The organism is Wolbachia endosymbiont (group A) of Pipizella viduata, from assembly GCF_964028555.1.
GTDB lineage: Bacteria > Pseudomonadota > Alphaproteobacteria > Rickettsiales > Anaplasmataceae > Wolbachia.
Map to the genome: position 1 here is coordinate 288,357 of NZ_OZ034787.1, position 115,343 is coordinate 403,699.

93 protein-coding genes, 5 tRNA genes, 3 pseudogenes and 1 riboswitch (2 of these 102 cut by a window edge) are annotated in these 115,343 nt (G+C 35.1%); of the genes and pseudogenes, 46 read left to right on the top strand and 55 right to left on the bottom strand.

Annotated features, from left to right (window positions below; genetic code table 11):
- From ABWU50_RS01385 to ABWU50_RS01410, 6 genes are all read left to right on the top strand, one after another.
- Positions 1-473, top strand: partial view of an SPFH domain-containing protein gene (locus ABWU50_RS01385; protein ID WP_264688468.1) — the 3' portion only. The gene continues 373 nt to the left of window position 1, outside the view; 473 of the gene's 846 nt are visible here — the last part of the coding sequence; the start codon falls outside the window, past its left edge; its stop codon occupies positions 471-473.
- 76 nt (positions 474-549) lie between these two features.
- Positions 550-652: riboswitch (TPP riboswitch) on the top strand.
- Positions 641-916, top strand: coding sequence for a SemiSWEET family sugar transporter (locus ABWU50_RS01390; RefSeq protein ID WP_353276029.1), 276 nt, complete (start codon positions 641-643; stop codon positions 914-916). It overlaps the preceding riboswitch by 12 nt.
- Complete coding sequence (locus tag ABWU50_RS01395; protein ID WP_353276030.1) at positions 897-1,586, top strand: thiamine diphosphokinase; 690 nt, start codon at positions 897-899, stop codon at positions 1,584-1,586. The genes ABWU50_RS01390 and ABWU50_RS01395 overlap by 20 nt, the downstream gene beginning before the upstream one ends.
- A gap of 885 nt (positions 1,587-2,471) precedes the next feature.
- Entirely contained in the window at positions 2,472-3,875 is a 1,404-nt protein-coding gene (locus ABWU50_RS01400) for a malonyl-CoA decarboxylase (RefSeq protein ID WP_353276032.1), read from the top strand.
- Between the two features lie 79 nt (positions 3,876-3,954).
- Entirely contained in the window at positions 3,955-5,751 is a 1,797-nt protein-coding gene (gene lepA / locus ABWU50_RS01405; RefSeq protein ID WP_353276034.1) for a translation elongation factor 4, read from the top strand.
- Between the two features lie 710 nt (positions 5,752-6,461).
- The gene (locus tag ABWU50_RS01410; RefSeq protein WP_264731653.1) at positions 6,462-6,818 is read left to right on the top strand and encodes a TrbC/VirB2 family protein; all 357 of its coding nucleotides are present in this window, start codon (positions 6,462-6,464) and stop codon (positions 6,816-6,818) included.
- 2 nt (positions 6,819-6,820) lie between these two features.
- On the opposite strand, the gene ABWU50_RS01415 is transcribed toward ABWU50_RS01410, so the two are convergent.
- Positions 6,821-7,819, bottom strand: a complete 999-nt coding sequence (locus ABWU50_RS01415; RefSeq protein WP_264731652.1) for a pyruvate dehydrogenase complex E1 component subunit beta — start codon at positions 7,817-7,819, stop codon at positions 6,821-6,823.
- 308 nt (positions 7,820-8,127) lie between these two features.
- Complete coding sequence (locus tag ABWU50_RS01420) at positions 8,128-8,250, bottom strand: hypothetical protein (protein WP_264687946.1); 123 nt, start codon at positions 8,248-8,250, stop codon at positions 8,128-8,130.
- A gap of 292 nt (positions 8,251-8,542) precedes the next feature.
- On the opposite strand from ABWU50_RS01420, the gene topA reads away from it, so the two are divergent.
- Together topA and ABWU50_RS01430 are read left to right on the top strand one after the other, a co-directional pair.
- Positions 8,543-10,993, top strand: a complete 2,451-nt coding sequence (gene topA, locus ABWU50_RS01425; protein ID WP_353276035.1) for a type I DNA topoisomerase — start codon at positions 8,543-8,545, stop codon at positions 10,991-10,993.
- Between the two features lie 249 nt (positions 10,994-11,242).
- Positions 11,243-11,644, top strand: a complete 402-nt coding sequence (locus ABWU50_RS01430) for a hypothetical protein (RefSeq protein ID WP_353276037.1) — start codon at positions 11,243-11,245, stop codon at positions 11,642-11,644.
- A 124-nt stretch (positions 11,645-11,768) separates the two neighbouring features.
- Here ABWU50_RS01430 and ABWU50_RS01435 read toward each other — a convergent pair whose 3' ends face one another.
- Positions 11,769-12,596, bottom strand: a complete 828-nt coding sequence (locus tag ABWU50_RS01435) for a rhodanese-related sulfurtransferase (protein WP_265017441.1) — start codon at positions 12,594-12,596, stop codon at positions 11,769-11,771.
- A 129-nt stretch (positions 12,597-12,725) separates the two neighbouring features.
- Between ABWU50_RS01435 and ABWU50_RS01440 the strand changes: the two genes are divergently transcribed.
- Complete coding sequence (locus ABWU50_RS01440; RefSeq protein WP_353276038.1) at positions 12,726-14,324, top strand: ABC transporter permease; 1,599 nt, start codon at positions 12,726-12,728, stop codon at positions 14,322-14,324.
- 82 nt (positions 14,325-14,406) lie between these two features.
- Here ABWU50_RS01440 and ABWU50_RS01445 read toward each other — a convergent pair whose 3' ends face one another.
- On the bottom strand, positions 14,407-15,300 hold the full coding sequence (locus ABWU50_RS01445) for an Rpn family recombination-promoting nuclease/putative transposase (protein WP_353275402.1): 894 nt from the start codon (positions 15,298-15,300) through the stop codon (positions 14,407-14,409).
- A gap of 359 nt (positions 15,301-15,659) precedes the next feature.
- Complete coding sequence (gene apaG, locus ABWU50_RS01450; protein ID WP_353276039.1) at positions 15,660-16,061, bottom strand: Co2+/Mg2+ efflux protein ApaG; 402 nt, start codon at positions 16,059-16,061, stop codon at positions 15,660-15,662.
- 96 nt (positions 16,062-16,157) lie between these two features.
- Here apaG and ABWU50_RS01455 point away from each other — a divergent pair, with 96 nt between their 5' ends.
- Positions 16,158-17,222, top strand: coding sequence for a 5-(carboxyamino)imidazole ribonucleotide synthase (locus ABWU50_RS01455; protein WP_353276041.1), 1,065 nt, complete (start codon positions 16,158-16,160; stop codon positions 17,220-17,222).
- Between the two features lie 549 nt (positions 17,223-17,771).
- On the opposite strand, the pseudogene ABWU50_RS01460 reads toward ABWU50_RS01455, so the two are convergent.
- From ABWU50_RS01460 to ABWU50_RS01475, 4 genes and pseudogenes are all read right to left on the bottom strand, one after another.
- A pseudogene (locus tag ABWU50_RS01460) lies at positions 17,772-17,984 on the bottom strand (toprim domain-containing protein); the annotation flags it as partial.
- A gap of 87 nt (positions 17,985-18,071) precedes the next feature.
- The gene (locus ABWU50_RS01465) at positions 18,072-19,697 is read right to left on the bottom strand and encodes an ankyrin repeat domain-containing protein (RefSeq protein WP_353276042.1); all 1,626 of its coding nucleotides are present in this window, start codon (positions 19,695-19,697) and stop codon (positions 18,072-18,074) included.
- A gap of 235 nt (positions 19,698-19,932) precedes the next feature.
- A pseudogene (locus ABWU50_RS06835) lies at positions 19,933-20,052 on the bottom strand (DnaJ domain-containing protein); the annotation flags it as partial.
- Between the two features lie 1,013 nt (positions 20,053-21,065).
- On the bottom strand, positions 21,066-22,082 hold the full coding sequence (locus ABWU50_RS01475; RefSeq protein WP_353276045.1) for an aspartate-semialdehyde dehydrogenase: 1,017 nt from the start codon (positions 22,080-22,082) through the stop codon (positions 21,066-21,068).
- A 140-nt stretch (positions 22,083-22,222) separates the two neighbouring features.
- Here ABWU50_RS01475 and ABWU50_RS01480 point away from each other — a divergent pair, with 140 nt between their 5' ends.
- A complete protein-coding gene (locus ABWU50_RS01480; RefSeq protein ID WP_253307368.1) occupies positions 22,223-22,669 on the top strand; it encodes a hypothetical protein in 447 nt (148 codons plus the stop codon).
- 8 nt (positions 22,670-22,677) lie between these two features.
- On the opposite strand, the gene ABWU50_RS01485 is transcribed toward ABWU50_RS01480, so the two are convergent.
- Positions 22,678-23,955 (bottom strand): APC family permease, encoded by a 1,278-nt coding sequence (locus ABWU50_RS01485; RefSeq protein ID WP_353276046.1) that lies wholly within the window; start codon positions 23,953-23,955, stop codon positions 22,678-22,680.
- Between the two features lie 131 nt (positions 23,956-24,086).
- On the opposite strand from ABWU50_RS01485, the gene ABWU50_RS01490 reads away from it, so the two are divergent.
- On the top strand, positions 24,087-25,496 hold the full coding sequence (locus ABWU50_RS01490) for a hypothetical protein (RefSeq protein ID WP_353276048.1): 1,410 nt from the start codon (positions 24,087-24,089) through the stop codon (positions 25,494-25,496).
- Positions 25,497-26,691: 1,195 nt separating this feature from the next.
- Here the strand turns inward: ABWU50_RS01490 and ubiA are convergent.
- The 5 genes from ubiA to ABWU50_RS01515 all read right to left on the bottom strand — a co-directional run bounded on the left by ubiA (position 26,692) and on the right by ABWU50_RS01515 (position 35,038).
- Positions 26,692-27,549, bottom strand: coding sequence for a 4-hydroxybenzoate octaprenyltransferase (gene ubiA, locus ABWU50_RS01495; protein WP_253307364.1), 858 nt, complete (start codon positions 27,547-27,549; stop codon positions 26,692-26,694).
- 3 nt (positions 27,550-27,552) lie between these two features.
- The gene (locus ABWU50_RS01500) at positions 27,553-27,969 is read right to left on the bottom strand and encodes a ribosome-binding factor A (RefSeq protein WP_353276049.1); all 417 of its coding nucleotides are present in this window, start codon (positions 27,967-27,969) and stop codon (positions 27,553-27,555) included.
- A 9-nt stretch (positions 27,970-27,978) separates the two neighbouring features.
- Complete coding sequence (gene infB, locus ABWU50_RS01505; protein ID WP_353276051.1) at positions 27,979-30,303, bottom strand: translation initiation factor IF-2; 2,325 nt, start codon at positions 30,301-30,303, stop codon at positions 27,979-27,981.
- Positions 30,304-30,312: 9 nt separating this feature from the next.
- A complete protein-coding gene (gene nusA, locus ABWU50_RS01510; RefSeq protein ID WP_353276052.1) occupies positions 30,313-31,875 on the bottom strand; it encodes a transcription termination factor NusA in 1,563 nt (520 codons plus the stop codon).
- 88 nt (positions 31,876-31,963) lie between these two features.
- Positions 31,964-35,038: an efflux RND transporter permease subunit gene (locus ABWU50_RS01515; RefSeq protein ID WP_353276053.1), complete on the bottom strand. Its 3,075-nt coding sequence runs from the start codon at positions 35,036-35,038 to the stop codon at positions 31,964-31,966.
- Between the two features lie 175 nt (positions 35,039-35,213).
- Here ABWU50_RS01515 and ABWU50_RS01520 point away from each other — a divergent pair, with 175 nt between their 5' ends.
- Positions 35,214-35,828 carry a hypothetical protein gene (locus tag ABWU50_RS01520; RefSeq protein WP_353276054.1) on the top strand — a complete coding sequence of 205 codons (615 nt, stop codon included), beginning with the start codon at positions 35,214-35,216 and terminating at the stop codon, positions 35,826-35,828.
- On the opposite strand, the gene ABWU50_RS01525 is transcribed toward ABWU50_RS01520, so the two are convergent.
- A complete protein-coding gene (locus ABWU50_RS01525; protein ID WP_264735936.1) occupies positions 35,811-36,569 on the bottom strand; it encodes a glutamine synthetase in 759 nt (252 codons plus the stop codon). The two genes, ABWU50_RS01520 and ABWU50_RS01525, sit on opposite strands and share 18 nt — an antisense overlap.
- A 326-nt stretch (positions 36,570-36,895) precedes the next feature.
- Here ABWU50_RS01525 and dnaA point away from each other — a divergent pair, with 326 nt between their 5' ends.
- Positions 36,896-38,278: a chromosomal replication initiator protein DnaA gene (gene dnaA / locus ABWU50_RS01530; RefSeq protein WP_253309363.1), complete on the top strand. Its 1,383-nt coding sequence runs from the start codon at positions 36,896-36,898 to the stop codon at positions 38,276-38,278.
- 27 nt (positions 38,279-38,305) lie between these two features.
- On the opposite strand, the gene ABWU50_RS01535 is transcribed toward dnaA, so the two are convergent.
- On the bottom strand, positions 38,306-39,571 hold the full coding sequence (locus ABWU50_RS01535) for a metallophosphoesterase family protein (protein WP_253309362.1): 1,266 nt from the start codon (positions 39,569-39,571) through the stop codon (positions 38,306-38,308).
- A gap of 190 nt (positions 39,572-39,761) precedes the next feature.
- Here ABWU50_RS01535 and ABWU50_RS01540 point away from each other — a divergent pair.
- The 8 genes and pseudogenes from ABWU50_RS01540 to ABWU50_RS01575 all read left to right on the top strand — a co-directional run bounded on the left by ABWU50_RS01540 (position 39,762) and on the right by ABWU50_RS01575 (position 48,030).
- Positions 39,762-39,849: transfer RNA gene (locus ABWU50_RS01540), tRNA-Leu, on the top strand.
- Between the two features lie 31 nt (positions 39,850-39,880).
- Positions 39,881-40,963, top strand: coding sequence for a GTP cyclohydrolase II (locus ABWU50_RS01545; protein ID WP_253309361.1), 1,083 nt, complete (start codon positions 39,881-39,883; stop codon positions 40,961-40,963).
- 72 nt (positions 40,964-41,035) lie between these two features.
- The gene (locus ABWU50_RS01550; RefSeq protein WP_353276055.1) at positions 41,036-41,716 is read left to right on the top strand and encodes a virB8 family protein; all 681 of its coding nucleotides are present in this window, start codon (positions 41,036-41,038) and stop codon (positions 41,714-41,716) included.
- Positions 41,703-42,503, top strand: a complete 801-nt coding sequence (virB9, locus tag ABWU50_RS01555; RefSeq protein ID WP_353276056.1) for a P-type conjugative transfer protein VirB9 — start codon at positions 41,703-41,705, stop codon at positions 42,501-42,503. The genes ABWU50_RS01550 and virB9 overlap by 14 nt, the downstream gene beginning before the upstream one ends.
- 16 nt (positions 42,504-42,519) lie before the next feature.
- Complete coding sequence (locus ABWU50_RS01560; RefSeq protein ID WP_353276057.1) at positions 42,520-44,016, top strand: TrbI/VirB10 family protein; 1,497 nt, start codon at positions 42,520-42,522, stop codon at positions 44,014-44,016.
- Between the two features lies 1 nt (position 44,017).
- A complete protein-coding gene (gene virB11, locus ABWU50_RS01565) occupies positions 44,018-45,010 on the top strand; it encodes a P-type DNA transfer ATPase VirB11 (protein ID WP_353276058.1) in 993 nt (330 codons plus the stop codon).
- A 30-nt stretch (positions 45,011-45,040) separates the two neighbouring features.
- Positions 45,041-47,056: a type IV secretory system conjugative DNA transfer family protein gene (locus ABWU50_RS01570; protein WP_353276059.1), complete on the top strand. Its 2,016-nt coding sequence runs from the start codon at positions 45,041-45,043 to the stop codon at positions 47,054-47,056.
- Positions 47,057-47,178: 122 nt separating this feature from the next.
- Positions 47,179-48,030 (top strand): annotated as a pseudogene (locus ABWU50_RS01575) (P44/Msp2 family outer membrane protein).
- Positions 48,031-48,209: 179 nt separating this feature from the next.
- Here the strand turns inward: ABWU50_RS01575 and prmC are convergent.
- Together prmC and ispF are read right to left on the bottom strand one after the other, a co-directional pair.
- Positions 48,210-49,049, bottom strand: coding sequence for a peptide chain release factor N(5)-glutamine methyltransferase (gene prmC, locus ABWU50_RS01580; protein WP_353276060.1), 840 nt, complete (start codon positions 49,047-49,049; stop codon positions 48,210-48,212).
- 606 nt (positions 49,050-49,655) lie between these two features.
- Positions 49,656-50,993 carry a 2-C-methyl-D-erythritol 2,4-cyclodiphosphate synthase gene (gene ispF / locus ABWU50_RS01585; protein ID WP_410542066.1) on the bottom strand — a complete coding sequence of 446 codons (1,338 nt, stop codon included), beginning with the start codon at positions 50,991-50,993 and terminating at the stop codon, positions 49,656-49,658.
- An 84-nt stretch (positions 50,994-51,077) separates the two neighbouring features.
- Between ispF and ABWU50_RS01590 the strand changes: the two genes are divergently transcribed.
- From ABWU50_RS01590 to ABWU50_RS01630, 9 genes are all read left to right on the top strand, one after another.
- A complete protein-coding gene (locus ABWU50_RS01590) occupies positions 51,078-51,986 on the top strand; it encodes an alpha/beta hydrolase (RefSeq protein ID WP_353276063.1) in 909 nt (302 codons plus the stop codon).
- Positions 51,987-52,035: 49 nt separating this feature from the next.
- Positions 52,036-53,109 carry an AI-2E family transporter gene (locus ABWU50_RS01595; protein ID WP_353276064.1) on the top strand — a complete coding sequence of 358 codons (1,074 nt, stop codon included), beginning with the start codon at positions 52,036-52,038 and terminating at the stop codon, positions 53,107-53,109.
- 129 nt (positions 53,110-53,238) lie between these two features.
- Positions 53,239-53,874, top strand: coding sequence for a DnaA ATPase domain-containing protein (locus tag ABWU50_RS01600; RefSeq protein ID WP_253309351.1), 636 nt, complete (start codon positions 53,239-53,241; stop codon positions 53,872-53,874).
- Positions 53,875-54,246: 372 nt separating this feature from the next.
- Positions 54,247-55,233: a tyrosine-type recombinase/integrase gene (locus ABWU50_RS01605; protein ID WP_353276065.1), complete on the top strand. Its 987-nt coding sequence runs from the start codon at positions 54,247-54,249 to the stop codon at positions 55,231-55,233.
- Positions 55,234-55,288: 55 nt separating this feature from the next.
- Positions 55,289-56,014 (top strand): lysophospholipid acyltransferase family protein, encoded by a 726-nt coding sequence (locus tag ABWU50_RS01610; protein WP_319604560.1) that lies wholly within the window; start codon positions 55,289-55,291, stop codon positions 56,012-56,014.
- A gap of 51 nt (positions 56,015-56,065) precedes the next feature.
- Entirely contained in the window at positions 56,066-56,335 is a 270-nt protein-coding gene (gene rpsT / locus ABWU50_RS01615; RefSeq protein ID WP_353276066.1) for a 30S ribosomal protein S20, read from the top strand.
- 80 nt (positions 56,336-56,415) lie between these two features.
- Complete coding sequence (locus ABWU50_RS01620) at positions 56,416-57,666, top strand: citrate synthase (RefSeq protein ID WP_353276312.1); 1,251 nt, start codon at positions 56,416-56,418, stop codon at positions 57,664-57,666.
- 784 nt (positions 57,667-58,450) lie between these two features.
- Positions 58,451-61,015, top strand: coding sequence for a DNA polymerase I (gene polA / locus ABWU50_RS01625; RefSeq protein ID WP_353276067.1), 2,565 nt, complete (start codon positions 58,451-58,453; stop codon positions 61,013-61,015).
- Positions 61,016-61,065: 50 nt separating this feature from the next.
- Positions 61,066-62,142: a hypothetical protein gene (locus ABWU50_RS01630; RefSeq protein WP_353276068.1), complete on the top strand. Its 1,077-nt coding sequence runs from the start codon at positions 61,066-61,068 to the stop codon at positions 62,140-62,142.
- 37 nt (positions 62,143-62,179) lie between these two features.
- On the opposite strand, the gene ABWU50_RS01635 is transcribed toward ABWU50_RS01630, so the two are convergent.
- The 4 genes from ABWU50_RS01635 to ABWU50_RS01650 all read right to left on the bottom strand — a co-directional run bounded on the left by ABWU50_RS01635 (position 62,180) and on the right by ABWU50_RS01650 (position 64,579).
- Positions 62,180-62,959 (bottom strand): exodeoxyribonuclease III, encoded by a 780-nt coding sequence (locus ABWU50_RS01635; RefSeq protein ID WP_353276069.1) that lies wholly within the window; start codon positions 62,957-62,959, stop codon positions 62,180-62,182.
- Entirely contained in the window at positions 62,959-63,666 is a 708-nt protein-coding gene (locus tag ABWU50_RS01640; protein ID WP_264687969.1) for a uroporphyrinogen-III synthase, read from the bottom strand. Before ABWU50_RS01640 ends, ABWU50_RS01635 begins: the two co-directional genes overlap by 1 nt.
- Positions 63,667-63,911: 245 nt before the next feature.
- Positions 63,912-64,424, bottom strand: coding sequence for a hypothetical protein (locus ABWU50_RS01645; RefSeq protein ID WP_353276314.1), 513 nt, complete (start codon positions 64,422-64,424; stop codon positions 63,912-63,914).
- A gap of 70 nt (positions 64,425-64,494) precedes the next feature.
- Positions 64,495-64,579, bottom strand: a tRNA-Leu gene (locus ABWU50_RS01650).
- Positions 64,580-64,641: 62 nt separating this feature from the next.
- On the opposite strand from ABWU50_RS01650, the gene tldD reads away from it, so the two are divergent.
- The 4 genes from tldD to ABWU50_RS01670 all read left to right on the top strand — a co-directional run bounded on the left by tldD (position 64,642) and on the right by ABWU50_RS01670 (position 70,526).
- Complete coding sequence (gene tldD / locus ABWU50_RS01655) at positions 64,642-66,060, top strand: metalloprotease TldD (RefSeq protein ID WP_353276070.1); 1,419 nt, start codon at positions 64,642-64,644, stop codon at positions 66,058-66,060.
- 1,040 nt (positions 66,061-67,100) lie between these two features.
- The gene (locus tag ABWU50_RS01660; protein ID WP_353276072.1) at positions 67,101-68,210 is read left to right on the top strand and encodes a PQQ-binding-like beta-propeller repeat protein; all 1,110 of its coding nucleotides are present in this window, start codon (positions 67,101-67,103) and stop codon (positions 68,208-68,210) included.
- Positions 68,203-69,591 carry a dihydrolipoyl dehydrogenase gene (lpdA, locus tag ABWU50_RS01665; protein ID WP_353276073.1) on the top strand — a complete coding sequence of 463 codons (1,389 nt, stop codon included), beginning with the start codon at positions 68,203-68,205 and terminating at the stop codon, positions 69,589-69,591. The genes ABWU50_RS01660 and lpdA overlap by 8 nt, the downstream gene beginning before the upstream one ends.
- A gap of 2 nt (positions 69,592-69,593) precedes the next feature.
- Positions 69,594-70,526, top strand: coding sequence for a tyrosine recombinase XerC (locus tag ABWU50_RS01670; protein WP_353276074.1), 933 nt, complete (start codon positions 69,594-69,596; stop codon positions 70,524-70,526).
- Here ABWU50_RS01670 and ABWU50_RS01675 read toward each other — a convergent pair.
- The 5 genes from ABWU50_RS01675 to serS form a co-directional block, all read right to left on the bottom strand.
- Positions 70,471-72,030: an ankyrin repeat domain-containing protein gene (locus tag ABWU50_RS01675; protein WP_353276075.1), complete on the bottom strand. Its 1,560-nt coding sequence runs from the start codon at positions 72,028-72,030 to the stop codon at positions 70,471-70,473. The genes ABWU50_RS01670 and ABWU50_RS01675 overlap by 56 nt on opposite strands.
- A 235-nt stretch (positions 72,031-72,265) precedes the next feature.
- A complete protein-coding gene (trxB, locus tag ABWU50_RS01680) occupies positions 72,266-73,204 on the bottom strand; it encodes a thioredoxin-disulfide reductase (RefSeq protein ID WP_353276077.1) in 939 nt (312 codons plus the stop codon).
- Positions 73,191-73,790: a peroxiredoxin gene (locus ABWU50_RS01685; RefSeq protein ID WP_353276079.1), complete on the bottom strand. Its 600-nt coding sequence runs from the start codon at positions 73,788-73,790 to the stop codon at positions 73,191-73,193. Before ABWU50_RS01685 ends, trxB begins: the two co-directional genes overlap by 14 nt.
- A gap of 736 nt (positions 73,791-74,526) precedes the next feature.
- Positions 74,527-75,798: a phosphoribosylamine--glycine ligase gene (purD, locus tag ABWU50_RS01690; protein WP_265017390.1), complete on the bottom strand. Its 1,272-nt coding sequence runs from the start codon at positions 75,796-75,798 to the stop codon at positions 74,527-74,529.
- A 34-nt stretch (positions 75,799-75,832) separates the two neighbouring features.
- Entirely contained in the window at positions 75,833-77,110 is a 1,278-nt protein-coding gene (serS, locus tag ABWU50_RS01695) for a serine--tRNA ligase (RefSeq protein ID WP_353276081.1), read from the bottom strand.
- A gap of 143 nt (positions 77,111-77,253) precedes the next feature.
- On the opposite strand from serS, the gene ABWU50_RS01700 reads away from it, so the two are divergent.
- Both ABWU50_RS01700 and dusB read left to right on the top strand, forming a co-directional pair.
- Complete coding sequence (locus ABWU50_RS01700; protein WP_353276083.1) at positions 77,254-78,537, top strand: hypothetical protein; 1,284 nt, start codon at positions 77,254-77,256, stop codon at positions 78,535-78,537.
- A 28-nt stretch (positions 78,538-78,565) separates the two neighbouring features.
- A complete protein-coding gene (gene dusB, locus ABWU50_RS01705; RefSeq protein ID WP_353276084.1) occupies positions 78,566-79,528 on the top strand; it encodes a tRNA dihydrouridine synthase DusB in 963 nt (320 codons plus the stop codon).
- A gap of 6 nt (positions 79,529-79,534) precedes the next feature.
- On the opposite strand, the gene ABWU50_RS01710 is transcribed toward dusB, so the two are convergent.
- The 13 genes from ABWU50_RS01710 to ABWU50_RS01770 form a co-directional block, all read right to left on the bottom strand.
- On the bottom strand, positions 79,535-88,048 hold the full coding sequence (locus ABWU50_RS01710; RefSeq protein ID WP_353276085.1) for a DNA-directed RNA polymerase subunit beta/beta': 8,514 nt from the start codon (positions 88,046-88,048) through the stop codon (positions 79,535-79,537).
- A 58-nt stretch (positions 88,049-88,106) separates the two neighbouring features.
- Entirely contained in the window at positions 88,107-88,508 is a 402-nt protein-coding gene (gene rplL / locus ABWU50_RS01715) for a 50S ribosomal protein L7/L12 (protein WP_253307301.1), read from the bottom strand.
- A 26-nt stretch (positions 88,509-88,534) separates the two neighbouring features.
- On the bottom strand, positions 88,535-89,053 hold the full coding sequence (gene rplJ / locus ABWU50_RS01720; RefSeq protein WP_353276086.1) for a 50S ribosomal protein L10: 519 nt from the start codon (positions 89,051-89,053) through the stop codon (positions 88,535-88,537).
- A 12-nt stretch (positions 89,054-89,065) separates the two neighbouring features.
- Positions 89,066-89,719 carry a 50S ribosomal protein L1 gene (gene rplA / locus ABWU50_RS01725; protein ID WP_182183217.1) on the bottom strand — a complete coding sequence of 218 codons (654 nt, stop codon included), beginning with the start codon at positions 89,717-89,719 and terminating at the stop codon, positions 89,066-89,068.
- Positions 89,720-89,723: 4 nt separating this feature from the next.
- Positions 89,724-90,164 carry a 50S ribosomal protein L11 gene (locus ABWU50_RS01730; RefSeq protein WP_253307298.1) on the bottom strand — a complete coding sequence of 147 codons (441 nt, stop codon included), beginning with the start codon at positions 90,162-90,164 and terminating at the stop codon, positions 89,724-89,726.
- Positions 90,165-90,166: 2 nt separating this feature from the next.
- Positions 90,167-91,003, bottom strand: a complete 837-nt coding sequence (gene nusG, locus ABWU50_RS01735) for a transcription termination/antitermination protein NusG (protein ID WP_353276316.1) — start codon at positions 91,001-91,003, stop codon at positions 90,167-90,169.
- Positions 90,993-91,193 (bottom strand): preprotein translocase subunit SecE, encoded by a 201-nt coding sequence (gene secE / locus ABWU50_RS01740; protein WP_205517846.1) that lies wholly within the window; start codon positions 91,191-91,193, stop codon positions 90,993-90,995. The genes nusG and secE overlap by 11 nt, the downstream gene beginning before the upstream one ends.
- Before the next feature lie 19 nt (positions 91,194-91,212).
- Positions 91,213-91,285: transfer RNA gene (locus ABWU50_RS01745), tRNA-Trp, on the bottom strand.
- A gap of 13 nt (positions 91,286-91,298) precedes the next feature.
- Entirely contained in the window at positions 91,299-92,471 is a 1,173-nt protein-coding gene (gene tuf / locus ABWU50_RS01750) for an elongation factor Tu (RefSeq protein WP_264329094.1), read from the bottom strand.
- A gap of 11 nt (positions 92,472-92,482) precedes the next feature.
- Entirely contained in the window at positions 92,483-94,555 is a 2,073-nt protein-coding gene (gene fusA, locus ABWU50_RS01755; RefSeq protein WP_353276087.1) for an elongation factor G, read from the bottom strand.
- Positions 94,556-94,576: 21 nt separating this feature from the next.
- Positions 94,577-95,056: a 30S ribosomal protein S7 gene (gene rpsG / locus ABWU50_RS01760; RefSeq protein WP_253307294.1), complete on the bottom strand. Its 480-nt coding sequence runs from the start codon at positions 95,054-95,056 to the stop codon at positions 94,577-94,579.
- A 5-nt stretch (positions 95,057-95,061) separates the two neighbouring features.
- A complete protein-coding gene (rpsL, locus tag ABWU50_RS01765) occupies positions 95,062-95,436 on the bottom strand; it encodes a 30S ribosomal protein S12 (RefSeq protein WP_006279787.1) in 375 nt (124 codons plus the stop codon).
- A 773-nt stretch (positions 95,437-96,209) separates the two neighbouring features.
- Positions 96,210-96,286: transfer RNA gene (locus ABWU50_RS01770), tRNA-Arg, on the bottom strand.
- 148 nt (positions 96,287-96,434) lie between these two features.
- On the opposite strand from ABWU50_RS01770, the gene ABWU50_RS01775 reads away from it, so the two are divergent.
- From ABWU50_RS01775 to ABWU50_RS01785, 3 genes are all read left to right on the top strand, one after another.
- Positions 96,435-97,163, top strand: a complete 729-nt coding sequence (locus ABWU50_RS01775; protein WP_353276088.1) for an ABC transporter ATP-binding protein — start codon at positions 96,435-96,437, stop codon at positions 97,161-97,163.
- A 173-nt stretch (positions 97,164-97,336) separates the two neighbouring features.
- A complete protein-coding gene (locus ABWU50_RS01780; protein WP_006013840.1) occupies positions 97,337-97,504 on the top strand; it encodes a twin-arginine translocase TatA/TatE family subunit in 168 nt (55 codons plus the stop codon).
- A 289-nt stretch (positions 97,505-97,793) separates the two neighbouring features.
- The gene (locus ABWU50_RS01785; protein WP_353276089.1) at positions 97,794-98,888 is read left to right on the top strand and encodes a hypothetical protein; all 1,095 of its coding nucleotides are present in this window, start codon (positions 97,794-97,796) and stop codon (positions 98,886-98,888) included.
- Between the two features lie 7 nt (positions 98,889-98,895).
- Here the strand turns inward: ABWU50_RS01785 and ABWU50_RS01790 are convergent, their stop codons facing one another.
- Entirely contained in the window at positions 98,896-99,036 is a 141-nt protein-coding gene (locus tag ABWU50_RS01790; protein WP_353276090.1) for a hypothetical protein, read from the bottom strand.
- A gap of 78 nt (positions 99,037-99,114) precedes the next feature.
- On the opposite strand from ABWU50_RS01790, the gene ABWU50_RS01795 reads away from it, so the two are divergent.
- From ABWU50_RS01795 to ABWU50_RS01810, 4 genes are all read left to right on the top strand, one after another.
- Entirely contained in the window at positions 99,115-99,771 is a 657-nt protein-coding gene (locus ABWU50_RS01795) for an exopolysaccharide biosynthesis protein (protein WP_353276092.1), read from the top strand.
- A 90-nt stretch (positions 99,772-99,861) separates the two neighbouring features.
- A complete protein-coding gene (locus tag ABWU50_RS01800) occupies positions 99,862-100,518 on the top strand; it encodes an exopolysaccharide biosynthesis protein (RefSeq protein ID WP_353276093.1) in 657 nt (218 codons plus the stop codon).
- Complete coding sequence (cysS, locus tag ABWU50_RS01805) at positions 100,511-101,884, top strand: cysteine--tRNA ligase (RefSeq protein ID WP_353276094.1); 1,374 nt, start codon at positions 100,511-100,513, stop codon at positions 101,882-101,884. Before ABWU50_RS01800 ends, cysS begins: the two co-directional genes overlap by 8 nt.
- Before the next feature lie 6 nt (positions 101,885-101,890).
- On the top strand, positions 101,891-102,310 hold the full coding sequence (locus ABWU50_RS01810) for a hypothetical protein (protein WP_096560637.1): 420 nt from the start codon (positions 101,891-101,893) through the stop codon (positions 102,308-102,310).
- Positions 102,311-102,394: 84 nt separating this feature from the next.
- Here the strand turns inward: ABWU50_RS01810 and ABWU50_RS01815 are convergent, their stop codons facing one another.
- Together ABWU50_RS01815 and gatB are read right to left on the bottom strand one after the other, a co-directional pair.
- Positions 102,395-104,548 (bottom strand): ankyrin repeat domain-containing protein, encoded by a 2,154-nt coding sequence (locus ABWU50_RS01815; RefSeq protein ID WP_353276095.1) that lies wholly within the window; start codon positions 104,546-104,548, stop codon positions 102,395-102,397.
- A gap of 132 nt (positions 104,549-104,680) precedes the next feature.
- Positions 104,681-106,105, bottom strand: coding sequence for an Asp-tRNA(Asn)/Glu-tRNA(Gln) amidotransferase subunit GatB (gene gatB / locus ABWU50_RS01820; protein ID WP_353276096.1), 1,425 nt, complete (start codon positions 106,103-106,105; stop codon positions 104,681-104,683).
- Positions 106,106-106,479: 374 nt separating this feature from the next.
- Here gatB and ruvX point away from each other — a divergent pair, with 374 nt between their 5' ends.
- Entirely contained in the window at positions 106,480-106,947 is a 468-nt protein-coding gene (gene ruvX, locus ABWU50_RS01825; protein ID WP_353276097.1) for a Holliday junction resolvase RuvX, read from the top strand.
- Positions 106,948-106,991: 44 nt separating this feature from the next.
- Here ruvX and ruvC read toward each other — a convergent pair whose 3' ends face one another.
- From ruvC to pheS, 11 genes are all read right to left on the bottom strand, one after another.
- The gene (ruvC, locus tag ABWU50_RS01830) at positions 106,992-107,480 is read right to left on the bottom strand and encodes a crossover junction endodeoxyribonuclease RuvC (RefSeq protein WP_353276098.1); all 489 of its coding nucleotides are present in this window, start codon (positions 107,478-107,480) and stop codon (positions 106,992-106,994) included.
- Positions 107,481-108,308, bottom strand: coding sequence for a cytochrome c oxidase subunit 3 (locus ABWU50_RS01835; protein ID WP_353276099.1), 828 nt, complete (start codon positions 108,306-108,308; stop codon positions 107,481-107,483). It abuts the gene before it with no gap.
- 47 nt (positions 108,309-108,355) lie between these two features.
- Positions 108,356-109,015: a TenA family protein gene (locus ABWU50_RS01840; protein WP_353276100.1), complete on the bottom strand. Its 660-nt coding sequence runs from the start codon at positions 109,013-109,015 to the stop codon at positions 108,356-108,358.
- Positions 109,016-109,058: 43 nt separating this feature from the next.
- Positions 109,059-109,733, bottom strand: a complete 675-nt coding sequence (locus tag ABWU50_RS01845; RefSeq protein WP_353276101.1) for a TenA family protein — start codon at positions 109,731-109,733, stop codon at positions 109,059-109,061.
- Between the two features lie 125 nt (positions 109,734-109,858).
- Complete coding sequence (metK, locus tag ABWU50_RS01850) at positions 109,859-111,031, bottom strand: methionine adenosyltransferase (protein WP_353276102.1); 1,173 nt, start codon at positions 111,029-111,031, stop codon at positions 109,859-109,861.
- A 63-nt stretch (positions 111,032-111,094) separates the two neighbouring features.
- Positions 111,095-111,171 (bottom strand) — tRNA-Ile (locus ABWU50_RS01855).
- A 9-nt stretch (positions 111,172-111,180) separates the two neighbouring features.
- Positions 111,181-111,450, bottom strand: a complete 270-nt coding sequence (gene rpmA / locus ABWU50_RS01860; protein WP_096617064.1) for a 50S ribosomal protein L27 — start codon at positions 111,448-111,450, stop codon at positions 111,181-111,183.
- A gap of 10 nt (positions 111,451-111,460) precedes the next feature.
- Positions 111,461-111,763 (bottom strand): 50S ribosomal protein L21, encoded by a 303-nt coding sequence (rplU, locus tag ABWU50_RS01865; protein ID WP_096617066.1) that lies wholly within the window; start codon positions 111,761-111,763, stop codon positions 111,461-111,463.
- Between the two features lie 330 nt (positions 111,764-112,093).
- Positions 112,094-112,558 (bottom strand): hypothetical protein, encoded by a 465-nt coding sequence (locus ABWU50_RS01870; RefSeq protein ID WP_353276103.1) that lies wholly within the window; start codon positions 112,556-112,558, stop codon positions 112,094-112,096.
- Between the two features lie 71 nt (positions 112,559-112,629).
- The gene (gene glmU / locus ABWU50_RS01875) at positions 112,630-113,922 is read right to left on the bottom strand and encodes a bifunctional UDP-N-acetylglucosamine diphosphorylase/glucosamine-1-phosphate N-acetyltransferase GlmU (RefSeq protein WP_253307320.1); all 1,293 of its coding nucleotides are present in this window, start codon (positions 113,920-113,922) and stop codon (positions 112,630-112,632) included.
- Positions 113,923-114,966 (bottom strand): phenylalanine--tRNA ligase subunit alpha, encoded by a 1,044-nt coding sequence (gene pheS / locus ABWU50_RS01880; protein WP_353276104.1) that lies wholly within the window; start codon positions 114,964-114,966, stop codon positions 113,923-113,925. It lies immediately after the preceding gene.
- Positions 114,967-115,111: 145 nt separating this feature from the next.
- Between pheS and ABWU50_RS01885 the strand changes: the two genes are divergently transcribed.
- Positions 115,112-115,343, top strand: partial view of a hypothetical protein gene (locus ABWU50_RS01885; protein WP_353276105.1) — the beginning only. The gene runs 1,547 nt beyond the window's last position; the window shows 232 of its 1,779 coding nt (coding positions 1-232); its start codon is at positions 115,112-115,114; its stop codon lies beyond the right edge, outside the window.

Sequence of the window (115,343 nt, forward strand, 5' to 3'; positions counted from 1 at the left end):
ACAGCCCTGCAAAGGCGTATTATAATGTTAACAACTATCACGAATTTGTTTTTGTACAAAGTGACTCAGTAATAAGAGAATTAGCAAGCAATTATCCGTATGATAGCGAAAGCGATGAGGAATCTTTACGTAAAAATTCTGATAAAATTTCAGATGAATTGCGGTCAATGTTACAACAAAGATTAGATATTGCAGGAATTGAGATTACAGAAGCAAGAATATCGCATTTGGCGTATTCGTCCGAGATTGCACAAGCAATGTTAAGGCGTCAACAAGCACATGCTATCACTTCGGCAAGAAGGCATATAGTGCAAAATGCAATAGGAATTGTCGAGGAAGTAATAGCTCATTTTGAAAAAAACAAAAGCTTACAATTAGATGGCAAGCAAAAGGTTCAATTGATAAATAATTTGTTGGTTGCCCTAATCTCTGAGCAAGATGCACAACCGACGATTAGTTTGGATAATAATTAGCATAGAAGCCGATTGGGTTTCATGAATGCAAGTCACTATTAATTTCTTGATTAATAGACTAAATGATGTTATAAATTACACGCATTAGGGGTGCTCTAGAAAAGCTGAGAGTACATAAAGTACAACCCTTTGAACCTGATATTGTTAAAGCAAGCGTAGGAAAATGTATGTATATAAATATTGAAGAATGCTTCGGCTTCATTGCGTTAATTGCATCTCTAATTGGATTATCACCTCAAGTATATAAAGCATATATCACTAAAGTTACTCGTGATATATCGATGCTAATGTTAGTAAACTATCTTATTTGTTCATTGTCTTGGATTGGCTATGGTCTTTACCAGAGCTCAATTTTTGTGGTGCTTAGCAATATTGCTGGATTAGTGATTAGCATAATATCAATTATTCAAAAATGTTACTACGATGCAAAACCTGCACCATGATCATGTGCTGCACTGCAGTACACAACAACAATATCGTTCTATTGTAGTGCTAAATGGAGAAATACCGAGCTCATCGTTTTTTAAACGAGATATACCTATTATTGCTGTAGATGGAGGAGCAAACAAGCTTCTATCAATTGGCGTAAAACCTGATCTTGTAGTAGGAGATTTGGATAGCGTAAATCCGGATTTACGTGCTAATTTGAATACGATATATCTACCTGATCAAGATTATTGCGACTTTTCTAAAGCAATGGCTCACTTAAAAACAGTAAAGTTATTGCCATCAATAGTAACGGGTATTACTGGAGGAGCAATTGATCAAATACTACAGAATATTAACATTTTTCTAAGTACGGGCAGTATCTTTTACACACCTTCACCTCCCATGGTAGGTTACATCCTACAAAAAAGTATTACCCATTTTTCTTTGCCGAAAGATACTAAAATATCTTTACTTGGTATACCGAGAGCTCAAATATCAACCAAAGGATTAAAATGGGAACTGCATCTTAGCAACCTTGCTTTTCCAGGAAAGAATTCTTGCTTTAATCGAAGTTTAGGCAATAAGTTATCTATAGAAGTACACAGTGGTATATGTTTGGCGATGGTTTATTTAGAAGCAGTAGATGATGCTGCAAGACATCATGTGCGTCAAGTTAAGAAGTAAATAGACTTCTTGCATAACCCAAACTAAGTAGAAAAAAGGTATCATCCAAGTAGCTGACACTGGTTCCTTTATGACGTGTCATTCCAGTGTCAGCTACTTGAATGACAGCAGTCCTACGTCATACCGCCGCGGTATCTCTAGATCCCGCTAACAAGCAGCGGGATGACGAATTGCTTAACCGTCATACCGCCGCGAACCGTCATTCCGCCGCAGACCGTCATACCGCGATTCATTCGCGGTATCTCATCCGCTAACACGTAGCGGGATACTTGACCTTTACAGGGATGACGGTTGTCGTTCAGCTACAAATATTAAGAAATTTACCAAACGAAAAAAAAGGCAAAAGAAGCCCCGAGTAGCGAGTTTTGACTCTATATTACTGTAAGTGGCGCTGTAATAATGTGCTAACGCTTAAAATAAGCGCGATTTGGCTGAATGTAGAAAAAATAAAAAAGACATGCAGCCGCTATAATTTTATGTAATCCGCCAAAAAATACCCTAAGTTTTTTACTGAATTTTGTCATTGAGCCTGCAGGTCAAAAACAAGTTTTGAGTCATGAATACCCTTATTTTCATAATAAGGGGGCTGGCGGAGTTTGTCAAGGAAGTTTTTTGTTTCTACTGAATGACAGTTGTGGCTTGGGAGGTAGTGCAAGAAGTCTATTGTATTACTGAATTATTAATAATTCAGTAATAGTGCCTGCTATGTAGCTAAAATTTTCCTTTAACTTAAGCTATATGTAGCTAAAATAACTTGGGTTTACCGACGATTTGACAAACGACAAATTCGTCATCACGCTGCTTGTTAGCGGGATCTAGAGATACCGCGGCGGTATGACGTAGGGAAACCTGACTTGCATTAGCCATGTATAATAAAGGAAATCTATGACAAAAGAATCATTGGTAAAAACTGATATAGTGAAAGTTGAAGACAAAAAAGCGGTAAGAAGCTTTTTTAAAATACTAGGTGAAGTGGCAGATGCTGTAAGATCGTGGATTGGTAACATCGGTCCTGATTTAAGCAACAGTCGCGATATCGATAGTTTAGTCTTGAAGATGAACGAGTGCTTAAATCCAAAGGGAGGGGAGGTTTCAGCACGTAAGAATGCTGTATCTCTTGGTAATTTGTACTTAAGCTTATCAGAGAAAGGTAAAATAAAATTTCTGCAAACCCTGGCAGAAAAATTTAGTCTACATAAAGAAGAAATAGATGAGAAAATAAAAGAGTACAAGGAAAATCAAGATCCCGAGTTAAACTATAAATTTGAACAGGATTTAATAAAAATTCTTGAATCACCGCGTTCTAAAATATTGAAGCAATTTATTTCTCTACCAGAAGGCCTCAAGTTTATTGTTGATATGCGTTCTGATGTGCTTAAGCTAAAGAACCAATATAGAAGCTTGAATCCACTAGAGAATGAATTAAAAAATATACTCTATACTTGGGTTGATGTTGATCTACTCGATCTTCGTCAAATCACCTGGGATTCACCTGCATCATTGCTAGAAAAACTTATAAAATATGAAGCTGTGCATAAAATTTCCTCTTGGGATGACTTAAAAAACAGACTAGATTCTGATCGTCTCTGTTTTGCTTTCTTTCATTACAAAATACCAAACGAACCTCTAATTTTTGTAGAGGTTGCATTGGTGAATAATATTGCAGATAGCATTCAACACCTTTTAGATGAATCAGTACCTTCAAGTGATCCAAGTAGTGCAAGCACTGCTATATTCTACTCAATATCAAATACTCAAGCAGGGTTATCTGGAATCAGCCTTGGTAATTTTTTGATCAAAAGGGTTGTAGAAAAGCTATCGCAAGAGTTTAAAAGTATAAAAACATACGCAACTCTTTCTCCAATACCTGGCTTTACGAAATGGCTAAAAAACAATCTAAATCAAGATGTCACTTTATTGGGCAAACTAAATATAAAACAATCTAGTGCAGAAATTTTAGAAAGTGCAGAGCAATTAAAAACTAACGTTGAATGTACAAATGAAACTAAACAATGCATGCTTAAACTGTGTACATATTATTTACTAAAAGTGAATAATAGTAATGGAAATGCTTATGATCCGGTGGCACATTTTCATTTAAGCAATGGCGCATCAATAAAACAATTAAACTGGATGGCGGATACTTCTGAAAAGGGTATTAGTCAGTCGGCTGGAATGATGGTGAATTATCTGTATGAGTTGCCTAAAATAGATAACAATCATGAAAACTATATGGTTAATAAAGTGATTTCCTGCTCGAAAAAAGTGTCGTCTATGTTGAAGGAGTAAATAGTCTCTTAATAAATAATTGCCCTCACAACACTTAAAATGTAAAATAGTTTTACTAATTAAGTATAGTAGGCCATAAATGAACAACATAAGGAATTTTGCAATAATAGCGCATATAGACCACGGTAAGTCAACGCTTGCTGACCGTTTAATAGAGAAATGTAACGGCCTTGAAGCAAGAGAAATGATCAATCAAATACTCGATTCAATGGATATAGAGCGTGAACGTGGCATTACAATTAAAGCACAGACGGTAAAACTCAATTATACGGCAAACGACGGTAATCAATATTGCCTAAATCTCATGGACACCCCAGGTCATGTTGACTTTTCGTATGAAGTAAGTCGAAGTTTAGCAGCGTGTGAAGGCTCACTTTTAGTGGTAGATAGCAGTCAAGGTGTTGAAGCTCAGACTCTTGCAAATGTATACAAGGCAATTGACAACAATCATGAAATAATAGTTGTACTCAATAAAGTTGATCTCCCTGCTGCAGATCCAGAAAAGGTAAAACTCCAGGTTGAGGAAGTAATTGGCATTGACGCAAGTGAGTCAGTTTTAATATCAGCCAAGACTGGTCTTGGAATAAGGGATGTATTAGAAGCTATAGTGACAAAACTTCCAGCTCCTCAAGGTGATGTGAATGCTCCACTACAGGCAATTTTAGTTGATAGTTGGTATGACACTTATTTGGGAGTAGTAATTTTAGTACGAATTAAAAATGGAGTGCTAAAAAAGGGTATGAAGATTGTTATGATGTCTAATAACTCTACATACCAATTGGACAATATCGGTATTTTTACTCCTAAAAAAGTAATGACAGGTGAACTCTCAGCAGGTGAAGTTGGTTTTATCACTGCTTCAATGAAGGAAGTTGCAGACTGTAGAGTGGGAGACACTATTACTGAAGAGAAAAGACCGTGCAGCGAGGCATTGCCTGGTTTTAAAGAAGTGCACCCTGTGGTATTTTGTAGTATTTTTCCTAATAAAACGGACGACTTTAAATATTTAAGAGAAGCACTGGAAAAATTACATTTGAATGATGCAAGTTTTACTTTTGAAGCAGAAACTTCAAATGCGCTAGGCTATGGATTTCGTTGTGGTTTTTTGGGAATGTTGCATCTTGAAGTTATTCAAGAAAGGCTCGAGAGAGAATTTGATTTAGATCTAACAGCAACTGCACCGAGTGTTATATATAAGGTTACAACGCAAGGTGGTGAAGTTCTGAGCATTCATAATCCTAGTGACATGCCAGATCCAACAAAGATTGAAATGGTAGAAGAGCCGTGGATTACTGCAACTATAATGGTCCCTGACCAATATTTAGGTGAGATTCTATCATTATGTGAAGAGAGGAGGGGAGAACAGGAAGATTTATCTTACATTGGTAACACAACAACAGCATTGTTAAGATATAAGTTACCACTGTCTGAAGTTGTTTTTGACTTTTATGATCGATTAAAATCAATTTCCAAGGGGTATGCAAGTTTGGATTGGGAAATTTCCAGCTATCTGGTAAGCCAAATAGATAAATTAAGCTTTTTAATTAATGGAGAGCCCGTAGATGCACTGGCTTGTATCGCTCACAAAAGCAGAGCAGAAAAAAGGGGGCGTGAAATATGCGCACGCTTGAAGGATCTAATACCACGTCAGCAATATAAAATCGCGATTCAAGCGGCAGTGGGCGGGAAAATTATTGCCAGAGAAACGATTAATCCATATAGAAAAGATGTAACAGCTAAACTCTATGGTGGAGATGTAACGCGAAGAATGAAACTACTTGAAAAGCAAAAGAAGGGTAAAAAAAGGTTACATTCTATAGGGAACGTAAATATTCCACAGAATGCTTTTATTCAAGCTTTGAAGATAAGTGATTGATCTTAAAAGACTTCTTGTATAGTTTTTGGCAACAACCGTTAGAAACGAAAAAACTTCCTTGACAAACTCCGCCAGCCCCCTTATCATGACATTAAGGGTATTTCTGACTCAAAACTTGTTTTTGATCTGCGCAGGTTCAATGACAAAATTCAGTAAAAAACTTAGGGTATTTTTTGGCGGATTACATAAAATTATAGCGGCTGCATGTCTTTTTTATTTTTTCTACATTCAGCCAAATCGCGCTTATTTTAAGCGTTAGCACATTATTACAGCGCCACTTACAGTAATATAGAGTCAAAACTCACACCACGGGGCTTCTTTTGCCTTTTTTTCGTTTGGTAAATTTCTTAATGTTTGTAGCTAAAGCAATTTAAGAGACCGAAAATGGTGTCATTCCAGCGCGTGACGCTGGAATCTAGTCTTTATTATGCAGCCACTTATTTAAAGTTAAGTTTCCTGGATCCAAGTAGTCAAGCTACTCGGATGACATCTTTTTTCTTGGTACAATTACTCTTATATCTCAATGTTCGTACAGTTATGTGTCAGCTACTTTCATGACATCGTTGTAACGTTGTACCATATTACAATGTTCGTGCAGTTGTGTGTCAACTACTTTTGTGGCACCGTTTGTTATTCAATCTTTATGCTAGCTTTACTAAAAATTATAGTATTTTAGGTATAATTGCAATATCTAAATTTAAGGTATAGGGATGAACCCTAGGAAAGTTTTTAATATTCTTTTTATAGTATTATTTATTTCTTTTTCTCATGTTGGGAGTGCTGCCGCTGACACTAATGCTGATACAACTGCTCAAGTAATATGTAATATTATTGGCTACGTTTGGGGAATAGGCGGACCGCTTATGACCGTAGTGATAATAGGTGCAGCTTTGCTTGCGATATTTGGTAGGATGCCATGGCCAGCTCTTTTTGCACTCGGTATATTTTGTGCTGTATTTTTCGGTGCTAAAACTATTGTGACAAAAGTAATGGGTGGTATAGGCAGCACTGGAAATACTTCCTTGATGGACCAATGTGGAACAGGAGACACAAAAAAGAACCAATAGGGTTATTTTTTTCTAAAGCAGACCTGATGCACGGCTTCAACTATATCTTCCACTTGCGGTAATGCTTTTTTTTCTAGGTTTGCAGCGTAAGGTAAGGGGATGTCCTTGCCAGTTACGCGCATAACTGGAGCATCAAGGTAGTCAAATCCTTGTTCCATAACAACGGCTGACAGCTCTGCTCCTATTCCTGCAAATGGCCATCCTTCTTCTACACTAACTAACCTATTAGTCTTCTGAATAGAGTTAATAACAGTTTGAGTGTCAAGTGGTCTTAAGGTTCTGAGGTCAATAACTTCAGCTTCTATACCTTCACCTGAAAGTAAATCTGCTGCGTTTAAAGCATCCATTAATTTCAGTGAGAAAGCAGTGATAGTTACATCCTTTCCTTCCCGTATAACAGCAGCCTTGCCTATCTCAAGTAGATAATCTTTATTTGACAGCTCAGAGTCAGAAAGTTCATGTTCATGTCCGTAAGCTATTTCGTTTTCTAGAAATATTACCGGACTCAGGTCACGAATTGCAGCTTTAAGCAGACCTCTGCAATCGGAGGCAAAGTAAGGTGCTATCACTTTTAATCCCGGTATATGCGAATACCAAGATGCAAAGCATTGAGAGTGTTGTGCAGCAACTCTTGCTGCAGCACCATTTGGCCCACGAAATACTATGGGGCATCCAAGTTGTCCACCTGACATATAATTTGTTTTTGCTGCAGAATTCACGATTTGGTCGATAGCCTGCATAGAAAAATTAAAAGTCATAAATTCGACAATTGGCTTTAATCCAGCGAATGCTGCTCCAACAGCAAGGCCAGCAAATCCATGTTCGGTAATAGGCGTATCAACCACTCTATTTTCTCCAAACTCTTTCAGTAATCCTTTTGTTACTTTATAGGCACCATCATACTCTGCAACTTCTTCACCGATGATCAACACGTCAGGGTCGTTTTGCATTTCTTCTCTGATCGCTGTGCATAAAGCTTCTCTTACACTTAAGGTTGCCATTTATAAACTTTTATAGACTTTAACTAAAGTAACTATATCAGAATTACTAGGAAGCGTACAAATTAAGTTTTACAAACTGACCTTACTCAGATGATATGAATAAGTATTGCTTGGTTGAAAGCAAGAGAAGATAATAACTTCTCAGAGTGGATAGGTGGCAGGTTGGTACTTCTTTGAGGCACTTTCTGCTCTTACATGGAGTGTAGGAAGAAGACCTCGTGATCCAGATTCTGCCACCGGTGAGGCTCAGTCACCTTTTGATAGCCTGAAGATGGCTTTATGTTTCCTGTTTCTTTTTTCCTTTTCCTCTATAAATATATTGTTTTTATATTCAGTTTAAATATTTCACTAATTCTTTTTATCGTCATTGTTTTTTCATCAACTGCTTTGAGAACTCGTTCTCTGAGGTCTTCACTATATGGGCTTGGCATTTTTCATCTCTTTAATATGCCATTATAACCTATTCTATCCTTCAGGTAAACCTTTCTTGGGTTAGCTATAGCAGTGGGAATAGCAGTTGGAGCTTGTTGTCTGGTTGCTGCTGCAATCATATACTATTGTAATAGACCTTCAAATTCACTTGAAAATAGCAAGGTCCAAGGGTTTTCTGGAAACCATGAACAACCTACTCTGTAAAATTCACAAGACCTATTAAAATATTTTTTTACTTTTCATCGTATATTTCTCAACATATTATCTTTAAATACTAAAATAATTAACAACATGGCATTATTAATAGTTGAATCACCTGCGAAAGCAAAGACAATAGGCAAATATTTAAGTAAAGAGTTCAAAGTAGCTGCATCCTTTGGACATGTGAGGGATCTTCCAGCAAAAAACGGTTCTGTCGATCCGGATAATGATTTTGCTATAAAGTATGAAACCATTGAAAAAGCAGAAAAGTATATAAAAGAGTTAGTAAAAGCAGCGAGTAAAGCATCAGATATATATCTTGCAACAGACCCAGACAGAGAAGGGGAAGCAATGGCTTGGCATGTGATAGAGACATTAAAAGAAAAGAAAGCAATCAGTAATGAAAACAACATTTATAGAGTAGTCTTTAATGAGATAACAAAGAGAGCAGTTCAAGAAGCAATAAAGAATCCACGTGAAATTAATATGGACTTAGTGCGCGCACAGCAAACACGCAGAGCTTTGGATTATCTAGTTGGATTTAGCTTGTCACCGCTGCTGTGGACAAAATTGTCGGGAAGCAAATCTGCGGGGCGAGTTCAATCTGTTGCATTAAAGCTTATATGCGAACGAGAAGATGAAATCAGTAAGTTTATAACACAGGAGTATTGGAGCATAAAGGCAGAAATGCAAAATAGCAAAGATGAGGCTTTTTTTGCTATGCTGAGTTACTATGACAATAAGAAGCTAGAAAAATTTGATATTAAAAATGAAGAAGAAGCAAAGAACTTAGTCAGGGAGATTGAATCAAGGCAATATGCTGTAAGCACAGTAGAACGCAAGCAAGTTAAGAGAAATCCGCTTCCTCCATTTATTACCTCTACTCTACAGCAAGATGCAGTGAATAAGCTGTATTTTAATGTGAAAAATGTTATGCGCATAGCGCAAAATTTATATGAAGGTATCGATATTGGTGGTGAAACTGTAGGGTTGATAACTTACATGCGTACAGATGGGTTTCATATTGCAGATGAGGCTATAAACTCAATTAGAGGGTCAATTAAGTCGTTATATGGTGATAAATATTTACCACAGTCTCCTCGTAAATATGTAAAAAAGGTCAAAAATGCTCAAGAAGCACATGAAGCAATTCGTCCAACTGATATCAATAGAACGCCGGGTAGTATTAAGGATTACTTAACGCCAGAGCAATTTAAATTGTACGATTTAATCTGGAAAAGAACCATTGCAAGTCAAATGGAATCGGCGATTCTTGATCAAGTGGTAGTTGAAATTAGTTCTACTGATCAGAAAGTGATTCTGCGAGCAAGTGGATCAAGTATATTCTTTGATGGTTTTTATAAAGTCTATCAAGATAACATGGAAGCCGAAAATGAAGGCCTGCTACCTGCCATGAAGGAAGGGGAAGCGTGTAAGCTGATTTCAGTTGAGCCAAAACAGCATTTCACTCAACCGCCACCTCGTTATAGTGAAGCAAGTATCGTTAAAAAAATGGAGGAAATCGGTATAGGCCGTCCATCAACTTATGCGACAATTATTTCGGTATTGCAGGATCGTGAGTATGTTACACTGGATAATAAAAGATTTATTCCAAGCAGTCGTGGTAAGATCGTTACCATATTTTTAGAAACTTTTTTTCAGCGTTGTGTAGAGTATGATTTCACAGCACAAATGGAAGAAAAGCTTGATTTAATCTCAAATGGACATGCAGATTGGAAAAAAGAATTGAGCCACTTTTGGGTGCCATTTTTTTGTCATGTAAATTCTGTCAAGCAAATGACACATGATGAAGTTTTCAGCGGCATTCACGATTTGGTAGTTAATTGGTTTTGTTCAGAGGAAGGAAAAGAAGAAATAGGTAAGAAATGCCCTGCTTGCTCTGATGGTATATTAAAATTGAACTTTGGGCGAGCAGGAGTGTTCCTTGGATGCTCTAACTATCCTGAATGCAACCATACAAAAGAAATTACAGGTAGTAATGACAATTTAGAATATCCAAAAAGTTTAGGTGTAGATGATATAACAGGCCAAGAGGTAGTAATTAAAAAAGGTCCTTTTGGGCTTTACCTTGAGTTTAATAGTGAGTCCAAAAAGAAAAAAACAGTTTCCATACCAAAGGATCTAAATGTTAATGATATTGATCTGAATACCGCTACTCAGTTACTTTCCTTGCCAAAAGTAATCGGAGAACACCCTGAGACCGGAAAGGAAATAAAAATAGGCCTTGGACGATTTGGGTACTATATTTTTTATGATGGTAGATATTTTTCTCTTAAAAAAAGCTCTAAAGAGGTGCTGAATACAGAATTGAGCGAAGCTGTACAAATTATTGCAAACAGTCCACGCAAAGAGTTAAAATCTCTCGGGGTTAATGAAAAAGGAAAAGAAATCTTTATCTGCAAAGGCAGGTACGGGTTCTATATAAAATGCGATAGAACAAACGTTGCTTTGGGTAAGAATGCAGATATTGAAAGCATAGATTTGAAGAAGGCTTTAGAGTTGATTAAGAATAAAAAGTAGACTTTTGTTGAAATATTAGGTAAAATTGAAATATATTTGACAATGCTTAGGAAGAATGGCAATAGAATTTAATAGATATATCCGAGGTAAAACTTTAGATTTACATGAGTTGGATAACGTAGATACAACCGAGTTATGAGACTTTATTAAACAAAAAATGGAGATCAAAGTGCTTAATCTTGGTAGGAACAGTATTAACGATGAATATGAAGAAGAATTACTAGAACGAGGTATTGTAATAATAGAAGATTGCATGAAGAAGAGTTAGCCAATGATTTAAAAGATGATTTAAAAAATAGTTTGGGAAGTTATTTAGAAAGTGGTTTAAAAGATGATTTAGAGAATGATTTAGAAAGATGCAATACTAGCAATAAAAGTGGAAATGTAAATCAGGTATCAAACTCGCAAGAAAAACTTAAAAGTAGTGGCAAACACTATAAGTATTATGGCAAAGCAGTTGGTTTAGTTATTGGTTTAGTTGCAGCATATTGTTTAGGAGCTGCTGCTTTAACTCCTGTTGGCGTCTCTGTTGAAGTGTTTATTGCATCTGCTGTGGTTGGCGCGTTACTCGGAGCTGGGGTGGGTTATGCTGTGAATACATATCTTGAAAACACTGAAGTTAAAAATATGCAACCTCACAAGAGTTATTGAAGATCTGTATTAAATACTAGCACAGGGGCTTTCTTCTATAGCTAACACAAGACTATTTCAAGACCTCGTCATCCCGCTGCTTGTTAGCGGCTGAGATACTGCGGCGGTATGACGTAGAGAGATCTTACTTATTATAGCTATAACACTGAAGTTTACAATCAGAACAAACCACTTGGCCACGTGGAACTGACTTCAGCTTGTCCGTTGAAACTTGATTTGAGCAGAATATACATTTTATTGTGTTGCTTGGAGTAAGTGAGTTATCAACAGTAATTCTATCATCAAAAACAAAACACTCACCTTCCCAATTACCATTTTTATTATAAGTTTTTTCAAGGTAAGAAAGAATGCCGCCTTTCAGGTGGTATACATTGTTAAATCCAAGATTTTTCATGTACGCTGTTGATTTTTCGCATCTAATCCCACCAGTGCAGTACATAGCTACTTTCAGGTCTTTACTCTCAGAGAAAGACTTTGCCCACTCAGGAAAATCGCGAAAACGCTGAGTATGTGGATTGATTGCATTTTTAAACTTGCCTAATTTCACTTCATACTCATTTCGTGTATCTATTACTAAAACGTCAGGTTGAGAAGTAAAATCATCCCAATGCTCTGGATCAACATATTTACCCTTAAGGGAAATATCAAGATTGCCTACACCAAGATTCACAATCTCTCTTTTTAATTTTACCTTCATCTTGCTAAATGGTTGATATTCTGCTGCACTCTCTTTCCATGTAAGGTCCCTTAGCCTATAATCAGAACGTAGAAAATCGAATATTTTATCAATCGCGTTTCTTTCACCAGATACGGTTGCATTAATACCCTCTTCTGCAAGGAGTATAGTACCCTTTAATTCAATGTTGTCGCATGCAGTTTTTATTTCGTCTTTCATGTCATAATAATTAGAGAGTTCTACAAAGTGATAGAAAGTTGCAATGACGAAGCTCATGATTATTCACTTATCAACTAAAAATATGATATACAAAATTATAAAGATATTCAATAGTACGGCTGTTAATTACTGGATATCTTCAGTTTTTACATATAACATTTTAATATCAAATATAGATCCAAATTAATGTTTTTGAGAGTATTTAAAAATATATTCTTATTTTTAGTAAGTATATTATTCGTCTGTCCTATACTATCGTTAATATCGATTCTATTTACAGAATCAGCAAATTCTGGATGGGTAATCAGCACACTTTTCCCTGAATATATACTGAGTACGCTAATTTTGATGATAGGAGTGGGGGGGATATCCTTCATATTTGGAGTGATTCCAGCATGGCTCACCACATTTTTTTCATTTCCTGGAAGTAAAATTTTTGAGATTGCTTTGTTCTTTCCGATATCGATTCCTGGATATATAGTAGCGTTCGTCTATGTAAATACACTAGAATTTTCAGGTCCGGTGCAGAGCTCATTAAGAGACATTTTAGACTGGAGCAAAGGTGACTATTGGTTTCCTGAAATAAAATCCCTAGGTGGTGGAATATTAGTAATGGGATTTAGTTTATATCCATACGTTTATATGCTAGTCCGCTCAAGTCTAAAGAATGTTAGTAACTCAGTCACTATTGCGTCAACACTTGGGTTCTCCTCATTACAGAGCCTGTTTTCTGTCATCATACCTTCCATACGTCCATCAATTATAGCTGGGTTGTCCTTGGTACTAATGGAGGTAATTACGGATTTCGGCACACCACAGTTTCTTGCTATCGATACTTTTACGACAGGAATATATCGCACCTGGTTTTTACTGCATGATAAATATTCAACTACTGTTTTAGCAGTTGCAGAATTGATTTTCGTTGCAACACTAATAGCTATCGAAAAGAAACTACAAAAAAAAGGAATATCTTACTCTTCAATCAACGCTAATGCAGATTATCACAACAAACGGAGTGTAAGTGGCACTATACCATTGATCTTTGCTTATCTTATGTGTGTATTGCCGATATTAATAGGTTTTATTTTGCCAATGATTCCGCTCATATATTGGAGCATAGAGAAGGGGTTTTTCATATACGAAGCAAGGTTCTATAATATAATAGCAAATAGCGTTAGTTTATCATTTATCACCGCATTAATCTCAATTAGCATTGCAATAATGATTGGATATACGGCGCGTAAAAGTAAGGTAATCAATAATGTAGCACGTCTCATTTCTTTAGGCTACGCAATTCCAAATGCAATTATCGCAATTAGCATAATAATATTTTTAAGCAGAATATCTTCTTTCATTACTCAATATATTGTGGAAATTAGCTTGGTAGGAACTATTGGCGCATTAGTTTACTCATATTTATTTCGTTTTTTTGCTATATCTTTCAAGGCGGTAGAATCAGGGCTCAAAAAAACACCAAATGAAATTGAGTGGACTGCATATACCATGGGTCATGGGCCTATTTCCACATGTTTGAATGTTCATATCCCTCTCATCAAGAAGAGTATATTATCGGGATTTTTGCTCGTATTTATGGATACTATCAAGGAGCTCACAGCAACACTCATTATAAGACCATTTAGTTTTGAAACTATATCAACTAGAATATATGAACTTGTAAGCGATGAGCGCTATAGAGAAGCTGCCCCATTTTCGTTGATAATAGTTATAATAGGCTTAATCTCTACAATAACCTTATTTACACTTGATGATAAGGATAAAAAATAAACGTAACCGTTCACAGATTTCCACTTAATTCTTCAATCTCAATTTACACTTGATGATAAGGATAAAAAATAAACGTAACCGTTCACAGATTTCCACTTAATTCTTCAATCTCACTAATAGAAAGGCCAGTAAACTTGACAATAGTGTTGACATCAACATTATTAGCCAGCATTGCTTTTGCGACTTCAATTTTCCCTTCAATTTTTCCTTTCTCTATACCTTTTTGTATACCTTTCTCTTCAGCAAGATCAAGTCTGTATTCAAGAATGGCTTCTTCTTTCCGTAGATCCATTATTCTTTCTTCGTAAGCTACTAAATCTTTTTCGTTCCAACGAAACTTGTCTAATTCATCATATGCTAGCTTTATTATTGGCGCTTTTTCTGCTATCTCTTTTAAGTCCTCTTCTGTTGTTTCTTCTGCGTATTTAAAAAAGAAACACCACCTTTCTACTATACTTTCTAACTGCTCTACTTTACTTTTTGAAAATTTGGGCAATTCTATAAAGATAAATTGAAAATCTTTTAAGTAATGGCCGTTAGTTTTTATATCACGTATATTGTGAGTAGAAATATAACCAACTTCTTCAGGAAGTAAGTTAAAATTTGATATAGCAATAAAGAAGACTTTCTTTAAATCAATGTAGTTGCCAGATTTATCTAATTGTCTTGAGTAGGCTTTAGCGGCATATAATTGAGCGCGTTTTTCGAAGCCCTTGTCTCTAGCGAGCTGCATTTCTGCTATACATCTATTTCCGTGAGAATCCTTGCAGAGAACATCAACAATACTTTGTTTATCAGAGGCAACTTCGGGATCCATAATAGTGCTAAGAAACTCAACTTCTTGTATTGCATTTATCTCAGTAAACCCTAAAATATCGTTCAAAAAGTGGATCAGGATATTCTTATTTTTTTCCGTTCCAAAGATTTTTTTGAAACACAAATCATTGCGAGGATCGAGAAATTTTGAAAGAGCCATGGCAAAAATGCTTGAAAATATTAATAATTATACACTATTATTAACAATTATTCAACCATATTTTTGAAGATAGCTATAGCTATGCTGCCGCGGTATCTCTTAGCATAGATCCCGCTAACAAGTAGCGGGATGACGAGGTTATCGTCATGCCGCCGCGAACCGTCATACCGCCGCGGCGCTAACTAGTAGCGGAATGACGGTTTTTCAAATTGTCGGTAAATCTAAGTCAGTTTAGCTATAGGCAGCAATTTTCTGTATTTATTTTAAATTGAAGAAAGCTCAAATGAAAGATCGTGTTTTGCTAAAAATCACAGAATGCAGTCTAACAGTGAACGGTTACAAATAAACTATTTTGATAGTTAGTGGGGTCTAGTTTTGACGTATGGACTATCCAAAGAAAAGGGTGGTATCATAACCTCAAAAATTTTTATGCTTTCTTCATTCAGAAATTCATACTTACCCTGCATTATTCCTGACGGTGCATTTAAGTATGTTCCACTTGTGTATTTAAATACCTCTCCAGATTTTATCACAGGTTGTTCTCCGATAACACCAACTCCGCCAATTTCATTTATTTTTCCCTTATAATCTATTATTTGCCAATGACGACTTAATAATTGAATAGTTGATTGGCTTTTGTTTTTTATCTTAACGTTATACATCCATATATAGCAATTTTCATAAGGAATGGATTGCTCTTCAATATAAATTGGTAAAACTGTAACTTCAACAAAGTTGGTAGTTAGTGTGTACTCTATCATTATAGAATATTCATGATAAAAAGATAGTATTTTAATTATATACTTTTTTCATAGATTTTTCAAGTATACTTTAATTAGGAAATATCAATTTATAGTATGAACGAACCAGATGCGCTTAGCAAAAAAGTAATAGGAATAATAGGTGGTGGACAATTAGGTAAAATGACTGCTATCGCTGCAACAAAACTTGGACAAAAAACACATGTTTTTGCCAGTGCTAAGGGCGATCCGGCTTGCTCTGTTGCTGATGATTTCACAATAGCAGATTTCTCTGATAAGAAAGCGCTTGAATCTTTTGCACAGAGTGTGGATTTGGTCACTATTGAGTCTGAAAATATTCCATGTAGTGCAATTGATATCGATGTAAATTTTTATCCGGGTAAAAAAGCGTTACACATTGCGCAAAATAGGCTTAGAGAGAAAGATTTCATTAGAAGCTTGAGTATAAAAACTGCTGAATACAAAAGTATACAAAATTATAATGAGCTACTGAAAAGCAGTAGAACTTTTGGCTATCCAACAAGGCTGAAAACAACAGAAATGGGTTACGATGGAAAAGGGCAATATGTGCTTGAGAATGATTCTGAAGTGAAGCAATTTGCTTCCTTTGATTGGAATACAGAGTACATTCTTGAAGCAAGTGTTGATTTACTGAAAGAGGTTTCAATAGTCGTTGCAAGAGATAAAAACGGTAAAGTAGCTTTTTTTCCTATAGCAGAAAATTACCACGTTGATGGAATACTTGATACTTCAACAGTGCCAGCTAAAATAGATAGCAAATTAACTCAAGAGGTACAACGAGCTGCAAAGAAAATAGCAAATGCGCTCGATGTAATAGGAATTCTGGCTATTGAATTTTTTGTTACTAAAGATAACGAATTGTTAGTTAATGAACTAGCTCCAAGACCTCACAATTCTTGCCACTGGAGCTTGGATGCATGTAACGTTAGTCAATTTGAACATCTGGTTAGGATAATATGCGGGCTACCTATGCAGGAAGTAGTATTACGCTTTCCTTGTATGACGAAAAATATAATAGGTAACGATATATATGATTCTCATAAGTATTTGAGCAACGAAAAAGCTAGTTTAACCATATATGGGAAAAAAGAGGTTAGAGATAAGCGTAAAATGGGACATGTCAATATAGATTTAAGTTAACAGTTTTTCTACGTCATTCCGCCACAACTGTACGAACATTGTGATATGATGAGATGTTACATAGTAAACGGTGTCACTCTAGCACGTATTTGTACGAACATTGTTATTTGAGCACACCAGGAAGGATGTCATTCAAGTAGCCCCTTTGTTGTCATCTGAGTAGCCCCTTTCTCGTCATCCCGCTACGTGTTAGCGGGATCTCATTTCACTTTATGAGGGTGTCATCCAAGTAGCTGACACTGGTTTCCATCCAAGAGGATGTCATCCAAGTAGCCCCTCTGTCATCCCAGTGTCAAGCACTTGGATCCAAGATTGGATACTGAGTTGGTGAGTATAAAAGTGTTGTGTTATGGCTAACGCTGACTCTATGTCATACCGTCACGGTATCTCTAGATCCCGCTAACACGTAGCGGGATGACGGTTGTCAAGGTGTCATCCCAGTGTCAAGCACTGCCTTTGTGTTTGTACGAACATTGAGATATAAGAGTCAAGAAAAAAGATGTCATCCCAGTGCCCAGACACTGGGATGGATCTGTTGCAAGGTGATGTTTTACTCGCTTGCTTTGCCGGCTCTTTTACATATTTTTCTGCTTTCTCAATAATCTCATACTTTATGGCAAAATCATTATCTGGATCAACAGAGCCGTTTTTTGCTGGAAGATCCCTCACATGTCCAAAGGATGCAGCTACTTTGAACTCTTTACTCAAATATTTACCTATCGTCTTTGCTTTCGCAGGTGATTCAACTATTAATAATGCCATATTGTTAATTATTTTAGTATTTAAAGATAATATGTTGAGAAATATACGATGAAAAGTAAAAAAATATTTTAATAGGTCTTGTGAATTTTACAGAGTAGGTTGTTCATGGTTTCCAGAAAACCCTTGGACCTTGCTATTTTCAAGTGACTTTGAAGGCTGATTACAACAATATATGATTGCAGCAGCAATAAGACAACAAACTCCAACCGCTACTCCAACCGCCAACATTTCTAAGTAAACTGCAATAGTTATTCCTAAAGCAACTCCAGCTATTGCCAGTACAGAAGCAGCTATAATAGTTCTCTTTTCACTTCGTGGAGCAGCAGCATTTGGTTTACTTGGTTGTTGATTATTGTTTTGAATACCAATTTTTTGATCTGAAACTTCAAGCTGCTCCTGTTCAGGAGTTTTTTCTTCTTCTTGTTTTATTCCCAAAACTTCTAATGAATTTTTAAGAGCAGCAGATTTTTCCTCAGCAGAACAAGTAATACCTTCCTTCATATTTTTACCTCTTTCTACCAATAGGTCTATTGGGGACTTGTCATTATTGTCCTTAGCATCAATTTTTGCCCCACCTTTTATTAATGCTTCTAATTTGGGATAAAAACGTTTATTTACTTCTTCAAGCTGAAAACTGTAACCTACCTCCTCAACGCTGTTGCAATATTCTGAAACAACGTAATGCAGACAGGTTTGCCCTAAAGAATCAGGAGTATTTAGATCTACTCCATTTTCAATTAAAGATTCTATAGTAGAAACATCACAACATCCTTTAACTAATGCGTTTTTGCCACTGCTATCCTCTTCCATTAAGTCAATGTTTGCTTTATTTCCGACGAGTGGATAAATATCATGCTCTACAATCTTGTGTGATATAGGAATACCGTTTGCATCCTTTAATCCTATAATTCCTTTCTCAACAAAAACATTCATCATTGAATAGTATGCTTTCTCTTTTTCCACGAGATCATAATGAAAGATGTAATCAGTCCATAAACTCTTTCTATGATTATCTACAAGCCGGTCAATACACACATCAAGTGAAGTTACGTGTTCACTATTTGAAATATCGTAACGTACACCTTTATCTATAAGTGAGTGAAAAAAGGAAACAGCATTCTTAAGAGATATAATTACACTCTCTCTTGCACAACCTTCCCTAAATTCCTTTGAGTTCATTTTGGACTGGAATTGATCAAGAAGCTTAATCATATCTTGAAGGAGAGGATTTGTATTATAACTGATGTTATTATCTTGTGTATCTTTCTGAACATTAGGGTTACTACTATTTTTGGAAGAAGACTTCTTAGAGGAAGGTTGACCAAAATTAAAAGCATCAAAGTTAAATGATGTCTTTTTTAGAACAAAATCATCAGAATTAGGGTTATTAAAATACTTAAAGAAATCATGGAAAATCGTATTCCCGTCACTATCTTGCACATTAATATCGTCCACATCTAACTTCCCTAACAGCAAGCCTGCGGTTTTATAAGAATTTAATTTGATAGCAAGACGTAAAGCGTCAATAAGAGATACTTTTGCTCCTTTGCTAATCAAATAATCAACAATTTGCTCATGATCTTCTTTAATTGCATAATTAATCGGAGTAATACCAATATATATGTAATCATACTTAATATTAATATCGACACTGAGCTTTTCTACTAATGTGCGTACAGATTCTAGATCACCTGCAAGAATTGATTGGTGCAAAAAGTTGTATGGTTGCTTCCTTATATAATCTGCAAATAAATCATCAGATTTTGCTGTATTTTTCTCTTCACAACCACTTTTATCATATTTTTTCTTTTTGTCTCGTTGGATAACACTTCATATGCCTTTTGAACCTCTAGAAATGGCATTACAAGATCTTGCATTTCTTTCGATTCGGACTCAGATAAAATACCACCACCATGTCGCTTTTCTGACAATTCTCGATATCTTTCTTTTTTTTAGGTGGGAGTTTATCAGGATGATATTTCAGTGCTAATTTTTTATAAGCTTTGTTTATTTCTTCCGGAGTAGCATCTTTATTTACTTCTAGTATTTCATAGTAGTTCCTAGCCATATATACCCCAACTCACAAATAATATATATTAGCATCATATGACATAAAAATCAAGTGAATTCATCCAGGAAAAGTAGAGATGTAGACAATGCTGGAATTTCTATATACTATAGCTTCCTACTTCATACCGCCACGGCGCTAACAAGCAGCGGGATGACGGTTGTCAGGCTAGTACCTTCTCCTGTCATCCCAGTAGCTGACACTGGGATGACAAAGGAGGACATTATTCCAGTGCCCAGACACACAGCTGTACGAACATTATGATTTGAGCCTATCAGGAGGGTGTCATCCCAGTGCCCTTATAATGTCATCCCAGTGCGTGACACTGGGATCCAGGAATTTTATTAAGTATAAAAGTAGCCGTTTTATGTTAAAATACAACGTTTCGATGATTATGAAAAAGCTGGATTCCAGCGTCACGCGCTGGAATGACAAGAAAGGGGGTACTGGGATGACACCCTTCACTACCCTTCACGGGCTCTTTTAGCCACAAATATTAAGAAATTTACCAAACGAAAAAAAAGGCAAAAGAAGCCCTAGTCATTGTCTATTTTCAGTATTGGCGTTTTTTAAGCCTTAAACGCTGCAATTTAGCCGCTTTTAAGTGCAACTAACCTTAGCTAAAATGTTTAAGAAATTTACTAAGCAGAAAAAAAGGCAAAAGAAACCCCGCGTTAGCTAGTTGTCACTCTCTAATCCTGCAAATTGGCGTACTATACTGTCTTAAACGACTTATAAGTGCGTTTCAGCTTGTGTAGGTAAAAACCTAGAAATATTGTGAAGACATAAGGTGCACATAGTGCAAAAAATTAAAAATAAGACGCCAACTACGTTGTTTTCTTGCTGTTTAATCTGCACAAATGAAGATAACTGAATACCTTCAATACCATGATAAGGGGGCTGGCGGAGGGTGTCAAGGAAGTTTTTGTAGCTCTCATGGTTTTTGCGTCACACGCTGCCATGTGGTATACAAATTTCCTTCGAATTACAACGTACGTGCACTCTATATGCACTTAATACTCTCTTATCAAAATCTCAAGAATCTGCACTATATTTAATGCTGCGCCTTTGCGCAGATTATCAGCCACTATCCACATATTTAATCCGTGTTCAACAGTATTGTCTCTTCTAATACGCGATACATATACAGCATTCTCCTGTACAACATCAATTTGAGTGATGTATTCACCGTCTTTACGCCTGTTGTACACTAAAACTCCACTATCTTCGGCTTCACTTAGCACTTCACGAGCTTGTTCTTCAGTGATATGTTGATCAAATTCTACATTTACTGCCATAGCGTGACCGATAAAGACGGGTACTCTTACACAAGTTGCAGTAACTTTTATATCTTCCTCTAAAATTTTTTTTGTCTCCTCTTGCATTTTCCATTCCTCTTCTGTAGAACCATTCTCCATGAATTTCCCTACATGGGGAATGCAATTAAACGCTATTTGCTTGGGGAATATCTCGGGCTTTTTAGTCTCATTCATGAAGATTTTTTTTGTCTGGTCATAGAGCTCATCCATTGCTGCTTTGCCTGCGCCAGAAGTTGATTGATAAGTTGAAGCAACGATTCTCTTTATTTTTGCTTTCTGGTGTAATAGATGTAGTACTAGCAGCATCTGTATTGTAGTACAGTTTGGGTTGGATATTATGTTGTGGTTTTTATATTCCATAATTTTTTCTTTATTAATCTCCGGAATAATGAGTGGCACACCTTCTTTCATTCTAAAATGGGAACTGTTATCTATCACGATGCATCCAGCCTGTGTTGCAATTGGTACATACTTTTCAGAAACATGATATCCAGCACAGAAAATGGCTACATTAGTTCCAACGAAGTCATAATCCTCAAGGCACAAGACAGTTAATTCTTCATTACCGAAACTCACCTTCTTCCCTTCTGATTTTTTTGACGCAAGTGCAATAACAGAATCTATTGCCTCATCTTGAAACTCAGCAAGCGTGCTTAATACCTCACGCCCTACTCTTCCGGTTGCTCCAATAACAGCAATTTTGTATCCCATATAGATGAACCTCTAACTTTAAAGTTCTATTATATTTTTACTGACAAAATTTACAATTGTTTTAATATTTTTACCTTGCAATTAATTGTAATTTAGCTATTATTATGCAATATTAGTAATATTACATAATAAAGTGAAAGATGAATAAAGAATACAATGAAACTAAGGTTAAACCTGCAATGTCTACACCTCAAGAGCCTGAAAGAACCAATGGATTAAAGGCTCAAAATGTTCTTTCGAAAAAAAGAAAGCCTGCAATAAATTTTGATGATAAAAAATATGGTGTAAAAAACCTTAAAATAGACCAACAGTTCCTAAATAAAAGACAAGAATCTTCAAAGCTAAGAGATTTCTTAAGATCAATACCAATAATAGGGAGATTTTTAGCAAGGATTTTCACACCTGAAAAAATAGAAATCATCAGTAACCCTATATATGACAACATGGAAGCATATGAAAAATCGCAAGCAGGTCACTCCAGTAAGATAAAAGATGAGACTAGTGTAGATGATGAACACGCAAAAGAAGTAGATAGTAAACTTGAGAAGGGTAATGTTGAACAAGTGGACAATAAGAAAAGTCGTTAAACTCTATTTTATTGTGCAGGAGCTCTGCAGTACCAAAATAAATAAATGGGTATGCCACTTGCGGTGAATAAGCTTGCGATCAGCAAGGTATTCACAGAAGTTTCAAATATTACCCAGCAGCAAAAGGTTGTTGCTATACTGCCAATTAAAAATTTGTAATAGTTTTTCTCCTTTATAATAACCTTGAGAAAAGCAAGACTGCATGCAAGGTAAACAAATAAAAATGAAACTACAGAAAAGTCGATAATTGATGTGATCTGTTTAGCAAAATTGTTACTTGAAGTGAGAATTAGTAGAACTGAAGTGCCAACGGAGCTGATTGTTATGCCCCAGAAAGGAGAACCGTGCTTGTTTCTTTTAGTAAAGAACTGTGGCATCAGTTTATCTTCTGCAAGGCCAAGGGCCACTTGTCCACTAGCTAGTACCCAAGCATTTAAACTGCCAACACAAACAATAAAAGCAACAATAGAAATGATCAAATGCCAATTACCAGGAAACATAATTTTTATTGCGTCAACATACGGCGCTTTTGAATTAACTAGATCATTGCCGTTTATCAATCCCATGATTGCAAGGCTATTAATGAAATATATAACTGCAACAGAGATTGTGCCAAGTACTATGGCTCTTGGTATAGTCTTGGCTGGATCGTTGACTGATCCTGCAGGTGCTGTTGCTGATTCAACTCCAATAAAACACCATAGAGTGAGTAGTGTAGAGCGAGCAAGGACTTGAGACATCGTGAGGGTTGATATTTCCTCACTTATGATAAAATTATTCCTATCAAAGAAAAACAACGCTGTTACTGGTATAGCAAGCAGTGCGGTAATTTTGACAGTCATCAATAAAAGCTCAACACATCCAGCAGCAGTGACACCTCTTAAATTTATTAGTGTAATGATCGTAAATAATAGTATTTCTAAAAATAAGCGTATATTTTGAATATCTCCATGAAAAAGCGAAGTCAGATAGCCAATACTTGCAACGATTACTGCTGTCGTGCTAACCCATGAAATCACCCAATACGTCCAACCAACAAAGAAAGCTGCAGCAGGGCCAAAAGCATGCTTTACATAAACGTGAGGACCACCCGTTTCTGGAAATTTTGCGCAGAGTAAGGCAAAAACCAAAGCAAGAGATATAGCACCAAGCCCTGATATCACCCAGCTTATAAGGCTGTACATGCCATATGGAGCAAGGCTAATTGGAAGCATAAAAATTCCAGAGCCAATTTGGCTGCTAATCACTAAGGCAAAAATAGCCCAAAAACCTATTTTATTTGACACAATAATTTTTATCTAAATAGACTAACGATATAACTGAAGCTCAGAAATTTCAATCAATCTCTATAGAAACTTGCATTTTTTTCAATTTATTTCTAAAATAGATTATATTAACAAATTATTAAGTGAAGGTTATGAATCCGAGGTTAAAAATATTTTTGGTTGTTTGTGGGTATATTTTACTATTTGTTTCCGCTATTGGAGCATTGTTTTTATCTGAATATTTACTTGAGATCTTTATTAATGCGCTTTATGCATTCCTTCTTGCAAAAACCTCAAGTGAGGCATTAGCTCTTTTTGGAACACTCGCAATTTTTCTTGCTGCCTGTGTTGCATGCTATGGCATACATAAGCTCTGTTCTATTTTTACAGAAAAGATTACAAGCAGCTATCAGTCTTTCAAAAATGAAAATAGTGGTGATAGTATTTTTTCTGAAGTATATAATGACCCGACAATAGGATTAAAAGATAAAATTTTGTTTTTCTCTATATATTTAATATATTGCATTCAATTACCATTTTTGTACTGTGCATCGAAGGTATCAGAGCTCAGCAGAATGTTATCAGGTAGTAGAGCAATAGGTGCTAGAATATGTTTAGTGCTTATCAATACTATATTATTAATCCCAGTAGCACTTCTTGAATTGATAAAGTATCCATTAGTGAGGCTCTTCTCACCTTTAGGTTTGAATGTAAAGCAGATAAGCTTTTTGTTTAATGTAAGTGATGTGGGCACTAGTAGTCAGAGTGTTCACACGAGTAGTTTTGAACATAGTATTTTCCAATGCGCTCAAGAGTTAAAAGAGAAATTTGGAGCTCAACCAAATGTACTCAATAAAGAGTTTGAGGACTACATAAATAATTCAGATGGGCTTAAAACTCAAGAAAAAGAGCAATTAAAACTTTATCTTAATTTTAATGGCTCCAACCGGGCAACTTGGCAAGAATCAAGAACTAGTCTGACACTTACACAAACTGCAAATTTAGTTTTGACTGCAGCTAAGGATCAAAAGTCAGATATAGATTTTCTAAAGTGCATGTTACTGATACGTTTCAAAGAGGGAAATGGTAAGTGCAATCTAGGAATGTTCAATCGTATTATTTACTCGCTTAGCTGTCTTGAAGCAAAAAATAACTTTACAGTTGAGGTAAACGCTCAAGTGTACGAGAGAATACCAAGTATTACGGAAAAATTCCTGAGAAGCTGTAACAATAAAAAAATTACAGTTTTAAAGGACAATTTTGATAATTTTTATTCTGATGGTGATATGGATCCTCAAATAAAAAGCAACATCAGTAAACTGATAGAAGAAGCAAAACAATCTGTCTTTAATGAATTATATGTGGATTATTACAATAGGTATGGGCAAGATGTTGGAAGAGGCCCTATAAAGCATAAATTAAAAGAGTTAATTACAAGCGATGATGTAAAAGAAGCAATAAGCGCTGTTATAGATGGTATAGAAATTCCTTCAGTACCACCTACTTATCTTGAAAGAGTAAAAGCATTTTTTGGAGGTCATGCAAGGTCTTCTGCTGCTTAGTAGTGCTATAGCAGAAAACTTTTTTATTTTAACTAAAAAAATTACTTCTGCATATTCAAAGCCTTATTATAATGATAATTAGAGATATTTAGAGAGCTCAAAATCTATCTCCGTCTGCAGACTTTTCATCTAAATTTCAGTTAAAAATGTGGCGTATCTTCTTCAGCGTGTATACATATACTTAATCTCTGCCCAATGTACGTTGCATTTTTTCTGAATCTTGTTCATATGGGGGATTCTATGTCTAAAATTCCAGACACTTGACTTTAGCTAAAAACCATCTGGCGCCTATGGTTTTTTATAGTTTTGTCTTCCCTTTTCTGAATGGTTTGCAAGCTGCTGTAGCTAACCAAGAAAGGTTTCCCTACGTCATACCGCCGCGGTATCTCTAGATTCCGCTAACAAGCAGCGGGATGACGAGCTTATCGTCATGCCACCGCGAACCGTCATATCGCCGCAGACCGTCATACCGCGATTCATTCGCGGTATCTCTTAGCATAGATCCCGCTAACACGTAGCGGGATGACGATTCTTCAAATCGTCAAGGTGTCATCCGAGTAGCTTGACTACTTAGATCCAGAAAACTTAACTTTAAATAAGTGGCTGCATAATAAAGACTAGATTCCAGCGTCACGCGCTGGAATGACACCATTTTCGGTCTCTTAAATTGCTTTAGCTACAAACATTAAGAAATTTACCAAGTAGAAAAAAAGGCAAAAGAAGCCCCATGGTTGGCTAATTACTTACATTATACTTTCAAGTATGGCGTTTTTTTATTCTAAACGTTTAATAACCGCGATTCAGTTGCTTTTAAGTCGCAACTAATCTAAATTATAAACATTAAGAAATTTACTAAACAGAAAAAAAGGCAAAAGAAACCCTAGGGTAGCTAATTATTCACTATCCATTTTTTAAGTTGGCGTTTTTTAATGTTTTAAATGCTTTATAAGCGTATTTCAGCTTGTATAGGTAAAAACCTAGAAATTTGATAAAGACATAGAGTGCACATAGTGCAAAAAATTAAACATGAGACGCCAGATACGTGAGTTTTTTTGTCATTTAATCTGTACAGAGAAGATAAATAAATAGCTTCAGTTTCATAATAAGGGGGCTGGCGGAGTTTGTCAAGTAAGTTTTTTCGTTTCTGCGAGCTAACTGAGTTTATTGACTTCATTAGAGCCAAAACTCTTGAGACCTAGGTGATAATTCTATCTAAAAGGATGCCAAAAAAGAGAAGCAACCCTACGTAGGAATTATTTTTAAATATGGACATGCATTGACTGGGATCGTCAGGATTGAAATTTTTGTATTGGCGGTGAAATATGAACCCTACAGCAAGTAGAGCAATATAAAAGATGTTATTTAATGATGATAAGATACCAGCATATAGCCACGTCATAAGAGATATTAAATAAAATCTTTTCAACCAAGATTTTGTTGTATCACCAAAATATAATGCGGTAGATTTCATTCCGAGTTTTTCATCATCTTTTTTATCTTGATGAGCGTATATGGTGTCATAGCTAAGTGTCCAAAAGACGCATCCTATATAAAACAGCAAGGATTCTATACTGATCTGGTTTATTATTGCTGCTGAGCCCATGAGCGATCCCATATTGAAGGTAAACCCTAAGAACAATTGTGGCCACCAAACATACCGCTTTAATAAAGGGTAAGTAGCTATCATACACATTGAGATTATTCCAAGTATGAGTGTGGTTTTATTAGTTAACAATAAAATTACCAAGGCGATAGATAGTAGCAGTGAGAGTAAAACCAAAGCCTGCTTTATGTTTAATGCACCACTTGCAAGTGGCCTATATTTTGTTCGTTCAACGTGCGCATCTATTTCCCTATCGAAAATGTCATTGATTATGCACCCTGCAGGTCTCATTAAAAATGCACCTATAGTAAATAAAACAAGGAGAAAAAGAGCCTGATACGATAGAGAAGTTGAGGCTAAAAGAATACCGCTCAAACTGGGAAATAGCACAAGCCACAAACCTGTTAAACTGTGCAGTCTCATTAATGAAAAGTAACGGTTGAAATACATTAATTAAGTGTGATTATGTAATATTTTGCTTACATTAACAAAATTATCGAACGCTAAATCAGGCTTGAAAACTAACTCAGGTATAAATCGCAAATCAACATAACACAATATAGATTTACGTATTGACCATGCAGATTGGTTCATTTCATTAACAACAGTGTTAATATCACAATTATCCTCAGAAGGATCTCCAGTGCGTGATGCTGAAATCCATGTACTTTTTTCTGAATCTGAGTAGTTAGCTACTTGGATATTCAATGAAGATAACACAATATATACATCTGCTTTTTTCAAATCTTTACTTAATTTTACGTCAGATACCGCTACATTTTTATTGAACACCTTACCTTCCATTAGGACTCTTGATATTGCTCTATGCAATACCGATGCTATTTTTAGGTTTCTAATTTCCTTTTTCATATCCATCTACTATAACACCCTTTCTTCTTGCACTAATTGATAAGCTTCCAAAATATCTCCAACTTTAATATCGATATTACCCTCTAGTGATACTCCGCATTCAAAGTTTACACCTACTTCTTTAACATCATCTTTAAATCTACGTAGTGCTTTTAACTTTCCTTCATGCACCAATTTGCCACCACGCACTACCTTAATTAAAGAATCTTTTCTTATGACTCCATCACTTACGTAACATCCAATGATATTGCCAGCTTTAGATACGTTAAATATTTGCCTCACAGATGCAGAACCAACATGAACCTCTCGTGTAACAGGCTTTAACATTTTAGTTAAATACATTCTCATGTCGTCAATGAGCTCGTATATTATGTTATAAGTATGTATTTCTACACCTTTTTGTTTTGCCAAGTCCCTTATTTTTGAGTCCACTTTTACATTAAAAGCTAAAATTACTGCACTTGATGCTTCTGCAAGCAGCACATCTGAATCTGTTATCCCTCCTACTGCTTTGTGTAGGATATTTAATTTCACTTGGTCTTTACCGAGTTTATCAATTGAACTTGATATCGCTTCAATAGAACCAGTTACATCGCACTTTAAAACTACAGATAGTTCTTCTGTTTCACTGTTATTACGACTGAATATATCTAAATTATTGTCGTCTAAATCTTCTTTCTTTTTCTTGATCAACTCTAGCCTGTATTCAACAATTTTACGCGCCTGCTTTTCAGAATTTACAACAACAAATTTATCTCCAGCATTTGGCACACCATTTAGACCAGTAATTTCAATTGGAGCGGAGGGTAGTGCTGCTTTTTCTCTTTGACCAAGGTGATTAACCATACTACGTACTTTGCTGTATGTTGTACCAACTACCAATATATCACCAACCTTTAACGTTCCTTCCTCAACTATCAATGTAGCTGATATTCCTTTCGCTTTATCTATTTTGGATTCTATTACCCATCCAAGTGCTCGACAATCTTCTATTGCTTCTAGCTTCATTAATTCAGCGATTAACAAAATCGCCTCTTCTAGTTTATCTAAATTAGTTTTCTTTTTTGCTGATACTGGCACAATCATAATATCACCACCAAGCTCTTCAGAGATGAGATCATATTGAGGCAAACTATTAATTATTTTTTCTACATCACCAGGTTCAGATTTATCAATTTTATTAATAGCAACTATAATAGAAACATTTGCTGCTTTTGCATGATTTATTGCTTCAACTGTTTGTTTCATGATTCCATCGTCAGCTGCAACTACTATTACGACTATATTAGTAATATTGGCACCACGTGCACGCATCGCAGTGAACGCTTCATGTCCTGGTGTATCAATAAAAGTAATTTTTTGCTTATCTTTTGTCGTTATTTGATAAGCACCTATGTGTTGAGTTATGCCACCTGACTCTCTTTCTGCAACATTAGATTCACGAAATGCATCGAGCAATGAGGTTTTACCATGATCGACGTGTCCCATAAAAGTGACGATTGGTGGTTTAGGTTTTTTAGGCAGGCTTTCTCTGCCTTCTATAAAAAATAAATCCTTTTCTCTGTTGGTATCGCTCACTCGTTTAGCCGTATGATTAAATTTTTCCACTATTTCAGATGCTATATCTGGATCCACCAGATCATCTACTCTATAACTCTCACCGACTTCTTCTTTGAACATTTTTAGCACACTCTTGCTATCTTCTGCCATAAGAACAGATAACTCCCTGATAGTTATTTTGTCTGGTATAATAACTTCTCTTGATATATTTTTACCCTTAGTAAACTTTGACTTTCTACTTCTTATACCAAATCTTTGCTTAAATACAGGGGGTTGTTCAGTTTTTTCATCTATTGCCTGTGCAATTACCAGTTTAGAATGCTTAGAATATATATCTTTGTTGACTTTAGAAGACTTTTTATCGTCGCTCTCATAGTCAATATTATCTTCTCTTAGTTCAACTAAGTGAGTATTACTTAAAACTTTCTTATTTATTTCTTTAGATAAAGTGTCCGCTTCATTTTTCTCGTCAATCTCTTTATTGCTGTCTTCTTTTGCTGTTTTCTCTTTTTCTTCTCTCTGATTTCTTTCTTTCAGCAAAGCAGCATTCTGCACAGCATTAATGCGGAAAATTTGTTCTTTCTCTGTTAAAGAACCTAATTTACTCTCGTCAAATAAATTATGTTCTTCTGCATCATGAGATTTTTTTCTTCTTTTTTTTACTATTGTAGCTCCAGTACTTGGGCTAGCTGAAGAGTTTAAATTGAGGTCTAATTTAAGCTTGCTTAAGCCTTGGAGCGTTAATTTTTTATTACTGATATCTTCATTATTCATATTATTTTATTATATTAACCCAAGCTTTTTACGTGCTTCTATGATTATTGAGTCTACTGTATCTTTTAGATTTTCTTTACTATCAGCTGAGGAAGAGAGTATGCTGCAAAACTCATAACTTGATAAATCTGCTATGTCCTCTAAAGTCTTAATATCATGTTTACTAAGAGCAATTTTATTGTCTATTGATAAAGTTAAATTGATTACATCATCTTCCATACCTAGACTTTTTAGCTCTTCTATTTTTCTATCATTTTCTGCTTTCAGGTGCTTGTTTGCTCTGTTATGAAGTTCGTTTGCAATATACTCATTAAAGCCCTCTATTGAAGAAAGCTCTTTAATTGAAGCGTTGGATATATCTTCTACGCTTGAAAAACCTTCTGTTACCAATAGCTGACCCATAATCTCTTCTAAGTTTAAAGCTTCAGCAAATAAAGCTGAACATTGACTAAGTTCTTTACTTCGCCTTTCTGATTCTTGCTGAGTGCTTAATATCTCAATTTTCCATCCAACAAGCTCTGAAGCTAATCTTACATTCTGGCCCTTTTTTCCTATAGCTAAACTCAATTGATCTTCAGCAACTATTAACTCTATGCAATTTTCATTTTCATCAATAATAACCTTCGATACTTCTGCAGGAGTAATGGCTTTAATAACAAATTGACCCAAATCTGAGGAGTAATTTATAACGTCAATTTTTTCACCATTTAATTCGTGTATAATAGTTTTTATTCTATCTCCCTTAACTCCAATACAAGCACCTACTGGATCAATGTTCTTGTCAGGAGAGAAAACAGCAACCTTAGACCTTGAGCCGGCGTCTCTAGCTATACCTTTAATTGTTACTAACCCGTCAGCAATTTCTGGTATTTCTTGATTTAATAATGCCTCTAAAAAGCCTTCATGAGTCCTAGAAAGAATAATTTGACGTCCATCATCAGAGCGCTTAACGGTCTGTATGTAAGTTTTAACCTTATCGCCTTCACGAAATGATTCACCACCGGTCAAATTTCGCAATGGAAGATATGCCCTAGTGCCATTTATGTCTATAATAAGATCTGAATATTCTACTTGTTTAACAATACCATACCTTATTTCTCCCACCTTATCTTTAAATTCCTCATATTGCTTTTTTGACTCTTCATCTTTAATTATTTGAGCAATCTTTTGCTGGGCAATCCTTGCTGAAGCAAGATCAGTATTAAGAGAGAGCAATTCACTAACAGTATCTCCAACTTTTGCATCTCCTTTTATTAATTTAGCTTGTATCAGCGTAATTGATTCATACTCAGTGTTCTCTTCTTCATTTGATTCGTCATCAATAACTTTTAGTTTTCTGTATGAAGTAACTTTGCCTGTATTTCTATCTATATTAACTACAATTTTACTTTTGCTACCATACTTTTGATAAGCCACTGCTTCTATAGCACTTTCTAGTGCCTTTATTACAACATTAAAATCTAAACCTTTTTGAAGTGAAAGTTCTCCTGCTGTTTTTATTACATCAAGGCTTCCAACTATGTTATTCTTGTTACTTTTCTGCTTAACACTGCTTTTACGATTAGCAATCATAATAAATAAATCCAATGTAATTAGTTATAATTATAGCTTCAACGTGCAAAGAACGCTATCTTAAATGTTAAATGATTGCTAATTTAAGTCAAGTTTTTTCATGTCTTTGTATGACAAGCAACGCCGGAGTAAAGAATAAAGTTAAGACCGTTGCAGCCAATATTCCACTTGCTATGGTTGTTGAAATGTCAACCCACCACTGGCTTGATGGAGCATCATATGTGATTTGTAGCGTAAAAAAATTGATGTTTAACCTGGTAATCATCGGTATTAAACCAAGAACTGTGGTTGCAACGGTAAGCAATATTGGCCTAACGCGAGAAATTGCAGCGTTTATTACACATCGCTTGATGTCATTTTTGTGTACCTTAATTTGGTGATGAAAGGCATCAAGCAATAGTATGTTATTATTTACTATAATTCCTGCCAAAGCAATTATCCCCACTCCACACATAACAACTACGAAAACTTGTTGGATAAGAAAGAAAACAAAAAACACACATGTTGTGGATAAAAACACTGCTGTCATTACGATAAATGTATGGTATACATTATTAAACTGTGTCACTAATACCAATATCATTAGTGTAATTGCTAATATAAAAGCCTTTAACAAAAATGTTCCTGATTTTTGTTGATCTTCTTTGTCGCCTTTAAAATCAATTTTTACTCCCTTGTCCCAATCCTGGGCAATAGAATTCTGAATGAACTTTACTCTTTCATTAACAAGATAGCCTGTATCCACATCAGCGGAAATTGTCACTGTACGTAATCCATCAATCCTATTTAGTTTGTTTACCTTTTTTTCGGGAGCATATTTTACTATGTTGCTCATAGGATGCGGGCCATTAACTGTATTGATAAAAAGATTATCTATAGTCTTCATGTTGCGGTCCCTTCTGGGGAAACGGAGTACAATATCGATTTCTTCATCCGTGTTATTTGGTCTATATTTTCCAATCAACACTCCATTTGTAACCATCTTTATAAAATCGCCAATGGTTGCAACACTTACTCCAGAACTTGTAGCCTTACTCTTATTAACACTCATATTCCACTCTATTTCAGGTGCTGATCTGCTATCTTGAATATTTATAAACCCGGATGAAGGTTGGTCCATAATTTTTAGAATTTTCTCTGCTGCTAAATTCAGATTGGATGCACTTCCGCTGAGGTTAATTTGTATTGGCTTGTCAGCCGACGGTCCTGACTTTTCCTCTTGAACATTAATTATTATTCCTTTCATGTCTTGCACACTGCTCCTTATATCGTTTAATATGTGCTTAGCTTTGCGCCTGAAGCGCCAATCCATAAGTTCTAGTTGAATTCTGGCGATAACGTTGTCTGAAAATGCTCCTGATCTAGCATAAGAAACATGAATTTCTTTTTCAACGCTCAAAATGCGTTCTTCCACTTCTTTGAGTATCAGATCTCGTTCTTTGGCTGATAAGCTTTCTTTTGCTTTAACACTGATTAAAATATTATCTGAATCCACTTTCGGAAAAAACTTCACTCCAGGACCAAAGGTAAAGTACAGCACACTAAATGAAAACAGGACGAATACAGTAGCACATATGAATTTTTTAGGATGATCTAAAACCTTCTCTAGCATGCGTATGTAAGCTCTTATTATAGGCCCAGCATTTTTTATCTCACCACTTTCTATAGCACTCATTTTTTTTATTTCTTTTTTTGAAGTTATTGAAGGCTTACCAAATATTGCACCAAGTGTTGGTATAAAAACCAAAGCCATAATGAGCGATCCAGTCAAAGTTAGAATTATTGTAATTGGTATGTACTGCATGAATTTACCAACAGTATCAGGCCAGAATAATAGAGGAAAAAACACTGCTAATTTAGTTAACGTCGATGATAGAACCGGATAAAACATATCACGAACTGAAGTGTGAAAGGCTTCTACTTTGTCCATTCCGCAGATCATCTTTCTATCGGCATATTCGCTGATCACAATTGCATCATCAACCAGCATGCCAACAGCCATGATTAAACTGAAGAGCACAACGATATTTAAGGTTATGCCCATAAAGTAAAGAGCTATTATCCCAATGAGAAAGGAACCGGGTATCGAGAGTGCCACAAGAATAGCAATCCTTGTTCCCATAGAAAGCATCATTATGATCAATATTAACAACACAGCGAATATTATGCCGTTTTCCAAGTCATCAAGCACATCGCGGACGTTTTTTGACTGGTCATTTAAGTACACCACTTTTAAATTTTCAGGTAATTGATCTTTTGCCTTATCCATTAAGTATTTTACTTGATTTACTGTGTCTATTATGTTTTTTCCGTTACGTTTTGAAATTTCTAGCACGACACTAGGTAATCCATTAATGCGAGCAAACCCTTGGTGATCCTCAAACCTAGGGTATACTTTTGCTATATCTTTGATTCTCAAAACTGCATCGCCTTGAGATCTAATAGGAATATTCATAATATCTTCTATATCTTTTAATAACCCTGATATTTTAATCGAATATTTACCGGTATCATTTTCCAGTGACCCAGCTCCCACTAGTCTATTATTGCTTGATATAGCTTGGAATATTTCGTTTGATTGAATGTTATATTTTGTTAGAACTGTGGGCTCAATTATAACTTCCACTGTTTCTTTACGCATACCTGCCACTTCAATTTTGAGAACATTTGGCAGAGATTCTATTTCTTTCTTTAGCTTGCGTGCTATTTCAGTTAAGGCTCTTTCTGGCAAATTACCAATTAAGCCGACATTGAGTATCGGAAATAAGCTCAAGTTTATTTCATTGATTATCGGAGATTCCGCTTCAACAGGTAACTTCGATTTTATTTTTGAAAGCTTTGAACGGACATTATCGAGCACTTCTTTATTATCATACTCTGTTCCAAATTCGAGTATCATGTGAGCACCATCATTAGTTGCAAAAGCTCTCAATTCTCTTACACCTTTGATGGATCTTAGTTCATTTTCTATAGGCAGCACTAATAGCTTTTCACTATCTTGAGCAGAAATCCCAGGAAGTCCAACAAACACGCTGATTATAGGAATCTGTATATCAGGGTTACTTTCCCTTGGCATTTTTACATAAACGTATGAACCGAAGATAAAAATTACTATAAGTAATAATACCACCGCCCTGTTTCGCTCTGTGAGTAAGCTCTGCATGTTGAATGTTAACTAAATATGTGTGTTTGTACAATATTATAGTCGAGATACGTTGCATATTAATTAATCCTTGTATAGCTTTAAAACTTTACGCAAATAATTAAAATTTTCGCAAAATTGCAAGTATAAGAAAATTTCTGTATAATAATTCTAGAACAGTATTTGAGAGGTTATTATGGTGGCAATTTTAAATGTGACAAAAGGCAAGAGAAAAGTTATTGTGTCTGGATTAGCTGGAGCTTTATCAGCTTTAATATTTTTAACAGCAATCCACATTGCCGCAAAGATAGCCATTATCGTTTCTGCTGCTGCAGTTACTTACTTATTACTTTTGCTGATTCATAAAATAAGAACTAAAGCTGAAATTACTCGTGTTTCAGAAGATGAAGGTGAAGAAAAAGATACGGAAATATCCGTAAAAGAACCAAAAAGAACTGAAGCTGAGCTAGCAGAAGAATTAAAAAATAAAAGAGCACAAGAAGAAATGAAAAATGGACTACCTGAACATATGGATTTCAAAGGTAATTCACTTTCTAAAAGCGCTGATACTAAAGATAGTCATTCCGTTTCTAGTGCTACAAATATTGTTATGGAACCTTTACCTAAACACATGGATGCGCTTGGTAATCCACTTCCTGAAAGACCAAGTGCAAATATTAGTATAGAATCTAAACCTGAGAGAAAACTATCTCCTGCAGAGTGGCTATTACAGCATGGGGTAAATAATGATGTGAGGGAAGTGCTAGAACGGCCAGCAAAGGGGTTTAACGGGTTAGGGTTTAACATGTAGTTGTTGTATTAAGCTCTCCATCTTATATTGAGAATCAGATGCAATGCCGTAGACCCTATTTGGCGGAGCAATTTTGTTCTCTATACCAAAAACTATACCTTCAATTATTGCTGTGAGTACTTTTTCAAGGTTACAGTCTGCTCCAGGAACACGGTGCTCTAGGCGGCATCTTTTGGAATCGTTGCCAAAATAGGGAATTCTTATCGCAGCAGTTCTGTTATTTACTCCCCAACTAATCGTAGTTGGAGTGTGAATATCCGGGTACTGAAATCTTAAATATGAATCATCATTTGGAGCAAAAAACAACATATGTTTTTTCATCATTGCACATAATCCGCCAATACTATGAATCAAATAATCACTATACTTTTGCTCATTGATATAAAATAAGTTATCGTTATTTGAATTCACGAGATTAACATGCACATTTAATGCACTGCCTGCTCTATCTAAATAAGGCTTTGCTTTAAAAGAAACGTTCCCACCAAGTTTTTGTACTACTTCAGTAAGTAATTGTTTTGCTAACTCAAAATGCTTAATTAAATTGTCGGAGTTCGTATAACAACCACTTTTTATCTCATATTGATGTGTAGAATTCTCCTTCTCGCAAGAAAATTCAAGAAATGCTATTTTATTTTTGATGCTATTCAGAAATAAATATTCTTTTTCTATTCCTTCAATGTAAAACTCTAGTTCAATACCGAATACAGCATGACAACTCAAATTACTTAATATAATCATAAATTTGCTTCAGTAAATCTATATTAGGTTAGCTATATTTATATGAATACTTTACTTATTTGCCAGTAAATTTAACATCTTATTTATACATAATGTATTACTATTTTTAATAGCATGCTTCTAATCCTCGATACAAGCGACATTTACAAATTTTTCATTTTTTTGAAATAAAAATGATCAATTTTAGTGTTTTTATACCCTTTACAACTCATCAAAAAATCACCATAATTTTTAGTATGTATTAAGTAGTATTAGCTTTTCATTTTGCAGTAAGCTATTGATTATCTTATATTTTTCTAATTGTTGCTTTTTTCTTGGTATGGTATATGAACTTAACTAGCCCTAAGGTTTCTACTATGTTTTTTGATCAGATTATTACAGTAACGGATCACAATGTTACTTGGGAAAAAATCCAAAATTGTCTTTATAATCTTTATGGAGAAGCAACATATAACAGCTGGCTGAGTTCGCTAAAATTTGTCAGTAGCAGAAATGGGGAAGTTCTTTTATCCGTGTCAACAAGGTTTATAAAAGAGTGGATTACAGTTCATTACATGAAAAAAATATTATCATTATGGCAAAGCGAAGATAAAAGCATACGTTCTATTGATATTCAAGTAATTGAGGAAAGGAATTCAAATTTTAATGTTATACTAAAAAACAGAGAGGAAAGTAATCATAATCTTGGTTCGCCTCTGGATCCAAGGTTCACCTTTGATAATTTTGTAGTGGGAAAGCCAAATGAATTAGCATTTACGGCGGCAAAGCGTGTGGCAGAATCTATAGATCCAATATTAGGCAGCAATCCTTTGTTTCTATATGGTGGAGTGGGACTTGGTAAAACACATCTAATGCATGCTATAGCTTGGCACATAGTCAATTCCCCATCAGAAAAAAGAAAAGTAGTATATTTATCAGCAGAGAAATTCATGTACCAATATATTACAGCGCTGCGAAGCAAAGATATTATGTTATTTAAAGAGCAATTTAGATCAGTAGATGTATTGATGGTAGATGATGTGCAATTTATCAGTGGTAAAGATAGTACACAAGAAGAATTTTTTCACACTTTCAATGCATTGATAGACCAAAATAAGCAATTGGTTATATCAGCTGATAGGTCTCCTAGTGATCTTGATGGAGTGGAAGAAAGAATAAGATCACGACTCGGTTGGGGGTTGGTGGCAGATATTAATGAAACAACTTTTGAATTAAGGCTTGGTATATTGCAGGCAAAAGTGGAGCAGATGAATATGTATGTTCCGAAAGATGTCCTAGAGTTTTTAGCAAGGAACATAAAATCTAATATAAGAGAATTAGAAGGAGCATTAAATAAGGTTACCCATACCTCATTAATTGGAAGAAGTATGACGGTAGAATCAGCTAGTGAAACCCTAATCGATCTTCTTAGGTCAAATCATAGGTCAATCACAATAGAAGAAATACAAAAGAAAGTAGCTGAATTTTTCAATATAAAGGTTGCAGATATGCAATCCAATAGAAGACTTCGCAGTCTTGCAAGGCCAAGACAAATAGCTATGTATTTTGCCAAAAAATTTACGCAAAAAAGCCTACCAGATATTGGGAGAAACTTTGGTGGCAGAGACCATGCTACCGTTATACATGCAGTAAAACAAGTAGAAAATTTTATAAAGACCGACTCAAAATTTGCTGATGAAATCAATCGATTAAAAAAAATGTTTAAGTAGCGTTGTTAAAATAGCTAATAACAAGTCCTAAAATGAATCGACTATAGTTTTAATCCGTTTAAGTTTAAAATCTTCTGTTAGCTTCGCAGAATACATTTCCTTATTGTGTTGATTATAGAAGGTAAATTTGTGATCATCTAAGTTTAGTATTGCAAAGCCAAAACCGAAAAAGTTTCTAACCTCGTGTGCTAAGTAGTTTCTACCATTTGAATAGTCAAATTCTACATTTTGATAAACAGGCTCTTGATCTTGAGCGTGTAATAATGCACCACCGTTTCCAACTATAATCTGGTCTGGAACATTATCCATTAATAAAATCTGGGCTATATGAATGTGGCCAGAAACTATGGTAGTGACATTGCTTGGAAATTTATCTCCAAAAGCTTCAATTTGTGTAAGATTACCATGGCTTTTTAATGTCAAAAATTCTTTTTTTGGAGATCTCCAAAGCGGTTTATGAGTTAAAAACCACGTGGGCTTATCTTGTATCAATTTATCAAATTGCCTTTCAAAAGCATCAATTGTGCTTTGGGTTGTAAAAATATCCTCACCGGATGAAGAGTCGAAGATAAAAAATTTCATCGGTCCAGCATCTAAGGACCAACTAGAAACGAAGTTTCCACATTTTTCAGACGAAAAGGGGTATGAATCTAGATACCTGAACCATCCTTCATAAGCTCTATTACAACTCTCATGGTTTCCACGAACAAAAAGGAAGGGGGATTGTAATGAAATATCCTTTGCAGGCTCAAACCAATCAGCGTACCAAGCTTTTTTATTATATCCATAAATATCGCCACACTTTTTTGTATTTCTACATTTTGTTTGTCTATAATGATAATCACCAACATGGATAATTAAATCTGGTTTATGAAGGGCGATTGAATCTAAATTTTTTTTTAAAGGCCAGCTATCTACCGAATTACATTCCTGCTGAAATAACATGTTTATTCTACAACCCGTGTCACCAATAAAAGCAATTTTATTAACCTTTTCTGGTAATATAGGAACTCGTAGATCCTCAATACTAATGTTTTTGGCACTTGTTTGTACTGTCAGTTCACAAACTGTTTCGTTATGATCACCATTGTTAATTGAGCTGCGATTCAGCATTTCTATTTCCTCGCCATCGACATAAACAATGGGACACATGTCATTGTCTGTAATTGCACGTATGCTTAATTTATTTTCTGGGATAACTTGAGACCATGTGTATAATATCTGTGCATGGACGAAATGAAAGCTAGTTATAAGAGAGAGAGCTAAAAAAATAAAGATATTAGCTACATTCATTTGTATAAAAACCTAAGTTAAAAATTAGTAGTAAGGTTGTCTTAAATGATTAAAATTTATAATCACAAAATTCATAGTCAAATTATACAAGTAATTTCTAAATTATTCTAGTATCAGATTGACACTCTAGATGAAAAATTCTAAAATGATTAAATAATTTAAAATAATTATATAAAAACTAGAATATAGTGCGGCCGTGGTGGAATTGGTAGACACGCAGCGTTGAGGTCGCTGTGGCTCATAAGGCCTTGGAAGTTCAAGTCTTCTCGGCCGCACCAGTTTTTTCATAGCTGCTTAATATGGGTAAAAATGTTTATAGGAAATCAGAGTAGCAATAAGGTAGAAAGAGCTATCAGCGAAATCAGGCGCGGCCGGCCAATTGTAATATATGATAAAAGTAATTACCTATTGTTCGCTGCTGCTGAGGCTTTAGAAAGAGATTTATTTAATCAATACAAGCTTATATCAAGTAATGTATATGTTACTTTAACTTCAAGTAAGGTAAAATACATATCTCAGAATAAAGAACATAACAGCAAACGTCTGTTGGTGAATAATTTTGATGAACTGCTCCATTTAATAAACTGTTCAAAGGAAGATTGCATAAGAGAGTTGCAATGCTCAAAGACAATAGATGAATGTGCTATTGCCTTGCTTAAGTTCTCAGAATTATTGCCATACGCGTTAGTGGCTGATATGACTTTTGAGAATAACCATGAAATGCGAAATTGGTGCGAGAAAAATGACGTTATTGCACTGGACACGTCATTCATAAATAATTTTCAAGAAAATCAGGATGTATATGAAGTGTGCAAAACATCATTATTTTTAAAACAGACTCAAGAAGTAAATATCATATCTTATAGAACAGAAAGTGGTGGAAGAGAACATCATGCAATTATCATTGGCAATCCAGATAAAGATGGCGAACCATTAGTAAGAATTCATTCTTCGTGCTATACGGGTGACTTGTTAGATAGCTTATCATGCGATTGCAGAAGTCAGTTACATCAAGCAATTCAAATGATAGCTGACTCTGGAAGTGGTATTATATTGTATTTGATGCAAGATGGAAGAGGCATTGGTTTAACTAATAAGTTAAGAGCGTACAGTGTGCAAAGAGGACATAATCTTGATACTGTTGATGCAAACAGAATATTAGGTTTTGAAGATGATGAAAGGAGTTTTGCTGTTGCAGCTAAAATGCTTAATAAATTGAACATTAACAAAATCCAATTACTTACAAACAATGATAGGAAATTGTCAGAATTGGAAAGTAGTGGTATAGGAGTTACAAAGTGTCTACCACTTATTGTGGAACGTAATAAATATAACGATTCATATATGGAGACAAAGTTTGGTAAGCTAGGCCATAGATTAAGAGTTTTTTAGCTTTTTTGTTGTAACTACTTTGTTAATTTGCTATGTTTATTAACATAAGTTAAGATTTTTAGGAATACTAAAATGCTAAGATTTTTTAAGCGAGAAAAAAATACTGAATCCTTAGATAAGGATATAGATTGGAATTCAAACCGCTACAGCATAGTTATTGCTCAAAGGAATATTCTACTTTTATTTGCATTAATATTATTAGCAACGATCTCTATCAGCATATTAGTCATATTTAAAATTAGCACAAGTAGCACTATTGAGCCATTTGTTATAGAAATTGACAAGAAATCAGGAATAGTGCAATTGGTTGATCCTGTCACAGTAAAACAATATTCTGCAAATGAAGCGCTAAACTATTATTTTATTTCAGAGTATATAAAAGCAAGGGAGGTTTTTGATCCATATCATTATAATTATAACTATTATACAAAGGTGAGGTTGTTTTCCTCACCTAATGTGTATAATGAATTTAGAAATTATGTAGGATCACAGAATATGGATGATCTTTTTAATTTGTACTCAGATACCAAAAGTGAATTTAAAATTCGCTCAATTCAAAAATTGGGTAACGATGCTCTTCAGGTGAGGTTTTTTGTGGAATTTATACGGAAAGATGGAAGTTCCACAAGAAAAAATAAGATAGTTATTATGTCATATAGATATGCATCGCTTGAAATGGATGATCAGCAAAGATATATTAACCCACTAGGATTTCAAGTTATTTCATATAGAGTAGATGATGAATATGTATAGGATATTATTAGTTTTAGCTTTACTTGTAAGTGGCAATTTAAACGCATCCATTAATTATAATGAGCCTATTTCTGTAGATAGTAGAATAAAGACTTTTGTGTATAGCCCTAATGAAGTATTTACGGTGGTTTTTAGTCAGGGTTACTATTCTTATATTGAATTTGCGGAAGGAGAAAAAGTTAAAAATATCGCTGTTGGTGATGCATCAAGTTGGAAAATTAATCCTTATGACAATAAATTGCTTATCATGCCATTTGAAGTTAGTAGTCGCACTAACATGATTATTACAACAACTAAAAAAAGAAATTACATTTTTGATTTAATCTCAAGGCCAAACTACGATAAATACCCAGATACTGATGCTAAGAAAGTGGGTCACGATTATTCTGCTGAAAAGGATATATCTTACGTAGTACGTTTTTATTATCCTCAAGAAGAAGGTGAATTTGATGTTGATTTAGATGAGGTTTCTTTACCTACTCAAATGCAATATACTACAGACAAGCCAGAAAAAATAATACAAGAAAATGATACGAAGTACAATTATACATATATTGATGAAGGTGGTAATGCGGATATAGTTCCGATTGAGCTATTTGATGATGGTTATTTAACCTATTTAAAATTTAGAAATAATAATAAAATACCTCAGATTTTTGTAGAAGAGGAGGATAAACCTTGTAAAAGGCTGTTATTTGATGATTATGTTATAATAAAAGGAGTACATAAAAAGCTATTTATGCGTTGTGAAGATGGTGAAGTTGAAATTATAAATAGGTTACTTTAGCTGTGGTATATGCAATATGAATAAAGAAAGGCGTAACAATTCAGAAGATGAATCAGAAATAGAGAACAAGGTAGTAACAGTTGGCTCTAATCAAGGTCATAGGGCATTGATGGTCATTATTTTAGTGCTTCTGGTTGGTGGAGTGTATTATCTCTATTTTAGTCCTTCTCATAAAGAGGGTTCAGAAGTTATTAAAAAAGAGGAAACAAAGCAAAATGTTCAAGAATTGAAGGGAAAGTTGGAACAAGTTCCAGATAATGTAATGGTTCCTGAAAGAATAATAACTGATCCCTTACCACCCTTACCTCCTCTTCCTACACCACCAATCATACCAGAAATAAAACAAATTAGAAAAGAAGAAGAGAAACCAAAAGAAACTCCTGTGTCAAATATACCTATTTTGCCAAAGCAAAATTTTCCTTCTAGTAATGTTATGGGCAATTTACCTACCTCGTTTCCTACAATAGGGGGTAGCGGTTATCCTAGAGACAGACGTAGTGCACAAATGTTAACAATTTCAAGTGATGGTGGAGAGAATAAGGCTGCTGATGCTATTTTATCTGACACTTCAGCACAATCGAGCAAAGCTACCAGAGTAGGAAAGCTTGGTTTAATGGTTACTCAAGGTAAAATTATTGATGCTGTTCTTGAAACTGCAATAAACTCTGATCTGCAAGGAATGCTGCGTGCTATGGTGAGTAGAGATGTTTATGCAGAAACTGGTGATACAGTTTTAATACCTAAAGGCTCAAGATTGATAGGCAATTATTCATTTGACTCGAATGTTGCTAAATCTCGTGTAAATATAAACTGGAACAGAGTGATTATGCCACATGGAATAGATATTGCCATCTCATCACTTGGTACTGACGAGCTTGGTAGAGCAGGGATAGCAGGAATAGTTGATAATAAAATAGTAAGTGCATTATTCTCTTCAGTGGCACTTGCTGGTGTTTCAATTGGTTCGACTGTTATAGGGCAAAAGGCCTCTAATCTTATTGATACGCTAACTGCTATGGATGCGGTGAGATCCATTACTGCAACTGAAATAGATATCTCTTCTCTCAAAGGGGCTATTGTTGAGAGATTGGAGGATGCTATAAAAACTGAAGTTGGGAGGGTAGGAGACGAAAAATGGAAATTGGGTCTTAGGGCTATTGAAAAAATTCGGAATGCTAAAAGTGATCAGGATTTACTGAGAATAATAAAGGAAGAAATAGTAAGTGTGATAAAAAGTTCTGGAGCTAGTGGAGTTGATGCAATTACTAGTGACAATATCGGTATAACTTTAGACGATGTACGTCAACTGTTGAGGCAAACTCAGAAAAGAAGCAAGTCTGTTTATGATAAAGCAATCGGGAAATCAATCGAGGATTTTTCTAAAGATATGCGGGATATAGTAGGCAGATACACAGATAAAAAACCAACTATTTATGTTGATCAAGGCACCGCGTTGAAAGTATTTGTTAACCAAGATATAGTATTTCCTTCACAGGCAATATTAAATCAATGAAATGAATTATGCTGCACTTGATACATATTTGGAGCCATTACAAGGCATATTTCAAGAAGAAGGCGTAAATGAAATATCAATAAATAAGCCAAAGGAAGTATGGATTGAAAATCGCGGTGAAATAAGGTGTGAAAAATTAGAAGTATTCGATCTTAACCATTTGAAATCTCTTGGCAGACTGATTGCTCAAGCTACAGAACAAAAACTTAGCGAAGAAGCACCTTTACTTTCGGCAACATTACCAAATGGTTATCGTATACAGATAGTATTTCCACCAGCATGTGAACCTGATAAAGTAGTCATGTCGATTCGTAAGCCTTCTATCATGCAATTAGCACTCGATGATTACGAAAAAATGGGGGCTTTTTCTGAAACTGTTACAGAAGCAACTGATAATCCAGTTGACCGTCATTTGGATTTACTGTTAAGGCAAAAAAAAATAAAAGAGTTTTTAGAATACGCTGTAATAAGTAAGAAAAATATTATAATTAGCGGTGGAACTTCCACTGGTAAGACTACTTTTACTAATGCTACTTTGCGTGCTATTCCAACTGAGGAAAGAATTATTACTGTTGAGGATGCAAGGGAAATCGTTTTGAACGATCATCCAAATAGAGTGCATCTGATTGCCTCCAAAGGAGGGCAGGGCAGAGCAAAAGTAACCACTCAAGATTTGATAGAGGCGTGCTTACGTTTAAGGCCAGACAGAATAATAGTTGGTGAGCTCCGTGGAGCGGAAGCTTTTAGTTTTCTTAGGGCGATAAATACTGGTCACCCTGGATCAATATCAACCCTTCATGCGGATAGTCCAACAATGGCCCTTGAGCAAATAAAATTGATGGTTATGCAGGCAAATCTTGGCATTCCTCCAGACCAAATTATACCATACATTAGAAATGTGATTGATATTGTTATTCAGCTAAAAAGAACCGGTGGGGGCAAAAGAAGCATTTCTGAGATATTATTTACTAGATCTGCAAGCGAAAATGCTTAAATTTATACATAAGTTAAAAAAGAGTAGTTTATGAGTAATGGAAATCACCTACGTAATATTCTCATAGGAGGTGTAGTAGCTTTTAGCGTACTTGAGTTTTGCTTCTATCTATCTGGTATATTGTTCTTTCTATTAGTTGACGGTCCGGATGCTATGGATTTTAAGGCAATTAATCCTAGTTTGACGCCTTTCCCTCAAGCTCTTTGGCCAACGATTTTTGATCATATACAATATTGTTGGCACCACCCAGAGTTATATAGCCTTGAGCTCAAATTTAAATTAATTCTATCTTCTACAATGCCTATTGTTGTTTTAATGATTATCTTATGGAATTTAAGAGAAAGGATAATTGAGTGGCGACCATTTAAAAAGAAAGAATCACTTCATGGAGACTCGCAGTGGGCATCAGAGAAAGACATACGAAAAGCAGGATTAAGAAGCAAAAAGGGATTATTGCTTGGTAAAGATAAAAGAGGATACTTTATTGCTGATGGGTTTCAGCATGCATTGTTATTTGCACCTACAGGTTCTGGTAAGGGTGTTGGCTTTGTAATTCCTAATTTATTATTTTGGACTGACTCGGTAATTGTACACGACATAAAATTAGAAAACTATGAAATAACAAGTGGTTGGCGAGAACGACAAGGACAAAAAGTATACGTATGGAATCCAGCGCAGCCAGATGGAATAAGTCACTGTTACAATCCATTGCAATGGATTAGTAAAAAACCTGGGCAGATGGTTGACGATGTGCAAAAAATAGCTAACCTCATCATGCCTGAACAAGACTTTTGGCAAAATGAAGCAAGAAGCTTATTTGTTGGAGTGGTATTATACTTACTTGCTGCACCAGAGAAAGTTAAATCTTTTGGTGAAGTTGTGCGTACGATGCGTAGTGATGACGTAGTTTATAATCTTGCTGTTGCTCTTGATACAATGGGTAAAATACTACACCCTGTAGCATATATGAATATTGCAGCTTTTTTACAAAAAGCTGATAAAGAAAGGTCGGGTGTTGTATCAACTATGAACTCATCGCTTGAATTGTGGGCAAACCCATTGATTGATACTGCAACTGCGTCAAGTGATTTTAATATTTTAGATTTTAAAAAGAAGAAAACTACAGTTTATGTTGGTTTAACTCCTGACAATTTGACTAGGCTCAGGCCTTTAATGCAAGTTTTTTACCAACAGGCAACTGAGTTTTTATGTAGAAAATTGCCATCGGATGACGAGCCTTATGGCGTATTGTTTTTAATGGATGAGTTTCCTACACTTGGAAAAATGGAGCAATTTCAAACAGGTATTGCATATTTTCGTGGTTATCGAGTTAGGTTATTCTTAATTGTTCAAGATACTGAGCAGCTCAAAGGAATATACGAAGAAGCAGGAATGAACTCCTTTTTGTCAAACTCGACTTACAGAATAACTTTTGCAGCCAATAATATTGAAACAGCTAATTTAATATCGCAACTTATAGGAAACAAAACTGTACAACAAGAATCGTTGAATAAGCCTAAATTTTTAGATTTAAATCCTGCTTCAAGGTCGTTGCATATCTCTGAAACACAGAGGGCATTGCTATTGCCTCAAGAAGTTATTATGTTGCCACGCGACGATCAGATAATTTTAATAGAGTCAACTTACCCAATTAAATCAAAGAAAATTTTGTACTATAGTGATAGCACCTTCACAAAAAGACTGCTCAAGCAAACTCTTGTGCCTACACAAGAACCATATGACCCAAACAAAGTTCTTTCTGCTGCTGCGAGCAAAGATAAGGTTAATAACGAGGGGAATAATGCTCTTGAGGGGCCTAATTCAGTTGATTATCCTGCTGAAACTAAAACAGAGGATGCAGTGTATGATGAATCAGATGAATTTGCAGACGAAGATATTGATGATGAAGATATTGACGATAAGTTTGAAGATGATGATGACGGGTTTGATGACGAGAGGAGCGATGATGGGTTTGATGACGAAGACGAGGAGGATGAATTTGAAGATGAGGATATTGACGATAAATTAAAAAATGATCAAAAATAAAGGTTAACTTTGCCTATTTTTAGCTCAGAAAAGTGCAAGTTATGCAAATAATTAGGTTTTTCATATTAAGCCATTTTTAATTAATTAGTATTAGATTAGCTATTTTAACTAGGGGAGTAGTAATGATTAGTAAAAAAACATTAGCGGTTACAGCACTTGCTTTGCTGTTGTCACAACAATCTTTTGCAAGTGAAACAGAAGGGTTTTACTTTGGCAGTGGGTATTACGGTCAATATTTAAATTACATGGGTGAGTTGAAAGCAAAAATTGGAGATACTGCTGCTACAGCTGCCAATAAGGTATCTGTAAATGACAGGGATGCTCAGAATACAGAAGGTCAATTACTAAGTAAGTATAAAGGAGATTATAACCCGCCTTTTGCTGCAAATGTAGCATTTGGTTACACAGGAGAATTGGGTAATAACAGCTACAGAGTTGAATTAGAAGGAATGTATTCTTCCGTAAAAGTGGATAATATTGATTTAACAAGCAGCCAGATGACAATATCCTACATAAAGGATAAAACTACACTAAAAGAGAAATATGGAGCAATAGTCAATCATGACCAGATAGAAAACGCGTCTTTAATGGCAAATGTTTATCATCATTGGAAAAGTGACCGTTTCTCTTTTTCTCCTTACGTTGGTATTGGAATCGGTGCAACAAGAATGAAAATGTTTGAAAAACCGTCAATAAGACCTGCAGGTTAATTAAAAGCTGGCCTTGATTATTGCATAAACGAAGATGTAAATATGCATATTGGATATAGAGGTTTTGGTGCTATTGGTAGCAGTGAGTTCAAACTAGAAACCTCAAAGTGGGATCCCAATTTTGATAATGGCAAAGGTAAGCCAAAAGGTAAAATGGTTAAACAAACAGGTGATAATCAAGTATCTACTACCATACAGAATGGCTTTTTTCATACACACGGCATAGAGGCTGGTCTTACTTTCCACTTTGCCAGCAAAGCTTAAACATGTTGCCCTTTTAAAAAATGCATGGCTAACCAAAACCGTTCCTGTCATACTATAGCTTGACCATAGGATCCAGTTAAATATAGATCCCAGTGTAACGCACTGGGATGACGAGGTAGAGGGTACTGGAATGACATAGGATAATATGGGATGAAGGAGATAATACAAGAAAACATTAGCTATGTTTTTTGCACAACAATGCACCTCTTCATTCCTGCCAAATCATGTACATATTCCTGAAAAGCTAATTTGTATGAGGGTATTATTTTGTCAATATCATTTTGATCTTCACCTATCTCCAATATTGCAAACCCATTTTTTTTAAGGCACTTTTTCAATATTGGAAAAATACTCAAGTAACAGTTTAAACCATCAATTCCACCATCAAGAGCAATTCTTGGTTCCTTTTGCACTTCGGCTTGCAGGTCTTTCAATTTGCTTCTTTTAATATATGGAGGATTACTGATTATAAGATCGAATGAACCTCTGCACTCTGTCCATGAGCTTGGAAATATTTTGGCTCTGCTGAGGAGATTATGTTTCTTTGTGTTCTGATAGGCAACTTTGTATGCTTCCAAGCTTTTTTCAAAACCGATCCCAACGGCATTTTCATACTCACTAAGTACGGATATCAATAAACAACCTGTGCCTGTACCAAAATCTGCAATTTTTAGTCTCTGCTTTTTATTTGGGTAAGATTTTAACACCGTTGAGATTAGTGTTTCACTATCTGGTCTTGGATCCAAAACATGCTGGTTAACTATAAAATTTTTACTCCAGAATTCACGATTACCTATTATTTGCGATATTGGATATCTTTCCGCTCTTTTTTTTGTTAATTTCCAAAATAAAAGTTCTTTCTCCATCGGCACTTGATCAGCATGGTTCATAATTATGAATGATCTTTCCACTCCAAGTACGTGCTGCATGATGATTTCACAATCTAAATGTGGTGATTCAACTTTATGTGACGATAGTAACTCCGATCCTTCTTGAATTAAAGTGCTGATTGTTTTCATTATTCTAAAAATGTGTTCCTTTCAGCCAAGAATAGCAATTCCAATTTAGGGTAGCTGCACTAAATCCAAGTGTCAAGCATGGGTTCTTGCATAAACTAAACAGAAAAAAGATACAAGGTATTATTTTAGATATAAGCTATAAATATTTAAGAAATTTACTAAATGAAAAAAAAGGCAAAAGAAGCCCCGTGGTTGGCTAATTACTTACATTATACTTTCAAGTATGGCGTTTTTTTATTCTAAACACTTAATAACCGCGATTCAGCTGCTTTTAAACCGCAACTAATCTAAATTATAAACGTTAAGAAATTTACTAAACAGAAAAAAAGGCAAAAGAAACCCTAGGGTAGCTAATTATTCACTATCCATTTTTTAAGTTGGCGTTTTTTAATGTTTTAAATGCTTTATAAGCGTATTTCAGCTTGTATAGGTAAAAACCTAGAAATTTTATAAAGACATAGAGTGCACATAGTGCAAAAAATTAAACATGAGACGCCAGATACGTGAGTTTTTTTGTCATTTAATCTGTACAGAGAAGATAAATAAATAGCTTCAGTGTTTATGGTAAGGGGGTTGGCGGAGTTTGTCAAGGAAGTTTTTTCGTTTCTATTCCCAATAAAAGTTTGTATGCAATAACACAGAAGCATATGCTGCTATTCCTTCATTTCTTCCAAGAGAACCTAATTTTTCTGCAGTGGTTGCTTTGACATTTACGAATTCATCATCAATCTCTAATGCTTTTGATATGAATTTCTTCATTTCTACTTTGTAAGGCGATATTTTAGGCTCCTCACAAACTATAGTAATATCTAAATTAGACACGCTGTACCCTTTTTCCTTTGCTTTTTTAGCAGCAAAGTCAAGAAAGTGAGATGAATTGCAATCTTTCCATTCAGAGGAACTAGGAGGAAAGTGCTCTCCTATGTCGCCACATCCCAGTGCTCCGAGTATTGCATCAACGATTGCATGTATTGCAACATCACCATCAGAGTGCGCTTCTATTGCCATGTTGTGTTCAATTTTCACACCGCAAATTTTTATAAAGCTCTCAGCACCATTTTGAACTTTAATGAACTTATGTATATCATAACCAGTTCCGACACGAAATTTTGGCTCTTCAAAGAGAAGCTTTGCTATATTGATATCCTCTTTTGTGGTTAACTTAAAATTGCTTTTCTCACCTTTAATAATCGCAACATGTTTTTTGTGCTCTACCATTAGTGATGAATCGTCAGTAAATTCTTTGTCTGATTGATGGCACGATAATAATTCTTTGAAATTAAAAATTTGAGGAGTTTGTATGGCTCTGAGTTTTCCTCTTGAAATCGTAGATTCAACGAAATTATTACCCACCAATGACATAGTGTCTTCGACTTCTATTGCTGGTACTACTCCTGTATATTGATCATTAATCATGGACTGAGCCAAGTTATCTATCAGAACATCTGACACAAAAGGCCTACAAGCATCGTGTATAACTACAAAATCTGGGTTAACTTTTTGTAAGCTTTCAAGCCCTAGTTTAACTGAATTTTGCCTGTTTTCTCCTCCATATATTGGACTTAGTAATTTAGTATCTACACCTCCTGTCATCCCAGTGCTTGACACTGGGATCCATTCTTTTTCTTTTTTTCTAGATTCCAGCGTCACGCGCTGGAATGACATCAAGGAGTGTACTGCTGATTTTTCACTTAAATAATGGTTGGATAAGAGATCCATTGCTTCCCTATAAAAACTTTCATGGTCTCTATTAATTGCTATTCTTATGTAATCTATATATTGGTTAGCCAGAAATCTTTTAATTGCATGAAATAAAACAGATTTACCTGCAAGTTTTGTATACTGCTTAGGAATTGTGTTACTGCATCTACTGCCTACTCCTGCTGCAACTATTAATGCTGCTATTTTGTATTTCTTAAGTCTGTTAGTGTGCATATTTATCATTTTCAGCGTAAGTGTATAGTAACAAGTTATTTACAGTTTTAAAAAAAGAGTGTATTATCTTATAAGATATAATACGATGCTAGAATGCACATTACTAAGTGTAATAAAGAAAATGAGATACACCTTATATTCTTTCATGGAATAGGGGATAATCATAAAAATGCTCAACAATGCTTACAGCATTTATGTGGCAGAAATAGGCTAAAAGCTATTGCTCATACACATAAATATCCGGCTATATTCCAAAACTACATAGCTTATGCTGCAGTTAGCTTTTTGTTCCTCGTGGTATCTGTATCAGCGCCCATTGCAATATTACTACTTATAAGCCCCATAACAGCTGGAGTAGTTGGTTTAGCAAGCTTAGCTGCTCTAACCTGCATTTTTTTATCCGTAATGCTTATTATTATTCCCTTTATAAATAGAGATCAAAGTTTGCTTAAGCCCTCGATAGAAGAAATCAATGAATTAATGGACAAGGGTGTGAGGCCTGAAAACATTATACTTTTTGGCCATTCCTTTGGAGGAGCAGTTGCATCGGCAGTTTTGAAGCACTTTGCAGACAAAAACGTTAAACTTGGAAGTGTTATTTTTACTAGCACTTTCAGCTCTTTTCATACAGCAATAGGGCATTTTCCGATCCCTCAAGCAAAAATTTTAAGTATGTTGTCCTCATCCATTTTTAAAAAATTGCTAAAGGCTTTAGATCTAGATTTTGATTTAGTGAACGATATACGAAAGTTGCGAGATGAGGGAAAATTGAATATGCCAATAATAGTTATTAATAGCAAAAGAGATTACTTAATACCACAACCTGCACAATTGGCGCACGCAATAGAAAATGATGTATTGCTACGTGGAAAATTGATCAAGACTGTTAATTCGAAAAGGTATGAAGATGATCCACATAACGGAGTTTTATTCAGTCAAGAATTGGGTGAAAATTTGATTGACCTAATACTTAATAAAATTGATAAAACAATGAATAGATAGTATTTACAATAAACTGTATATTTTTCAGTAAATTGACTATGCTAAACGCATGCAAAAACGTCATATAACTATTTGTTTTATACTGCTTTTTATAATAGGGATGTTATTCCTGATGCGTCCTATGATTTTTCCATGTTTAATGTCTATTGTTATTGCATATTTGTTTAATCCGCTAGTAGTCAAGTTTGAAAAGTATAGAATACCGCGTTCATGTTCTGTAATTTTTATAATACTTGTTTTATTAATAGCTTTTATACTAGTTATAACATTTGTTTTACCTATTATATATGTTCAAATTACTTCAATATTAAATTTCTTAGTGAGTAAAGTGCCTTCATTAAAACTTAAAGTAATCCCCTCTGTATTAGAATTTCTTAATATAAAAATCGAGGATAGCTTATTTGATCACTTATCTAAAAATCTAGCAGAAAATTACAGCGACTATGTATCTTATTTCATAAATGCTCTTGATATTGCTAGTAACTTTATAATCCAAGTGTTAAGTTCAAGCTTTAGCTTGATTCACACGGTATCATTAATGGTGATTACTCCTGTAGTGTTTTTCTATATATTACGTGATTGGCCTTTAATTATAGAAAAAGCTAATAAATTAATACCTGTTTCTTATAGAGAAAAAGTTGCAAATTATTTTTCCAAAGTGGATTTCATCATATCTAATTATCTAAAGGGGCAGGTAAATGTATGTATTGTCATGATGGTCTTTTACTCTGTGAGCCTGAGCATAATCGGATTGAAACACTCTATTGTTATTGGAATTTTATCAGGAATATTAACGTTCATACCTTACGTAGGACCATTATTATATACCATTATTGGGTTTTTGAGCGCTATTACTCAATTTAGTGAATGGTTTAAAAGTGCTGCCGTTTTGCTATTATTTGGTGTTGGACAATTAATAGATTCAAACATATTAGTTCCTTTATTAATAGGAAAAAAAGTTCATATACATCCAACTGTAATTATTCTGGGAATTACTATATGCGCTTCATATTTTGGATTTACAGGTATATTACTTTTTATTCCAATAATAGCAATGTTCAATGTATCAGTAGAATATGCAATCAATAAATATTTTAAAAGTGAGCTTTATAAAAACGGCTAACAGACCTTTTGCATAATCAATTTATGGTAAGAGGAGAAATGAGCCCAGAATACCTGAGATATTTGAGGAGCATAAGTAAATTTCTGCGCAAAAATTACTACCAGAAAGAGGTTACGTAAGAGGTTTAATGTGCAATTAAATTTATTTAACAACAATCAAGCTGATTATAGTCGGCAAAATTACATCATCTTAGATGAAAATAAGCACATATATAATTCAGTAATTGAGGATTTATCTTGGAAATCTCTCATTCTTTTTGGACCTAAAAGCTCTGGTAAAACTCATCTTGCTCATATTTGGCAGTCAATAAACGATGCAATTTTTATCAATGTGAATAACTTTGTAAGCGAGATTAGGTATAGCGATGCTTTTATTTTAGAAGACGTACAAAACATTAAAGATGAAGAAATGTTATTACATTGTTACAATTACATGAAAGAAAATGATAAGAAGCTGCTAATCACTTCTTCAATTTCACCAAAAAAACTTAACTTCAAACTAAGAGATTTAAGTTCTCGAATATTATCAACTATCAGCGTAAAAATTTTGCCTGCAAGCGAAGAATTATTAAGAATCATGCTAATAAAACGATTTTCAGATAAACAGTTAAAAATTGATTTAAAAGTGATTAATTATATTTTAGCAAGAATAGAACGTTCTTTCTATAGCATTGATAAAATTATAGAGAAGATAGATAATGAATCTATAGGGTCAAATGTGACCGTTCCTTTTATTAGCACTTTATTTAAAAAAGATGCCATTTGATTTCTTCTTTTGTAAAGTACTCATTGTATATATTAAAAATTTATTAACACCCAAACACTAACGTAATTGAAATCTCTATCTGTCCATGTTAGAATTATAATAAATGTTATGTTATAATAAATATAGATAGATACAGCTAAGAAGTATTCTATATTTATAGTAGAGCTCACTTTATAAGGTGTTTTTTATAGATTTGACGTTATAATTTAACTATGATAAGAGTAAGATTAAATTTAAAAAAAAGGTTAAAGCAAAGGTTTGTGATGTTTACTCTATTGATAAATGCCTTATTTGTCTCATATTTTCTCATAAGACACATAGGAAACACTTCCAATCAAATTATAGCTAAAGAAATAAATATAGGAGCTGATAATGAAAAATAAACAGTCGCAAAATAAAAAAGAAAATCTTTACATAACATATTACATAGATGCTTTGGCTTCAGAGAGGTCCGCTACACAAAATACTCTGGAAAGTTATCGTTCGGATTTACACCAGTTTGAAGAATTTTTATTAGAAAGCGGCACTACCTTGGTTGGCGTAAACAAAACCAATATTAAAGATTATGTGAAATATCTATGTACACAAAAAAAATATAAAAGTAGCTCTATATCAAGAAAAATATCCGCTACGAAAAATTTCTATAAGTGTCTATTTAATGACGGAATAATAGATTTTAATCCAGCACCGGCTAATGATGCTGAATTAAAGAATCCAAAAGTTTCTCGTCCTTTGCCTAAGTATTTAAGTGTCGAAGAAATATTTTTGCTAATGGACGCAGTGAGAAAATCAGCAAGCGAATCGAATAAAGAGATAAGCAGTAAAAGGCTATGTGCGATTTTAGATATCCTTTACTCTTCTGGAATGCGTGTTTCTGAACTAATTGATATGAAGTTATGTGAAGTGTCACATTTAATAAACAGTAATAACAAAGAATGCTATATAATAATAAAAGGAAAAAGTGGTAGAGAGAGGCAAATTCTTTTTAATGAACAAGCATTGCAGAGCCTTAGAAATTATTTATCAGTTCGTGACAATCTGATCCCTAACGAAAAGGAATCCGATTGGCTATTCCCAGGTGATAAACCTAATAAACCAATTACAAGGCAGAGGGTCGGTCAATTAATGAAGGAGTTAGCAAGAAAATGCAATATTGATGAAAATAAGGTCTCTCCACACGTGATTAGGCATTCTTTTGCTACCCATCTACTGGATAGCGGAGCAAATATTGTGTTGATACAGAAAGTTCTTGGCCATACTAACCTTTCTACAACACAAATATATACTCATATTGCTAACGAAAAGTTAAAGGACAAATTAGCTGATTCGCATCCTATTACTCAGATGATCAATAATTAAACTTATTGCTTTTAATTTGTAGTAAAGTTAAATTCAAATAAGTTTATGTGAGTTTGTGATTTCAAGTTTATTGTTTAATTTCTTCCTTATATTATGGGAAGTATTCTATACTTTAATTGCTCTCCCTGTAATTTTCTTTCCTGAGTATGTAATAACCATTTTCCTCGTCTGTTCGGTGAGAGTTGTATTATTCATGCTGCGTTTATTATGTGGCATTAAATATGAAGTGAGGGGAATGGAAAACATTCCTAAGCAACCTTTTATCATTGCATCTAAACACCAATCTCCATTTGAAACATTTATTTTTATACTACTATTTAGAAAAGCGGTTTTTATTTTAAAACGTGAATTGAAATGGATTCCATTCATTGGTTTACATCTTATAGCGCTGAAAATGATTTTTATTAACCGTTCAGATGGTATCAGTTCTATACGCCATATAATTAAACTAGCAAAAATGCGTATAAAAGAAAATAGAAGCATAATAATATTTCCTGAAGGTACAAGAACGACTATAAACCAAAATATAAAATATCAACCGGGTATTGCTGCTTTATATAGCGTATTATCTGTTCCTGTGTTACCGGTTGCTTTAAACACTGGTTTGTTTTGGCCAAAAAGCATACTTTCTCTGAGAAAGAATCCCGGAAAGGCAGTAATAGAAATATTGCCCCCAATATATCCTGGGTTAAACAAAAATGAATTCTTGCAAAGTTTAGAAAAAATTATTGAAGAGAGAAGCAGTAGATTAACCATAGAAAAAACTGATATTGCAAATTAACAAAAAAACTTTATAATTAAAAAAAAAGTACAGTATTTTAGGTATTAATATATGGCAAATCATAAGAGTGCTAAAAAAATGATAAAGGTAATAGCAAAGCGCACTTTAATAAATAAGATGCGGAAAAGTAAAACTCGCACCGCTATTAGAAAATTGGTTGATATAATCAAGTCTGGCGACAAAGAAAATGTTGTTCTGGCATTTCAGAATGCTGAATCTAATTTACACAAGTGTGTGAATAAAGGTGTTATTCATAGGAATACTGCTGCGCGTAAAATAAGTCGCTTAAATGCAAAAGTAAAAGCATTGATGACCGCTTAATACGGTTAATGTAAAGTTAACTGTATTAATATATACTCTTCAGTTTGTATATTCTGTATAAAATTTAAGTAGCTTAAGTGATGGATAAAAAAGTGCTATTAGAACTAAGTAATGGATTAAAAATTGAGCTACCCATATTAAGTGGAACAATAGGTCCTGACGTGTTAAATATCAAGGATTTATATAAGACGACAGGATTATTCACTTATGATCCAGGGTTTGTTTCCACAGCTTCATGTTCTTCTTCGATTACATTTATTGATGGAGATGAAGGAGTTCTTAAATATAGGGGACATGATATAGCTGATTTGGCAGAGAATAATAGTTTTACTGCTGTGATTTATTTATTACTCTATGGTGAACTACCCAGTTCAGAGCAACACAAAAAATTTCTTCTCAAAATACAAGAATCATCCAAAGTATCAGAGCAAGTTACAAATGTAATCAAAGCATTTCCAAAAACTGCTCACCCTATGTCGATTTTAGTTGCATGTTTTGCAAATTTGTCAGCATCTTACCATGAAACACATGGCAACAATGTCAATGGTGAAGATTTAGATTTTGGAATTTCTGCAATAGCACAAGTTCCTGCAATTGTTGCAATGATTTATAGGCATATCAATAATCAGGAATTCATAAATGCTAACAATGAATTAAGTTACAGTGAAAATTTCTTAAAGATGATATTTGGCGATGCTGTTGATAATGATAAAAGCGCCCTTTTTGTAAAAGCTCTGGATAAAATATTTACTCTCCATGCTGATCATGAACAGAATGCTTCTACGGCGGCTGTCAGATTGGTGGGATCGGCTGGCTCTAATCTGTTTGCAAGCCTCTCTGCAGGAGTTGCTACACTTTGGGGACCAGCACATGGTGGAGCTAATGAAGCAGTTATAAATATGCTAAAAGAGATAGAGCAAAGTGAAGATATAGATAAATTCATCGAAAAAGCTAAAGATGATAAAGATCCATTTAAATTGATGGGATTTGGACATCGTGTTTATAAAAATTATGATCCGCGCGCGCGGATATTGAAAGACGCTTGTCATGAGGTTCTAAGTAAACTAGAACAAAATAATGAATTGCTCAAAATTGCAAAAAAACTTGAAGAAATAGCTTTAAAGGATGAATATTTTATCGTGCGTAAGTTATATCCAAATGTTGATTTTTACTCAGGTATAATAATGAATGCTATCGATATTCCCTCAAATATGTTCACGCCTATTTTTGCACTTGCAAGAACCACTGGTTGGGTTACTCAGTGGTATGAAATGATAAATGATAAAGAAACTAAGATCTGTAGACCAAGGCAACTCTATTTTGGTAAATAAATTTATTTTCACTTCATTAGACTTCTTGTATAACCCAAGCTAAGTAGAAAAAAGGTATAGCTAACACGTCATACCGTGATTTATTCACGGTATCTCTAGATCCCGCTAACAAGTAGCGGGATGACGAGATGCCACCGCGAACCGTCATACCGCGATTCATTCGCGGTATCTCATCCGCTAACACGTAGCAGGATGATGAGGTTATCGTCATACCACCGCGAACCGTCATACCGCCGCGGTATCTCACCCGCTAACAAGTAGCGGGATGACGATTGTCGGTGAACCTAAGTTACTTTAGCTACAAACGTTAAGAAATTTACCAAGTAAAAAAAAGGCAAAAGAAGCCCCGAGTAGCGAGTTTTGACTCTATATTACTGTAAGTGGCGCTGTAATAATGTGCTGACGCTTAGTTTAAGCGCGGTTTGGCTGAATGTAGAAAAAATTTAAAAGACATGCAGCCGCTATAATTTTATGTAATCCGCCAATAAGTACCCTAAGTTTTTTACTGAATTTTGTTATTGAGCCTGCAGGTCAAAAACAAGTTTTGAGTCATAAACACCCTTAATCCCATGATAAGGGGGCTGGCGGAGTTTGTCAAGTAAGTTTTTTCGTTTCTATTCCCAATAAAAGTTCGTCATATGGTTATGCAAGAAGTCTAATTGGTATAACCATTCATGAATGCTATTTTCGGCAGAATCTCTTACAATGCTCAAAAGCAGAAAAACAAAAACTTGATTTTCGCAGCTAAATAGTGGACCATCAAAAGCACGCATAAATATCTACAATGAAAGAAAAAACTTTCACAATCATCGATGGCTATGGTTTTCTTTTCAGAGCTTACTATGTACTACCTCACTTAATTACCACAACAGGAATGCCAATAGGTGGTGTATATGGCTTTCTGAATATGGTTCTTAAGTACATTGCCCATTCGGACTACTTAACTATAGCACTTGATGCAGGAAAAAAGAATTTTAGGCACAATTTATATCCTGAATACAAAGCAAACAGAGTAACGCCTCCTGAGGATCTAATTCCACAGTTCACCATACTGAGGGAAGCGGTAGAAGCTTTTAACCTCAGCTATGAAGAAATTGAAGGTTATGAAGCAGATGACATAATCGCAACACTAGCTGCAAAATACGCCAACCACCAAGACTTTAAAGTGGTAGTCGTTTCATCAGATAAAGATTTATTTCAACTCTTGAACCACAATATTTTAATATTCGACCCCATTAAAAATATATATATAGATGAAAAACAAGTAATAGAAAAATTTGGTGTAAACTCACACAAGCTTCTTGATTTATTTTCTCTAACTGGTGATGCATCTGACAACATTCCAGGCGTTCCGGGAATAGGTCCGAAGACTGCAGCTAAATTACTAGATGAATTTGATTCATTGAATAATATTATAGAGAACATTGATAACATCGAGCAAACGAGGATTCGTAATATTCTTGCTGAACATAAGGAAAAAGCGCTAATTTCAAGAGAACTTTTATCACTATGCGAAAAAGTAGACCTTCAACATGATATTGCAAAATGTGAAGTTCGCCCTCCAAATGTGGAAAAACTATTATCCTTTTTAAAGAAGTATGAATTCAATTCCTTAATAGGTAAAATAGAAAAGCTTTTTTCCTATAATGGATCTAGCACAAAAGAGAAAATAGAATATAGTAGTGAAGAGTTAGAGAAATTTTTGGAGCATTGTAGATATGAAGGCAAAATTGCAATTCATTACCACCTTGAAAACAATGTATTAAGTCTATCTTATAGCGAAAGTAATATTTTTTGTATAGAGCAAGATAGCATACAAAATGCACTCATTACAATCAACTCAACTTTACTCTCAAATGGGGTGCTTAAAATAATACATAACATTAAAGAGATGAGGAAAATCTTCCCTGCAGTGGAGAAGATGCTAGATTCAGTTGATGATTTGATGATAATGTCGTATAGCTTGGATACAGGAAAACATGATCACAGTATTCCAAACATAGTTGCGCATAATTTGAGTGAAAATGCAGAAATTTTCTCGGCAAAAACTTTAATAGCAATTCATGAAAAGCTAAAGCAAAGGTTATTTCAGGAAAAATTGTTCACAATTTACGAGCGCTTCGATAAGCCACTTATGAAAGTAATATTTGATATGGAGAAAAATGGAATATTGCTGAACATACAAAAATTACAGGAGCTGTCCGATAAATTTCAGCAGGTAATTGCCGTGCTTGAAGATGAGATATATAACTTAGCAGAGGAAAGATTTAATATTGCTTCGCCAAAGCAATTAAGTGATGTTTTATTTAATAAAATGGGGCTTAATAAAAAGAAAAAGTCAAAATCTGGATCGTATAGCACCAATTATGAAGTTCTAGAGGCACTCGAAGAAGAAGGGGTAGAAATTGCAGGTAAAATTTTAAGTTGGCGACATTTAAGTAAATTGAAGAGTACCTACACTGATGCATTAATAAAACAGGTTGATCCGCTCGATGATAGAATACACACAAGCTTTTCAATAACTGCAACTGCAACTGGAAGGCTGAGCTCCAGCAATCCTAATTTACAGAATATTCCTATCAGAAGCGAAGAGGGAAATCTTATCAGACAAGCATTTATTGTGCCAAAAGGGTGCAAGATAATCTCTGCTGACTATTCGCAAATAGAATTGAGGCTCCTGGCACACGTTGCAAACGTTGCAGCATTTAAAGAAGCTTTTGCAAACGGACAAGATATTCACGATATCACCGCTAGGCAAGTTTTTGGAGTGCAAGAAATAGATGAGCAATTAAGACGCAAAGCAAAATCCATTAATTTTGGAATTATATATGGAATCAGCCCGTTTGGCCTTGCAAAACGGCTTGGAATTACCATTGCGGAAGCTGCTGAATACATTAATTACTATTTTTCCTGTTACCCAGAAATAAAGGTCTATATGGAAAAAGCAGTGTCTATCGCAAGATTGCATGGTTATGTAGAAACTTTGTTTGGCAGGAGATGCTTTGTAAGAGACATAAACAATACAATTCCTTATGTAAGACAATTTGCAGAAAGGGCAGCAATAAATGCACCACTGCAAGGAACCGCTGCTGATATAATAAAACGTGCGACGATTCAGCTTTTTGATCAGTTAAAAGTAGGTAAAATAATCCTCCAAGTTCACGATGAACTACTGGTTGAAGTAGAAGACGAAAAAGTACAAGAAACAGCAAAACTTATGAAAGACGTAATGGAAAATGCAATAGAAATTTCTATACCACTTGAAGTAGAAATAAAAATTGGCGACAACTGGGCTCTTAATTATGACTTAAACATGGCGGATTCTAAGAGTATAGATTATTTGAATTAATATGAAAAATATGCTACAATTAAAGTATAGTAAATGTGAGTAACTCAGTTATGACAAAAATATTAACTCCACAAACAAAGAATTTGGAACCTTCAAATCAGGTAACTAACAAAGATGAGAAAGTTTTTAAATTTAAAAACGAGGAGCACCAGTTAATCTATCGTGCTTTCCTAGATACTTTAGAAAATCCAGAAACTCTAGAAAATCTAAAAAAGCAAACGAAACAGGAGATAAGTAAGATACAAGAGAAACTGCAAGCAAAACTTTTAGAGCAGGAAACGCAGGAATTACAGAAAAATCTGAAGTCATTATATGAACGATTAGAGCGATTACAGAATGGAAATGAAAAGAAAATTTTTACTTTTATATCAAAAAATCATGAAGATATATTCAATAATATTAATCAAGAAGATATAAAGTTACTAAGTGAAGAAAACTTTTGTCAGCTTTTACTTTCCGTATTTGAAAAAATTAGAGAAAAAAATTTAGCTAGTGAAGAGAATTTAAAGAATGACAAAATAAAGCAAGAAGTAGCTGAATGTGTAGCTGATATACGCGGTACAGAAGCTAAAGATTCATTCATAAAGCTTGCTGGGTGGCCGCTTGGAGCAAAGGTAGATCCTAAAAACGCTCTTGGCTCTATTAAAGATGGGTTACTAGAAAAGGTACCATTCTTAGGTAAAGGTAAAAAAGAGGAGGATGAACCACCACTCAGTGATGAAGAGATGGTAACAACGTTCTTACGTAAGATTTTTCTTCCTATTTCTTTTTCCATTGCTTCAATATTAATTTTTGGTCCTACTACACTCGCGATAGTTGCTGCCGTTATTGGTACAATATTCGCCATAAAAGGGGGAGTTGAGGTTCTTTTTTCAAATGACAAAGAAGGTACTTTATATAACCCTCATTCACGAGATGAAAAGAAAAAAGAAGGATGGGATGAGAAAATTCTTGATGGTATTAGTAAAATTTTAGGATCCAAAGTGAATGAAACTGGGCAGGGTAATCAACCTGCTGTAACAACTAAGGAGCAACTTACTCAAAAGAGTGAGCAGTCTACTGTGCTTGAACAAGTTACTTTAGATCAGCAAAAAACCACAGGGCAGCAACCAAGTAAGACTACCTAAGTTTGCCAATAAAGTGAGTTGTGTAAGAGGTCTACTATTATTCTATAACGCATACAACAGGAGTATGATCAGATGGATTTTCTAGCTTACGTAATCTATCATCTATGTAGCATGTTTCCAATTTATCTACAGCTTGTGGCGATAATAGCATATAATCTATTCGCATTCCTTGATTGTTTCTGAGTGAATTGCCTTGATAATGCCACCAAGTGAATTGTTGCAAATTGGGGTGGGATATTCTAAACGTGTCTTTAAACCCAAGATTCAAGATTGCTCTTAACTTCTCACGTTCTTTTATATGAAAGCACACTTGGCCATTCAATAAATTTGAATCAAAAACATCAATTTCATCCAGTGCAACATTATAATCGCCAGCTATAATAGTTAACTCTTCATTTTTCAACAAAGTGCTCATCCTTTCATATAGTTTATCAAAAAACTTGAGTTTATACTCAAACATATGAGAGTCTGGGCTTTGACCATTTGGAACGTATACACTTCCTACCCTTACCTTATGATTGGTATGTTTTATCACACATTCTATATAACGTGCTTCTTGATGACTCTCTACAACATCAATTTTTAATTTTTCCAGTATCGGATATTTAGATAAAACACAAACGCCATTTCTTGCAACTTGTCCATAGATAGCATATTCATATCCTAACTTTTCTATCTCTACATAAGGAAATTGCTCTTCCGTACATTTTACCTCTTGCAGCAAAACTATATCTATCTGACTGTCAACTATAAAACTACAAAGTTGGTTAACTCTTTTACGTATGGAGTTTACATTCCAAGTTGCAATCTTTAGCATCAACAATCCTTATTAATTATATCAATTAAACTCTCCCCAGTAGGCAACCTCGATGTTATAATTTTTTTCCATTTGATTAACCTTAAACTATCAGCAATGTTTTTACTCATGGTATATGCAACTGTATTATTCATCACATGAGATAGCCCACTTTTTAGAACTAATGAACAAAATACCCTTGCTGTCTGTGAGGAAAAAAAAGCAACACTATCAATTTTACCATCCAACAGTAAATTTTTACACCTATTAGTTAGACTCCTTTTTATAATTGTTTTATAGAGTACAACTTCTCTTACATTAAAATCTTCTTCAGATAATCTCTTTTTTAGGTCACATGATACCTCTTGTCCCCTTATATACAAGAACTTTATTGCGTTTGAATAATGAGCTTTTATGAATGATATCAGACCATCAACGTTGCTGTCTGCTGAGATTATATCAGAAAATCCCAAATTTTTTGCAGCCTGCATGGTTGAATTACCAACTGTAATAATCGGAAAGTCATCCTCTTTGCATATTTGACTAAAAGCCTTTACACTGTTTTTACTTGTAGATATCACAACGTCAAATTCGTACGCAGATATATCAGGATTTAAGTACTTTATTGTGAATACTGGTTCTATAAAAACTTTGTATCCATACTTTCTCAATATATTTCTTGTATTGAACGAATCCAATAAAGGCCTCGTTAATAAAATAGACTTCATTCTGATTTATTTCACTACTAGTAAAATAGTACCCTTTATACACAAATTACTGAATAAAAATTTTTATTTTGATGACTTGAGCAACTATTCAAGTAATTGATGTTGAAATAAGGATACTCAGTCCCCTATTTACCACTAAGCTTTAAATTCACTTATACTTTTTTAATGCTAATTACGTTGAGCTCTTTTGAATGGCTCCCTTCAATGGAATTATATAGCTAATATTCCTGTATAAGTCGAATGGGTTAATTTATTGATGCATGATAATTAGGCTCAGCTATCGCGCGTTGAATGTTAAAGTGATCACTAGCTTTGAGATTATCATTTTTATCTATTTGTGGCTTACTAATCATAGTCCGAACGATATTAGCTGCCATAAAGGTACAGCCTAGAATAAAAAATGCAGTAGAAACAAAAGGAATGATAGGAGATTCGAGAGGCAATATAGATGCAATTTCTCCTATTAAAAACGAAACGTTAGATGTAATATCAAGACAGATCTTTGTTAGTTTTTTTTGTCCTGCTACACCAAGTTGCTTCTGTAGGAAATGATCCTTTAATGACCATATATTTAAAGCAAACGAAAGTACACTTAATATAGTGCCGGCAATACTAAAATACAGACTTAAGACAGGAATACTAAAGGCTAATGCTGCTATATATCCAATAAAAGAAGCAGTAGATAGTGTAGTAACTAAGCGTTTCGAGTAAGTTCGTACCTTCTTTCTGTAGGCTAACTTATCTTTTTCACCATACATAGCATAAATATTACCTAATACGTTATATTGTAGCATTAATTAATTCAACAAGCAATATGGAAGCTAAAAGTGCCCGAGAGAAGACTTGAACTTCCACAACTTAAAAAGTTACTAGCACCTGAAGCTAGCGCGTCTACCAATTCCGCCACCCGGGCTTTTTATAGTTTACTATGTTAAAGTTAAATAATATACTTAAACAATTTTTAGTTCAAAGGTAATGCCAAATCTAGATCAAATATTTTTCGCTCGAAACAATGTTAATATTAATAACGTATATAAAATAGTCAATAACGCTTTGAGCAATAGCGATGGTGGTGAGCTGTTTCTAGAATTTTGCCAGTCGGAGTCCCTAGTTTTTGATAACAATATATTAAAACACGTGGATTTGAATACCAGAAGGGGATTTGGTTTAAGGTCTTTTTGTGAGGATAGTACATCTTTCGTTTGTTCTTCTGAGATTAGCGAAAAAGAAATTAGTAATGCTGCTTCTATGGTAAAAAGCTCAGTGTCTTTAAACAAGACAAATTCAATAAATTTAAACGAAGAGACAAAAAGCCTATATTCGAGGATTAACCCTACAAATGAAATGGATCTGAATTCAAAGATTAAACTACTCAATGAGGTTAATGAGTATGTAAGGTCCAAAAATAACTGCGTGAAGCAAGTAAAAATAACTCTAAGTGGAGAATGGCAAGTCGTACAAATAATAAAGGTTGATCACAGATTAAGCGATATCAGGCCTCTGGTAGGTTTTAATGTGCTAGTCATTGTAGAAAAGGATGGCCGTACCGAGAGAGGCTCCGCAGGACACGGTGGAAGGGATTCTTATAGTAAGTTTATTTCTGAGAAAAAGTGGAAAGAAGTTGCAAACCAGGCTTTGGAACAAGCACTGGTAAATCTTGAAGCAATTCCAACTCCAGCCGGAGAAATGACAGTTATTCTAGGTCCGGGCTGGCCGGGAGTATTGTTGCATGAAGCTGTGGGTCATGGACTCGAAGGCGATTTTAATCGTAAAGGAGTCTCAGCATTTTCAAATTCTATTGGTAAACAAGTAGCAGCTAGTGGCATCACAGTAGTTGATGATGGAACTCTGCCTAATTTGCGTGGTGCTATTAGCATAGATGATGAAGGTACTCCACCCAGTTATAATGTGTTGATAGAGGATGGAATTCTCAAAGGCTACATGCAGGATCATATGAATGCTAAACTCATGGGTGTGAATCCAACTGGTAATGGTAGAAGAGAAAGTTATAAAGAAGTTACTATGCCGCGCATGACAAACACCTATATGTTACCAGGTAAACATACGCCGGAAGAAATAATATCTAGCGTAAAGAAAGGTCTGTATGCAGTAAATTTCGTTGGTGGGCAAGTTGATATAACGTCAGGGAAATTTGTTTTTTCATCTTCAGAAGCTTACCTAATAGAAAATGGCAAAATTACACAGCCAGTAAAAGGAGCAACACTAATTGGTGATGGGCCAACAGTGCTAAAAAAAGTATCCATGGTTGGCAACGACTTAAAGTTGGACCCCGGTGTTGGCACATGCTCAAAAGATGGACAAAATGTGCCCGTTGGAGTTGGTCAACCAACACTCAAAGTCGACGCAATAACTGTTGGTGGAACTGAGATATAGATAAGGGCTAAAACGGGTTCCAGCGCATGACGAACAATTGTACAAACATTGTAGCCGTTATTCAAGTAGCCCGCAGAAACGAAAAAACTTGCTTGACAAACTCCGCCAGCCCCCTTATTATGACAATAAGGGTATTCATGACTCAAAACTTGTTTTTGACCTGCAGGCTCAATGACAAAATTCAGTAAAAAACTTAGGGTATTTTTTGGCGGATTACATAAAATTATAGCGGCTGCATGTCTTTTAAATTTTTTCTACATTCAGCCAAATCGCGCTTATTTTAAGCGTTAGCACATTATTACAGCGCCACTTACAGTAATATAGAGTCAAAACTCGCACCACGGGGCTTCTTTTGCCTTTTTTTCCGCTTGGTAAATTTCTTAATGTTTGTAGCTAAAGCAATTTAAGAGACCGAAAATGGTGTCATTCCAGCGCGTGACGCTGGAATCTAGTCTTTATTATGCAGCCACTTATTTAAAGTTAAGTTTTCTAGATCCAAGTAGTCAAGCTACTCGGATGACACCCTCTTGGATGGAAACCAGTGTCAGCTACTTTCATGACACTATGACAACCGTCATCCCGCTGCTTGTTAGCGGGATCTATGCTAAGAGATACCGCGAATGAATCGCGGTATGACGATCTGCGGCAGTATGACGGTTCGCGGCGGTATGACGTAGGATTGCTGTCATCCCGCTATGTGTTAGCGGCTGAGATACCGCGAATTAATCACGGTATGACGCAGAGCTCGCGTTAGCTATACTTTTATACTCACCAACTCAGTATCCAATCTGGATCCAAGTAGTCAAGCTACTTGGATGACATCTTTCTTCTTGGTATAAATTACTTTTATATCTCAATGTTCATACAGCTATGCACGTTGCCGCATAGTGGATGAGGTGTATTACCTCTAAGAGTATGGTTTTTACATAATAATATAATATTCTGTCCATAAATCAATGTTTCAACGTACAACAAGAACATTTTCATTGTGATTAAGATTTCTAGTATGTATATTAATAAATCTTGTTCTCAACTAAGTAATGAAAGTAATAATTGTTATAATAATGTTATTGTGTAGCAGTTACACAATGGCAAGCGAGCGAATAAGTCTAGTGGATAAAAAACTATCTCAAGGATATGTAGCTCCAGTGCTTACAGAAGATAGCGTTATTTTATCAGACAAGCACGGCGCTTTATATTCCTTTGATATTGATAACTCAAAGGCTATGAATTGGAAATTACACCTCTCACATAGGAAAAAAATTGGTAACATGAGCCTATCGCATTATGAAAAAAATGTTTTCTTTATAGTGGATAACACTTTACACGCAATAGATGCAAAAACTGGCAAGATTGAGTGGGAAAAAGAATTGAGAGCTCCAGTAAGAGGGAAAGCAGCAGTAATAAATAATAAATTGGTAGTATTGACTATTGATAATTATCTGTACGTGTTTGATATAAAAGATGGCAGCTCCGTTTGGGCTTATCAAAACGGTATCAATGAGGTTCGAGGTTTGTATTCAATATCGCCAACAATTTCTAACGATAAAATAATAGCACCATTTTCAAATGGTGAGTTAATAGCTTTTAATGAAGACGGTAAAAAATTGTGGAGCCAAAAATTGGCTACAAACCTTTTGGATACACAGCTCACAGATGTAACTACTACACCGAGAGTGCTTGGCGATACTTTAATAGCTACAAACAATTCTTATATTTATGGTATTGACGTGAAATCAGGAAATATTTTGTGGTCAAAGTCACTGCAAGTAAAAAGTGTATCAGACATTGAGTCATATTATAGTCCTCTTATTCCTGCAGAGAAACAAAAAGAAGGCGGAAGAATTTTTATAGTAACTGAAGATAATAAAATAATCGGCCTGGATATAAAAAATGGAGAAACAGTCTGGGCATCTGATTTAATAGAAAATACGCAATTGTTTGCTCCAATTGTGCATGCCCATACACTGTGGGTGACAAGCAATAAAGGTTCAATGCTTGCTTTTCCTGGATCTGAAAGTGAAGGAAAGGTAGTCAAAGTACCTGGTAATGTGTTTCACACTCCAGTGTTTACTCACGATAAAATATATGTAACAACTGAGGGGAATGGTGTTTATTCTTTAGAAAATAGGTTTGTTCTTTATGATTGATTATGACCTGATTGTTATAGGTGGTGGTCCAGGCGGTTATAAGTGTGCTATCGCTGCTGCAAAACTTGGATTGAAAGTTGCCTGCATAGATAAAAATAGCATTTTTGGTGGTACATGCTTGCGAGTTGGGTGCATACCTTCCAAAGCACTACTTCATTCTTCCTATCAGTATGCTCACACGAAAAATGATCTGTCGAAGCTTGGCATAAAAATTAAGGATGCAAGTTTCGATTTAAAAGAAATGCTAGGCTATAAGGACGCCAGAGTTCAGGAACTTGGAAAAGGTATAGAATATCTGTTTAACCTTCACAAAATCACTAAAATCAATGGACTTGGGAAAATTACTTCTTTTGACCAAGGTAATCTTGAAGTTTCAGTTGAAGATAAGGTGCTGAAGACAAAAAATATAGTAATTGCAACCGGTTCTGACGTTATTTCTTTGCCAGGAATTAATATCGATGAGAAAAGTATTATTTCATCAACTGGTGCATTGTCTTTAACTGAAGTACCAAAAAAACTTGTCGTAATTGGAGCCGGGGCAATAGGGCTTGAAATGTCTTCTGTATGGAGGAGGCTAGGGTCTGAAGTCACTGTAGTAGAATTTTTTGATAGAATCGCTGCAGCAATGGATGGAGAATTAAGTAAGTCTCTACTTTCTAGTCTACAAAAACAAGGAATAAAATTTTTACTTAGCACTAAAGTTGAGGGAATAAAACAAAGTAGTAACTCTTTGAGTGTGAAAGTTTGCTCTGTAAAAGATAATCAAACAAACACTATAGAAGCGGATAAGGTATTGGTGGCAGCAGGACGCAGACCATGTACTGATGGTCTTGGTATTGATGAAAAAATAGAAAAAGATAATCGCGGTTTCGTTCAAGTTAACAACAGATATGAAACTAATGTGAAAGGAATATTTGCTATTGGTGATGTGATTGGTGGAGCAATGCTTGCTCATAAAGCAGAGGAAGAAGGAGTGGCAGTTGCAGAGATAATAGCAGGACAGTCACCTCACGTTGATTATGAAATTATACCATCTGTCATTTACACTCACCCTGCGGTTTCTTCGATCGGTAAAGCCGAAGAGGAACTCAAAAATGCTGGCTATAAGTACAAAGTTGGTAAATGTCAATTTGCTGCAAACGGCAGAGCAAAAATCACTGATGATGCTGAAGGATTCGTGAAAGTGATAACTTGTAGCAGAGCAGATACAATACTAGGTGTGCATATCATAGGAGCATACGCTGATACGCTAATCAACGAAGCAGCGGTTGCAATGGCATATGGCGCAGCAGCAGAGGATATATACAGAATTTGTCACTCTCATCCTGATATAAATGAAGCCTTTCGAGATGCGTGCATCGATGCTTTCTTTAAAAAATAATTGTGGACCTCGGTTCAATCATTGAAAAATGGTATGAGTGGCTGAGGTGCAACAGATCTTATTCACCAAACACTTTAGAGTCATACATGAGGGACTTGAAGGATCTTATAAGTTTCCTAAATACTCACATTGGTGGAGAAGTAAATGTTGGTACTCTGAAAAATTTAAGTATATCTGAGTTAAGAAGTTGGCTTACCTCTCGTTATGCAAGAGGTGTGAATGCAAGATCTAACGCTCGTGCATTGTCAGTAATCAGAAATTTCTTCAAGTACATAAAAAACAACTACAATATAGACAATGAAGCTGTATTTTCCTTATCAAGGCCAATTCAGAGAAGAACTCTGCCCAAAGCATTATCAATACCTGATATAAAAACTTTGGTGAAAGAAATGAAATTATCTGACTTGAGCGAACCTTGGGTGGTAAAAAGAGAAATTGCAATTATCGTCCTGCTATATGGTACAGGCTTAAGAATCAGTGAAGCGTTGAACCTTGGGGTTAGTGATATTAACAATGAAAGTTTAATAGTAACAGGTAAGGGAGATAAACAAAGGCAGGTATTCATTCTTCCGGTAGTAAAAAAGTGTATACAGGAATATGTAAAAGCCTGTCCTTATCTTGGCATTAATAATGAAACACAATATCTTTTTTTGGGAGTAAGAGGAAAAAAATTGGGAAGAACTTATGTGGCTAATCGTTTGCAGAAAATAAGGAGAATATTAAATCTGCCAGAAATCTTATCTCCACATGCATTTCGTCATAGTTTTGCTACTCATTTGCTTCAAGAAGATATTGACATAAGATCAATACAACAACTGCTTGGCCACTCAAGCCTGGAAACCACCCAGGTTTACACTCACCTCAATTATCAAGATGTTTTTAACATGTACAAAAATTTTCAGCAGGGCCTGGAGAAGAAATCAAAACCCTTGTAACTTGAGGATTGTCGGTGGTACCACCAGGTCCTATATCTCGTTTACCTGCTTTACATAAATAACATCCTACTAAAAGAAAAACCAATCCACCTGCAGCAAGACAAGCACCTATTACTAGATAATCGTATAAAATTGCTAAACCTACACAACCAGTCAATGCTCCAGATAATATAAAAAATGCATAAGCATAGTTGCTTTGTTTTTTACCAGGAGAAATTGCTTGTGAGGATTTTTCGTTTTTATTACTCAGACTTTTAGTACGGAGCAGTCTATTTTCTGATGAAAGCCTATCTCTTTCTTCCCTTAATTCACTTTGTTGAGCCGATTTTTCCGGCCTTACTTGTACTAAATCTTTTTCTAATTGTGAAATTTTGCTAGTTTCGCTCGTTTTTTCACGCACAACCTTATCCAGCTTTTGCTCTGTTTCTGCAAGTTGAGCTTTTGTTCTTTCAAGTTCATCTACAAGTTTTTGTACAAACCCCTCAAAATCTGCTGGTATATTATTCGTATTTGCTACAGGTTGCTCTGCACTTGTAGGGAATTTTTCATTTAGATAATTTCTGATACGTTCAATACTTTCAAATGCAGCAGTAACAATTGCACGATTTATGAAACAATTATCCTCTACTAACTTTTCTACATCATCTAAATCTTTTCTATTAATAGCATCAGTTAATCGCTCTGTAATAGCTTGTTCAATTATTTTCTTCAACCGTGAATTTTGCTCTATAGCTCGTATTGGCTTTATTTGACTAAAATCTAGGTCTTTATGTTTTAAAAGTTTAGTCAATATTTCTTCGTTATCTCCTATTATTCCTCGTAAACATGATTCGATAATTAAGCTAAGCGGTGTTTCTACTTCTCCATTGTAGGTTCTTTTCCAGCAATTAGGGTTAAGCTCTTGATTTAATAGTCCTTTCGCTTGGTAAATATTTCCTCTAGAAAGAGCATTTAATAATTCTTTTCCTCTTGAGGCTTTTGTTATTTCCATTGTAAGATACGAAAAACCTTTCCTCTGCTCTCCCCCAATTTGTTCAATATATTCTTTAGGAGTATGAAAGAAATTACCTCCAAAATCTGTACGGTGATTATTTTTAATATTCACATTCAAACTAGGATGTCTAAGTAAAATCTTTATAAAATGCTGATTTTCGATACGAAAAGCTAGATGTAGAGCTGTATTGCGTTCTTTAGTTTCTTGAGCATTAATATTTAAATTTTGATGTTGTAAAAGCAACATCATCATTTTCAAACATATAGGGCTGTCATCACCATTCATGATAATAGTCATTAGTGGTGTATATCCCGCATCAAACGTATTAACATTCGCACCTTCTGCTATAGCTTGTTTAAAAGCTTCTAGGTTTTCATTATCAATAGCTTTAAATAACTGTTTTGTTGATTCACTTAGCTGTCTTGAAGTTGTCGGATTTCGAGCTTGCGATGCCGTGTTATCACCACCTCCATAAGCTCCATAATATGTTACACCGTTTCTATAAGGCATACTAAACCCCCTTTATTAATGATTTAATAATATAATTATGTAAAAAAAAGGAAAATTGCAAGCAATTTATCTATAGCTAACCCAAGAAAGGTTTTCCTACGTCATACCGCGATTTATTCGCGGTATCTCAGCATAGATTCCGCTAACAAGTAGCGGAATGACGAATTTTTGTTTTTAAAATTATCGGTGAACTTAAGTCACTTTAGCTATAAAATCCTAATTCTGAGTTAATTAATTACGACTCTAGAAACTTCTCTGCATCAAGTGCAGCCATGCACCCTGTTCCTGCGGCAACTACTGCCTGGCGATATACCTTATCTTGAACATCACCTGCAGCAAACACCCCTGCTTTACTAGTTAAAGTTGCTCCAGGTTTTGTAATTATGTAACCCTGTTCATCCATTTCAACAAAGCCTTTAAAAATACCTGTATTTGGTGCATGCCCAATTGCAATGAACACTCCATCGACTTTCAATTCTTGAGCTTCCGTTGATTTAACTATAATACCAGTAACTTTTTTCGGATTTTCTTCTCCAAGAATCTGCTCTACAGTATGGTTCCACATTATTTTTATCCTATCATTTTTAAAGAGTCTATCTTGCATTACTTTTTCCGCTCTCAATTTATCACGCCTGTGTATTAATATCACTTCTTTGGCAAATCGAGTTAAAAATATTGCTTCTTCAACAGCGGTATTTCCACCACCAATCACGGCTACAACTTTATTCCTAAAAAATGCACCATCACAAGTTGCACAAGCCGAAACTCCGTAACCTTGAAATTCCTTTTCACTCTCCAAACCAAGCCACTTCGCTTGCGCACCAGATGCAATTATAATTGCATCTGAATAGTAGTCATTAGTATTACCAGAAGATCTAAACCTATACTCATTAGAATCCTCAAGTTGTTCAACGCTTTTTATCTCATCATCTATTATTTTTGCTCCAACCTGTTCTGCATGCAACCTCATTTGCTCCATTAGTTCTGGACCCTGTATTGAAACAAAACCAGGATAGTTTTCAACATCTGTAGTAATTGTAAGCTGACCACCAGGCTGCATTCCCGTTACTACAATTGGCTCTAAGTTTGCACGTGCTGCATATATAGCAGCAGCATAACCCGCTGCTCCAGATCCAATAATAAGAACTTTTGTACTAAATCTATAATTCTTCACTGTATGAGTTTAGATAATCAGCTACTCCTTCATCGCTTGCCTGCATTGCTGGCTTACCTTTTTTCCACCCTGCTGGACATACTTCACCATGCTCCTCATTATGTTTAATTGCATCAACGATTCTAACGAATTCATCGATATTACGCCCTAAAGGCAAATCATTTATCGATTGATGACGTACAATAAATTTATCATCAATAACGAAAGTTGCTCTCAGCGCAATTGAGTCATCATATAAGACCCCATAGTCTCTTGATATAGACTTTTTGATATCAGACACTAAAGTGTAGCTAACCTCTCCAATACCACCATCATTAACTGGAGTGTTTCGCCATTTATAATGTGAAAATTTTGAATCTACACTTATTCCTATCACTTCAATACCACGCTTTGCAAACTCATTTATTCTATTATTGAGCGATATCAATTCAGTTGGACAAACAAAAGTAAAATCAAGTGGATAGAAAAAAAGGACAGCATACTTATTTTTTATGTGCTTACTCAGACAGAAATCATCAACAATTTCTCCGTCAGAGAGAACAGCTGAAGCAGTAAAATCGATAGCAGATTTTGTTACAAGATTCATAATTGACTTATTCTTTTAAAACAACTCTAATTTTACACTTGATGAACTTATATGCAAGTTTTCTTTAGTTTTAGCCCTATAAAAACTTCCTAAAATAGCTCTTCTTTTTTACCGATAAGATACAATCCAGATTGGACACTGAGTTGGTGAGTATAAAATTCTACGTCATTCCACCATGAACCGTCATCCCGCGATTCATTCGCGGTATCTCTTAGCATAGATCCCACTAACATGTAGCGGGATGACGATTGTCGTTTAGCTACAAACGTTAAGAAATTTACTAAACGAAAAAAAAGGCAAAAGAAGCCCTGGTCATTGTCTATTTTCTGTATTGGCGTTTTTTTAAGTCTTAAACACTTCAATTTAGCTGCTTTTAAGTGCAACTCACCTTAGTTTAAATGTTTAAGAAATTTACTAAGCAGAAAAAAAGGCAAAAGAAATCGCGTGTTAGCTAGTTGTCACTCTCTAATCCTGCCAATTGGCGTACTATACTGTCTTAAACGACTTATAAACGCGTTTCAGCTTGTGTAGGTAAAAACCTAGAAATATTGTGAAGACATAAGGTGCACATAGTGCAAAAAATTAAAAATAAGACGCCAACTACATTGTTTTCTTGCTGTTTAATCTGCACAGATGAAGATAACTGAATACCTTCAGTTTCATGATAAGGGGGCTGACGGAGTTTGTCAAGTAAGTTTTGCATTTCTGTGAGCTACCTGCTAACCGACAGCTAACATTAACTACCAATATCGTATCTGAAGAAGCCCCCTGGCCATTCTAAAAAATTTAATGCTGAGTACACCTTACTTTTGGCTTCCTCTATAGTGCTCCCTTCTGCTACTATATTTAGCACTCTTCCGCCATCTGAAACCCAATTACCACTCTCATCTAATTTAGTACCAGCGTGAAATACCAATATACCAGGAATGCTTTCAATTTTATCTAATCCCTTAATTACTTCTCCCTTTTGATAATCACCCGGATAGCCTTTACTTGCAACAACTACACAAACTGTAGATTTGTTGTTAAGTTCCACCATTTTGACATTTAACTTTCCTTCTGCAGCTGACAACATCAATTTTAACAAATCGCAATTTGAATCAAATCTAGGTAATATAGATTGCGTTTCTGGATCACCGAATCTAACGTTATACTCGAGAAGTTTTGGGCCATCTCTGCAAATCATTAAACCAGCAAAGAGTACTCCCTTATAAGGCGTACCCATGTTAACCAATGCTTGAGCTGTAGGGTATATTATTTTTTGGATGATTTTTTGCTCCATGTCCTTACTTATAATTGAAGGTGATGAGTACGATCCCATACCCCCAGTATTTTGGCCTTCATTATTTTCATTCACTCTCTTATAATCTTTTGCGCACCCAAGAGTTACTACTTTCAACCCATCAACAAGAGCAAAAAAGCTTACTTCTTCTCCAATTAAAAATTCTTCTATGATTATTTCTTCACCTGATTCACCAAATTCTTTCTCCACTAGCATTGAATCTATTGCTGAAAAAGCTTCGTTTTCTGCGCAACATATCATCACGCCTTTCCCTGCCGCAATTCCATTTGCTTTCACTACAAGTGGAAACTTTATTTTATTGCTACGTACAAAATCTTTAGCTAATCCTTCATCAACAAAACACTCGTACTTGGCAGTTGGTATGCCATATCGCTTGCATAGCCCTTTGGTGAAAGACTTTGATCCCTCAAGTTTTGCAGTTGCTTGACTCGGAGCAAAAACATTTATTCCCTCTGCAACTAAATCATCAGCAAGCCCATCAATTATTGGTTGTTCTGGACCAATAACAACCAACTCTATATTTTCTCTCTTGCAAAATTGTGTAACATCCACTGAATTTTGAATATTTACATCCACAAGAGTCCCAAGATCTTTCATAGCTTGGCGACCAGGAGTTACATATAACTCAGTCAAGATAGGAGATTTTTTTAGAGCCCAAAGTAGAGCGTGCTCACGTCCACCAGAACCTATAACCAGAACCTTCATCTTTATTTCCTCGCTTTTCTATATGTCAAAATTATTATTTGCTTATAACAGTATCATTACTCATGTATTTTTGCAACACGTTTGGTATTGCAATCGACCCGTCAGAATTTTGATAATTCTCCATTATGGCAACAATCGTTCTTCCTATAGCTAAAGCTGAGCCGTTTAAAGTGTGAACATATTTTTTTATCTTTTTATCAGTTTCTGAAGAGTATTTAGCGTTCATCCTTCTTGCTTGAAATGCACCACAATTTGAGCAGCTTGATATTTCTCTATATTTATTTTGCTCAGGTAACCATACCTCTATGTCATAAGTCCTTTGTGCAGCAAAACCCATATCACCACTACACAGTAGCATTACTCTATACGGTAATTCTAGTTTTTTTAATATCTCTTCAACAACACTCGTCATGCGCTCAAGTTCATCATTTGATTGGTCTTCAGTTGTAATACTCACCAACTCCACTTTACCAAATTGGTGTTGCCTTATCATGCCTCTCGTGTCTCGCCCTGCGCTGCCTGCTTCTTTACGAAAACACTCTGAATACGCAGTAAAACGAATAGGCAGTTCTTTTTCCTCTACTATTTTATCAGCAACCAAATTTGTTAAAAACACTTCACTTGTGGGAATCAACCTCAATTCGTCGGTAGTTAAATACGAATCGTCAGAAAATTTTGGTAGCTGACCAACGTTATACATAGCTTCGTTTTTCACCAAAGCTGGGTGGTACACCTCAGTATAGCCAAATTCATTAACATGCATTTCAAGCATAAAATTTATTAGCGCTCGTCCAAGCTTAGCTAACTGTCCTTTTAATATCGCAAATCTTGATCCGGAAATTTTCGCCGCTTGTTCGAAGTCCATTAAACCTAATTTTTCTCCGAGTTCATAATGAGATTCTGGTACAAAATCAAACTGTCTTTTTCCTCCATATCTTCTCACCTCTAAATTAGAGTTCTCATCTGCGCCTATTGGCACATCTTGCGCAGGAATATTCGGCAAGTTAGATAAAACATTCACTAACTTATCCTTTTCTGCTTGTTCCTTTAAGCTAATTGCCTCTATCTCATTCGTGATGTTTTTTGATGATTTTATTTGCTCTTCACAGGGGCTCTTGCTCATTTTAAGCTTCTTTATTTCCTCTGTGATTTCATTGCGCTGCCTATTTAAATCTTGCAATTTAGTGGTTAATGACCTTTTCTCGTGATCAATTTCTAATATCTCTTTTGCAGTAAACTCTCTTATCCCCCTGCTTTTCATTGCCTTTTCAAATCCTTCAGGGTTTTTGCGTATATATTCTATATCGTGCATATATTGTGCTATTACTAACATTATTACTGTACTTCAAAAGCTCTTAATATTCAATATTTTCTCATACTACTAAAATTATTATGGTTGATTTTTTTGTTAGAATTTGTTAAAATTTAATTAACTTAGCGTTCATAGGATATAGTATGTCGGGCATCATAAAAAAATATAATCAATTTAAAGAGAGCACTTACTTTGCTGGTGGAAAATTCGTTATCTACGCTACTTGTGTATACCTAGCAGCCACATTTGCTGTTGGCTATTTGGGGTTGATAATAGGATTCCCTCTATTGACCTTTCCACTTGCTATGCTCATCTCTAACCCCGTAGTTTGGGTTTTAATGGGAATAATTCTTACAGTAGCATACAAAATGGTTGTTGAACCTTTATTTTACTTAGCAAAGAACTATATTAATGGAAAAGGAGCAGGTCAAGGTGAGCAAAAAACTCAAGATGGAGATAGTGGTATTGTACCAGGCAGTGAACCCGATTCAAGGAACAGTAGTCGTAGAAGCTCTTTGGATAGTGGTTTGGGTGGTAAAGAGTTTCATGAAAATTTGGACACTCTTGTGCATCAAACAAATAGAAAGAATTACGCTTACTGGTTGCAGCAACATGATATTGCTAATATTGCAAGAATTAAATATAAGTATTCAGAAGGTTTTACGGATGGTGTATTCTTCTGTATTCCTGGTAATCTTGAAACCTTGAGTGAAAGGTTGGGAGAATATAAAAATAAAGCAGAACGAGAGAGTTCGAAAAGGATATTTACTTCAGTTATTAATTTGGGTGGTAATCATTGGGTAACGCTAGTTGTTGCATACAACTCGGATAATAAACAATTTAGAGCTTATTATTGTGATTCTTTTAGTGCTGATTTACCAAGTCCTGGTAGTCAACGTAAGAAAATAGAACTTGCAAATGCAATTAAAGAATTGGTTACACCTCTTACTGATCAAGCTAGTGAGTTGAATGCGCAAGGAAAAAAAGAAATGAGTAAAGATGTCAAAGAGACAGCACAAACGTGTCGGAACAAGAAAAATGAATTAATTAATGTCCCAATAAATACTGATAATATAGTGAGCGCACTGGAAGCAGTTTTGGAAATAGAGAACTGTAATATAAGAAGCTCCGGAGCCAAACAACAAAGCGATGGACATAATTGTGGAATATTTGCATTGGAAAACGCTCATAGGATTACGCAAATGCTCAACGAAGGTAAATCATTTGATGAAATTGACGCAGAGTTATCGGAATACAAGCCTAATCCAGAACAATTGCAAAAGAAAAGAAGAGAGTTTACAAAAGCGCTTATGGAAGATGAAAAATGGAAGGAAGATCTAGAAAAAGGGATTTTATGCGATCTTCCACCAGGAACGGACACCTCTCTTACCTCAAGGGTGCAGAATACAGCTCAGTTTGCTATATAGTTTACAATGAAGGATTACCATTAACCTTATGCCCCTCCAAATAGGAAGTTTGACGATTGATTCTTCAGTTGTTTTAGCTCCAATGTCAGGGGTAACTGATTATCCGTTTAGAAGTATTGTAAAGAAGCTAGGTGCAAGTTTGTTAGTTTCAGAGATGATTGCAAGCAGAGCTATGATTATGCAAACTCGTCAGAGTCTGCAAAAAGCAAAAGTCGATGAATTAACTGCTGTGCAGCTTGCTGGATGCGAGCCGGATGTAATGGCAGAAGCTGCAAAACTAAATGAGGATATGGGTGCAAAAATAATAGATATAAATTTCGGTTGTCCTGTTAAAAAAGTTGTAAACGGTTATGCAGGATCAGCGCTAATGCGTGATGAGAAAAAAGCCGCTGAGATAATTGAGGCCGTGGTCAAAGCAGTGAATGTGCCAGTTACGGTGAAAATGCGCACTGGATGGAACGATGAAAATCGCAATGCACCGAGGCTTGCGAAAATTGCCGAAGACTTAGGAGCAAAAATGATCACTGTGCATGGAAGAACGAGGGCACAGCTCTATAACGGCCAAGCAGATTGGAAATTCGTTAGAAATGTTAAGGAGCAAGTGAAAATTCCAGTTATAGTAAATGGCGATATTAAAAATTTAAATGATATTCAGAATGCTCTCAAAGAATCTGGAGCAGACGGAGTGATGATAGGTCGTGGTGCCTACGGTAAACCTTGGCTGATTAATCAAGCAATGAACTTTCTCAGTGGAAGTGAAACTTCTGAGCCAACAGCTTCAGAGAGATTAAGCATCATACTCGAGCATTACGACAATATTCTTGAGTACTATGGAAATGACACAGGAATAAAGATGGCCCGCAAACACATAGGTTGGTACAGTAGCGGGCTTCAAAGCTCATCTGAATTTCGCATGAGAGTAAATAACATGACAGATAGCACAGAAGTGAAAGAAAATATTATTGGCTTTTTTGGTCAAGAGACACACTAGCTGTACTCAATTCGACTGATCATATGCCACTACGCTCTCTTCCTCACCAGAGTGTAAATGACAATTATTATCCATAAACCATTTCTCGTCATAAGTTTCAATATCAAAATATTTTTCATATTTATCTATATTATCACAAAGTGAAAGTGCTCTGATCTTATTCATAATCAAACCTGTACCAGCAGGAATTAATCTTCCTACTATAACATTTTCTTTTAATCCACTTAAAGGATCACTCTTCCCGCAGAATGCTGCTTCTGTAAGTACTTTTGTTGTCTCTTGGAAAGAAGCAGCAGAAATAAAGGAGCTAGTTTCAAGACTTGCCCTAGTAATCCCCTGCAGAATAGGAAGATAATGAGCAGGCCGTTTGCCAGAGTTACTCATAGCATCATTTTCCCTATCAACTTCCAGCTTGTCAATGCTTTCGCCAACCAAGTACATAGTATCACCAGGATCAGTAATTTCCACTTTTTGTAGCATTTGTTTTAAGATCACCTCTAAATGCTTGTTGTCTATACGAACACCCTGCAATCTATAAACTTGCTGTATTTCAGAAATCATATAGTGTGCTAAAGCTTCTAACCCAAGCACACGTAAAATATCATGGAGATCAGGGTCACCATCCATCAATAGATCACCTTTACGTACAAAATCACCTTCATTGACTATTACATGCTTACTTCTTGATACCAAATATTCAACTGGAGAAATTTGTTCATCTACAGGTTTAATTAATATACTGCGTTTTCCTCTACGGTCTTTTTCAGAAAACGCTACATAGCCATCTATCTCACTAACAATAGCATACTCTTTAGGACGACGTGCTTCAAATAACTCTATAACCCTCGGCAAACCACCAGTAATATCACGAGTTTTAACTGACTCTCTTGGTGTTCTTGTAATAACATCACCTGCATGAACCTTCTGGCCATTTTGTACATTGAGCACTGCACCAATTGGTATAAAATAACATGCTTCAACGCCACTTGCGAGTGTCATTACTTCACCATTATCGTCAAGCAGCACAATACGAGGACGTAAACTAGCTCCACCAGAATGCAATTTCCAGTCTTTTACTACTTTGCTTGATATTCCTGTAGATTCATCCATCACTTCAGTGATCGAAATTCCATCTTTTAAGTCCTGATAAGACACTGTACCAGTCTTCTCCGTGATAATAGGCAATGTATAAGGATCCCATTCCGCAACTTTATCGCCAATTTTTACTGACCCACTCTCATCCACATAAAGTTTAGCACCGTAAGGTACACTATGCTTCAACTTCTCACTACCAAGGCTATCAACCAACACGACTTCACAGGAACGGCTTATCACAATTTTATTTCCGTTTCTATCTATAATTATATTACTATTGTTTAACTTTATTTTAGCACTAATAGAAGCTATAATATTTGAGGATTCAACACCTCTAGTCATTACCCCACCTATATGGAAAGTACGCATCGTTAACTGAGTACCTGGCTCTCCAACAGATTGAGCAGCTATAACACCAACTGCTTCACCTATTGAAACAATTTTACCAGTTGCAAGGTCTCTTCCATAACACAAAGAACACACACCAGGACTTATTTCACAAGTTAAAGGCGATCTAATTTTTACAGCATCAAGACCTGCAATGCTGATTTCCTTTACTTTATCCTCATCAATTAATTCCCCTGCTTTTACTAATAATTCTTTTGTCACTGGGTTATATATACCATTTGCAGATGTTCTACCCAGCACAACACTCTCTAGAGATGCAACTATAGTACTTCCTTCAACTGTAGCTCTCACAACAAGACCATTTTTTGTTTTACAGTCATACTTTGTAACTATGCAATTTTGAGACACATCAACTAAACGACGAGTTAAGTATCCAGAGTTTGCAGTTTTAAGCGCAGTGTCAGCTAAACCTTTACGCGCACCGTGAGTAGAATTAAAGTATTCAAATACGTTCAATCCTTCACGGAAATTAGAAATTATAGGTGTTTCTATAATCTCACCAGAAGGTTTGGTCATGAGCCCTCGCATTCCTGCTAGCTGTTTCATCTGTGAAGTAGAACCCCTTGCACCAGAGTTAACCATCATATACACTGAGTTGTACTTACTATTTCCATCATATATAGATATTGCTTTTAACATATCATTAGCTATCATATCCGTACACTTAGACCATTCATCTATAACCTTGTTATACCTCTCACTTCTAGTTATTAGCCCATCTTGATATTGCATAGAGAATTTCTTAATTTCACCCCTCGCGTGATCAACATGTGTAGCTTTAGTTTCAGGTATAACCAGATCACAACGACCAAAAGAAACACCAGAAAATGTGGCATACCCAAAGCCAAGTACCATTAATTTATCAGAAAATGCCACTGTAGCACTTTGACCACAGTTACGATATACTAAATCAACTATAACAGTTATTTCCTTGACTGTTAATATCTGATTTATTAGATCGAAGCCTAGATTCTCATGCTTAGGAAAAATTTGCCATAATATTAAACGGCCAGGAGTTGTACAAACAGTTTTATAGTGAGTTTCACCGCTGCTATTAATATACTCCATCCTATACTTTATACTAGAATGAATATGTAAAGTACCATCACTCAAAGAATGCTCAACTTCACAAAAAGCACCAAAAGATGGTAAATTATCTTCCTTAGGTTCTTGTAAAGTCAGATAATATATACCAAGTACTATATCTTTACTAGGAACTATAATCGGTCTGCCATTAGAAGGACTTAAAACGTTATTAGTGGACATCATCAACACCCTAGCTTCAAGCTGAGCTTCCAATGAAATTGGCACATGCACTGCCATTTGGTCACCATCAAAATCAGCATTAAATGCCGTACAGACAAGCGGATGAAGCTGTATTGCTTTGCCTTCAATAAGGATTGGCTCAAAAGCCTGAATACCAAGTCTATGTAGCGTAGGCGCTCTATTCAACAAAACAGGATGCTCTTTTATTACCTCTTCAAGCATATCCCAAACTTCTGGTTTTTCTGCTCTTATCAACTTACTAGCAAACTTAATAGTTGGAGCCATACCATACATCTTAAGCTTTGAGTAAACAAAAGGTTTGAATAGTTCAAGAGCCATTCTTTTTGGTAATCCGCACTGATTTAGTTTCAAAGTTGGACCAACAACTATTACAGAACGTCCAGAGTAGTCTACCCTTTTTCCTAAGAGGTTCTGGCGAAAACGACCCTGTTTTCCTTTTAACATATCACTAATGGACTTTTTATATCCAACAGCACCAGCTTTGTTTACCAAAGTATTACGACGACTATTATCAAAAAGAGAATCAACTGCTTCTTGTAACATCCTTTTTTCATTACGAATCATAATCTCAGGAGGGTTTAAGCTCAACAATTTCCTCAACCTGTTATTTCTATTAATAATAGTCCTATAATGATGATTCAGATCAGAAACTGCAGGACGACCACTTTCAAGCGATACCAAAGGACGCAAATCAGGTGGTAAAATAGGTATAGTTGTAAGTATCATCCACTCAGGCCTATTTCCAGATTTAATGAAGTTTTCAATAATACGCAATCTCTTTATAATTTTCTTTCTTCTTATCTCAGAAGCAACAGACTCTAATTCTAGTCTTAAATCCTTCCTAATTTCATGTAAATCAAGGCGCGTTAGCAACTCTCTTATAGCTTCAACACCTTGCATAGCTACAAAACTATCGATCCCATAGCTATCTTTAGCTTCATTATAAGCTTTTTCACTAATAATCTCACCTTTTTCAAAAGGCGAAACAAGAGGATCTATCACGATATAATTATCGCTATATAAAATATTCTCAATATCTCTGAGAGACATATCCAATAATGCTCCAATTCTTGAAGGAAGCGATTTCAAAAACCATATATGAGCAACAGGAGATGCAAGCTCTATATGACCCATCCTTTCTCTTCTTACTTTAGAAGATGTAACTTCTACTCCGCATTTTTCACATATGCGACCTCTGTGTCTTCTTTTTTTGTATTTTCCACATAAACATTCATCGTCATTGACAGGGCCAAAAACCTTAGGGCAAAATAATCCACCTTTCTCAACTTTGAACGTACGATAATTTGCAGTTGAAACATCTTCTATCTCACCACAAGATATACGCTTAATACTTTCAGGGCTAGCAATCGATATGCTAACCTCATTAAAAGGTTGTGCAATGTTAGTGTGAGATATATCTTCAATCACTACATCATTTTGCTTTAAATCTACATTTAAACATAAAGAACGTAGTTCTTTTATCATCACATTAAAGGATTCAGGAATTCCACATTCAAAATTACTGTCACCTTTTATTATCGATTCGTAAATCTTAACTCTACCATTAATATCATCAGACTTCACAGTTAACATTTCCTGCAAAGTATAAGCAGCACCATAGGCTTGTAATGCCCAACATTCCATTTCACCAAAACGCTGACCACCAAAATGAGATTTTCCTCCTAGAGGTTGTTGAGTAACCAAACTATAAGGCCCTACTGAACGCGCATGAATTTTACCATCAACCAAGTGGTGCAACTTAAGCATGTACATGTAACCAACTGTAACCTTGCGGTCGAATTTTTCACCACTGCAACCGTCATATAATACAGCTTGTCCAGAGTTATCCAAACCAGCAAGTTCAAATAATTTTGCTATTTGTTCATCTTTTGGACCCTCAAATACAGGTGCAGCAACAGGAACGCCATCACGTAATTTACGTGCAAATTCAATGAGATTATTATCACTAATATTACGAATATCATTACAGATAGATACGTTACTACCATAGCTATAAACCTCAATCAGGAAATTACGTAAATTGCTGTATGAACTTTTACAAGAGTTCAAATAGTTCTCTACTAACGCATTCAACTCGTCATTTAGTGCATTTTTATTAGGTGTATTTAAAACAGAAGCCATTATTTCATCATCATCAATATTTTCAATTTTTTTATTGTCAAGGTATGCTACTGCAAATTGTGTAAAATTATCATCGTTAAGGGACCTAATTCCCTTGCAAAAAGCACTTTTGATTTTATTGATCTCATCGAGAATATTACTTACCCTTTCCCCTAATTTTCTACAAGCCCAACCTACATGCGTTTCCAGTATTTGCCCTACATTCATTCGTGAAGGAACACCAAGAGGGTTAAGAATAATATCAACAGGAGTACCATCTTCCAAATAAGGCATATCTTCCACTGGCACAACTCGAGAGATCACACCTTTATTCCCATGTCTACCAGCCATTTTATCCCCTGGTTGCAGACTATGTTTCACAGCAATGAAAACTTTTACTGACATCGACACACCTTGAGGCAGGTCATAACCTTCATGTAATTTTTCTACTTTTCGCTTAAACTGTGCTATTGCATGTGATACTTTTTCATCAAAATCTTTTTTTAAGCTCTTAACTTGCTCAGAAATGGATTGGTTTTTTAATCCTATACCCCACCATTGCTCACGTTCAATAGAGTCAAATTTTTCTCGATCTTGAGAACCAGAATTAATAAGAAGTTTCTTCAGTTCATCATAGAAATATTCACTAGTAACATTGATTATATAATCTCGCTCTTCCTCAAAGTCATTTACCTCTTTTTGTTTGATGAGTAATGCCCTTTCATTTTCTTCAACCCCCCTGCGTGTAAAGACTTGTACATCAATTACTGTCCCTTCAACATCTGGAGATGTATATAAAGAGGAATCTGCACAATCGAATGACTTTTCACCAAAAATTGTCATTAATAACTTCGTTTCAGGAGGCAATGAAAGAGAAGGTTTAGGTGTAACTTTACCTACCAGAATATAGCCTGGACCAACTCTTGTACCAATTTTCACTATACCACTATCATCCAAGTGATATAGATTTTCTTCATTAACACCAGGTATAGCACGAGTTATTTTTTCTGATCCTAAAGGGGTATCATGTACAACACAGTCAAATTCTTCTATATGAATAGAAGTAAAGAGATCTTTTTTAACAACTTCACTAGAAATAATAATAGAGTCTTCAAAATTATAACCTTGCCAAGACATAAAAGCGACTAGCAAATTTTTACCAAGCGCCAACTCACCACTGTTAATTGCAGGACCATCAGCTATTACATCACCCTTTTTAACATAATCACCTACGCACACTAGCGGTCTTTGATTAATACAAGTATTATGGTTAGAACGCTGAAATTTCCTTAGATGATAAATATCTACGTCCAAGTAGTTAACCCTTTCTTTATCAAAAGCACGTATAACTATAGAGTTACTATCAGAACTATCAACTATGCCATCGCGTTTTGCTAAAACTACAGCACCAGAGCCAGAAGCTACAAAAGACTCCATACCAGTAGCAACCAGAGGAGCGGTAGGCTTCAATAAAGGTACGGCCTGACGTTGCATATTTGAGCCCATTAATGCTCTATTAGCATCATCATTTTCTAAAAATGGAATCAAGGAAGCCGCAACTGATATTACCTGCTTAGGAGATACGTCAATGTAACTCACCTGATCACTACTTACCATAATGAAACTACTAGCATATCTACAGTATAGCATATCATCAACAAAGCAATTATTTTCATCGAGCTTTGCGCTGGTATCAGCTATATAATATAAACCTTCATCTATGGCAGACAGATACTCAATTTGATCAGTAACAACCCTATTAACTACTTTTCTATAAGGACTTTCAATGAAACCATATTTATTAATACGCGCGTATATAGCTAAACTGTTGATTAACCCTATATTTTGCCCTTCAGGAGTCTCAATAGGGCAAATTCTTCCATAATGAGTTGGATGAACATCACGCACTTCAAATCCTGCCCGTTCTCTTGTTAAACCGCCAGGACCTAACGCGGACAACCTTCTTTTATGTGTTATTTCAGATAACGGATTAGTCTGATCCATAAATTGAGATAATTGAGAAGAATTGAAGAAATCTCTTAAGACACTAGTTAACACTTTTGGATTAATAAAATCAGATGGAGAAACTTTATCTAAACTAGAAGTGGACATAGAATCAACTATTGCGCGTTCCAATTTCAACAACCCAGTTCTAAATTGATTTTCTATAAACTCTCCAACTGATCTTACTCTTCTGTTTCCTAAATGATCAATATCATCTACGGATCCTTGACCGTCACGTAACAATACTATTTTTTTTACAATTTCAATAATATCTTCATACGTTAAAACAGTTAAATCCTCATCATAATTTAATCCAAGGTAAGAGTTAAGCTTCAACCTACCAATGTTAGACAAATCATAATATTCCGGACTGAAGAAAAGATTACGGAAAAACTCCTCTACTATCTCTAAAACAGGAACTTCACCAGGACGCAAAACTCTATATATTTCATATAGCGCATCCTGATAAGACATGTTTTCGTCTAAGAAAAGCGTATTTAATATATAAGGTCCAACAGATACATTATCTATGTTCAATACTGATATTTCATCCACAGACAATAACTCAAGCTTCTTTATGTCTTCCAGCTTTATAGATTCACCAGCAGATAAAATTTTCGTAGAGCTAGCACTATCCATTAAATCTTCTGCGAGGAATAAACCACATATAGAATTAAAAGGAACCAGATACTCTTTCAATTCATTATCATATAGCTTTTTAGCTAGTCTTGAGGTGATACGAACGTTAGCTTTAAGCAGCACATTACCTTCAATATCCATTAAGTCGAAAGGCAACCTCACTCCTTTAAATTTATCAGGAACAAAAGGCACTTTCCAACCATCTTTATGTTTTACATACTTTATTTTCTCATAAAATCTATCGAGTATATCATTATTTGATAGACCTAACGCCTTTAACAAAACTGAGATTGGCAATTTTCTTTTTCTATCAACACGAAAATACAAATGGTCTTTAACATCAAATTCAATATCAAGCCAAGAACCCCTATAAGGAATAATTCTAGCAGAATAGATCAATTTACCAGAATTGTAAGTTTTTCCCTTATCGCTATCAAAAAATACACCAGGAGACCTATGCATTTGTGAGACAATAACTTTTTCTACACCATTAATGATGAAAGTGCCCTTATCAGTCATCATAGGCAACCCACAAAAGTGGACTTCCTGCTCTTCTATAGATTTTACAACGGTTGCAAGTTTAGAATGATCTCCACTCTCTTTAATCGATTTATATTCATCAAGAGAAATACCATCCTGCATAACAACAAGACGTATAGAAGCAATAACCTGAGCAGAAAAAGTTACACCACGCTTTATACACTCAGATTCATCATACTTAGGATCATCTACCCTACAACTTATAAACTCAATAGTAGCCCTACGCAAAGGATCATTTATTGGAAAGATTGTATGAAAGATAACTTCAAGTCTTTCATTACCCTTATTCTTAGGAGCAAATGAATCATACGATTCTTTTTGAACCTTAACCAAATCCAATAAAGAATCTTTTAAATCAATCGACCTAGAATAAGAAACTCTAGGAACAAAAGCACCAGAAGCGTACATATAAGAAGAATCAACCATTAAAATACCCCAAACTAATTAAAAGAGCTATATCAATATAAAATTAATACATTAAATATTATTCAAGCTCCACTTTAGTTGCTCCTGCTTCAATAAGTTTTTGCTTGATTTTTTCTGCTTCGTCTTTAGGAACATTAGCAGTTAAATCTTTAGGTAAAGATTCAACCAACTCTTTTGCTTCTTTTAAACCCAATGTAGAATTAACTTCTCTCACAGCTTTAATAACTCCTATTTTTTTACTCGCATCAATTTCTTTAATCACAACTTTATACTCAGCTTTTTCTTGAGCAGCAGGAGCAGCAGCATTATCACTAATAGGCGCCCCAGCACCAACAGCCCCACCAAGAAAAGAACCAGCAGGCAACCCTATTTTCTCTTCTAGAACTTTTACAAGTTCAGAAGCCTCTAATAGGTTTAAAGATAATATTTTATCAACCAAATCACTTGTTACATTACTCATAATTACCACCTTACTTAACAACAAATTTATTTTTTAGAACTATAATAATCCAAAACTCTCATAAGCCTCATAGAAGATGAATTAATAGACAACGCCAATCGAGCAGGAATATCATAAGATATTAAACGCATAATTTTAACACGCAACTCATCCAAAGAAGGCAACTTAGCCAGTTTATTAACATCTTCCACTGTTAACAATTCATTTATATGAGCCGCGCAAATCACAGACATTTTTTCTTTGTTAGCATTAATAAAATCAACTATTAACTTTGCAGTTTCTACTATGCCACTAGAGTATATAATAGCAACAGAACCAGAAAATTTGCCTGATAAATAAGAAAATTTACCAGTCCTTTCCAAAGCCAAGCGCGCTAGAGTGTTTTTAACTACTAATACCCCACCTGCTATAGACTTCAGGCTATTCCTCAGAGTTAATGAATCATTAGCATTTATAGATTTAAAATTTACTAATATCAAGAAATCATTATTTACAAATAAGTTTATTGTGCTCTGTATAAATTCATCCTTATTTTTACGCTTCACGGTATCACTCCCTTAAATTATATCTTCCACTTTGCTTATCTTATAAGCTTCACCCATAGTTGAATTTAAAAAAACACCCTTAAAGTAAATTCCTTTCGCAGAAATAGGTTTATTATCTTTAATTACTTTAAGAAAGGCTTTTAAATTTTCTAGCAAGTCATCAATATCAAATTTAATATTTCCTAATTTACCATGAATAACACCATTTTTATCTGTTCTAAATTTTATCTGACCAGACTTAATGGTTTTAATAGCTTCTGCAATGTTAGAAGTCACAGTACCAAATTTAGGGTTAGGCATCAGCCCTTTAGCACCCAATACTTTTGCAATAGGAGTGATTTTTGCCATAAAATCAGGAGTAGTAATGCACCAATCAACATCTAATTTTCTACCTTTTTTTATTTCTTCAACTAAATCCTCTCCTCCTGCAATATCAGCACCAGCTTTTTCAGCTTCTAATAAATGTTTATCTTGAGCGAAAACAGCTACTTTAATATTCTTCCCGATACCTTTAGGCAAAACTACTGTACCACGCACCTGCTCTTCAGATTTACGTGAATCTACGCCTAAATTGACTGCAATATCAACTGATTCATTAAATTTTGCTGAAGCAGACTCAATAATCTTCTTTAAACACTGCTTAGGATTATCATTATATGTATTCATTTACCTAACCTTCCACAACTTCTATACCCATAGATTTTGCAGTGCCTACAACCATTTTCACTGCTGAATCTTCATTATCCACTTTCATATCAACCATCTTGCACTTTGCCACTTTAATTATAGCAGACATAGGTAATTTAGCCACTAATTCTTTACCAGGATTACCAGAACTTTTACTTAATTTAGCCTCCTGCTTAAGTAAATAAGCCACAGGTGGACCGCTGACAGTAAAATCATGAGAGCGATCATCCTTTATGGAAATTCGCACTGTTACTAAATCGCCTACTTTATAATTAGCGTTAGCAGCGCTAGTAACTTTATTAAAAGCTTCACAAAACTTAGGAACAGGTATACCACGTGGACCAAGTACTGAAGCAATTTTCGGTCCTGGAATTGCTTTCCCAGCTTCCATAAGTAAGTTAATCTTAGCAACTATAACACTCATAATTAATCCTCTATTTTCTCTACTTGAGCCAGATCAAGCTCTATTATTGTCGGCTTACCTAAAATTGATACTTCCACATTAATAATTTTTTTCTCATCGTTTACCATATTTACCTTACCAGTAAAATTTTGAAAAAGACCATCATTAATTTTCACTTTTTCACCTTTTTCATAACCATAACCTAACTTCTTTGTCTCTTGAGCATTATAAAGTGCATTACACATTGAGTGAATCTCATCGTCCAAAATCACCTTTGGAATATTACCATTTTTCAAAAACCCATAAACCTTAAGAGATTTTGGTATATTATTGATAAAATTCAATACTTCATCGCATAAATTCACGTATAAAAAGACATAACCAGGAAAGCATTTCCTTCGTGTAGCAATTTTTTTAGATTTTAACTCTACTTCACTTAGCTCTTCATATGGAATAAAAACTTCCTTAAAGTAAACATTAACACTCAATCTCATAGAATTTTCCAATATATGTTGGCGCACTTTCTCTTCACAATTGGAAGCAACTCTCAAGATATACCATTTATATCTATTAAATTCTTTACACTTTAAACTTATCTCATCATCTGAAATCATCTCAAAATCACCAGATTCGCCACTGCAGAATCCAGGCGTTTGATTCAAAATATTTTTGCTTTCATCACATAGATGCATATATACATACACTTCACATAACTCTTTTATATCAGACTTTGAATTACATACCGTTTGATAAGGAATAAACACTTCCTTAAAATAAACAGCATTACTTACCAATTCGCGTATATTTTGCTCATATCCATAATCAACTCTAATGATATACCATTTATATTCACATTCCATAAATAATTCCAAATAAAGCCTTAATTACGTAAAGAGACATAAAATCCACAAAACAGAAGAAAATCGAAAAGCATAATATAACAATCATCACAACAAATAGAGATGACAACACCTCCTGTTTCTTTACCCAAGCAATTCTTCGTATTTCTTGCTTTATATCATAGAAAAAAACACACAAACTTTTTAACATTTTCACCACAACATTAATGCAGGAGCGATAGGAATTGAACCTACAACCTCTGGTTTTGGAGACCAGCGCTCTACCAATTGAGCTACACTCCTATAACTCAAACTCTCACTCCAAAATTTCAGAAACAACACCAGAACCAACAGTTCTACCGCCTTCTCTTATCGCAAAACGCAATCCCTTATCCATTGCTATCGGTACTTGCAATTCTACTTCTACACTCACATTATCTCCTGGCATTACCATCTCCTTCCCATCTAGCAATTTTATGCTCCCAGTTACATCCGTTGTCCTTAAATAAAACTGTGGCTGGTAATTCGCAAAAAATGGTGTATGCCTTCCTCCTTCCTCTTTCTTTAATATATAAACCTCCGCCCTAAACTTTCTATGCGGCGTTATCGTCCCCGGTTTTGCTAATACTTGCCCTCTCTCCACTTCTTCTCTTTTTGTTCCTCTTAACAATATTCCTACATTGAGTCCTGCACTCCCCTTATCCAGCAACTTCTTAAACATTTCTACACCTGTGCATATCGTCTTTTGCGTCGCTTTCAGACCTATTATCTCTATCTCTTCTCCCGTCTTTATCTCTCCCTTCTCTATCCTTCCTGTTACCACCGTTCCTCGCCCCGATATCGAAAATACATCCTCGATTGGCAATAAAAATGGTAAATCCACAGGCCTTGGTGGAACCGCCACATACTCATCTAACTTTTCCATCAATTTATCTATTGATTTCTTTCCATATTCGCTACTGTCATCCTCCAGCGCTTTCAATGCAGACCCCACTACCACAGGCACTTCATCCCCTGGAAATCCGTATTTATTCAGCAATTCCCTCACTTCCATTTCTACCAAATCTATCATATCAGCATCAGCAACATCAGCTTTATTTATATACACCACGATATATCCAACACCTACCTGCTTCGCTAGCAATATATGCTCTCTTGTTTGTGGCATTGGCCCATCAACCCCCGACACTACCAATATCGCCGCATCCATCTGTGCTGCACCTACTATCATGTTCTTTACATAGTCAGCATGTCCAGGACAATCAACGTGTGCATAATGCCTTTTTTCCGTCTGATACTCAACATGCGCTGTTGCTATCGTTATCCCCCTTTTCCTTTCTTCTGGCGCCTTATCTATCTGATCGTACGCTACAAAATTTCCATAATGCTTTGTTATCGCCGCTGTTAACGTTGTCTTCCCATGATCCACATGTCCTATTGTTCCCACATTTACATGCGGCTTTCCAAATGCTTCCACTACTGCTGTCATAATTATTACCCTTAATTATACTTTAACTTTAACTCATCAACCACATATTGTGGTGCTTGTTCATAATAAGAAAAATGCATACTATACTGAGCTCTTCCCTGAGATATAGAACGCAAAACATTTATATAACCAAACATATTCGCAAGAGGTACGAAAGCAAGAATTATAGTGCTACTATTATGCGTTTCCATACTTGAAACTTGCCCCCTTCTGCTATTTACATCGCCCATGATATCGCCCATATACTCTTCAGGCGTAATGATTTCAACTTTCATTATAGGTTCTAACATTTTTGGACCAGCTTTGTTTGCCATCTCTTTAAAAGCACCTTTAGCAGCAAGTTCAAAAGCTAAAGGACTAGAATCAACTTCATGGAAAGCACCATCAATAAGGGTAGCCTTAAAATCAATAACCGGAAAACCAGAGATCATGCCTCCTTCTTTTATCAACTCTAAACCATTTTGTACACCAGGAATATATTCTTTTGGAATTGCACCACCTACAATTTTACTTTCAAATTGAAACCCAGAACCAGGCTCAAGAGGTTCAAATATAATCTTTACTTTTGCAAATTGGCCAGCACCGCCGGACTGTTTTTTATGAGTATAATCAATTTCAACAGATTTAGTGATAGTTTCACGATATGCAACTTGAGGCGCACCGACGTTAGCTTCAACGTTAAACTCGCGCTTCATTCTATCAACAATAATCTCAAGATGCAGCTCACCCATGCCTTTCAATATAGTCTGTCCACTCTCCGCATTTACTGACATTCTTAAAGAAGGATCTTCTGCAACCAATCTATTTAAAGCAACACCTAATTTTTCCTGATCTGAAGTAGTTTTAGGTTCCACAGCAATTTCAATAACAGGTTCAGGAAATTCCATACGCTCTAATAATATAGGAAAATCAGGTGAACATAAAGTGTCACCAGTAATTGTTCTCTTTAATCCAACTAAGGCAACTATATCGCCAACTTTAGCTTCGTTTATATCTTCTCTGTTATTTGCATGCATAAGCAGCATTCTGCCAATTCCTTCAGTCTCATTTTTTCCCGCATTTAACACAGCGGATTTGGATTTTAACTTACCGGAATAAATACGAATAAACGTCAAGCTGCCTACAAACTTATCCGTCATCACTTTAAACGCAAGAGCAACGAATTTCTCTTTTTCTGAAGGTTTGATCTCAATTTTCTTTTCTGAATCTTTAGGATCAGTTCCAACAATTACATCAACATCAATAGGAGAAGGTAAAAAGTCAACCACACCATCTAAAAGTGGTTGTACGCCTTTATTTTTAAAAGCTGATCCACATAATACAGGAACAAATTTTCCTTTGATGGTTCCATTTCTCACGCATTTTTTCAGTAAATCTACTGGCAGATCATTAGACTCAAAGTAAGTATTCATCGCTTCATCATCCATCTCAGCTGCAGCATCTAATAAAAGATTTCGATATTCTTGAGCCTTGTCAAGCAAATCAGAAGGAATATCTTCATAAGAAAATTTAGCACCCAACGTTTCTTCTTGCCATATAATGGCTTTCATAGAAATAAGGTCAATTATACCTTTGAAATCTTTCTCACTTCCTATTGGCAACTGAATGACTAAAGGTGCTGCACCAAGCTTCGTCTTTATCATATCAACACATCGATAAAAATTTGCCCCTATTCTATCCATCTTATTAACAAAGCAGATACGAGGAACGCTATATTTATCAGCTTGACGCCAAACTGTTTCAGATTGAGGTTCAACTCCAGCAACTCCATCAAATACAGCAACTGCACCATCCAAAACCCTTAAAGATCTCTCAACTTCAATAGTGAAATCAACGTGACCTGGAGTGTCTATTATATTGACCCTATGATCATTCCAAAAACATGTTGTTGCAGCAGATGTGATTGTAATACCACGCTCTTTTTCCTGCTCCATCCAATCCATAGAAGCTGCCCCATCGTGCACTTCACCAATTCTATTTTGCTTACCAGTATAAAATAAAATACGCTCTGTTGTGGTAGTCTTACCAGCATCTATGTGAGCCATTATTCCTATATTTCTGTATTTAGATATCCCAATTTCCATATCACAATTAATTAGCTAACATTAAAAACGAAGATGAGAAAATGCCTTATTAGCCTCAGCCATTTTATATTTTTCTTCGCACATCTTAAACGCACCACCGCGTTTATTATAAGCATCCAGTATTTCAGATTGCAAACAATCAACAGTGGTTTTTCCACTCTTTTTTCGAGCAGCAGAAGTTGCTTTAGCAATCCACCTTAACGCTAAAGAAATCGCTCTATCTTGTCGAACTTCAACAGGCACTTGATAAGTTGCACCACCAATGCGTCGAGAACGCACTTCTATAGAAGGAGTAACATTTCCTACCGCTGTTTCAAAAATTGATAACCCACCTTCGCCTATTTTCTTTTCAGCTAAAGACAAAGCGTCATAGATAATCTTTTCTGCAGTAGATTTTTTACCACATTTCATGATTGTATTAATGAAACGCATCAGCAAAACACTGCCATAACGCGAATCAGGACTTATTTCTCTTTTTTTTGCTTTATTCCGACGAGCCATAAATTTTAACCAGATTTCTTTACACCATATTTTGAACGAGCTTTCTTTCGATTTTGCACGCCACGCAGATCAAGGGCACCTCTTATTATGTGATAACGCACACCTGGCAAATCTTTAACCCGCCCACCACGTATCAAAACAACAGAATGCTCTTGTAAATTATGACCTTCACCAGGTATATAAGCTGTCACTTCACCATACCCACTAATTTTTACTCTGGCTACTTTACGGAGTGCTGAGTTAGGCTTCCTAGGAGTTGTAGTATACACCTTAGTGCAAACACCCCTCCTTTGAGGGTTGCTTTCTCCCAAAGCTGGTACCTTTTTCTTATGGGTCAATCCTAATCTACCCTTACGTATTAATTGATTTATCGTAGGCATATGTTATAAACTCAAGCTCATTAAAATAACTAAGTTTTTAGTTATAAAATAATAAACCTCAATAGTCAATATAAAAATAAACATTACTACTCTAATAATTAAGCTCAACTGCTTTGAAAGCCATCAGTAGACTTCTTGCACTACCTCCCAAGCCACAATTGTCATTCAGTAGAAACGAAAAACTTCCTTGACAAACTCCGCCAGCCCCCTTATTATGACAATAAGGGTATTTATGACTCAAAACTTGTTTTTGACCTGCAGGCTCAATGACAAAATTCGGTAAAAAACTTAGGGTATTTTTTGGCGGATTACATAAAATTATAGCGGCTGCATGTCTTTTTTATTTTTTCTACATTCAGCCAAATCGCGCTTATTTTAAGCGTTAGCACATTATTACAGCGCCACTTACAGTAATATAGAGTCAAAACTCGCTACTCGGGGCTTCTTTTGCCTTTTTTTTATTTGGTAAATTTCTTAAATATTTATAACTAAACGACAACCGTCATCCCTGTAAAGGTCAAGTATCCCGCTACGTGTTAGCGGCTAAGAGATACCGCGAATGAATCGCGGTATGACGGTTCGTGGCGGTATGACGGTTCGCGGTGGCATGACGATAACCTCGTCATCCCGCTGCTTGTTAGCGGGATCTATGCTAAGAGATACCGCGGCGGTATGACGTAGGGGTTGCCAAGAACTTGTCATTCCAGTGCTTGACACTGGAATAGGTGTGTGTATTTGTGAAAAAAAATCTCCATGAAATTTGTGAAGCAATGTGGTGGGACTAGTGCGATTCGAACACACGACCTTCGGATTAGGAGTCCAACGCTCTATCCTGCTGAGCTATAGTCCCGTGTTTCCTACCATTTATGTAAAGTTATAGCAAAAAATCCTTCTCTTTTCTAGATTTCTTGCATAACCAATTTATGACGACAAGAAACATTTCTGTACTTCTTGAGTATAATGCTATTATATTTAATAACATGGTTTAAGTAAGATTAATGCTAGTTAACAACATTGGTTATTTCTATAACAATCAAGACGACTTTGCTTTAAGCAATATAAACATTAAAGTAAAAAAAGGAAGTGTTGCATGTTTATTGGGGCATTCTGGCTGTGGCAAGTCAACAATTTTGAAATTAATTGCAGGGATAGAAAATCCAAAATCTGGAACTATTTTTATAAATGATAGGTTAGTTGCAAGCAATAAGGCATCAGTCGCTATAGAGCATAGAAATATCGGATTGATTTTTCAGCATTCTGCATTATTTCCTCACAAAACAGTAGTAGAAAATATAACCTTTGCTATCCGCAGCTCTTCCAAGAGAGAAAAGCACCTAATTGCATTGGAAATCTTGAAGTTACTCAATATAGAAAAATATGAAAATATGTACCCTAACGCCTTATCTGGAGGACAGCAACAATTAGTTGCAATAGCAAGAGTGATGGCACAAAACCCTGATGTTGTGTTGTTAGATGAACCATTTTCTAATTTGGATATACTGCTCAAGTGCCGAATAAGACAACATATATTGTCCCTTTTTAGAAGTAAAAATATCCCTGTGCTAATGGTAACTCATGACCCGCAAGAAGCATTGAAAGTTGCAGATTTTATCTACGTAATGAAAAATGGTAAAATTATTCAATCAGGAGTTTCTAGCGATATATACCATAGGTCTAAAGATGATACGCTAGCAAAGTTTTTTAGTGAGCTCTCCTCTACTCTATAGTTAAGCGAAAAGTTTCCACTTATTCGCTGCAAGAAAACAATCTAATTTGGAATTGTTATAAAATAATTAAAAAACCTTGATTTATAATTAAATAAAGGTGATATAATCTATGTGTTACTTGACTTCAGTCAAGTTTTAATATTTAAAGGTCAATATTTTAAATGGAGGTGAAAATGAGTTTAGGACCATGGCAATTGTTTCTAGTCTTAATAATAATTTTAGTTCTGTTTGGTGCAGGCAGATTACCGCAAGTTATGGGTGATTTAGGAAAAGGCATCAAAAACCTTAAACAGGAGCTTAAGGACTCAGAAAAATTATCGTCTAATGAACCAGATCGTTAGCGTCCTCATACTTCGTGACACGCACTAAGGTGCGTGTTACTCACTTAAAGCATCAATTATTTTTCAATCTTTCCGCTTAAGCTGTTGCGTCTGCTTCACCTTCCTCTGAATTCATAATTTTTCTAATATTGTTAAAATGCTTTATAGAAATTTTCGCGGTCACTTTATATAGCATACGAACAAGTCTTGTAGTGAAAATTTAAAAATATAATCATTATTATTAATAAATTTTTATACATACTATACTGATAATGCAAGAGTAAATTTATTTAAATAGTGAGGTACGAAAATGAGTAAAAATAACAATCAACAATACAAAAGCTATTCTGAAGATTATAATGGTAAAATAGGTATTAACACTAATGGACAAAAGTTTCAATTAATCAAAAATAACTCAAATCCTGTATACAATTATGAAGTTCGTGATATGGATGGGAATCATATATATAACATTAGAGAACAATGTATACCAAAATTCTTTAATAAGATATATAAGCCTTCAGAGTCAAAGATCTTTGACAAAGCACCAGAAACTATAGAGGAAGTATTACCAAAAGTATTTTCATTCCAAGATGAAGGTATAAAATATAATATAAGGTATGATGACATGTCATCACAAGAGAAATTCCAAATTCAAAAGGACATTCATGTTGCTTATGAAAATTTTAAAAAATTGTTTGATGTAAACAAACCTGAAACAACTTTAAATTTAGAAGTTAATGTTTTTAACAACAAGAATGATTACCAGAAATATAATGAATTAGCTGGCATTGACGCAGATAATGCTTATGGTGTAACTGATGGTAAAGCGATAGTAGTATACAAATTTGCCGGTATGGACTTTGTTTTAGGTCATGAGCTGGGCCATGTGTTCCAAAATGAGCTATTAACAAATATGAAGAATTCATTAGACCCTGAATTAGTTGGAAATTTAATCGGGAATCAAGTAGAAGAAGAAAATAAAAAAGATATAGATAGTGGACAGACAAAAGAATATAAAACTGAAGAATATGAAAATCCAGCTCATAACAAGGCATTAGAGCTTAGAGAAAGCAATGAAGATGATAAAAAAACAAATATAGTGGAGGAAGAGGAAACAGAAGGAGATACACTATATAATAACAAAGAACTCTATAGAGAAAAAAGAGAAGTGCAAAAAGAAACCGCTAAGCTAGATGATAACACAGAAGAAAGTCAATCTACACAAACGAGTGAACCTGGTGTATTTTCATCTATTGCATCTATTTTTAGAAGTTTTATATCATGGATATGGGGCACAGAAGAAGAAAGTGGATCTATCGAATTATCACAGAGTTCATTGTATTCTGATCCATTAAGTGATGAAAGTCATTATTCACAGTCAGATACTAATGATATACTATAACTTTTTTTTATAGGTAGTTTAACCCTTGCGTGTAACCCAAAAAACACGCAAGGGAAAACTGTATTGCATTGATGCTGTAACAAACAACTTCATTTGCACCAACTGCAAGTATAATGACAAAATTACGATTGTACTTTAACTCTAACAATTAACAATAATAAATGTATATTGAAATACAGCAATAATTACGTTAGTTTAAAAGGAATAGTTTGATTAAAGGATAATTGTGCAAAAAAGTGAGAAACTAACTAAAGATAAAAAACTAGCTTCTGATATTCTAAAAGAGGTTGCAGATACCAATAACAATGATAGCGATAAAGTAACTTTGTTTGACATTAAAACAGCTTTGCATGAGCGCGGTTTTGGTATTTTAATAATCATCTTCTCCTTGCCGCTATCGGTGCCTATACCGGTTCCACCTGGTTATACAACTATTCTTTCTATACCTTTAATCTTATTCTCACTGCAGCTTCTATTTGGATTTGATTCTCCTTGGATGCCCAGTTGGCTAGAAAGAAAATCTTTTCAGCGTTCAACACTAGCTCTTGTGGTAGAGAAAACTTCCCCTGTATTAGAAAAAATAGAAAAATTCATGAAGCCAAGACTATCTTTCATTTTCTATGGGCCTGGTGAGAAGATTCTGGCTTTTATGATGTTGCTTTGTGCAATAATAATAGCTCTTCCATTACCTTTTACTCACTTCCTTCCTGCAATTGGCACAACTCTTATTTCACTTGGTATTATGAGTAAAGACGGGTTTCTATCCATATTGGGAGTTTTAGTGTCATTGTGTGCGTTGTTGCTTACTCTTGTTGTAATAGTCAAAGGACCACAACTTATAACCGGAGCACTTTCTCTTCTTAAAAGCTTTACAATACTTTAACAAAAGAATGAAGTACTAGCGCGAAATGAATAATGCATATTGAAATAAAACAATAATTGTGTTAAGAATTACTTTTATCAAGGGTTTTTCGTGTCACAAAATGATAAGTTGACTAAAAGTGATAAACTAGCTTCTGATATTCTAAAAGAGGTTGCAGATACCAATAACAATGATAGCGATAAAGTAACTTTGTTCAATATTAAAACAGCTTTGCATGAGCGCGGTTTTGGTATTTTAATAATCATCTTCTCCTTGCCACTATCGGTGCCTATACCGGTTCCACCTGGTTATACAACTATTCTTTCTATACCTTTAATCTTATTCTCACTGCAGCTTCTATTTGGATTTGATTCTCCTTGGATGCCCAGTTGGCTAGAAAGAAGATCTTTTCAGCGTTCAACACTAGCTCTTGTGGTGGAAAAAACTTCTCCAGCATTAAGAAAAATAGAAAAATTCATGAAGCCAAGAATGTCTTTTATTTTCTATGGGCCTGGCGAAAAAATTTTAGCTTTTGTAATGTTGCTTTGTGCATTATCAATAGCTCTTCCATTACCTCTTACCAACTTTATTCCTGCAATTGGTACGACTCTCATTTCACTTGGTATTATGAGTAAAGATGGGTTTCTATCCATATTGGGAGTTTTAATATCATTGTGCGGACTATTGCTTACTCTTGTTGTAGTAGTCAAAGGGCCACAACTTATCATTGGGGCATTTTCTTTTCTCAAAAGCTTCGTATATGGTTAGGCTTTACAACACCTTAACAAAAAAAAAGGAACTTTTTACACCAATCGATAAAGATCATGTGAAAATGTATGTTTGCGGACCAACAGTATATGACACAGCACATATAGGCAATGCACGGTCTGTTGTTGTGTATGATGTGTTATTTCAGCTACTTAAGTTTTGTTATGGCAAAGTTACCTATGTGCGTAACATAACCGACATTGATGATAAGATAATCAATGCAGCAAGTGAGAAAAATAGCAACATAGAAAGTATAACCACATATTACATTAAAGCTTTTCATGATGATATGGAAAGCATAAATTGTAAAGAGCCAACACACGAACCAAAAGCAACGGAAAACGTAGATTATATTATAGAATTAATTGAACATTTACTGCAATCAGGCCACGCTTACGAATCTGACAAACACGTGTATTTTAATATAGAATCTTACCATGAATATGGTGCTTTATCAGGAAAAAAAACTGATGAATTGGTTCCAGGTAGCAGAGTTGAAGTTAATGAAAATAAAAAGCACCCTGGAGATTTTGTACTGTGGAAGCCTGCAAGTGATATTGACTACAAACTTTCAAGTTATTGGGATAGCCCATGGGGAGAGGGCAGGCCTGGATGGCATATAGAATGCTCAGCAATGTCATATGCTTATCTTGGCAAAGATTTTGATATTCATGGTGGCGGCATAGATTTACAATTTCCTCACCATGAAAATGAAATTGCACAGAGTAAGTCTGCATTTGCTGGATCAATGTTTGCAAAATACTGGATACATAACGGCTTTCTTACAGTAAATGAAGAAAAAATGAGCAAGTCCTTATTTAATATAGTCAAAGTAAGAGATTTGCTAGATAGTGGAATAAAGGGTGAAGTAATACGCTATGCACTGCTCAAAACTCACTACAGAAAACCACTTGATTGGACAGAAAACGTTATTTCTGATGCACAGGAAACCTTAAATAAATTTTATCGGTTATTACGTGGCTTAGATACAACGAATATTGATGAAAGTAACGCAGAGATTTCTAAAGATTTTATAGACGCTTTAAAAAACAACTTAAACATTCCTGAAGCTCTAGCTATACTGCATGAAATGGCTGCAAAAATCAACAAAATGAGTAATGAAAGTGAAAAGCTTAAATTAACTGAGAGTTTTGTTAAGAGTGCCAGATTTATTGGTCTTCTTGAGTCAAGTTATCAAGAGTGGTTTGCTGTGGATGTAAATCATCAAGAAATAGAAAGGTTGATAGACTTAAGAAAAATTGCAAAAAAAAATAAAAATTACGATACTGCAGACAAAATAAGGGATCAGTTGAAACAAATGGGGGTTACAATTTCTGACAATGAAGATGGTACAACAACTTGGTAAACTTATATGGAAGATTACTTTCTGCTGTTTAAAGATAGCCTATTATCATCGTTAATCTTGCCTATACACCAAGGCTTTATGTTTGAAGCTATGCTGTACTTTAGATCACATCACAATCTACTACTTATGTTATTTTTTGGAGTACTAGGATCAAGCCTTGGTGGAATAGTTAATTGGTACTTAGGTAGAATAACAATCTCTATACGAAAATCATACCACAAATTAGAAAACGAATATACAATGCCAAAAGTTACAAAAAATTTGCTAATTTTTGCAACTTTATTACTTTCATGGGTGCCAGCGCTTGGGAGTGTGATTCAAATTTTATCAGGTTATTTCAAGTTAAACCTTTATATCCTTGCCCCTTTAATCATTCTATCTAATTTCTTCTATTTGTTATATCTAATACTTACTTTTGGAGTATAACAGCTATAGTACTACAGCTATTAAAGCCCACTTCTGTCATCCTATGGCCTGACAGAGGCTGAGCTATAAATTAAATGCAAAATTTCAATAGTCACGGGATACACCATGAGCTAAAAGCAATTCTACAAGTTCTTGGTGATTATTATTAGCTGCATAATACAATGCTGTTCTTCCTTCATTATTTTTAGTGTTAACGTCTGCGTTATGCTTTAGTAGTATCTTAACTACATCAATCTTTCCCTTCATAGCAGCGAGGTGTAGTGGTGTGTTGCCGTCTTTATCCTTAGCGTTAACATCAGCACCTTTTTGAATGAAGTATTCTGTTGTTCCCAACATTTCATTCAAATCATCCCCCCATAATAGACGGTTATTCTTGGCAATCAAGTGCAATGGTGTCCAGCCACGTTTGTCTTTAGCATCAACATCACTACCATCTTCAACAAGACATCTTACTACCTTCAAGTTCGCGTATAAAACTGCCCAGTGTAACGACGTTAGATCATCATTATCTTTAGTATTAACGTCAGCACCTTGCTCTATAAAATATCTTACCATATCAATCTTTCCTCTGATAGCAGCCCAATGCAATGGAGTACTGCCATATCCGTCTTTGATATCAATATCAATTCCTTTACCAATTAGGTACCTCACCGCATCCAGTTTCGCAAACCTAATAGCCTCATGTAACATAGTTTTGCCATTGCTGTACCTAGCACTAACATCAATACCTTTTTCTTTTATAAGGTATTCTGCTATATAAAAATTTTCATTCTCAACAGCCCAGTATAACGCAGTCCAGCCATAACTATCTTCAATATCAACACTAGCGCCTTTATTTACAAGATATTTTACCATGTCTAACTCTCCACTCTTAGCAGCCCAGTATAATGGCGTTTGGTAAAAACAGTCCCTAGAATCAATACTAGCACCTTTATTGATCAGGTATTTTACTATGTCCAATTTCCCATTTCCAGCAGCTAAATGCAATGGAGCAATATCACACCCATCTTTATATCCTCTAGCATTATCAAAAATAAACAGGTTCCTTCTTCCTGCAAAAAAAGTATATATCTCTTCAACAATATTTTTTATCGCCTTTGTCCTTCCACGCTCATCTGTAACAGAAATCCCTAGTCTTTTATCTTTAGCTAGATCCAAGAAAGACTCTTTTACACTTTTATAGTCCCTAGCATTTATAAATATAACATTGCCACCGTAACATTCTTTATGGTCGTGAGCATATTTTTTTACAAGTTCAGTTTTACCTACCCCACTTGGACCTCTAATAACAACTATCTGCCTCGCACTTTTTTGAAGTCCACAATGTACAGCATTTAATTCATTACCTCTCCCAATGAAATTATCTATTGGGTCTATCACATTATAACAAATAGGTGTTTTTAAGACTTCCTCTCTTATTCTTTCAAGAATAGCTTTTGCTTGTTTGTATGATAGAAACTCCTCTCCTTCTTTTTCCAGCAAAGTCAACACTTCTTCCTGGTAACGGCTGAAAAAGTGCTTTGCATCGGTATTGCTGAATTCTTTGCCCAACTCACTCCTAATAATTTCACTAAGTTCAGTTCCGCTTGGAAAATTGACTGCAAACACTAATTTATTTAAAAAGTCTTCTATTTCTTTATCGCTGACTTCTCTACCTACCTCACGCTTTATGAAATCCTTATTTTCCTGCAAGTATGAGATAATACTATTATCAAATTTATACCTTACACCATTACCTACATCCAGAAACTCGTCTTGTGTATCTACCCTTATAACTGAAATTTCCTTTCCTTTATTCTTTCCACTCAACATCATTCTCAGCTTTCTTACTGGATAAAGTATCGAATCTGTGGAATCAAAATCAGCGTTTGTAACAATGACAAAATCTTCTATTTCACTCTCAAACTCCCCATTGTCTTTGATCTTTAAATAAGCAACTAGATATTTTTTTAAGCTAAATGCATCATCCTTTCCCAGCGCTAATAATTCACCTATGCTGATCTTTTTGTTCTTATCCTTTCTGTGCTTGATTTGTATAAATCTATGTACTATTTTTCTGTCTTGTTCATAACGAAGAACGGTATCATCGAAACCCCTAGCCGATTTTTTTTCCGTGAATAGGCGGAAAGAATACTCTCTATCTACCGCACATTTAGGAAACAGCATCAGCCATCTCACTTGATACATAATACCATGAAAGGTGCATTTAACCGCCGAGCAGGACGATCCCTTAGGCATCCTCAACCTCACATAATTTTATAAATAGTACCCATAAATGGTAAAAAAGTTATATGTCATGATATACAGATATCGTAACAAAGACCTTGGAATATCTACGAGATGTGCTGTTATGTAAATAAAAAAATGTGACTAATTACTTAATCTTTCACTCAAAATTGAATTCACGACATCGGGGCTGGCTTTTCCCTTGGTAAGTTTCATGACTTCGCCGACAAAGAATCCGTATAATCTTGTTTTACCGCTTTTGTATTCTTGAACTTTATCTTGGTTGTTATTGATGATTTTGTCGATAACTTCTGCTATTTGACCTTTATCAGTTATTTGCTTTAGGTCTTGCTCTTCTATAATTAGAGATGCAGGTTTGCCAGTTTCAAACATAATATCAAAAACTTGTTTACCAAGTTTAGCAGAGATCGTTCCATCAACGATAAAATCTAAGAGTTCTGACAAAGCATTTGCTTTGATTGGGGAGCTCACAATATCAATATTTGCTTTATTTAAACGACCGAAAAGCTCTACAGTTAACCAGGTGACCGCGAGCTTTGAATCATGTTTTTTTATCAATTCCTCAAAGTAATCAGCAATCGCCTTATCGGAAGTAATGACATTTGCATCGTATTCGTTGATACCTAATTTTTCAATGTATCGCTGCTTTTTCTGCTCTGGCAACTCAGGCAAAGATGATTGAATTAAATCAATTTTCTCCTGGCTTACCTCAACAGGTAATAAATCAGGCTCAGGGAAGTATCTATAGTCGCTTGCATCTTCTTTGTTTCGCATCACTTTTGTTTTTCCCGAAGCAACGTCAAACAATAAGGTATCTTGACTTATTTCTTCCCCACCTTCTAAAATTTCAATTTGTCTTTGTATTTCATAGTCTATAGCTTGCACAATATAACGTATCGAGTTCAGATTTTTTATCTCACAACGAGTGCCAAATGTGCTACTGCCTTTTAGGCGGACAGAAACATTTGCATCACAACGAAGTGATCCCTTTTCCATATCACCATCACATGAACCAATGTAAAGCAAAATCTGCCTCAATTTTTTCATGCATTCTGCAGCTTCCGCAGATGAACGGAGATCTGGTTCTGAAACAATTTCCATTAAAGCAACCCCTGCACGATTTAAATCCACATAAGTTTTGCTTTCCTTATGAACGCTCTTTCCTGCGTCTTGCTCTAAATGAATTCTCGCAATTCTTATTTCCTTTTCATTGTCGTTGATAAATACTCTACCATTTTTAACTATTGGCTCAAAAAACTGGGTTATCTGGTAACCTTGCGGTAAATCAGGATAAAAATAATTTTTCCGATCAAAGTAAGAACACTTATTAATTTCTGCAGAAAGTACAAGACCGGTGCGTATTGCTTGCTCTATGCAGTAATAATTTAGTATTGGCAGCGTACCTGGCATTGCCGCATCAACTAGAGAAACTTGAGTGTTATGCTCAGCACCAAACTCCGTTGATGAGCTAGAAAATAGCTTCGTATTAGAAGAAACTTGAGCGTGCACCTCAAGCCCAATTACCGCTTCCCAATCCTCTTTCGTCATGTATTTTATTTAAATGATAATCTTAATATTCTGCAAAATTAACACAAAAAGTCAAAACAAAACCCACATTTTTATTTTTTGTCTTAACTTTTTAACCTATAGTAATTAGAATATGACCTTACCCAGAAAGAGTGAAGAGAAAGAAAAGGCGTTTTTTTATAATAAAAATGTTTTTTCAAAGGGAGTAGTAATGACAAAAAGAAGAGAATATACAGTTGAGTTTTAATTAGAAGCTGTGTATTAAACAGCGTAGACATTCTGCTATTAATTATTGCATTCCTGAGCAATTTGATTCATTATTCTTTTTGTAAAAAATTTTCTTGACTTTCTCTCTACTTTTTCTGGGTAAGGTCACTTTAAAGGAAGTCTAATAGATGCTACATAGAAATCCAGATGAGTTTCTAAAGTCTATTCCAAAAGATAAGCGCATAATGTGCCTTGACATGGGAGAAAAGCAAATAGGCATAGCATTTAGCGATAAAACACAGCTTATAGCCACAGCTCATAGTGTATATTATAGGAAAAATATGAGCAAAGATTTAGGTTATCTGCATAGAATATTCAAAGAAAATGAAGCTGGATCAATGGTAATAGGACTACCATTAAAAATGGACGAGCAAGAAACTAAATGGTGTAAAACCATAATCCAATTCGCAAATAAAATAATAAAAAAATATAAAGTACATATATACTTACAAGACGAAAGCTTCTCAACATCTATCGCAGCTTATACACTAAAAATCACTGGAATATCAATCACAAAATCGAAAAAAATAGATGATAAAATCTCCGCATGTATTATTTTGCAACGAACGTTAGACAAGATAAATACAATCAAATAGTTTTTTCAGATCTGGAAATCTTCAAACTGAATCTCATATAAAAGTTACTCAACAAAACAAGAACCTTTCGTATAAGCATGACAAATTGCTACAGCAAGAGCATCAGCAGCATGGTGACATTTTATACTCAAATTTTTAACTATTTGCTTCACCATAAATATAATCTGATCCTTATCAGCATGGCCATTTCCGGTAATGCTTTTTTTTACATAGTTTGCATCATATTCATTCATAGTTAGCTTTGTTATTTTTAACGCTAAAATTACAACCCCTCTTGCATATCCTAAAGTTAGTGAAGATTTAGGATTTTTATTAACAAAAATTTTTTCTACTGCAGCTTCATTCGGAGAATATTGAAATATTACTTTCTTTAATTGTTCAAAAATTATATGTAAGCGTTCACCTGTACCCAATTTACCATCAGTTGATATGGTATCGCCGCCCAAAAATTCAATATTATTTTTCTCATTCAGGCTGATAATGGCCCAACCAGTCTTGCTTATCCCTGGATCTAGACCTATTATTTTAACCACTTAATAAACGCTTAACCAATAGACAAACAAAAATAAAAACATCCAGACTACATCTACAAAGTGCCAATACCAGGAGGCAAACTCAAAGCACAAATGGTCCTGAGGTGTAAACTGGCCTTTCCGTGCTCTAAATAAACACACTGATAAAAATATTATTCCTATTATAACGTGTGCGCAGTGAAAACCGGTAATCATATAAAAATTGGATGTATAAATAAGCTTTTCTCCTGTTTCTTGTAGAGAAAAACTCGCTTCATGATACTCTATTGCTTGCACTATTATAAAAAAAAACCCAAGCAATATAGTTATGGACAGCATTTTAATCATGCTCTTTTTATCATTTTCAAGTAAAGAGTGATTTGCCCAAGTAATTGTTGTACCAGAAAGCAATAATATTAATGTATTCATGAATGGTAATGACCATGGATCAGGCGGCAAAATCCCCTCAGGGGGCCATTCAACTTTTTTTGCAGGAGAAAACGCCTCAAATAAAAAAACTGGATCAAGCCAGGCTTTAAAGAATGAACAAAAGAACACTATAAAAAACATGACCTCCGAGAGAATAAATAAGTACATTGCAAATTTGAGTCCATGTTTTACAATGGCAGTGTGACATTTGTCATAAATGGCCTCCCTTATTACATCTCTCCACCAATAGAACAGCACCCCTGATACTGCAGAGATTCCCAGAACTAAACAAAACATTCCGAAAATTTGTTTATGAAGCGCGCCAACTAATCCAAGTGCAAGAATAAGAATTGCTGCTGATATAGCAATTGGCCAAGGACTTGGGTCCACTAAATGAAAATCATGTTCTTTACTTTTCATAGCATTTTAAAAAATACTTACTAAGGATACAAATTAGCTTAAAATTGTCAATGTTCCTTAGGAAATTGATTGAATCTTGAAAAATTATATGCACCGTTCAAAAAATCTAACACAAATTGTGCAGTTATTCTAAACAACTCAAGCATTTTGCTCTTTTCATTTTCTCTTGCTCTGCTGCAATATCCATCAATAATATTTTCCAAAATAATGCATCCAGACTTTACTGAATCACTGTAACAAAAATAAAACCAATCCCTATATCTATTATTTTTTTTGAATCTATTTTTCATGCTATCAACGACAGTCTTGTATATAAACATGCAAGAATACAAAACCGTCATAGCCTCATAGGTATTACTATACGAGATGGATAAAAGAAAATTAGTGAAATTAAAACACTCAAGAGATTTCTTTCCACGACTTATACTGTACATAGTAAAGTAGTAGTCATATAGCACTCTATTAACAGTCACTGCTCTTTGGGCTACTTCAGTAAGCGAGATAATACTACTATAATCTTCCATTCTGGATGCAGTAATTAAGGTGGTACGAATATAATCACCTAAGAGCAACGTCTTTTGTTGAGCATAGAATTTGAAGTTCTCTATATTTAGGCTGTTATTCGCCAACTTAACATTAAAAGGATGCTCAATTATATCCTTTAAAAGATTTGACCCGTAACAGCTCCTAATTATGCCACTGAACACTGTAGTTACCGATAAAGATCAAGTCAACGTAAATAATCCGCTGCTAATATTCTTTGCTAGATATATTAGAGTAATACATCTCATCCCAGAATATTACCTCAAGTTCTAATCCGTTACGAAAAAACTCGAGCATCTTTTTCTTCTCCTTATTACTAGATTCTCTATACAGCTTATTCACAATCTCAGTTATAGCATCAGCTGTGTTATCCACTATATTAGTATTATAGAGATTAATCCATTTTTTATACTTATTGCTTGAAGGAATGCTATCTTTTACCGTATGTTGAAAGGTGGTCTGACACATACCAAAACATGGATAAGAAGCTGCTAAGCCTTCAGCTACTGAATTATGGTATGCAGCACGCATGAAGAAATCAATAAAGTCAGAACTAGATTTCGATCTTTTGTGATTATCGGATGAGTTACATTCTGTAAACTGCTCCTCACATAGACTTCGCATACTGAATATTTTACGAGCTATAAAGGTTAATTTATCCATTGTTTCAATATCATTAGCTCTAGCTGCAATAATTAAAAAAGCACGAGTGCAATCCACTAAGCATAAAAAAGTCTGTTGAACGTAGAACTTGAACTTCTTATAACTTAATTTGCCATTCATCAATTCAACATAAAAAGGATGTTCTTCTATTCTATCAATAAGATCAGATGATTCTTTTATAGCTATGCTACAGAATTCTTCTTCTATTCCGTTATACATTTTATGAGCCTCACAATAAAAACTGAATATAATAATTATCACTAATATAGTATAATTATTATGAAAAAGCAATTATACTTCAACAATAAGCTAGTATATAAATATGAGGCTGTAAATCAAAAATTTTAGCAATCTAAAGAAATTTTACTATTACCTTCTATATTGAATTCTCTACAAAGATCAGCAGACAAGTTCATGCTTTCCCAAGAAAATCCACCGTCATTTTCTGACTCTTTACCAAAATGTCCATAACAGGCTGTACGTTTATATATAGGGCGATTAAGCGATAAATGCTTGATTATGCCTTTTGTTGATAAATCTATACTATTCTCGATAAACTCTTTAATTACTCTTTCCTCCACCGCATTCGTACCAAATGTATCAATATAGAATGAAGTAGGTTTTGATACACCAATTGCATAAGAAAGCTGCACAAGACAACGTTCAGCTAAACCTGCAAAGACAATATTTTTAGCAAGGTATCTTGCCATATAAGCTGCAGATCTATCAACTTTGGTTGCATCTTTTCCGGAAAATGCCCCTCCACCGTGTGGAATATAACCTCCATAGGTATCAACCATAATTTTTCGTCCGGTTAATCCACAATCACTAACCGGTCCACCAATAACAAATCTACCAGTTGGATTGACTAAGAGATTTTCCTCAGGACATACCCACCCTTTAGGTAAAGATGAAACTATGTAAGGATAAATTATTTCTTTTACTTTTGATTGATCCAAATCCTCAGGGTGCTGTATTGAGACAATGATACTTTCAGCACGTACCGGGAGGTTATTCTCATATGCCAAAGTGATTTGTGATTTTGCATCCGGACCAAGCTTTGCTTCTTTAACTGCGCTCATGATATTTTTCAGAATCGAGTGTGCATAAAAAATGGGTGCTGGCATAAGGTTTTCTGTCTCTGTTGTTGCATAGCCATACATTATGCCCTGATCGCCAGCACCTTGATCCAACCCTATTGCAATGTCATTTGATTGCTCATGCAGCAGTATATTTACCTTCACTTTTCTCCAGTGGAAACCATCATGCTCATAACCAATATCTTTTATTGTATTCCGTACAATACTTTCAATCCTGCTATTTTTGATGTTAGGTCCGAATACTTCCCCAGCTATAATAACGTTATCTTTGGTGACTAAAGTCTCTATTGCAGCTCGCGCAAAAGGATCAGTGAAAAGGTATTCATCAAGTATTGCATCTGAAATTTGATCTGCTACTTTATCTGGATGACCAGCCGCCACTGACTCACTGGTTACTAAATTTTTATATAAACTCATGCTTTAGGTTTCTGCTTATACAATACCAAAACCGCTATAAAAACACATTTAGTAATTACTAAATGGTGGGCCTGGGAAGAGTTGAACCTCCGACCTCACGCTTATCAGGCGTGCGCTCTAACCACCTGAGCTACAGACCCCTGATTTATTCAAGCTGAAGCTTTCATATTATCTGTAGGCAAGATATCAATAAAAGTCTTTTTATTTGCTGACCTTCTAAAGCTGACCCAGCCTTCTACTTTGGCAAAAATCGTATGATCCTTACCTATACCAACATTCTTCCCAGGATGGAATTTTGTGCCTCTTTGGCGCACAATTATGTTACCAGGAATAACCTTCCCATTCTTCTTTATTCCTAACCTACGACCTGCTGAATCTCTACCATTACAGGAACTACCACCTGATTTTTTAGTTGCCATATCTTACCTCTTACTTTTGAAGATTAATTTCATTGATACGAAGAACAGTTATATACTGCCTATGACCAGTCTTTCTACGGTAATTTTTTCTTCTTTTCTTCTTAAAGATTATAATTTTTTCTCCTCTACACTGCTCCAATACTTCAGCTTTAACAGTAGCATTAGATGAATAAGATAAGCCATTATTTGAAATACAAATCACCTTATTGATTTCTACCTCTTTTTTTTCTTCAACTTCTAACTTCTCTACTTTTATTATACTGCCTTCTTTTACTAAATATTGTTTTCCACCAGTCTCAATTACTGCAAACATGATAAATATAAATTATTGTTATTAACTTTAATCGTAAACGATGTCATATATGCTGTCAATATAAATAAAAAACATGACTTAATGCTCCTTCTGAGCTACTTAAATACTTCTATCTTTTTTCACCTTGTTATCTGCTTTTTCTCAGACAATAATTAATTCTCAAAAAATCTTGTTTTGAACAGAAGCAAAACTTGATCATTTTTAATCTCCCTCACTTTGCTTTTGCGGTAGGTCTCTAATTAAAACTCCATAATATGGCTTATTAATTATCTAGCAAAAATTCAGCTTCAATTTGAAAAAAGTACAACCTGTTGCTATTCAGCTGGGGTTTTATAAGTTATAATTTATTCCAAGCTCAAATCCATGATTATAATCTTCAAATGCTTTCAATAGACTATAACCAGCAAAAGCACTTGTCCTTGAAGAAAGCGGAAGGTCCAGACCAGAGCTTATTTTATATGAGAAACCAAATTCTAACTTACTCAAATCGATAGCAGCGCCTATACCAACATTGACATACGGAGTGATATCCGTGTTTGTAAACTCGTAATGATAACGTAAATTTGCTAAAATTCCTCCTTGCAGTCTGTATTTAAAAATATTTGCAACTGAAATCATAGGCTCAACTGAAATTTTTACGCTGTTTGTGTAGTGATAACCGATACTATGACTAAAATTGCTAGAACTGTATGACGAAGAAGTATAGATCCTATCTCTAACCCAATCAACTCCAAAACATGGTACTGACAAAGAAACAGCAGGCAATATAGCTACTAAGGTAAGTAATTTTTTCATTTTTACCCTCCAAATATTGATATACGCATGTATACAAATATAAGCATTAAAAATAATATAATTACAGCGAATTACTTTATTCTCTTAATCACCTGCTTTTCTCTTGCTATTGCAAGGCTTTTTTCTGGTACATCTTCCACTATAACACTACCTGCCGCAATTACAGAGTCATCATGAACATTAAGCGGTGCAATGAGCGAGCTATTGGCACCAATAAAGCAATTGCTTCCTATGTTCGTTTTATGTTTCTTTTTCCCATCATAATTACAAACAATAGTACCTGCTCCTATATTACTCCTCTGCCCTACTTTAGCATTTCCTATATAACTTAAGTGTTTTATTCTAGTGTTTTGACCAACTTCACTTGTTTTCACTTCCACAAAATTTCCTATTTTTGCCTTATTACCAATTGTTGTGTTTCCGCGTATTCTGGTAAATGGACCGACCTCAGCATTACTTTTAATTAAGCAGTTTTTTAAATGCGAAAATGGCAGTATTTTCGCACCAGACTCTATTTTCACTCCAGTACCGAAAAAAACATATGGGTAAATAACTGAATCTCTGGCAATTTGCGTATCAAGAGAAAAGAAAACAGTCTCTGGAGCAACAAGCGTTACTCCAGAGTTGGTAAAAAATTTTCTTTTGTTTTCTTGAAAGTAAAATTCAGCTTTTATAAGGTCATTTCTGTTATTTATTCCCGTTGCCTCTTCTCCACCGGTAATAACGTAACCGACATTTAAATTACTCTTCACTGCAATGGAAACTATATCGGTCAAATAATATTCATGAGTTGAGCTATTGCACTCTATTTTCTCCACCAATTCACGTAAATTCTTTGCACATGCAACCATTATTCCAGCATTTGCAAGAAACTCTTCATGATTATTTTTATCACTCTTTGCTTCTACGATTTCTCTTAAGGAACCATTCTCAATAATTAACCTACCGTATTCTTTATTGCTTGTCCTAAAACCTAGGCAAACTAGAGCCTTGCCTTCTAAGCAACTAACCATTTTAGTTATTGTGCTGCTTTTTATGAGTGGGGTATCTCCATACTGCACAATAATTATGCTCGAATCTGGCAATTCTTTCAGGTTTCTCATCGCAGTTTTGACTGCATCTCCCGTGCCAAGTGTTAATTCTTGTGTAATTAACTGTATATCCTTAAAGCACTTTAGTCTTTCAATTAAAGGCAGATCAACTACAACAGCAATATTTTCAGGATTTAACTGTTTTGCATTGTAAATGACATGCTGGAGCATGGAAAAACTGCCTATTTTGTGTAGGACCTTAGGCAAATCTGAATTCATCCGCCTGCCATGCCCTGCAGCAAGTATAACGAACGTATGAGTTTTACTTATCACTTATCTTAAAGATGAAAAATGAAAACCGTAATGATCAAGCCAGCTGATTTTGTTGTCATAAAAGCTCCTTAAGTCGCTAATTTGATATTTTAGCATTGCAAGCCTTTCTATACCAATGCCAAACGCAAAACCGCTGTATTTAGTGTGATCTATTCCAACATTTTGAAATACATTTGGATGCGTCATACCGCATCCCAGTACTTCTATCCATTTACTACCTTTATAACTTATGTCCACTTCTGCAGAAGGCTCGGTAAAAGGGAAAAAACTATTACGAAAACGTATCTTCAGCCCTTTATCTCCAAAAAACTTATTAAGGAAGTGATGAATAGTAAATTTTAACTGGCCCATATTGACATTCTCATTGACATATAACCCCTCTATTTGATGGAACATAGGGGTGTGAGTTGCATCAAAGTCGTTTCTGTATACTCTACCAGGAGATACGATTTTAATCGGAAAAGTTTTCGCTTTTTCCATAGTTCTGATCTCCACAGATGAGGTATGAGTGCGCAGCACCATTCTTTTGTCGTTTATTTTATTCTTTAAGTAGAAGGTATCTTTCTCCTCCCGCGCAGGGTGGTGACTTGGAGTATTCAGTGCATCAAATACATGAAATTCATCTTCAATGTCAGGGCCATCAACTGCTTTAAAACCCATATGTGCAAAAATAAGCTTTACTTCATTTAGAACCTTACTGAGTGGATGGACCTTGCCCATTTTTTCTGGTCTAACGGGCAACGTGATATCAACCGCCTCGTTCTGCAATTTAAAGTTAACTTCTTCGGCTTTTAGTGCATTTTCCTTATTCATTATAAGCTGATCTAGCTTATTACGTAAAACGTTGATAACTTCGCCTAAATTGCGCTTTTTTCCTGCGTCTTCTATCTCTTTTAAGTTGTCAAAATAAGCTTTAATTACACCCTTTTTTCCCAAATATGATAGCCTGACTTTTTCTAAATCTTGTAAAGAAGAAGCATTCTCAATTTCAGAGACCGCTTTATCTTCAAGTGAAGGTATTTCATTCAGTAACTCTTTGTTCATCTTAGAAACGCTGGCTTAAACTTTAATTATAGTAAAATCTTGAATAGCATCAACAATCTAAAAACTGTCCCATTTTGATTATTAATTTATTGACCAATTAGTTTTTTTTATTTACCTTTGCGTTGATGAATTTGCTGTATCAACCATGCACAACAGTGACACTGAAACTGATAATAAGTACAAAATAGAGGATTTACCTAAGTTCTTTAAGGAAAGATCCAAAAACATAAGTAAAGCATTTTCTAGCAAAATAATTAAGATCAGTACCATTCGCTCGAGAAGTATTGAAAGTAATATACAAGAATTTTCATTTGAGCTAACAGCAACAGATAAAGACACCTTTAATATAAGATTATTTCGAATAAAATCTTTAATTG

Coding starts and splice junctions, on each gene's coding strand:
- ABWU50_RS01710 (WP_353276085.1), bottom strand. CDS start 88,048: ATGGTTGATTCTTCTTATATGTACGCTTCTGGTGCTTTTGTTCCTAGA.
- ABWU50_RS01455 (WP_353276041.1), top strand. CDS start 16,158: ATGAACGAACCAGATGCGCTTAGCAAAAAAGTAATAGGAATAATAGGT.
- purD (WP_265017390.1), bottom strand. CDS start 75,798: ATGAAGGTTCTGGTTATAGGTTCTGGTGGACGTGAGCACGCTCTACTT.
- ABWU50_RS01435 (WP_265017441.1), bottom strand. CDS start 12,596: ATGAGCTTCGTCATTGCAACTTTCTATCACTTTGTAGAACTCTCTAAT.
- ABWU50_RS01415 (WP_264731652.1), bottom strand. CDS start 7,819: ATGGCAACCTTAAGTGTAAGAGAAGCTTTATGCACAGCGATCAGAGAA.
- ABWU50_RS01620 (WP_353276312.1), top strand. CDS start 56,416: ATGGATAAAAAAGTGCTATTAGAACTAAGTAATGGATTAAAAATTGAG.
- ABWU50_RS01475 (WP_353276045.1), bottom strand. CDS start 22,082: ATGGGATACAAAATTGCTGTTATTGGAGCAACCGGAAGAGTAGGGCGT.
- ABWU50_RS01525 (WP_264735936.1), bottom strand. CDS start 36,569: ATGATTATATTAAGTAATTTGAGTTGTCATGCTGTATTCGGTATTGAA.
- fusA (WP_353276087.1), bottom strand. CDS start 94,555: ATGGAAATTGGGATATCTAAATACAGAAATATAGGAATAATGGCTCAC.
- ABWU50_RS01440 (WP_353276038.1), top strand. CDS start 12,726: ATGTTTTTGAGAGTATTTAAAAATATATTCTTATTTTTAGTAAGTATA.
- nusG (WP_353276316.1), bottom strand. CDS start 91,003: ATGGAATGTGAATATAAATGGTATATCATTAGAGTTGATTATGGATAT.
- tldD (WP_353276070.1), top strand. CDS start 64,642: ATGCCAAATCTAGATCAAATATTTTTCGCTCGAAACAATGTTAATATT.
- ABWU50_RS01550 (WP_353276055.1), top strand. CDS start 41,036: ATGCTAAGATTTTTTAAGCGAGAAAAAAATACTGAATCCTTAGATAAG.
- ABWU50_RS01675 (WP_353276075.1), bottom strand. CDS start 72,030: ATGCCTTATAGAAACGGTGTAACATATTATGGAGCTTATGGAGGTGGT.
- ABWU50_RS01685 (WP_353276079.1), bottom strand. CDS start 73,790: ATGAATCTTGTAACAAAATCTGCTATCGATTTTACTGCTTCAGCTGTT.
- ABWU50_RS01815 (WP_353276095.1), bottom strand. CDS start 104,548: ATGCCTAAGGGATCGTCCTGCTCGGCGGTTAAATGCACCTTTCATGGT.
- ABWU50_RS01700 (WP_353276083.1), top strand. CDS start 77,254: ATGTCGGGCATCATAAAAAAATATAATCAATTTAAAGAGAGCACTTAC.
- ABWU50_RS01645 (WP_353276314.1), bottom strand. CDS start 64,424: ATGTATGGTGAAAAAGATAAGTTAGCCTACAGAAAGAAGGTACGAACT.
- ABWU50_RS01400 (WP_353276032.1), top strand. CDS start 2,472: ATGACAAAAGAATCATTGGTAAAAACTGATATAGTGAAAGTTGAAGAC.
- rpsG (WP_253307294.1), bottom strand. CDS start 95,056: ATGGCTCGTCGGAATAAAGCAAAAAAAAGAGAAATAAGTCCTGATTCG.
- rplA (WP_182183217.1), bottom strand. CDS start 89,719: ATGAATACATATAATGATAATCCTAAGCAGTGTTTAAAGAAGATTATT.
- ABWU50_RS01390 (WP_353276029.1), top strand. CDS start 641: ATGTATATAAATATTGAAGAATGCTTCGGCTTCATTGCGTTAATTGCA.
- ABWU50_RS01445 (WP_353275402.1), bottom strand. CDS start 15,300: ATGGCTCTTTCAAAATTTCTCGATCCTCGCAATGATTTGTGTTTCAAA.
- dnaA (WP_253309363.1), top strand. CDS start 36,896: ATGAACTTAACTAGCCCTAAGGTTTCTACTATGTTTTTTGATCAGATT.
- ABWU50_RS01545 (WP_253309361.1), top strand. CDS start 39,881: ATGTTTATAGGAAATCAGAGTAGCAATAAGGTAGAAAGAGCTATCAGC.
- dusB (WP_353276084.1), top strand. CDS start 78,566: ATGCCCCTCCAAATAGGAAGTTTGACGATTGATTCTTCAGTTGTTTTA.
- ABWU50_RS01730 (WP_253307298.1), bottom strand. CDS start 90,164: ATGAGTGTTATAGTTGCTAAGATTAACTTACTTATGGAAGCTGGGAAA.
- secE (WP_205517846.1), bottom strand. CDS start 91,193: ATGTTAAAAAGTTTGTGTGTTTTTTTCTATGATATAAAGCAAGAAATA.
- lepA (WP_353276034.1), top strand. CDS start 3,955: ATGAACAACATAAGGAATTTTGCAATAATAGCGCATATAGACCACGGT.
- ABWU50_RS01780 (WP_006013840.1), top strand. CDS start 97,337: ATGAGTTTAGGACCATGGCAATTGTTTCTAGTCTTAATAATAATTTTA.
- ABWU50_RS01870 (WP_353276103.1), bottom strand. CDS start 112,558: ATGAAAAAATTACTTACCTTAGTAGCTATATTGCCTGCTGTTTCTTTG.
- ruvX (WP_353276097.1), top strand. CDS start 106,480: ATGCTACATAGAAATCCAGATGAGTTTCTAAAGTCTATTCCAAAAGAT.
- ABWU50_RS01845 (WP_353276101.1), bottom strand. CDS start 109,733: ATGTATAACGGAATAGAAGAAGAATTCTGTAGCATAGCTATAAAAGAA.
- ABWU50_RS01395 (WP_353276030.1), top strand. CDS start 897: ATGCAAAACCTGCACCATGATCATGTGCTGCACTGCAGTACACAACAA.
- ABWU50_RS01605 (WP_353276065.1), top strand. CDS start 54,247: ATGAAAAATAAACAGTCGCAAAATAAAAAAGAAAATCTTTACATAACA.
- ABWU50_RS01635 (WP_353276069.1), bottom strand. CDS start 62,959: ATGCTAAAGATTGCAACTTGGAATGTAAACTCCATACGTAAAAGAGTT.
- rplU (WP_096617066.1), bottom strand. CDS start 111,763: ATGTTTGCAGTAATTGAGACTGGTGGAAAACAATATTTAGTAAAAGAA.
- ABWU50_RS01520 (WP_353276054.1), top strand. CDS start 35,214: ATGGTGGCAATTTTAAATGTGACAAAAGGCAAGAGAAAAGTTATTGTG.
- infB (WP_353276051.1), bottom strand. CDS start 30,303: ATGAATAATGAAGATATCAGTAATAAAAAATTAACGCTCCAAGGCTTA.
- ABWU50_RS01660 (WP_353276072.1), top strand. CDS start 67,101: ATGAAAGTAATAATTGTTATAATAATGTTATTGTGTAGCAGTTACACA.
- ubiA (WP_253307364.1), bottom strand. CDS start 27,549: ATGTATTTCAACCGTTACTTTTCATTAATGAGACTGCACAGTTTAACA.
- ABWU50_RS01640 (WP_264687969.1), bottom strand. CDS start 63,666: ATGAAGTCTATTTTATTAACGAGGCCTTTATTGGATTCGTTCAATACA.
- ABWU50_RS01775 (WP_353276088.1), top strand. CDS start 96,435: ATGCTAGTTAACAACATTGGTTATTTCTATAACAATCAAGACGACTTT.
- ABWU50_RS01590 (WP_353276063.1), top strand. CDS start 51,078: ATGCACATTACTAAGTGTAATAAAGAAAATGAGATACACCTTATATTC.
- ABWU50_RS01420 (WP_264687946.1), bottom strand. CDS start 8,250: ATGCCAAGCCCATATAGTGAAGACCTCAGAGAACGAGTTCTCAAAGCA.
- topA (WP_353276035.1), top strand. CDS start 8,543: ATGGCATTATTAATAGTTGAATCACCTGCGAAAGCAAAGACAATAGGC.
- ABWU50_RS01595 (WP_353276064.1), top strand. CDS start 52,036: ATGCAAAAACGTCATATAACTATTTGTTTTATACTGCTTTTTATAATA.
- ABWU50_RS01535 (WP_253309362.1), bottom strand. CDS start 39,571: ATGAATGTAGCTAATATCTTTATTTTTTTAGCTCTCTCTCTTATAACT.
- gatB (WP_353276096.1), bottom strand. CDS start 106,105: ATGACGAAAGAGGATTGGGAAGCGGTAATTGGGCTTGAGGTGCACGCT.
- ABWU50_RS01480 (WP_253307368.1), top strand. CDS start 22,223: ATGAATAAAGAATACAATGAAACTAAGGTTAAACCTGCAATGTCTACA.
- nusA (WP_353276052.1), bottom strand. CDS start 31,875: ATGATTGCTAATCGTAAAAGCAGTGTTAAGCAGAAAAGTAACAAGAAT.
- lpdA (WP_353276073.1), top strand. CDS start 68,203: ATGATTGATTATGACCTGATTGTTATAGGTGGTGGTCCAGGCGGTTAT.
- ABWU50_RS01515 (WP_353276053.1), bottom strand. CDS start 35,038: ATGCAGAGCTTACTCACAGAGCGAAACAGGGCGGTGGTATTATTACTT.
- ABWU50_RS01490 (WP_353276048.1), top strand. CDS start 24,087: ATGAATCCGAGGTTAAAAATATTTTTGGTTGTTTGTGGGTATATTTTA.
- ABWU50_RS01570 (WP_353276059.1), top strand. CDS start 45,041: ATGAGTAATGGAAATCACCTACGTAATATTCTCATAGGAGGTGTAGTA.
- ABWU50_RS01500 (WP_353276049.1), bottom strand. CDS start 27,969: ATGAAAAAGGAAATTAGAAACCTAAAAATAGCATCGGTATTGCATAGA.
- tuf (WP_264329094.1), bottom strand. CDS start 92,471: ATGACAGCAGTAGTGGAAGCATTTGGAAAGCCGCATGTAAATGTGGGA.
- virB11 (WP_353276058.1), top strand. CDS start 44,018: ATGAATTATGCTGCACTTGATACATATTTGGAGCCATTACAAGGCATA.
- ABWU50_RS01410 (WP_264731653.1), top strand. CDS start 6,462: ATGAACCCTAGGAAAGTTTTTAATATTCTTTTTATAGTATTATTTATT.
- rplL (WP_253307301.1), bottom strand. CDS start 88,508: ATGAGTAATGTAACAAGTGATTTGGTTGATAAAATATTATCTTTAAAC.
- ispF (WP_410542066.1), bottom strand. CDS start 50,993: ATGATAAATATGCACACTAACAGACTTAAGAAATACAAAATAGCAGCA.
- cysS (WP_353276094.1), top strand. CDS start 100,511: ATGGTTAGGCTTTACAACACCTTAACAAAAAAAAAGGAACTTTTTACA.
- metK (WP_353276102.1), bottom strand. CDS start 111,031: ATGAGTTTATATAAAAATTTAGTAACCAGTGAGTCAGTGGCGGCTGGT.
- ABWU50_RS01785 (WP_353276089.1), top strand. CDS start 97,794: ATGAGTAAAAATAACAATCAACAATACAAAAGCTATTCTGAAGATTAT.
- prmC (WP_353276060.1), bottom strand. CDS start 49,049: ATGAAAACAATCAGCACTTTAATTCAAGAAGGATCGGAGTTACTATCG.
- serS (WP_353276081.1), bottom strand. CDS start 77,110: ATGCACGATATAGAATATATACGCAAAAACCCTGAAGGATTTGAAAAG.
- ABWU50_RS01835 (WP_353276099.1), bottom strand. CDS start 108,308: ATGAAAAGTAAAGAACATGATTTTCATTTAGTGGACCCAAGTCCTTGG.
- rpsT (WP_353276066.1), top strand. CDS start 56,066: ATGGCAAATCATAAGAGTGCTAAAAAAATGATAAAGGTAATAGCAAAG.
- virB9 (WP_353276056.1), top strand. CDS start 41,703: ATGAATATGTATAGGATATTATTAGTTTTAGCTTTACTTGTAAGTGGC.
- pheS (WP_353276104.1), bottom strand. CDS start 114,966: ATGAACAAAGAGTTACTGAATGAAATACCTTCACTTGAAGATAAAGCG.
- ABWU50_RS01810 (WP_096560637.1), top strand. CDS start 101,891: ATGGAAGATTACTTTCTGCTGTTTAAAGATAGCCTATTATCATCGTTA.
- apaG (WP_353276039.1), bottom strand. CDS start 16,061: ATGATAGAGTACACACTAACTACCAACTTTGTTGAAGTTACAGTTTTA.
- rpmA (WP_096617064.1), bottom strand. CDS start 111,450: ATGGCAACTAAAAAATCAGGTGGTAGTTCCTGTAATGGTAGAGATTCA.
- rpsL (WP_006279787.1), bottom strand. CDS start 95,436: ATGCCTACGATAAATCAATTAATACGTAAGGGTAGATTAGGATTGACC.
- polA (WP_353276067.1), top strand. CDS start 58,451: ATGAAAGAAAAAACTTTCACAATCATCGATGGCTATGGTTTTCTTTTC.
- ABWU50_RS01560 (WP_353276057.1), top strand. CDS start 42,520: ATGAATAAAGAAAGGCGTAACAATTCAGAAGATGAATCAGAAATAGAG.
- ABWU50_RS01630 (WP_353276068.1), top strand. CDS start 61,066: ATGACAAAAATATTAACTCCACAAACAAAGAATTTGGAACCTTCAAAT.